Here is a 92,847-nt window from a genome sequence, read left to right on the forward strand (position 1 = left end):
CTGGATCAACAAGCCGGCCCAGCAGACCGACGAGACAGAAATCGCAGCAAGCTAAAAACATCAACAAACCGACTCAAACAGGTTGACGGGTTCCGCTGGCGTGTGGCACGTTTCGCTCGTATTCCGGTCCCACCCCTATTGGGGCCGCTCGTGTGCGCTATGGCGATACGGCGCAGGGAGCGGTCGCCGAGGCGTCGGTGCAGCGCACGCAGCTCAGCGTGGAAGGTGAGCAGCGCTCCGGGCGGCAGAGTGAGCGGCGGAAGTCCTCCGGGGCGTCCCATCCGTGGTTGTCCTTCGTTGTGGCCGGGGGATCCGGCGCGGTGTGTTTTCTGACGTTATGTCCGCCTGCGTCGGCGGTACCAGCTGCGGGTATGGCGGGCGCTCTCGGCGAGGAGCACGACGAGGGCGCCGGCGACCACCTGGTTGATGATGTCCACTCCGGCAGGTTCGCAGCGGCCTGGGGTCAGGTGGCCACCTGCGGCCAAACAAGACCGTTCGCGGTTGAAGATGGCCAGCTGCTACAGCACGCCGAGCAGGGCGTTGTCCTCCCACTGGTCGACGACTTCGAGGTAGCCGGCGAGGACCTTGGAGTGGGGGGCCCATCCGCCCTGCTTGGCGATGACGATCTGGTCGTGGCCCTTCATGCGGGATGAGGTGGCGAGTCCGCGGTGGGGGCTGTGTCCGGTGAAGCGGATCTCGATCCCGGCCCGTTCGCCGGCGCGGGTGACGACGTCGCCGATGGACTCGGGCTGCAGACCGCCTTCCATGACGGTGTGCCAGCGGTTGTTGTCGCGTCTCATCGAGTCTGCTCCGACGTTAGGTCCCTGACCAGGTCGGAGCAGTTTCGTTGAGACTGGCGGGACCGGGCATGAGTCATCCGATCTGCTTCATTCCGCAGCTTTACTCGCCACGTCTCACCGAATCTGCTCCAACGGATCCGGATGCATCCATGAGCACCTCCCCTGCCGCCGTCCGGACGTACAGCACCGACCGCCCCGCCCGTCGCCGCTCCACCATCCCCGCGTCGAGCAGCACCCGCAGATGCCCGCCCACCGAACCCAGCGGCCGCCCGGTCACGGCGACCAGCTGAGTCGTGCTCATGGGTGTTCCGAGCAGCGTCAGCAACCCGGCTCGCGCGGTCCCGATGAGCGCCCCGAGCCCGGCCGGGACGGGCCGTCGGTCGTGGTCCTCTGAGAGCACCCCGAGACACGGGTAGACGACTGCGTACCGTTCCCGTCCCTCCCACGACACCCAACTGGTCCTCGGCGTGACCGGCATGAACAGCAGCTGGGCCCCGCTGGCGAGTTCCCGCGGCGGATAGGCGTTGTGGTTGACCTGGAAGCGGCTCTCCCCGAGCCACCGGGTCCCCGGCTTCAGCGAGTCGAGGACGGCCGCCCAGCCGCCCTGATTGACTCGTGCGGTCCGCGCGGCCATGTCGGCCTCCATGACGCGCCGTCGGCGCTCCCAGTCCGGCCGGACGGTCTCCTCCCATACGTACGTCAGGAGCGCGGTCGCCCGCTCGGGCAGGTCGTCCCGCTCCAAGACGGAGGGGAGCGGTCCCTGCAGGGACACTCGGAGGTTGGCCCGTGCCTCCCCGGCATCGGTCGTCCGCACCCGGGCCACGGTCTCCTCAAAGCTCTCCCCGACGCAGGAGGTAGGGCAGAAGAAGTCGGCGATCCAGGAGGTGCCGATGGCCGCCTGCACGAGCGGCGCGGCAGCCGGGTCGGCCGCGAGGTGCGCACGGTAGCCAGGCAGATGCGCGCGCAACCAGGCATCCTCGCCCGGATGGGCGCCGGTCCCCGCGTACAGCAGTCTCAGGCTCGCGAAGGCCTCGGCGAACGGCGAGAGCACGAACCGGCTGCGGGCCAGGGTGTCGGTGTCGATCTGCCACAAGCCCATCCGTACGACCTTTCGCGTGTCGCCGAAACAGTACACACGGGCCCGGGAGGCTCGGAGGCTTCGGCGCATGCGCAGCTACAGATCTCTGTTCCGCACCGCGGAGTTCACCCCGTTCCTGCTCTCGTTCGCCGCTTTCGCCGCAGCCCAGACGATCGGCGGACTGGCCCTCGCCACGCTGGTCTTCCGGGCCACCGGCTCCCCGTTCCTGTCGGCGGTGAGCATGTTCGGCCCGCAGCTGGCGCAATTGCTGGGAGGCGCATTCCTGCTCTCGGGCGCCGACCGCCTGCCCCCACGCGCGGTCCTGTCTGTCCTCGCCCTTTCCTTCGCAGTCTGCACGGCGGTCCTTGCGCTGCCCGGCCTGCCGGTCTGGGCGGTCTTCGTCGTCGTACTCCTGCAGGGCCTGGTTGCGTCGCTGGGCGGCGGAGTGCGCGGGGGAATGCTCAACGAGATCCTGACCAAGGACGGCTATGTTCTGGGCCGTTCGGTCTTCAACATGCTCTGGGGTCTGACACAAATGGCCGGTTTCGCGACGGGCAGCGCGCTCCTTGCGCTCCTCTCGCCGCGGACCTGCCTGCTCCTCGCGGCGATGCTGTACGTACTGTCCGCCCTCGTCACCCACCTCGGCCTCACGGCCCGCCCACCGCGCTTCGCCGGCCGGCCGTCCGTCTCGGCGACCTGGCGCACCAACGCCCTCCTATGGTCCTCACGCCACCGCCGCCTGACGTACCTGGGCCTGTGGGTCCCCAACGGCCTCATCGTCGGCAGCGATTCGCTGTACGTCTCCTACGCCCCCGAAGCCGCCGGCCTGCTCTACGCATTCGGCGCGCTCGGGATGTTCGCGGGCGACTTGGCCGTAGGCCGTCTCGTAGCGCCCGTCCTGCGCCCTCGCCTCGCGACACCGCTGCGCCTGCTGCTGGCGGTTCCCTACCTGTTCTTCGTCCTGCAACCGGGAGTGGCGCTGTCAGCCGTGGCAGTCACCATCGCCTCCGTCGGCTTCGCCGCGAGCCTGGTCCTCCAGGAACGTCTGATGTCGCTCACCCCCGACGACCTCGCGGGCCAGGCTCTCGGGCTGCACGCCACCGGCATGGCCGCCTTCCAAGGCTTCGGTGCCCTCCTCGCGGGCACGCTGGCCCAACTGACCTCCCCGGCCACAGCGATGACGCTGATGGCGGCCGCATCGGTCACAGTGACCCTGACCCTCGCGGCGCTGGGCAGGCACGAGGAACCGCAGCCGGCCGTCCCCGGTACGCGCCCCGGCTTCTTGTCGGAACCAGCTGACCAGCGGGGCAGCGGATGGCGGTAAGACTGGTTTCGCTTCTGCTCCCTCCGTCGTTCGGAAGAGCTAGCCCCGTATTTCGCGGGTCGCTGATTCGGCTGGAGAGCGGGGCCGGGCAGTGTCCGGCACGGGCCTGTCAACGTTGGTCCGGGTGTGTCGATGACTTCCCGGTCCCCGCGGCCACGGACGGAACGCCCCCGTATGGAGTGCGTGATCGAGTCCGTGGTGACCAAGCGTTTGGGCGCTCTGCCCGTCGCTGCCGAGTTTCTGCGCCGGCTGGATGTTGCGGGGATCGTCGATGCCCTTTGCCCGCCCGATCCCCGGGCGGAGCTGACGCACGGCCAGGTGATCGAGGTGCTGGTGGCCAACCGGCTGACCGCTCCGGCGCCGCTGTTCAGGGTCGGGGACTGGGCCAGCAGCTGGGCGGTGGAGGAGGTCTTCGGCGTCGAGGCCGACCTGCTGGGTGACGACCGCCTGGCGCGTGCTCTGGACGCCATCGCTCCGCACCTGGACCGGCTTGCCGGCAGCGTCGGGGCGGCCGCGATCGCCCACTTCGGCATCGATGTGGCCCGCATCCACTGGGATATGACGAGCATGTCCGTGCACGGCACCTACCCCGAGGCCGGGCAGGACGAGGACTACCCGATGGTCAAGTTCGGGCATCCCAAGGACCGGCGGGTGGACTTGAAGCAGGTCCAGGCCGGCATCGGGGTGGCCGCCGACGGCGGCGTTCCGATCTTTTCCCGCGTCCTTTCCGGCGGCGCCGGGGAGGTCTCCCAGGTCGTCGGCGCGATACAGGCCCTCAAGGCACTCGCCGGCGAGCGACGCCTGCTGATGGTCGCGGACTCCAAGCTGTACTCCTGGGGCAACATCGGTGCGCTGCTGGCCGCCGAGGTGGACTTCATCGCGCCGGTACCGGCGTCCAGGATCGGCGATGAGTTCTGGGCCGGCCTGGACCTCCAGCAGGCCGCGCCGGTGGACTACACCGCCGAGCGGGAGGAGCACCTGCCGCCCGAGCAGCGCGGGCACTACCGCGTCCTTCAGGACATTCAGCGCATCCCCGGGCCACGCAAGCGCGATTCGGTGCTACAGGTGCGCCGGATCCTGGTGCACTCCACCGGTAACGCCGCCGGCCAGCGCCAAGCGCGCACCAAGCGGCTGGCCAAGGCCACAGCCGAACTGGAGAAGGTGCAGCGCGGGGCCGGTGGCCGCTACTACAACACGGCTGAGAAGCTCGCCGCCCGGGTCGGGGCAATCGCCAAGACCCGCAGGGTCGCCTCCTGCCTGCGCACCGAGATCGGCACCGACGAGGAGGGCCGGCCGACCCTGGCCTGGCACTTCGACGAGCAGGTGCTGGCCGCGCAGGCGGCGGCCGACGGCTGGTACGCGCTGATCACCTCCCGCCCGGTCGAGCAGGCCACACCCGCCCAAGTCCTGCTGGACTACAAGGGACAGGGCGACGCCGAGCGCCGCTACGGCGACTTCAAGGGGCCGCTGGCGGTCACCCCGGTGTTCGTCCAGCACAACCGGCGCGTCGCCGCCCTCGTCCAGGTGATCTGCCTGGCCCTGCTGGTGTTCTGCCTGATCGAGCGGCAGGTACGGCAGGCGCTGGAACGCGATGGAGACGGCACGATGCCCGGGATCTACCCGGGCCGCCGCCGAGTGCGGCCCACGGGCCGGATGATCCTGCATCACCTCGGTGAGCTCCAGCTACGCATCCGCGGGGCCACCGACCCGCCCACCATCATCCTCAGCCGGGTCGTCCAGGTCGACCTCCTCGATCTGCTGGGGCTCGACGTGCGGCGTCCACGCTGGCTGCAGACCTGAACAGCACCCGCAGCGACCCGCGAAATGCGGGCTAGGACGCCGCTGGGCGGCGGCCATGCCGCGGGCGCCGGTGACGGAACCCGCGCCGGCCGGCTGGTCCGGCCTCACTTCCGCCAGAACAGGTGGTGCGTCACGCCGCTCGGGCTGGGCACGACGTCCTGGTGGAACCGGTCGAGCAGCTCATCGGGGGACTCCCACAGCCGGGCCCCGGAGCCGAGCTTCGTCGGCAAGACCGCCACATGCAGGGTGTCGACGAGCTCGGCCTCGAGGAACTGCCGGATGATCGTGGCCCCACCGCCAAGCCGGACGTCCTGGCCCTGCGCCGCCTCCTTCGCCTGGGCGAGCACCGCGGCCGGGTCGCCGTCGACGAAGTGGAACGTGGTGTCGGAGAGCGTGAACGACGGGCGCTTGTGGTGCGTCATGACGAACACCGGCGTGTGGAACGGGGGCTCGTCACCCCACCACCCCTGCCACTCGTGGTCCTGCCAGGGCCCGCGCTGCGGCCCGAACTTGTTGCGGCCCATGATCTCGGCGCCGATGTTGCGGGCGTAGTCCCGCGTGATGTAGTCGTCCAGCCCTCGGCTGCCACCGGGTTCGGAGCGGTTGATGGGTGGGTGGTCGGTGGCAATGGCCCAGGCGAACATGTTCCCCGGATCGGCATGGCCGAACGGCTTCTCGAGGCTCTGGCCCTCGCCGGCGCCGAACCCGTCGCTCGAGACGGTGAAGTTCTGGACCCGCAGCAACTGGCTCATGTCGCTCCTCCTGCTTCACGCTTTCTGATCACTTGACGAACGGTAGACCGGCCGGGCCGGGAAAACTCATCCCCGCATCGTGCAGTTCTCATCGAGCTCCCGCGGCCGCGCCGGGCGAGCTTCCAGCGGGAGCGGCGGGTCTTCCGGCCCTTGCTTTCGCCGCGGGCGGCCGCGGCCTGGCGGGGCCAGCTCCCGGTTGGCCACCAGCACCTCGATCACCTGGCCGTGCGTCAGCTCCGCCCGGGGATCGGGCGGGCAAAGGGCATCGACGATCCCCGCAACATCCAGCCGGCGCAGAAACTCGGCAGCGACGGGCAGAGCGCCCAAACGCTTGGTCACCACGGACTCGATCACGCACTCCATACGGGGGCGTTCCGTCCGTGGCCGCGGGGACCGGGAAGTCATCGACACACCCGGACCAACGTTGACAGGCCCGTGCCGGACACGGGTGGCGAGGAACATTGGAACGAAAACCGGCGTCTGTACGCTCCGTGACGGTCTGCCACGGATATCGGCCCAATATCTGTGGGATCGGTGACGCTGAGCTGTGACGACACCGCGCCAGGACTGCGCGAAGCGGTCCCGTTATCTGCGGCAAGGCCCTTGGCGCCGGTTCTCGGTCCGTTGTTCCCCGACCCCCGAATCAAGGGCGGGAGGTGCTCGCACAGCTCCTGGCCCCGCGACCGGCATTCCGTCACCTCACGAGCCGCACTTCGTCAGTAGCCCACGCCCGGACAGCGTGAGATCAACGCCCCGTCTTCGCCCACCTGGAGGATTCCATGCCGCTGCCCGTCCCGCCCGTCCGGCTGACCAGCCATGATCTCGTACTGCGGGAGTGGGAGGAAACGGACCTATCAGCCATGGTCGAGCTGTTCGACGAGCCCGAAATAGCTGACCGCACCCCGCTCTGCTCACCCTTCGACCTGGACGCGGCACGCGAGTATCTGGAGATGATCCACCGCACCCGAGCCGAAGGACAACGACTCCACCTCGCCATCACGACCGACGGCCATAAGCCCCTCGGTGAAGTGCTGCTCAACCTCTCCCGAGGCACCATGGGCTACGCCGTCGGCACCACCCACCGCGGACAACGCCTGGCCCTGCGAGCCGCGCAGCTCTTGACCGGCTACGCCCACCAGGTCTTGGAACTGCCCCGCGTCCTGCTGGCCGCGCTGCGGGAGGCCAGTCTGTGGGCGGGCATCGCGGGGAACCAGATCGTACGGGCCGGTAGCCGCCCGGCCCATGCTGAACGAGCGTGAATGCAACTCTGACTGCGACCCTCGGGCCATCCCCACGGTCGCCCGCTTATCGCCCTGCGTGGTGCTTGGAGCGTGTTCGGGTGGAGGAGGGTCACTGAGGTTTTCTCAGCGAAATGATCTCCGCCAGCCACGTCGGCGACATCGCCCGCGTCGCCTTCGTCCTCAACGGAATCTGGAAGCGACCTTCACTGAGCAAACGTCACTGGCCGCCCGGCGGCCTGACGTACTCTTCGGCAGTGAACGCCGACGACGTCAGGCCGTTGCACGCCCTCGCGGGGAGGAGATCGCATGCAGGACCCTTCTGACTCGATGGAGGCCGCCGAGCCTGATGGGAACGGCCGGAGCGATGCCACCGATTCACGTGATGCGGACTATCCGGCCCCCCACTCGGGTAGCGATTCGACGACGGCATCGACGGTCCTGGTGGAGGTGCAGCCAGGGCTTGCCGTCGCCTTCGGGGAGGTCCCTGCGGAGCTCATTTCGGAGCTCAAGCTCTATCCGATCGACTTGGGGCTCGTGTCCGTCGAGGACCGCACGCGGATCTCGGCAGCCCTCGCCTCGATTGGCAACACGGCGACCGTGGGCGGCAACCTCGCAAACGCATTCGCCGGCGTGGAGGGGGTCTACAGGCTCGGCGACGCGGCGAGGGCGTATCTGAGCGCCGGCGGAGCGCTCGCCGTCAAGGATGGCGCGAATCTCGGGGCAGTTTTCGTCAACGGCAAGATAGTCCATCAGGTCCGCTGGATCCCTGTGACTGCGGTGAGCGCGGCGGGGGTCGCGGCCGCGATCGGGCCGGCACTGGCCATGGTCGCGCTGCAGATGATGCTGAGCCAGGTCGCGGGCCTCGTCAGAACCAACATCGCGCTGACAAGCCAGGTCCTCACGACCATGCGCCACGGGCAGTGGGCCGACCTGACGGCGCTCGTCGACACCGTCGATCGCGCAGTTGGCCGCGCGCGAGAGCTCGGATCGGTCACGACGACCGAGTGGGAGAAAGTCGCGGCTAAAGACGATGACCTGCGTAAGCAGCGCGAAACGTACCGACTGAACGTCGGCGAACACGTCCGGCAGCTCGCTCAGCTCGACACACATGACCGACGTCAGTATCTTGAGACGAACGCCAATGCAATCGTCTTCGACGCCCACGCCCTCCTGTCTTCGCTCAAGGCATGGACCGGATACCAGACGCTCCACGCTGCGCGTGCGAGAGCCGCTGGACGCGAAGAAGCCGACGAGGCACGCCTCGTCGAGATCATTGAGCGCGAGACCGGCGAGGAGTTCAACTCCGCCCTGGCCGAGACGACGAGCCTCGTCGACTCGCTGACGCGGGAGCTACGAATCATCGCCGAGCTCCCCGGACGCGCAGCAGTGCCGCTGATAGGGAAGCGGAAGGACTCGAAGAAGGCTCGCCTCACCAGTGCCCACCTTCTGGAGGCGATCCAGCCTCTTGCCGACGCTCTCCATCCACCAGTCCCTCCACTCCAAACTCCCGCCGTCGTCTGCGCGCCCAAGTCACTGGATCTCGAGCGGTACCTTCGCATCCTGCGATGGTTCCTCGAGGACGGTGAGACCCTCCGCGTCCTCGGCCTCGATGCCCCCGCTCGAATTGGTGCGATCCTCGACGGAGCAAAGGGGAAGGTAGCGCCGGCGATGGACAAGGCGGCGGCAAGAAATCTGGTCGCCGTCACGGATCGCCGCATCATCACGGCCAAGGCGAACGCATTCCTCGGGCAAGGCGAGATCGGTCATGACATCCCGATAGACCGAGTGCGATACGTCCGAGCACCGGCCACACAGGACGGAAACGGGCGCTCGGCGATCGACCTCATAACGCCCGAGGACAACATCCGGTGGCTCTTCGACTCCGACATCGATAACACCGATGTGGCCGCGCTCGCCGCCGTGCTGGCCGAGTCGATGAACATCCCGGACGACGAACGGGTTCAGCTCCAACGGCGGTGCCACGCCTCTCTGGAGGCGGGCACGAAGGGTGAAGGTGCTGGTACGAGGTCCGTGGAACCGTCTGGATCCGAGGCCCTGACCGGCGATGCCGAGTAAGACCCGAGCCGAGAGAAGCTGGGCCGCAACCGACCGCACGCGCGGGCGCCCCGAGCACGGCGGCATCGTAGTCGTGCTCGGGAGCGCCGGTTCCTCGATGGTCAGAGAAGCGCCCGGGCGACCCGTTGCTTCAGCTGCTCGTCGGCGAGGCTATCCACCGTGCGCCACGCGGCGTCGGTGACCTCTTCGGTCTGTAGTTCGCCGATGTCGGCGGTGGTACGGAAGAGGAAGCGGAAGTTCTTGGATTCGATCATTGTTGCCCTCATGACTCGGTCTCCAGGAGGCGGGTGGTTCCCGGGCTGTGGCGGCGGGCCGCCGTGGTGGAGGCGGCCGGCGGGCATGCGGGGCGGGACCGGCGGACCAGAAGCAGCCGGGAGCCGACAGCCTCGATCCGCCGACCGCGTTCAGCGGCTATCGCCCTCGGGCCGAGGTGTGACGCGGCCGGGGCGAGCACGCCGTAGACATCCGGCAGGGCCAACACGTCCAGCAGACCGGTGAAGGCCGCCGAGCCGGGGCCGGCGCCCGCCTCGCGTTCGGTGAAGACGCCGGACAGCTCCAGCTCGTGGTTGCGGCAGTACTCGGCGAGCGAGGCGACCAGCGCCTCCTGCCGGGCTTCGGAGACCCGCACCAGCCGCAGAAAGCCGTAGACGACAGGTCCGCTGACCAGGCGATGTTCCGTGAGGGGTTCCATGCGGGGGACCGTCCAAAGGGTCGACACGTGGTGACGATCCTGAGCATGGAGGTCCCCGAACTCCTGGCCAATCACCTGCCGTTCTACTTCCGTTCCACTTCCGTACCGCCGCCCCCAGGCATCTGCTTCGATGACGGTGGAAGGGAGTGAGGCGTGGCAACCGTGCACCACTGGACCGGCCTGGAGGCCAGGGCTCTGCGTCTCGCCCTGCGTCTGAGCGTGCGGGCCTTTGCCGAGCACCTCGGCGTGGCCGTCGCGACGGTCTCGAAGTGGGAGAGCAAGCGGGCCGAAACCGAGCCCAGACCCGACACCCAGGCCATCCTCGACACCGCCCTCGGACGCGCCGACGCCCCCGCCCACCTGCGCTTCGAGACGCTGCTGTCCGAGACGGCCAGCACCGTGCAGAACGCCGGTCGGCGCGTCACCGCCGCCGGCCCCCGAGCCTGGGAGTACGAATCGTGGGCCGAGGACCTGGACCGCGTCGTGGTCGCGCTCTCCCGTCAGAACTTCGCCTTCGCCGACAGCCTGCTCAGCCGCTGGTTGGTGCGGTTCAACGCCCGGGAACTGGACGAAAAGGGCCTGTACCTTTTCGCCCGCTCGACCGCGCTGCTCGGTGACCTCAAACGCGACCAAGGCTCTGTGCTCGGCCCGCTCTCCGCCCAGCACTCCTACGCCGGGGCTCGCGCGGTATTCACCCAGCTCGACATCCCGCGTCGTGTCGCCCAGCTCGACCTCTCCCTCGTGGTGGTCACGGAAATGTCCGGCAAGCTAGAGGTTGCCGCCCGCCACTACGAAACCCTCGCCGTCGACGACCGGCTTTCCCGCCGGGACCGCGCCAGGGCCCGTCTGTGGGTGGGCACAGCGCTGAGCAAGAACGGTCGGCACGACTACGCGACCCGCGTCATGCAGGCCGCGACCCGCGACTTCGAGGACCTCACCGAACCCGACGACTGGTCGGTGACCCACCAGAAACTCGCCCTCGCCCGCCGTGGCGCCGGCGACCTCACCCAGGCCCTGCACTTCATCGACATCGCTCGCAGCAGCGGGGCCGCCGACTCCCCGATGCAACGCGTACGGCTGGACACCGCTCATGGCCACATCCTGCTCTCCGACGCGGCGACCCGGGATGATGGACTCCGCGTCCTCGATCAGGCCACCCGCACGGCCGCGCAGTACGGACTCGTGCACCAACTGCGCAGTATCGAGGGCATCAAGGCCATGAACGAGGGGCCGACCGGCCCCCGGCGACGGTGACCAGGGAGAGACGCGTGAGCGACAACCAGCAGGCCATCACCGAGGACCAGTGGCGCCGGGCCGCGCTCATCTGGGACTACCACCAGATGCACCACCAGCTGCGGCCCGTCGACGTGGCGATCGGGCTGGGCAGCCACGACCTCGGCGTCGCCACCCACTCCGTCGAGCTGTACCGCGCCGGGCTGTTCCCGACCCTGGTCTTCACCGGCGGCAACAGCCCCACCACCGCCAAGGTCTTCCCGCGCGGCGAAGCCGTCCACTTTCGCGAGCACGCCATTGACCTCGGCGTCCCCGCCGAGGCGATCCTGCTGGAACCGGAGGCCGGTAACACCGGGCAGAACGTCACCCTCTCCCGAGAGGTCCTCGCCGCCGCCGGCATCACCCCGACGACGGTGATGCTGGTCTCCAAGCCCTACATGGAACGGCGGTCGTTCGCGACCGCCCGCAAGCTGTGGCCCGACGTCGAGATCCTCTGCGCGTCGGAGCCGCTGGAGTTCGACGACTACGTGAAGTCCATCGGCGACGAGAAGCTCGTCCTGGACATGCTCGTCGGCGATCTCCAGCGGGTCATCGAGTATCCGAAGCTCGGATTCGCCATCGAGCAGGAGGTCCCGGAGGACGTGCATGGAGCGTACGAATCCCTCATCCGTGACGGCTTCACCAGCCGTCTCATCGCTTCCTGACCTGCCGGAGCCGGGCGGGCTGTGCGCAATTCACCAGCCCAATTGGTTCCCGAGACTGACCACACTGGCCAAGCTGTTCGCGGCGGACTACTGGATCGTCCTGGACGATGCGCAGTTCACCCGCCGCGACTACCAGCACCGAGCCCGCCTCGGTGCCCTCGACGAACCGGATCGTCGGCAGTGGCTCACCGTCCCCACACGCCTCCCCCACGGACGGCCGACTCTCATCCGGGACACGTTGATCGACGATCCCGACCGAGCCCGTCGGAAGACCGCGGGTGTACTGCGGCAGCACTACAGAGCGAGCCCACACTGGCCGGCCCTCGCACGGACCCTGGACCCAGTACTGGACGCCTTCGGCACCGGCAGGACCGCCACTGTTGCCACAACCTCCACCCGCGTTCTGCTCGACCTGCTTGGCTGGCAGGGACAGATCCTCGCCAGCAGCGATCTGCCCTCCCGCCCGGGACGTTCCCAGAGGCTCGCCGATCTCTGCGCCGTAACCGGCGCCCGCGCGTACGTGTGCGGGACCGGCGGCATGACCTACCTCGACCCGGCACCGTTCGCCGCCGAGGGCATCGCCGTCATGCCGTTCCAGCCGCCGACGACCACCATCTGGTCCTCCAGCCGAAGGCTCAGTGCGCTGTGGGCGTTGGCGGCACTCGGCTCGCAGGATGTGGCCGCCTGCATGCAGAGGCTCGCCTTGGACCACGGCCTTCTGGTGGCCGCCGCTTGACTGCTGCCCCTTCGCGCTTTGTCCGGATCAGCGGTGTGGGCGGCTCGGCCGGCTCGTGGGAGCTGCGGTTGTCGTCGGCGGCCGGGCGGCGGGGGAAGGGGTGCCCAAGGCTGATGCGGTGGTGCTTCGCAGCCGGGCCGCCTCGGCGCGGCGGTTGGGTGCGGGGTTGCGGCTGGTGTGCTGGATGCGGGTGATCAGGACGCGGGCGGGCCTGTGGGCGGTTCCGAGCTCTCGGCGGCGGCCGCTTCCCTGAGGAGCCGGTGGGGTTTGTGGCCGCCGGCTTCGGCGTCGGCGAGGACGGCGGCGAGCGCGGGCCAGCCGGGGTCGGTGAGGATCCGCTCGGCGTGTTCGGGAACGGCGGCGCGTACGTCGTTGGCAAGGTCGCGACGAGTCTCCTCCTTGGGACGGCGGGCTTCGAGTTCGGTGAGCGTCGGAGTGAGCGCGTCGTCGGCTGCGGACTGGAGATGCTTGACGGCTTGGCGGGCGGCGTCGGCCTGGTGGGCGTGGCCCTTGGCTTCATGCCAGCGTCCGGCGAGGATGGCGGCCCTGACGAGTGCGGCGGTCAGGGCTGCGAGGGCACTGCCGTCGGGGCCGGTGGCGGTGTTGGCGATGTCGCGGGCCGCGGTCCGCAGGGCGTGGGCGGCACGGTCTTCGGCCCGGATTTGAGAGCGCTGGGCGCGGGCGAATGCCCGGCTGGCCGAGTGCAGTTGGGCGCAGAGGTTGACGGGGGCTTTCTGGGCGGTGGCTTCGATCAGTTCGCCCAGGGCGGTGATGTGCGCCTGTGTCCGTGCGTCCTCGTCGGCGCTCGTGCCGGTGGCCTCTGTGCGGAGGGTGTCGAGGGCTTCGGTGGCCTGATGCCAGGGAGTGGTGGGTCGGTTGCGGCGGGCGGTGGGGTGTTCCTCGGGCGCGCTGGTTTCCAGGCGGGTTTTAATCTTGGGCAGGGTCAGGTCGGGGGCGATCTTCCCGCCGGGGTGGTAGATCTGCTCGCCGTCCTTGTTCAGGTCGCCGGGCCGGCCGACGGCGTAGCCGAGGAGGTCTCCGGACGGGCCGCGCCGGGGCTTGACCAGGATCTCGTCGGCTTCGAGGTAGGCAAGGAGTTCCTCGGCGCTGGTGGCGTGTGGGATGGCGGCGCGGATACGGTCTTGGAGCCACTGGCGGCTGGTCTGCTCCCAGCCGAGGCGCTCGGCTTTGTGCATCTCGGCCTGGGTGGGGCGCCGGTCGGCGGTGCGGTCTTGCAACCAACGACCAGCCCGTAACTTCACGGCCTTGGGGTAAAGCCCCTGTTCCCGGGCTTGCGTTGGGTGATTTCCATGTCGATTCCGAGGCGGGCGGCGTGTTCGACGAGGTGCTTACGGTAGCCGCCGTCGACCCAGACCGTTCGGATCATGGGGTGCTCGGCATCCGCCTCCGGGGCCCGGCCTGGCAACCGCTTTCGAATTAGCCCTGATCGCAGGATGGGGCGCAATAAGCCTCTTTGTCCCCATATGAGAAAAGTACCTCTTGACGTGTGCCAATCAACGCCAATACCGTTTCGGCCGTTGGTGCTCTACCACGATCCGAGTGTATTCATCGGGAGGTATATCTCTATGCGCAAGCTCGTGCTCACCGGAGCCCTGTTCATGCGACTCACCCGCAAGGACCGACTGACCGCCCCGTACTCGTATTACTGATCGGCGCGGAAAGTAGCTGCCGGGGTGTACGAGCGCTGCTCGCACACCCCGGTAGTCCCGGAAAGGTGAAAGGCAGGGCGGGGTGGCAGGGAAAACGCTGGTAGACATACCGGGGCCGGCAGGCGACCGCGTACTCGGAAATCTTCAAGAATTCAGCACCGATCCACTCCGGTTTCTCACCGCATGCGCGAGGGAGTACGGGGACATCGTCCGCATCAGTCCGCGGAACGTCCTGCTCGCGGGCCCTGAGCACGTCGAGCGCATGCTCGTCGACCGCAACGCCGACTTCGTCAAGCAAGGCCCCGAGACCCGGCGTGCGGGACGCAGGCAGAGCCTGCCGCTGTCCACCATGAGCGCTGACGGGGAGGACTGGAAGGCCAAGCGTCGGCGCATCCAGCCAGCCTTCGGCCGGGAACTGTCCGCGACGGCCGCCGCCGCCATGCGCGGGCAGGGCGAACGGATGCTGGAGCAGTGGCGTCCGGGCCAGGTGCGGGACCTGCAGCAGGACGTGTCAGTGGTGACCCTGCGCCTGGTCACGGCTCTGATGTTCGGCGAGGAGTACACCGACTCGGAGGTCGCCGAAGTCGCCGGGATGGTAGTTCCGATCATGGAACTCTCCGCCTCGCCGGTGGTGCTCCCCGAGTGGCTTCCCACCCGTCGCAAGCTGCAGATCCGCCGCAATCTCCGTCGGGTCGAACGGACTCTCGCCCGAGTCGCCGCCTCGGGCCGCGCAGCGGACCCGAAAGCCGCGCCCGTGCTGCACGCGCTGCTCCACGGCACGCCGACGCCCACGTCGGCCGAGGTGAACGACGAACTGGCAACCCTGCTCATGGCCGGATACGAGACCACGAATGACGCCGTGGTGTGGGCCAGTGTCCTGCTCGCCCGAAATCCGGATGCGGCGGAGCGCGTGTACCGCGAAACGGAGAAAGCGCTCGCTGGGAATGCCACCGGGATGGCGCTGCTGGGCGAACTGCCGTACACCGACGCTGTTCTGCGGGAAAGCCTCCGGTTGTACTCACCAGTCTGGATGACCAGCCGGGACGCCCGTATCGATGTGAAGTTCTCGGACTACGTTATTCCGGCTGGCACCACGGTCACGGTGAGTCAGTGGGTGAACCACCGCGACCCGCGGTACTGGAAGCAGGCCGGAGAATTCCGCCCAGAACGCTGGCTGGGGAAGGAGCCGACGGAAGTTCCACGCGGCTCCTACTTCCCCTTCGGACTCGGCCCGCGTACGTGCTTCGGCGCCTCCCTCGCAGGGGTCGAGGCCGTCAGCCTGCTGGCCACTGTCTGGTCCCGCTTCCGCCTCCGCCTCGCGACCCCGGAGTCCGTCCGCCCTCGTCCAGCCCTCGCCCTGCAACCGCTGGACGCACGCTTCACGGTAGAGGCATGGTGATTAACGGGGATCTACAAGGCGAAGCGGGCCGCTCCGCTGAGTCCGGACGGGCCGAGCGAGGTCGGTCATGGCGAGGTGGATCATGGCTTCGGAGCGGGTGGGCAGGGTTTCGTAGTCGCGGGCCAGGCGGCGCGAATGCATCAGCCATGCGAACGTGCGCTCCACCACCCAACGGCGGGGCAGCACCACGAACCCTTCCATGTCGTCGGTGCGTTTGACGACCTGCAGGGCCAGGGTGAGTTTCTCTCTCGCCCAGTCGATGAGGCCGCCGGTGTAACCGCCGCCGGCCCAGACAAGGATGATCTCCCGGTGCAGTGACCGCAGTCGCCGCAGCAGAGGCACGGCCGCCTCCCGGTCGCCCACGTTCGCGGCGGTCACCGCGACGACCAGCAGCAGGCCGAGCGTGTCGGTCACGATGTGCCGTTTGCGGCCCGGCACCTTCTTCCCGCCGTCGTACCCGCTTGAGGCAGTCGGCACGGACGCGGAGGCCCGCACCGACTGCGCGTCGATGATCCCCGCCGAAGGTTCCGCCTCCCGGCCCTCGCACTCACGGACCTTCCCGCGCAGCCGGTCGTGGAACTCCGCTTTGTAAGTTCGATCCAGGCCCCGCGCGGCCTGCTGGGCTGCGCTGAACGGGCGCTGACCGGTCCAGGGCGAGCCGCCCCGCTACGCCGACGTCCGCGCTCGTTGATGTCAGGCGCGGATGTCAGCGCCTCTCTCTCACCACCTCGATGCGCACTACGGGAGGGGGAGGTCGGCGGGGTCTCCTCGGTCGGTCAGCCGAGTGCCTGGGGTTGGTGGCGGTCGGCTGCGGACGGCTCCGGCACCCCGCGCCGTGTGCCGACAGCGGCGCTGGCCCCTGCGTATCTCAGGTGAGTCCGCTGAACGAGCGGCAGTGTTACTCACGTTGAGTGCTGGACATATCACCCTTATAGCGGCATCAGCGGGCACAGTCCGTAAATCGAACATACGGTTTCTTTGCTCGGCGTCTTTGCCGAGCAGGAATGGCCGGTCGCCCGCTTGCGGGACCGCCGTCTCGGGCGAGCGGACCACCGCGCCGACACGGAAACGGAAGAGGCGAGTTCGATGTTGCTGACCCAGGTCGCTCTTGTATCTGAAACCAACCAGATCACCCCCGCGCAGCTCAACCGCGTGGCGGCCTCGCTGCAGAAGCAGGCCACCCGGGACTTCAGCCCGCTCTGGAACGTCTCCGCGACAGTGGACCCGTTCGACCAGCTGGAGGACGTCCCCGTCGGGTACTGGCCCGTCATCGTGCGCGACGACATCAATGAGCCTGGTGCCGCCGGAGTCCACCTCGATGAGCACGGACAGCCGTTCGCCCTCGTCCAGTACAGCGACAGCTGGTCGCTCACGGCGAGTCACGAGACACTCGAAATGCTGGCCGACCCGACGGGCAACAGGCTGATGGCGGGCCAGTCCCCCAAGCCGGACCAGGGAGTCGTCGAGTTCCTGGTCGAGGTGGCCGACCCCCCGGAGGACCCGCAGTTCGGGTACACCGTGAACGGATTCCTCGTCTCGGACTTCATCACGCCGCACTTCTACGATCCGGTGCCGGCCGACGGCGTCCGGTACAGCTTCGGCGGCAACATCAAGGAGCCCCGTTCGATCCGCGAGGGCGGTTACATCAGCTGGCTCGACCGCACGACCAATGAGTGGTGGCAGCAGGTCTGGTTCGGCACGTCGAAGGCCGAGTTCCGCCTCCTGGGGCGCATGACGCACCGAACCAGCAGTCTCCGCTCCGCCATCGACGCCAAGACGGAGACGGCTCTCCGCATCGCCCAGGCTGGACCGCAGTCCCTCAAGTTCGCCGACGCCCGGACACTGACCACGCAGATCAAGAAGACCACTGCCTCACGGGCGCAGGGCTGGCGGGACCAGATCGAGGCCCTGATGGCAGGCAAGATCGTCGAGGGTGCCTGGGAGGGGGGCGAGGAGCAAAATGGGTAATGCGCCATCCCGGGAGCGGGAGGACTGTCATGAGCGAAGCAGACGAAAAGGCGAGAAGGGCTCGCGCGGCCCAGCTGCATCAGCAGATCGAGAGGATAAAGGCGGGGATGTCGCGGCCGCAGCCGCCCCGCGCGGATGAACCATCCAGCGGCGAAAGCATGCGCGAGTACACCCAGCGACACATGCGCGAGAGCGAGACAGCCGAACCGGATGAACAGGACCAGTAGGACGCCTTGGGGCCGACGGTCGGACACCGTCGACCCCGAGTGCCGTACAACCGAGAAACCCTCGCTGACCTGCTCCTAAAGCACCGGCCGATTCCTCCGCAACTCGAACGCCTTCACCTCGGAGCGGCACTCCTGCCCTCCGGACGCGGCATGGCACCTTCTGATCCGTAGCTCTAGCCGGATCGGTCAGCGACGGCCATACCGGCCGCTGCACGGCCCCGGAGAGGCGGTAGCGGACAGGAGCGGTTGCATAGGTTGCGGTACGGCGCTGCTGTACCGCAAAGTCGGTGCTGCTAGAACCGGGACGCACGATGGTTCACCGTTCGAAATGCATGAGGTTGGAGAGCCGTGGATCTGGCAGAGTCCCTCGACAAGGCCGTGGCCGCCCTAAAAGCTCCGCTGGAGCGAGTTGACCGTGAGCAGGGCTGGACTGATGACCTGCGGCGGGAGATCCAGGAAGAGATCTCGATCAACCGCTCGGCGCTGCGGCGACATGGGCATGGGACAGTCAGGTACCTGCGACCCCGCCTCGATGAGTGGATGGCGCGCGAGGTCGTTCAGCCGGGACGCCTCCGCGATGTGGTCATGGAAGTGCAGATGCTCATCACTGAGGCGCACGATGCAGCCCGTTCACGATGACGATCTTGAAAACCGTCGTGGCAGCGATGTCACCGTGGGTTCAAATCCCACACCCACCGCAGGTGAGCGGTCCCTGACCAGGTGAAACAGTCAGGGGCCGCTGTGCTGTGTGGTGCCCGGTCACGACCATGGTTCCCCGAGGTTCCCCGCACGATCGGGCACGGATGGGGCACATCACCTTCTGACATGGCTCCGTTCGTGACACGGCGGCCGGTGTTTCAGGCGGGATGCCACCGAGCCAGGTAGTCCGGGCCTTCTGGGAGGTAGCGACTACCGGGCCTTTCGTAAGACTGCCACTCAGGAACGAGGCGTCGGGCATCCGCCGGCGCACTGCGCCGAGGGTCGAGCAGCACCTGCAGCTCGTCGTAGCGCGCGTCGATGCCCCCGCCGCCTGGGTGCGTGTCGGTGTCGACCTCGCCGGCCTCGTACCGGGCGTTCCAAGTGCAGTAGATGTTCCACTGCTCTCGTTCCATGTCTAGGGTCGGGCGGTCGACGGGCCAGACGAGGAACTCCTCGGCGTCGACTTCGGGGTTCGCATAGCCGTCGACTGACTTGAAGTAGTGGGGCAGACCTCCGATGGAGGCCAAGCCCGAACGAGGGCCGTCATACCAGTCGTTCTCCACGTAGACCTGCTCGAATCCCGCCTCCAGTAGGCGTGCCCTTTCATCCCGTTCACTCATCCACCCATGATCCATCGGATGCGCCTGGGCGAACAGTTCGCGATGTCCCTAGTTTGGAAGATCCCGTACGCGGATCTCTCCTGAGCTGTGGGGATGCTGGCCTGGGCACGCGTCACGTTCTGCCTGTGCTTCCCCGTGATTCCCCGCTCGTATCCGACCCATCGGGCACGCAAGGGGCACGTTCTGCATCTATGCCTTCTGTAGATGCGGCTTGGCCGTGACGTGATCAGTGTGGGGGCACCGTGCCAGCGTTGGGCTTCTTCTTCGTCATCCTGCCGTGCCTGGCCATCGTAAGTTTCACCTGCTTCGCTGCCTGCCGCGCCCAACGACATAAGGTATTCAAGGCCCTGGCGTACCTGTGCCTGTCCGTTGGCCTCATCTGCGGGCTGACTCCAGTAGGAGTCGTGATTTGGGCTTCCACCCTCTAAGCAGGTCGTGTGGGATTCGTCACCTCGCACCCCAACCCACCACTCACCCCAGCTTCCATCCCGTCCGCCTTCGACCCACACACCGTGGAGCGGGCGTGGTTCAGGGCGTCAAGGTGGAGCGCGCCACTGTACGAACGACCTTGACGCCCTGAACCGCGACTGCTCGGCTCTGCCTGGGTCGAAGGTGGTCGGGATGGGAGCCCACGACGCTCGCCACGCTCCGGCCGGCACTCGCGAACGGTGCCCCGTCCATCCCGGAGTCTGAGCGCCCCCGACACCGCCGGAGGCATGTCTTTGAGCCGCGGGCTTGGTTCTCGTCTCATGCCTTCCGGGCCTATCTCTCGTGGGCGCGCGCCGGTGGCGGCAGCGCCGAGCGGGCCGAAGGCAGGAGCGTGGGCGCAGCCAGAGCCGGGAAGCGCGCCCGGCGGAGCGGAGCGCAGCCGGGTGCCTTGATGAGGTAGAGAAACCTGTAACAGCCCCCTGGCGAGATTCGACGTCTTGGCAACCGGGGGCGCCCGTGATGCCCTGGGCTCCTGGATGCGGGAGGACGGATGGCTCTGTCGCAAGGAGGCTTGCGGTCATGCGGAACGTGGCGACCCTCGTTGAACCGCCCTCGGCCGGTACGCGAGACCTGTCGCCCTGGTCGCTGGACGAGACCCTGACCTTCCTTACCGCCGCACGAAAGGATCCGCTCTACGCGGCTTCGTCCTGGCCATCGCGCTCGGCTTCCGTCGCGGGGAAATTGTGGGGCTGCGGTGGGAGAACGTGGACCTCGACAAGCGGGAGATCCGGGTTCGTACTCAGAGGCAGCGTGTCCGCGGTGAGGCGTACGAGGACGATCCCAAGGGGCGTCGCAGGAAGCAGACGCTTCCCCTGCCCGCTCTCTGCGTCGCTCCGCTCCGCTGGGAACGGCTGCGGCAGGCTGCCATACGTGAAGCTGCCGGTGATCAGTGGGAGGGGGCCGGCTACGTCTTCACCACCAGGACCGGTCGGCCGATCGAGCCGCGCAACCTGTACCGCTCGTTCACCCGGGTCGCCAGGACCGCCGGGCTCCGCGTGATCCGGCTGCATGATGCCCGCCACGGCTGCGCGACCCTGTTGACCGCTGCCGGCGTCGCTCCCCGCGTCGTGATGGAGATCCTTGGACACAGCCAGATCGCGGTCACGGTGAACATCTACGCCCACGTCGTCCAGGACACCCAGCGCGAGGCGGTGAGTCACCTGGACCGCATGCTCAAGCGGCGTCCCGACTGTGGGAGACCGCACCCGTGAGTGACCGCACGCGTTGATGTCAAAAGTAGATGTCACAGGCCCCCAACCATGATCGGTTGGGGGCCTTTGTACTGGTGGGCGCGGACGGTTTCGAACCGCCGACATCTGCTTTGTAAGAGCAGCGCTCTACCCCTGAGCTACGCACCCGTGGATGAAGCAACAGCGTACATGGCACAGGGCCCATGCTCACAAACGGTTGTCCGGACCGACGGGGAGACGGGGGATATCCCCACCCCGCTTACGGTAGCCGCCCGGATTCTCCCCGGGCCGGCTCGCTCTCTACGGTGGATCCACACCGGCGGGACAGCCCGCCGGACCGGATGGGGGATCGATCACCGTGGCACTCCGCACCCGCACACGCACCCACACCCGCGCTCGCACCCGGCCCCGCGCGCTTGTCGCGTCCGGCGGGGCTGTCCTCGTCGCCCTGGCCCTCACCGGTTGCGGCAGCGCGGATGTGGACGGCGCGCCGGCCGAGCACAGGTCGTTCGCGCTGAGCGGGAAGACGCTGACCATCGAATCCGGTGGTACGACCGTGGAACTCGTGCCGGCCGATGTGCGCAAGGTCGAGGTGACCCGGCGCGTCGACGGGTGGGTGGTGCTCGGGAACGGGCCCGATGCCCGGTGGTCGATGCGGGACGGCACGCTCACGCTGCGGGTGAAGTGCAGCGCGGTGATCAGTAACTGCGGGTCGCGCCACCAGGTGAAGGTGCCGCGTGGTGTCGCGGTGACGGTCAACGGGGACAACGGGCGGATCCTCGCGTCCGGGTTCGACACTCCTCTCACGCTCCACTCCGACAACGGAAAGGTGACCGTGCGTGACTCCAGCGGTCCGTTGAAGCTGGAGAGCGACAACGGGGGCCTCGTCACGGAGCGGATCTCCAGCAGGTCCGTCTCCGCGCGCTCGGACAACGGGGGGATCCGGCTCGGGTTCAGCGCTGTGCCGGATCTGGTGGACACCGTCAGCGACAATGGCCGGGTGACCATCGATCTGCCGCGCGGTTCGGAGGCGTACGCGGTGACTGCCACCGCGAGCAACGGGCGCATCTCGGTGAAGGTGCCGCGCAGCGACGGCAGTCCTCATGTGGTGAAGGCGCACAGCGACAACGGTCAGATCACGGTGCGAACGGCGAACTAACCGGCCCGTGTGTTCGTCCTTACCTGGTGGGAGAATGAACCGGGCAGGGCGAAACGGCACGGGAGAGGGATGTGACGGCGACAGACGCGCGGCCGCAGGCAGGAGCGGGTGCCATTTCCGCCGTCAGGGACGTCCTCGGGTTGATGCTGCTGCCGGTGCCGTTGCTCGCCGCCACGCTGCCGGCCGCTTTCGCCGGTGGAGGTACGCGGCGCTGGTTCGGCGGCCGCGGGGAGAGTCAGCGGGTCGAGGCACAGGCGGCGAAGGATGCGGCCGCGGAGGCGTTCTACGAGCTGGACACCGCTCAGCGCGATCTGCAGATCTCGATCGAGACGATCACCGCGGTGGACAGTTCGCCCGCCGCGCGCAAGGTCGCGGACGATTTCGCTGCTCTGGGGCGGCGGATCGACGAGGCGAGCCATGCGTACATCACGGCGGTGGACGCGCACGATCTGGACCGGGACGATCTCGAACCGGCGATCGCGGCGCGTGCCAGGACGGAACTGACGGGCGCCAAGGACGAGCTCGTACGGGTCAAGGGCGAGCTCGACCGGTTCGCCCAGGGACTCGGTCCGCTCCTGGGAAACGCGGAGACACAACTCGCCCGGCTCGCGCCCGCCGTGGAGCGGGCCCGGCAGGCGCTGCTCGGTGCGAGCAATGCTCTCGACGCCGTGCGCGCGTCCGGGCTGCGGGCGGACGATCTCGCCGCGCGCCTGGCGGCCCTCGCCCCCGAACTGACCAAGCTCAACCAGGGCGCCGGCCGGCACGGCGTGCCGGAGACGCTGCTCCGCGCCGATCAGGTGCTGCGCGGCGCGGAAGCCCTACGGGCGGAGGCGGCGCAGCTTCCCGAGCGTGCCGCCGAGATCGACCACCGGCTGGTGTCGCTGCGGACCCGTGCCCAGGCGCTGACCACCCGCGCGGGCTCGGTGGAGCCGGTGCTGAGTGAGCTGAGACGGCGTTTCTCGGCCGCGTGCTGGCAGGACCTCCAGCCGGTTCCGGAGCAGGCGGCGGTCAATGTGCGGCAGGCCGAGGAGAAGCTCAAGGAAGCGGCCAAGGCGCGGGACGAGCAGCGCTGGGCGGATGCGACCTCGCGGCTCTCCACCGTACGGGCCCTGCTGAACGCGACGGACGAGGCGGTGTCCGCGGCCGGCGACCGGCTGCACCGGCTCGACGCCGTGGCCAAGGATCCGCAGCAGGAGATCCAGCGGACCCGGTTCGCGATCCGGGACGCGCAGCGTCTGGCCATGGCGGGCCGCAACACGCCCGACCCGCGCCATGCCCGGCCACTGGACGACGGGGTGGCCCGGCTGGAGCGCGCCGTCGCCGGACTGGAGGGCCGCCACCCCGACTACTGGCACTTTCTGACCGAGACGGAAGGGGTGCGGCAGACGGCTGCGAGGGTGGTCTCCGAGATCCGGGAGGAGCGTGGCGCCGGGGGCTGAGCCGAGTTGTCGGGGCCCGGGGCGGGGCGGATCATGGTGGTATTCCGAAGGAGGCCACCACTATGGCCCACGCTCATGCTCCGCGTCTCCCGCACCTCCCTCATCACCCGCAGCGAGCGGCGCGAGGTCCGGCAAGACCCGGCAGAATGGCCCGGCTCGACGAGCATCTCCCGGTCGATCACCGGCTCAGCAGCGTCTACCGCGTCGGGGCAGGGCTGATGGGACTGGTGCTGCTCGCCTTCGGCATCCTGGGGCTCATCGACAAGATCGGCTTCTTCGACACGGGTGGTGCCACCGTCTCTGGCCTGAACACCAACGGCGCGCTCAGCGTCCTGTCCATCTGCGTCGGCCTGCTCCTGTTCATCGGAATGGTGATCGGCGGCAACTTCGCCTCGACGCTCAACATGATCATCGGTATCGCGTTCATCCTCAGTGGCTTCGTCAATCTCGCGCTGCTCGACACGGACTACAACTTCCTGGCCTTCCACCTGCAGAACGTGCTGTTCAGCTTTGTCGTCGGGCTGATGCTGATGATGTTCGGGATGTACGGGAGGGTCAGTGGCGGGCTCCCGCACGACAACCCGTACTGGCAGGCCCGCCATCCCGACCAGGCAGCCCAGGAGCTGCGCCGCAGCCGGCGGCAGTCCATGCCGATTGCCCCGTCGTAGGAGCGGCGCCGTCGCGGCGCTGCGCCGTCCCCGTACCGTCCCCGGGTCCTGTTGCCGGATACCGCTGCCGGGCAGCGCCGCCGGTTACGCACTCCCCATCGTGGGGGAGGCCGTTAGCCTGGGGTCATGCCTCGTTACGAGTACCGCTGCCGCTCCTGCGGAGACACTTTCGAACTCAGCCGTCCGATGGCCGAGTCCTCGGCCCCTGCCTCCTGCCCCGCCGGGCACGAGGACACCGTGAAGCTCCTCTCCACCGTGGCTGTGGGCGGGGGTTCGGCCAAGTCCGCGCCCGCCGCCCCGTCGGGTGGCGGTGGCGGCGGGGGCTGCTGCGGTGGGGGTTGCTGCGGCTGACCCGGCCGCGGCGTCGAACGGCTCGACCCGGCGGGCGGGCGCTACCTCCTGCGGGAGAGTGTCAGCCCGTCCGCCACGGTGAGCATCACGCTGTCCATCCGCGGGTCGGCGGCCACATGCTCGTTGAACTCCTTGATCGCCGCCGCCCCGCCGGTCGCCTGCGGGTCGGTCACGCCGCCGTGGAACAGCACGTTGTCGGTGACGACGAGGCCGCCTTGCCGCATGCGGGGCACCAGCTCCTCCCAGTACGGGATGTAGTTGCCCTTGTCCGCGTCCAGATAGGCGAGATCGATGTGCGGTTCGGACGGCATCGCCCTCAGCGTGTCGAGCGCGGGGGCGATGCGCAGTTCGATCCGGTCGGCGACGCCTGCCTTCTCCCACGCCTCCCGGCCGTAGGCGGTCCACTCCTCCGAGATGTCGCAGGCAATCAGCCGCCCGTCGGCGGGCAGCGCCTGCGCCATGGCCAGGGCGGAGAACCCGGTGAATGTCCCGACCTCGACGATGTGCCGGGCCCCGGTGAGCCGTACGAGGAAGGCGAGCAGTGGCCCCTGTTCCTCGGCGGACTGCATGCCGGCCTGATCGGGAAGGCGCGCGTATGTGGTCTCGACGAGCTCACGCTGCACCGCGTCGAGCGGCGGGTTGTGCGCCAGCATGTACGCGTACAACTCGTCCGTGATCTTGGTTTCGTTTCCCTTGCTCATCGCAGACTCTCTTCGTGCCTGCCGGGCAGGCTGGTCAGGTCCCCGAGTACCGGAGTACGGCGGGAACGCGGCGGCTGCCAGCCACTGTTCCCTGTCGGTCCGAGCTTGTCGAAGATCGCGTCGACGTGTTGCTCCGCGCCATGTCCAGCCGTTCGGCAACGGCCGCGCAGGTGTCAGAGACCGTGCCGGGCGACGGAGGCCCGAATGAATCGGCGGAGGATCTCCTCGCCCGCCGCCACACCACGTTCCGTCAGGACGTCGACGTGCGGGGCACTCCAGTCGGTGTCGGCGAGTTCGCCGTGGCCCGGACGCCAGGCGAGGTCGGCGGCGAGGAGCAGATCGGCGTCGAGGAGCGAGTCGCCGGCGGCGAGGGTGAGCGTGGCGCCGGCGCGGCGGGCGACCTCGTGCATCGCGGCGCTCTTGGTGAGCGGCTTGGGCACGGCGTAGATCTTGCGGCCCTGGAGGGACACGGTCCAGCCGCGGGGCCCCGCCCACTCGGCCAGTTCCTGCAGCCAGTCCGTGGGCAGCAGCGAGCGTTCGACGACGAGATAGGCGAAGAGGTCCTCGGCGACTCGTTCCTTCAGCAGCCAGGCGGGGTCGGCGGCGGCCACGAGGTGGGCGCGGACCTCGGCGAGCGAGGCGCACTCGTCGGCCAGCCGGCGGGCCACCCGGTCCTGCCAGTCGGGATCGGAGACGCCGTCGACCAGGAGGTGTCCCCCGTTGGCGCAGATGGCGAACTTCGGTGCGGGGCCGGGGAACTGGATGCGGTGGTACTGCTCGCGGGTACGGGTGGTCGTGGGTACGAAGACCGTGGTGCGGGCCAGTTCGTCGACGAGTGCTGCGGCGGTCTCCGTCATGTAGGAGAGCGGCTTGTTCCCGTACACCTCGACGCAGAGCAGCCGGGGGGCGTCCGCGTCCGGCATGGCGAGCTGGAGTGCCGCCGTCGAATAGATGAGGGTGCGGTCGAGGTCGCTGGCGACCAGCGTCACAGGGGCGGTCGGGGTGGTCGTAGTGGCAGCGGTGGTCGCGGTCGTCGCGGTCGTCGCGGTCGTCGTAGTGGCCGGGTGGGTCACTGTGACGCCACCGCCTTGCCGTCCGCGCCCGTCGCTCCGCGGGTGTACTTCGGGTGGATCAGTCCGACGCAGGTGTACGGGAGACCGTCGACCTCCTCGACCGGCACGCCGCGCTGCTCGGCCAGCAGCCGGATGTGTTCGAGGTCGGCACCGGCGCCGCGCTTGGCGAGGATCTTCCAGGGGACGCGTCGCAGCAGTACGCGGGTGGTCTCGCCGACCCCCGGCTTGACCAGGTTCACATCGTGGATGCCGTACTCCTCGCTGATGCGCTCGACGGCCGCCCAGCCCTCCCAGGTGGGGGCGCGGTCGGCCGTGAGCAGCTCCTTGACCTCGGCGTCCACGGCGTCGACGACCTCGTCGAAGTGGGCGGCGACGGTGTCGAGGAAGTGACCGGACACATCGGCTTCCGCGAGCTCCCGGTAGAACTTCGCGCCGTGGAAGTCATGGGGTCCGACCAGGTCGGACCGGAGGACGGTACGGGAAATCAGCCCGGAGACAGTGGAGTTGAGGCAGGCGGACGGGATGAGGAAGTCCTCGCGGGTGCCGTAGGTGCGGACGCAGCCGCCCGGGTCGGCGAGGACCGCGATCTCGGGGTCGAAGCCGTCGAACTCTTCGAGTGCGGCGGCCAGTTCGCGGGTGATGGCGCCCTTGCCGGTCCAGCCGTCGACGAAGACGACGTCGGCGGGGTCGTGGCGGGCGGCCAGCCAGCGCAGGGCGTTCGCGTCGATGCCCCGGCCGCGCACGATGGAGACGGCGTAGTGCGGCAGATCGAGCCCGTGACGGTGCTGGGCCCAGCGGCGCATCAGCACGCCGACCGGGGTCCCGGCCCGCGCGAGGGAGACCAGGACGGGGCGGGGGGTGCGCTCGGCAAGGACCGTCTCGGTGACGGTTCCGACGGCCCGCGCGATGCGGGCCGCCGACAGGTCCAGGGCCGCCTTGAACAGGTCCTGGTACTCGGCCGACGGCTGGTACTCGACGGGCAGCGACTCGGCGTAGTGCGCGCCGCCGCTCTGTATCGCCTCCTCGCGCTCCTCGGTGGGCGCCTCCAGCTCGGTGTCCGAGAGGTCCTGGAGCAGCCAGCCGACTTCTTCCGGCGCGTAGGAGGAGAAGGCTGGGCCGTGGAGGGGCTCGGACAGCATGGGAGGTTCCTGCCGTTCGGGGGCGGTGGAGGTGGCGGCCGACGGGACGTACGAGGGGACGACGGCCAGCAGGACGTGGGAGGTGTGCGCGGCGAGTTCCGCCAGCAGGCCGTCCGGGGCGTGCAGTTCCGGGGTGTCGGCGGCGGAGTCGACGACGACGACCACGGCGTCGAAACCGGCGTCCGCGACGTTGTACGCGTAGCGGACGCCGGGGCCGTCGGCCGGGTTGTCGTGGGCCGGGAAGACCAGCCGGCTCCGTATCGCGTAGCCGGGGTCGTTCACGGCGAGGACGGGGGACCGTGTGGTGGTCGAGTAGCGCACCTCGGCGTCGGTGTGCTCCTCCAGGGCGGTGCCCAGCCGGAGCGGTGCGTACATCAGCTCCTCGAAGCCGAGGACGAGTATGCGGCGGGCTTCACCGCCCAGGGCGCCGGCGATGCGGGCAGCCATGGCGGGAAGGGCCGATTCGAGCGTCTCGCGGTGGGCGGGGGTGAAGCCGTGCCGTCCGCCGTCGGGCACGCCGACGGGCCACTCCAGCTCCACCCGGGTGCACGGGATGCCGGGCCCTGCCGCGCCGGCCCGGGCGGGTTCCCGTTCCGACTCGTGGGCGGCGACCAGGGCCTGGCCCTTCTCCAGAACGCCGTCCGGGAGCCGGACCGTACCCGTACCCCTGGCCACCAGGTCGACGCGGGCGCCGATCTCGGCGGCGAACCCGGTCAGCCGTTCGCGGTCGGCCGCCGACCGCATGTCCACCAGAGCCACGATGACGTAGCGGTCGCGCGGGTACAGCTCGTGCAGCGCGCGGATCGTGTTGAGCACGGTGTTGCCCGTGGAGAATTCGTCGTCCACCAGCACGAGCGGCGCCCCGCTCCCGCGCGCCAGCAGGGCGGGGTCCTCCGGCAGCAGCAGATGCGACGTCGCGTGCGAGTGCGACTCCTCGAAGCCGCCCGCCCGGGCCACGCCCTCGACCGGACGCCGCGTCGAGTGGAGGTACGGGACCACGCCCAGCCCGTCGGCGACCGCGTGGCCGAGGCCGGTGGCCGTCTCCGCGTACCCGAGCACCACCGCCCGGCGGGCCTCCGCCTCCCCGAGGAGCGCGCGCACGCTCACGCCGAGCTCGAACCCCACGCCGTACACCACGGAGGGCCGCTGCGGCACATGCTTGCCCAGCACATTGGAGACGAGCAGATGGGCCCGCTTGGGGTTGCGGCGCAGGGCTAGGCCCAGCAGTTCCCGGAGCTCGCCGTCGTCTTCGGGCTTCCCGTTGCCGACGAGCTCGACGCCCAGCCGCTCCGCCACCCAGCTACCCGACCACACCACGTTCGCCGTCTCTTTCCTTGCTGCGCGCTCGCTCATCGAGACGCGCTCATTCCGCGAGCCCCGCGGCCAGAAGATCCACGAAGCCGACGTCTTCCTTCGCCACACCGAAGACCTCGGCCCGTTGCAGGGTGCGCTCGGCCCAGGCGCGGTGCGGCTTCACTTCATTCATTTTGTTCGTGTATGCGGAGCGCATCACTCCGCCACCGCCCCGCTCCGGCCGCAGGATGTCCTGTGCGTCGCTGAACTCCTCGTGGCTGACCACGGACAGTGCGTGCACCGGCGCGACGTGCGACGGGTGGATGCAGGTCTTGCCGAGCAGCCCGTTGGCCCGGTCGAGCTCGATCTCCCGCAGCAGGCCGTCCAGGTCGTGCTCGATCAGTGCCGTGCGCAGCTCCTCGGCCCGGCCCTCCAGGAAGGGGCTGCGGCGCAGCTGCGGCTTGAACATGCGCTCCTGGAGCCGGAAGTACTCCCACACCGGTCCGGTGATCGTGAAGCCCGTCCCGTCCGCCCGGCCCAGCACATTGACCACATCGGCTATGACCGCAGCGACGAGCTGGACGTCGTACGCCGTCATGTCGGGCGCCCTGCGCAGTCCGTACGCCGAGCAGAAGTCGGTGACCCCGAGCCGCAGGGCGAGCACCCGGTCCCGGTACGTGTGGACGGTGCGGACGATTCCCTGGAGCGCCGCCGCGCGGGTCTCCAGGTGCAACAGCTCGGGCGATTCGAGAACGGGCATCGCGAACAGGCGCTGTCCCCCGGCCGTCTCGGCCTTGGTGAGCGCCTCCATGAACGGAAGACCACGCTCTTCCGTGAACTTCGGAAGTACAAAACCGGACAACAATCGGACGGAGCTGCCGAGCCGCTGCACCAGGTCCGTTATCTGCTCCGGTTCGCGGACCCGGATGAAGAGCAGCGGCACCTCGGCGCCGCGCGCAGCGAGCTCGCGGAACTGCCTGACCAGGTTCTCCTCGGCGTCCGACACCTCGGAGTCGTCGATGGAGTCCTCCAGGCAGAGCACCATCGAGACGACACCGCGCCCGGCCTGCTTGAGGACGTCATCGGCCAGCCGCGGCCGGGTGGCCGGGGAGTACAGGGTGGCGCCGAGGGCGGCCGAAAGCATCCGGGCGGGGGAGTCCGCACCGAATTCGCACGGCTGCTGAAAGAACAGGCCTTCCCGCGCAGCGGGCGAGATGTGCCCGAAATGACGCATGTGATTCCCCCGTACTGCCGGATCGGCCGGACAATGTGTGGCCGGTAATAGTACGTATGGACGGGTGTCGAGGGTTCCCCACGTGCATGAATTCCGGGTAACTCGTCCATTTCACGACGGTTCCGCAGGGCCCGGAGGACGTGGTTCCGACGCACTGCCGAGACATGGGTCACCCCCACGTTGTCTGCGCAGGCAGCCAGCAGGCAGGATGACCGCCATGACGCACGCGATGCTGAAGGGCTCGAACGTCCCCCTCGATGCCATGGCCGTACGGGCCGTGCTGCGCTGGACTCCGGGCGCCGGGGTGCCCGATGTGGACGCCTCGGCCCTGCTTCTCGGCGCCGGTGGCCGTGTGCGCTCGGACGAGGACTTCGTGTTCTACAACCAGCCCCGGCACCCCTCCGGCCTGGTACGCCGGCTGCCGAAGCGCAGTGCCGCCGAGGGGCTCACCGACACCATCGAGGCCGACCTGGGCGCGCTCGACCCGTCGGTCGAACAGGTGGTCATCGCCGCTTCCTCCGACGGGGCCGCCTTCCAGCAGGTCCGCGATCTCCGCATACTTCTCTACGACGCGGCATCGGCGGGCGGTGACCCGCTCGCCGTGTTCGATGTACGGCCGGAGACCGGCGAGGAGACCGCGATCATCTGCGGTGAGCTCTACCGGCGCGGCGATGGCTGGAAATTCCGGGCGGTCGGTCAAGGCTACCCGACCGGACTGGTGGGGCTCGCGACCGCATTCGGCATCTCGGTCGACGAGGCGGAGGCCGCGGCCGAGCCCGGTTCGGCCGTGCCGACGGTCGCCCCGGTGTCTCCCCCGGCACCAGCACCCGGACCCGACTCGCAGGCCACGGTCCAGCACCAGCAGCCCACGTACGGCTACCCGCAGCCCACAGCTGCCCCGCCGGCGTACGGCTACCCGCAGCCCACAGCGGCCGCCCCCGCTCCTCAGCCCGCCTACGGCTACCCGCAGTCGGCCGCTCCTCAGCCCGCCTACGGCTATTCGCAGCCCGCGGCGGCCGCCGTGCCCGCCCCGGACCCGAATTTCGTGCTGCCGCCGCAGGGCCCCCAGTTCGTCCGCTCCTGAGCGCCGCGACGGCAGGCGCCCGCTCAGAGCCTGTCGGGTGACCTCTGATCGGGCGGCCACGCACGCTTCCCGCGTTGCCGAAATGCCCTAGTAGCTCCTTCCCCAAGCTCTCAGCTTCGTTCGAGCAGGGGAGATCCCATCCGAAGACCTTCCGGCGCCTTGGAATCGCACGCACCAGACCGCGTCCGCTTTCCGGTCGAAGGTCACCCGACAGGCTCTCAGGCCCGGGACTTGTAGCCGCGCCCCCACTGCATTCCCCAGCCGTACAGCCGGTCCAGCTCCGACTGGAAGCCGTAGACGAACTTCACCTCGCGCCGCACGATCAGCTCGTCCTTGACGTTCTCCACGGTGAACACGGCGCACGAGCGCGCCTGCGGGGCCCGCTCGTCGAGCTCGATCTCGATCCGCGGGCCGTTGCCCGGGTAGAGCGTCACCTTGGCGTGCGTACGGTCGAAGGCCGGCGTCTGGTCGTAGATGTAGACGAAGAACAGCAGCCGCTTGATCTGGTCCCGCTGGTCGAGGTTGACGTACACGGTCTCCCCCGACGGCGCCCCGAAGCGGTCGTCCCCGCTGAGCCTGATGTACGGCGGCGCGTTCAGGTCACCGATCAGGTTGCCGAGCGGCTGCACCACACCCTTGGTGCCGTCCTTCAGCTCGTACATGCAGCCCAGGTCCAGGTCGACGTTGACCACACCCTGGGTGTGTGCCTGGACCACATCGGGCTGGAAGAGCTTGAACGGCCGCAGCAGCCGGCCGCTCTGCCGCGACCTGCCCTCGATGTCGGACGTGCGCATCCGCCAGGAGAGGTTGACCCGGAGGTTGCCGGTCAGCGCGCCCTGTTTGGTGAGGGAGACCGTGGCGTGCCGCTTGGACAGCACGATGGAGTTGGTCGCCGCGTTGCCCGACTCGAACTGTGCTTCCCGCCCCGGCCACAGGCTGTCCCAGAACGCCATCCCCAACCCCCACATGTCTCGGTAGTGCCCAGGCCCCGCACGCATCACTGCGGGGCGGCCCCCGGGCCGGGTCCGGGTGTTCCCGGAGAACCGTCGCCGTACGGACCGCCCCGCTGAGAGCGTTCCTCAATCCCTACCGGGTCACACCCCGGACGGGACTGACTTGTCGTCGCCGCCTCCGGCCTCCATCGCCTTGTTGCGCCGGACCGAGGACCAGAAGGACCAGCCGATCAGCACGACGCCGACGAGACCGGTGATGAGCTCGTTGATCTGGTACTGGATGGTGACGAGCAGGATGACGGACAGCGCGCCGATGGCGTAGTGCGCGCCGTGCTCCAGGTAGACGTAGTCGTCCAGGGTGCCCTGCTGGACCAGGTAGACGGTGAGCGACCGGACGTACATGGCGCCGATGCCGAGGCCGAGGGCCATCAGCACGATCTCGTTGGTGATGGCGAAGGCGCCGATGACACCGTCGAACGAGAAGGACGCGTCGAGGACTTCGAGGTAGAGGAACATGAAGAACGCGGCCTTGCCGGAGAGCGCCACTGCGGACAGCTTCTTGCCGGTCTTCCTGGCCTCCTCCTCGGCCTCGTGGTCGCGCTCCTCCTCTTCTTCGAGCTTGTTCTCGAAGTAGCCGGAGAGACCGCCGACGATGAGGTACGTGATCAGACCCGCGACACCCGCGAGCAGGACGGTCTCCGCCTTGTCCGCGTGCGCGCCGCCGTGCTGGTGCGCCTGGGACGCGAAGGTCATGGCCGAGACCAGCAGCACGATGAGCGCGATGCAGACCGACAGCATGTCGACCTTGCCGAGCTTGGCGAGCGGGCGCTCGATCCAGCGCAGCCACTGGATGTCACGGTCCTCGAAAATGAAGTCGAGGAAGATCATCAGAAGGAACATGCCACCGAAGGCGGCGATCGCCGGGTGGGCGTCCGTGACCAGTTCCTGGTAGCGCTCGGGCTGGCTGAACGAGAGATCGACCGCCTCGATGGGCCCGATCTTGGCAGTGATGGCCACGATCACGACGGGAAAGACCAGCCGCATACCGAAGACCGCGATGAGCACACCGACCGTGAGGAAGATCTTCTGCCAGAAGGCATTCATCTTCTTCAGGATTCCGGCGTTGACCACCGCATTGTCGAAGGACAGCGAGATCTCGAGGACGGAAAGAATCGCGACCACACCGAACGCTTCCCACCCCCCGTAGAGCACCGCTGCGACCAGGCCGAGCGCGGTAATCGCGAACGACCAGCCGAAGGTTTTCAGAAGCACTGGCTACCCCATCATGTATGTAACGGGTCTCCCCTGGATGTGTACGGGGCTCCCCCGCGCCGTGCGCGGCTTTACGAAACGTTGACCCCGAAGTCTAGAGCGATGCCCCGCAGCCCCGACGCGTACCCCTGTCCCACTGCACGGAACTTCCACTCGCCGTTGTACCGGTAAAGCTCTCCGAAGATCATCGCGGTCTCGGTGGAGGCGTCCTCGCTCAGGTCGTAGCGCGCGAGCTCCTGGCCGTCCGCCTGGTTCACCACGCGAATGAACGCATTGCTGACCTGGCCGAATGTCTGGCCGCGGTTCTCGGCCTCATGGATCGAGACCGGAAAAACGATCTTGTCGCAGTGGGCGGGGACCTGGTTGAGGTTCACGATGATCGACTCGTCGTCGCCCTCGCCCTCACCCGTGAGGTTGTCGCCCGTGTGTTCCACCGAGCCGTCCGGACTCGTGAGGTTGTTGTAGAAGACGAACCATTCGTCGCCGAGCACCCGGCCCGACTGGCACAGCAGCGCGCTGGCGTCGAGGTCGAAGTCGGCGCCCGTGGTGGATCGTGCGTCCCAGCCGAGGCCGACGAGCACCTGGGTGAGGTTGGGTGCGGCCTTGGAGAGGGAGACATTGCCTCCCTTGGCGAGCGTGACGCCCATGATGTGAGTCCTCCCCGAGTCGATGAACCGTCTGTCGAGCGCGTCCGGCGCCGCACTGGGTGCGGCGCCGGACGGGGACGTGCTGGGGATGTACGGCGGATCATGGCCGGACACCTCCTGGGCGCGACCGGGCTGTGCCTTCTCAGGAACGGCCTGGTCGCGCTCTCTGGGCCGTACCTCAGACGTTGACGCCGAAGTCCTGCGCGATGCCGCGCAGACCCGAGGCGTAGCCCTGGCCGATGGCACGGAACTTCCACTCGGCGCCGTTGCGGTACAGCTCGCCGAAGACCATGGCGGTCTCCGTCGAGGCGTCCTCGCTCAGGTCGTACCGCGCGAGCTCGGTGTTGTCCGCCTGGTTGACCACGCGGATGTACGCGTTGCGCACCTGGCCGAAGCTCTGCTGGCGGGTCTCGGCCTCGTAGATCGAGACCGGGAAGACGATCTTGTCGACGTCGGCCGGGACTCCGGCCAGGTTCACCTTGATGACCTCGTCGTCGCCCTCGCCCTCACCGGTGAGGTTGTCACCGGTGTGCTCGACGGAGCCGTCGGGGCTCTTGAGGTTGTTGAAGAAGACAAAATTACCGTCGCTGCCGACCTTGCCCTCGACGTTGGTCAGCAGCGCGCTGGCGTCGAGGTCGAAGTCTCCACCGGTGGTGGTACGGGCGTCCCAGCCCAGACCGACGACGACGGCGGTCAGGTTGGGCGCGGCCTTGGTCAGCGAGACGTTGCCGCCCTTGCTGAGGCTGACTCCCACGAGTCCTCCCATTGGTTTCTTGGGGGCCGACGACTGCCGGCGCCTCCACGTTGCGTTGGCATCGGATCAACGAGTGGATCCTAGTAACCGGTTCCCGGCCAAAACAGGCTTTTGACCGGGGGTCGCCGGGAGATCGTCCGGAACCGGATCAGATCGCGTCGAGGGCCTTGATGTAGTCGTTCAGGTCGCGCGCATCCGGCAGGCCGTTGACGACGGTCCAGCGCACCACGCCCTCCTTGTCGATGATGAAGGTGCCGCGCACCGCGCAGCCCTTCTCCTCGTCGAAGACGCCGTAGGCCCGGGAGGTCGCGCCGTGCGGCCAGAAGTCCGAGACCAGCGGGTACTCGAGGCCCTCCTGCTCGGCGAAGACGCGCAGGGTGTGGATGGAGTCGTTGGAGACGGCCAGCAGCTGCGTGTCGTCGTTCTCGAACTGCGGCAGCTCGTCACGGAGGGCGCAGAGCTCACCCGTGCAGACGCCGGTGAAGGCGAACGGGTAGAACAGCAGCACCACGTTCTTCTCGCCGCGGAAGTCGGAGAGCTTCACGGTCCGGCCGTGGTTGTCCTTCAGCTCGAAATCCGGGGCCTGGGTACCGACCTCGATCGCCATGGAAACGCGTCCCTTCGCTACTTCACCGGGCTGGGCTGTCCGGGTGGACTCCCACCCTACGCAGAGACCTCGGCGGGCCTGCGGACAGGGATGCGCCCGGGCCGGGGACATGTGTACGGGCATACGAAGGCCCCCGCCGGTGCACGACCGGCGGGGGCCTCGTGGTGAGTGCGGTTCAGCGCCTGGCTTTGGCCGACTTCGGGGTGACCAGACGGCTGCCCGTCCAGTCCTTGCCCGCATTGATGCTCTTGGTCTGGGAAAGACCGGCTGTCTGGCCGGCCTCGTTGATATCGCTCGGTTCGACGTAGCCTTCGCGGCCGGTCTTCGGCGTCATCAGCCAGATCACACCGCCTTCGTCGATCAGACCAATGGCATCCACCAGCGCGTCCGTAAGGTCGCCGTCCTCGTCGCGGAACCACAGCAGGACGACGTCAGCGACGTCGTCGTAGTCCTCATCGACGAGTTCCTGGCCGGTAGTGGCCTCAATGCCCTCACGGAGCTCCTGCTCGACGTCGTCGTCGTAGCCGATCTCCTGGACCACCTGTCCGGGCTCGAACCCCAGCCGTGCAGCCGAGTTGGTCCGTTCCTCCGCGTGGTCCGCGGTCGCGCTCACGGGTTGCCTCCTGATCATGTTTCGGAAAATGCTTCAGCCACGCGCGTGCGCGGGGCGTTGGCCGTAGTCCACACGGGCGCGGCGGATCGCGCAAGTACCCAGCGTGCGAGACCGCCTAAACGGTGACGTTCCCTGCCACGTCGCCGCACGATCGGCAGGTCCCTGACTGGGCTCCACACGGCCGTCCACACCCTTTACGTCCTTGCACAGCTTATGCCGTTTCGGTCCGCCAATCGGAGTCGAACAGCCTTTGGGAACGCTTGGACGGGTTGGGCGTATGGTTGCGGTTTGATCCAACCCGTCTGCCGGGCCGCCCCTGGCGCACCGGACATGATGTCTCCCCACCTGGCGGTTACCCCTCGGTAGAGATGACGTATGCGCCGTCGCGGTACACGATGGTGCTGGCGTACATGCATACATCCCGGGGGCATGCCTCCCGTAACCAGGCCCCGTAGAGCAGCACCGAACAGCGAAGGAACAGCGTGGCTTCCGGATCCGATCGCAACCCGATCATCATTGGCGGCCTTCCGAGCCAGGTCCCGGACTTCGATCCCGAAGAGACCCAGGAATGGCTCGACTCCCTCGACGCCGCCGTCGACGAGCGCGGCCGTGAGCGGGCCCGCTACCTGATGCTCCGGCTCATCGAGCGCGCGCGAGAGAAGCGCGTCGCCGTGCCGGAGATGCGCAGTACGGACTACGTGAACACGATCGCCACGAAGGACGAGCCGTTCTTCCCCGGCGACGAGGAGATCGAGCGCAAGGTCCTCAACGCGACCCGCTGGAACGCGGCCGTGATGGTGTCGCGCGCCCAGCGCCCGGGTATCGGCGTCGGCGGTCACATCGCCACGTTCGCCTCCTCCGCCTCGCTGTACGACGTGGGCTTCAACCACTTCTTCCGGGGCAAGGACGACGGCCTGGGCGGCGACCAGATCTTCTTCCAGGGGCACGCGTCCCCCGGTATCTACGCCCGCGCATTCCTGCTCGACCGGCTGAACGAGGCGCAGCTCGACGCATTCCGCCAGGAGAAGTCGAAGGCGCCCAACGGCCTGTCCAGCTACCCGCACCCGCGGCTGATGCCGGACTTCTGGGAGTTCCCGACCGTCTCGATGGGCCTCGGTCCGCTCGGCGCGATCTACCAGGCCCGGATGAACCGCTACATGGAGGCGCGCGGCATCGCCGACACCTCCCGGTCACACGTCTGGGCCTACCTGGGCGACGGCGAGATGGACGAGCCCGAGTCGCTGGGCCAGCTCTCCATCGCCGCCCGTGAGGGCCTGGACAACCTGACCTTCGTGGTCAACTGCAACCTGCAGCGCCTCGACGGTCCTGTGCGCGGAAACGGCAAGATCATCCAGGAGCTGGAGTCGCAGTTCCGCGGCGCCGGCTGGAACGTCATCAAACTGGTCTGGGACCGCTCCTGGGACCCGCTGCTGGCGCAGGACCGCACGGGCATTCTGGTCAACAAGCTGAACACCACGCCGGATGGCCAGTTCCAGACGTACGCCACCGAGTCGGGCGCGTACATCCGTCAGCACTTCTTCGGGGACGACCCGCGGCTGCGCGACATGGTCAAGGACATGACCGACGACCAGATCCTGCACCTGGGCCGCGGCGGTCACGACCACAAGAAGGTCTACGCGGCGTACGCGGCGGCCAAGGCCCACAAGGGCCAGCCGACGGTGATCCTCGCGCAGACGGTCAAGGGCTGGACCCTGGGTCCGAACTTCGAGGGCCGCAACGCGACCCACCAGATGAAGAAGCTCACGGTCGAGGACCTCAAGCGGTTCCGCGACCGGCTGCACATCCCGATCACGGACAAGCAGCTGGACGAGGGCTACCCGCCGTACTACCACCCGGGCCGCAACTCGGAAGAAATCCAGTACATGCACGACCGCCGCAAGAGTCTGGGCGGCTATGTCCCGACCCGTGTGGTGCGCGCGAAGCCGCTGGTCCTCCCCGAGGACAAGACGTACGCGACCGCGAAGAAGGGTTCGGGTCAGCAGTCGATCGCCACGACCATGGCGTTCGTCCGCATCCTGAAAGACCTCATGCGGGACAAGGAGATCGGCAAGCGTTTCGTGCTGATCGCGCCCGACGAGTACCGCACCTTCGGCATGGACGCGTTCTTCCCGAGCGCGAAGATCTACAACCCGCTGGGTCAGCAGTACGAGTCAGTGGACCGTGACCTGCTGCTCGCGTACAAGGAGTCGCCGACCGGTCAGATGCTGCACGACGGCATCTCCGAGGCGGGCTGCACGGCGTCGCTGATCGCCGCGGGTTCGGCGTACGCCACGCACGGCGAGCCACTGATCCCGGTGTACGTCTTCTACTCGATGTTCGGTTTCCAGCGCACCGGTGACCAGTTCTGGCAGATGGCCGACCAGCTCGCGCGCGGCTTCGTGCTGGGTGCGACCGCCGGTCGTACGACGCTGACCGGTGAGGGTCTGCAGCACGCGGACGGCCACTCGCAGCTGCTCGCCTCGACGAACCCCGGCTGTGTGGCGTACGACCCGGCGTTCGGGTACGAGATCGCGCACATCGTCAAGGACGGTCTGCGCAGGATGTACGGCGAGAACAGCGAGGACGTCTTCTACTACCTCACCGTCTACAACGAGCCGATCCAGCACCCGGCCGAGCCGGAGAACGTGGACGTCGAGGGCATCCTCAAGGGCGTCTACCGCTTCAGGAGCGGCGAGAAGGGCATGATCCCGGCCCAGATCATGGCGTCCGGTGTGGCGGTCCCGTGGGCGGTCGAGGCGCAGCGGATCCTCGCCGACGAGTGGAACGTGAAGGCGGACGTCTGGTCGGCGACCTCCTGGAACGAGCTGCGCCGCGAGGCCGTCGAGGTGGAGCGGTACAACCTGCTGCACCCGGAGGAGGAGCAGCGCGTCCCGTACGTGACCCGGAAGCTCTCCGGCTCCGAGGGCCCGTTCGTGGCGGTCTCGGACTGGATGCGTTCGGTGCCGGACCAGATCGCGCGCTGGGTTCCCGGTGCGTACCAGTCGCTGGGTGCGGACGGCTTCGGCTTCGCCGACACGCGTGGCGCGGCCCGCCGGTACTTCCACATCGACGCGCAGTCGATCGTCCTCGCGGTGCTCACCGAGCTCGCGAAGGAGGGACGGGTCGACCGTTCGCTGCTGAAGCAGGCGATCGACCGGTACGAGCTCCTGGACGTGACCGCGGCCGGCCCGGGCGGGGCCGGCGGCGACGCGTAGGCACGACCGGACAGATCCGAAGGGCGGCGGACCTCTTGGTCCGCCGCCCTTCGGCGTCAGTTCTCCCAGACCTTGAAGGCCCTGACCTGGTACGGGGACTGCGGCACCCAGGTGCCACCGCCCGGATAGGTCTCGAACTCGCCGGTCTCGGCGCACTCCGCCGACTGATAGGTGGTGACGGGGCGGCCGGTGCGGTTGGCGAGCGCCTGGGCCCGGCCGGCCGGTGGCAGCGGGACACAGCTCTCGATGTCGATGGTGGACAGTTCGTGGACCTGCCGGGCGCCGGTGAAGTCCGGCTTCTCCCAGAGGCAGAGCTGACCTGTCCCGCACGCCCCGAGCCGGACCGGCGCGGCCCGCGGAGCCGATGCGACCTGCGTGGTGCGGGTGGTCTGTGTGGCCGGTGCGGTCTCTGCGGCCTGTACGGCCTGCGGGATGAGCGCGGTGACGGCCAGTGCGGCGGCAAGCGCAGTCGTACGCATATCAATCAACCCCCGTGGTGGTGTGGATCACTTGCACGCACCCTGACCTGCGGGGCAGCGCCACGGGAAGGGGCGCGGGGCCGGACCACCCGGATAGGCGACAGCCCCGCCGGACGGATCCGGCGGGGCTGTCGTGGGCGCTGTGTTGACGCTCGGGCGTCCTCGGCGCGAGGAGTCGGCGAGGGCCGGCGGCGGGCTCAGATGTGGCCCGTGCCCGCGCCCGCCTCCGCATTCGCACCGCGCTTGGTGAGCGTGGCGACCAGCGCCGCGATCACCGCGACCACGCCGGCGACCATGAATGCCGTGCCCATGCCCGACACGAACGTGTCATGTGCGACGCCCGTGATCTTCTCCGCGACCGGACCCGGCATGCCGGACGCCACCGGCGGGATCCCGACCTCGACGGCCGAGGACGCCTGGTCCAGCTGCTGCGGCGAGAGCGGCGGAAGCTCCGCGGCAGCCCAGTTGTCAGCGAGCTTCGCGTCGACCTGCGAGGCCATGACCGCACCCAGCACCGCCGTACCGAGGCTGCCGCCAACCTGCATCGCGGCCTGCTGAAGACCGCCCGCGACGCCGGAGAGCTCCATCGGGGCGTTGCCCACGATGACCTCGGTGGCGCCGACCATCACCGGGGCGAGGCCGAGGCCGAGCAGACCGAACCAGATGGACATCGTCAGGGTGCCGGTGCCGGTGTCCAGCTGGGACATCCCGAACATCGCGACCGCGGTGCACACCATGCCGCCGACGAGCGGGGCGCGCGGGCCGAGCTTGGTGATCAGCAGGCCCGCGAGCGGGGAGCCGACGATCATCATCCCGGTCAGCGGCAGCAGGTGCAGACCGCTGTCGACGGGGCTCAGACCGTGCACGGTCTGGAGGTAGAAGGTGACGAAGAACAGCCCGCCCATGAAGGCGAACGCCATCAGCACCATCAGGACCACACCCGCGGACAGCGGCAACGAGCGGAACATCGCCAGCGGGATCAGCGGCTCCCTGACGTTCTTCTGGGAGAGGGCGAACACCACGAACAGGGCCACCGCCGCCCCCAGGAAGCCGAGCGTCCTGAAGTCGCCCCAGCCCCACTCCGCACCCTTGATGAGCGCCCAGATCAGGCAGAACATCGCCTGCGACAGCAGCACGATGCCGCCGATGTCGAAGGAGCGCGGCGCGTTCTCGGCGCGGTGGTCCTTGAGGATCACCACGCCGAGCAGGAGCGCGATCACTCCGACCGGCACATTGATGAAGAAGACGGACTGCCAGCTGACGTGCTCGACGAGGACGCCGCCGAGGATCGGACCGCCCGCCGTCGAGGCGCCGATGACCATGCCCCAGATACCGATCGCCATGTTCAGCTTCTCGGCCGGGAAGGTGGCGCGCAGCAGGCCGAGCGCGGCCGGCATCAGCAGGGCGCCGAAGAGACCCTGCAGCACCCGGAACGCGATGACCATGGCCACGCTGCTGGAGAAACCGATGGCTCCCGATGCCGCGGCGAAGCCCACGACACCGATCAGGAAGGTCTGGCGGTGGCCGAACCGGTCACCGAGCTTGCCCGCGGTGATCAGGGAGACCGCGAGTGCGAGCATGTAGCCGTTGGTGATCCACTGAACGTCGGCGAGCGAGGCGTTCAGGTCCTGCTGGATGGCGGGGTTGGCGATCGCGACGATCGTGCCGTCGAGCGCGACCATCATCACGCCGATGGCCACGGAAAAGAGCGTCAGCCAGGGGTGGCCGCGCAGCCCCTTGGCCGGGGCGGGAGCAGGGGCGCCCTGCGGCTCCCGCAACGGCCTTTCTGCGGTGGTCTGACTAGTCATGCCGAGGACATTAGTGTCAGTCACTGACAGTTGACAAACCATTCCACAAGCCGGTAACTGTCACGTAGCCCACAGGTACCCCTGAGCTGGACAAAGAGACAGAAAGAGGACCACTCAGTGACCGATGTCCGGCGCGCCGCAGAGCAACCGACCGGGCTGCGCGAACGCAAGAAGCGACACACCCGGGACGCCCTGCTGCACGCCGCCCTCGACCTCTTCACCACCCAGGGGTACGACGAGACCACCGTCGACGAGATCGTCGACGCCGTCGAGGTCTCCCAGCGCACCTTCTTCCGCCATTTCGCCAGCAAGGAGGAGGCCGTCTTCGCCGTCCAGGAGATGGTGGAGTCGCACTTCCTCTCCGAGCTGCGTCAACGGCCCGCCGCGGAAGCCCCTTTCGAGGCAATGCGCAGCGCGGTCCTGTGCGCCTGGAACAGTATCGGCGAGGCGATCGAGGAGACCGTCACGGTCGAACTCCACATGCGCACATACCGGATGATCGAGTCGACCCCTTGCCTGCTCGCGGCCCACCTGCGGCGCAGCAGCGACCTGGAGACCGAGATGGCCGAGGTGATCGCCGGGCGCGAGGGCCTCGACATCCGGACGGATCCGCGGCCGCGGGTCGCCGTCGCCGCGTTCTCCGGGGTGATGCGGGTGACCGGGCAGCTGTGGGGGCAGGGGCGGGACACGAGCGTGGAGTCGCTGCGCGCGCTGACCGAGAACTATCTGGACCACCTGGGCCCGGCGCTCGCGGGGAACTGGCATACGCCGGGCGAACCCGCGATCGCCGCGCCTACGCCTCCCGCCGGACAGCTCCGCCCCCGTCATGTGCCGAACGCCTCGTAGCGGAACATGACGGACTTCACAACTGCCGTACCACAACCGGCCCGTGCAGGACGGGAGCGGCGCGAAATCCGTCGGAGCGTACCGGACGCGCGCACGGAGCGTGAGAGAAACCCGCCCCAATTCCCTGCAGGCGAGTGATGTGCGTCACCCGCTTCACAGTGGTCGTCGCGCGTCTCCTAATGTGGGCCGGAGTGACTTCCTTCGACTCCTCCCCCACGCTCACCGCATGGCGCGCGCTGCTCGCCGTCGCGGTCGTGTTCGTGATGCTGGCGACCACCGGCTGGACAGCCGTACGTCACCAACCCTCCCACGAGCCACGCGACATCGCACTCGCCTCCTGGGCGCGGGGGCGGATAGCGGGTCACCCGCTGCCGGACGCCGATGCACCGCCGTTCCGGCTGGCGCAGTTCTTCGCCACGCTCACCGCCACGCAGCGGACCGTGCTCGCCAACAGGTACCCGTTGGTCGTCGGCAATTTGAACGGCGCCCCGGTCACCCTGCGCTACCACGCCAACCGGCGGGCCCTGGTTCAGGCGCGGGCGGTCGAGCGGCTGCGCATGCACGACGTCAGGCTCTCCCCGGACGGCCGCGCCGACGCGCTGCGCCGGATGGAGCGCTTCCGGTCGATGCTGGCCCAGGGCCGGCATTTCCTGGCCTTCGACCCGTCCGGGAAGGGCCACGCCGCCGAGGTGTTCGGTGACCTGGACAAGGCCGAGCGGATCTCGATGGTCGTGCCCGGTGTCGACACCAACCTGCTGACGCTGGAGCGGACCGGGCCGAAGGTCAACGCCGCCCCCGTCGGCATGGCGAAGTCGCTGTACGCGGCGGAGCACGCTGCCCGCCCCGGCACCCGGACCGCCGTCATCGCCTGGGCCGACTACACCGCGCCCGCCGGCATCGGTATGGACGCGGCCCTGGGAAACCTCGCCGCGCGCGGCGCCGTCCGGCTCAATGCGCTCGTCGGCGCGCTGCCCGGCACGTCAAAGGTCTCGCTGTTCTGTCACAGCTACGGGTCCGTGCTGTGCGGTGTCGCCGCGGAAGAACTGCCGTCCCGGGTCGCCGACATCGCGGTCGCGGGCAGCCCCGGCATGCGGGTGGAACGCGCGGATCAGCTGCACACCTCGGCCGCCGTCTGGGCGATGCGGGACCGCAACGACTGGATCGAGGATGTACCGAACATGGAGGTCGGCGGGCTCGGCCACGGGGCCGATCCGGTGGACCGGGGCTTCGGTGCGCGTGTCGTCTCGGCGGGCGACGCCAACGGGCACAGCGGCTATTTCGTGCCGGGCACCGAGAGCCTCAGCAACTTCGCCGCCATCGGCGTGGGCGCCTACGGCTCGGTGACCTGTGCGAGCGCCGACAGCGCCTGTCACAAGGGAATTTCCGGCGCCGAAGGCATGTGACGCGCGTAAAGAGCCGCGACGGAGCATGAATTGCGGCATACACCGAGGGGGGACGTGCGGGCAAGTGCCGCATACGATGAGGCACATGGGTGATGTGCTGGCCGGAATTCATGCCACCTGGGAGTTCGACACCGACTCCGTGCTCATCCGCTTCGAACGGGGTATTCGCACGCCGAAGCTCTTCCAGAGCCTGCGTGAACGCCGCATTCCGCACGCGGCGTTGTCGTCGGTGACGCTGACTCCGGGCAAGCGGGGCACGGTGGTGCTGCATGCGGTGCCGAGACCCGGTGCCGATCCCCTGCTGGAGGCTGCGGCAGGGCAGCTGAAGGACGGCTGCGATCCGTACCGGCTGGTGCTGCCCGCCGAACGCGAGACGCTCGCCGAGTACTACGCGGACGAGCTGCGCGCACTGCTCGGAGCGGACGCGGGTGAGCCCGCCGAACGTTTCATGGTCGCGGCCCCCGAGGCGCCGATGCAGTTCAAGGCGTACGACGGCCGGGCCAGCTTCGACGGGGACCGGATCTCCTTCCGCTGGTTCTGGACGGGTGCCTCCACGGCGAAGTGGAAGGCGGGCGACCAGACGTTTCCGGTCACCGAGCTGTGCGGGGTCGAGTGGCGGTCGCCCGAGGCGTTCGACGGCTACCTGCGGCTGGTCCCACGAGGCGCCGAAGGCGCGGGTTCACTGGCGGGCGCGGGTACGAACGCGGAGAGAGGAACACCCGGTACGGATGCCGCGCCCGGTCCGCAGGCGATGGCCGCGCGGCCCACCCAGGCCGATCAGGACCCGGCCGCGGTGATCTTCGGGCTCGGCTACGGCCCGGTGCACGAGTCGCTGCCGTTCGCGGCCGCCGTCCTGGAGTCCGTACGCAGGAAGCAGTCCGCACCCGATCCGGCGGCCGCCGTCCCGGGTGCGGGGCGCCCCGATCCGGCGGACATCGCCGAGCGGATCCGGCACCTCGGGGAGCTGCACCGGGCGGGACTCGTGACGGACGACGAGTTCAGCGCGAAGAAGGCCCAGCTGCTCGCGGAGCTGTAGCGGTGGGCTGACGGCCTCCCCCACGACAGGGAGTGGATCGGCGAGCGGCGTCGTGCGGCTTCGATGGCAAGGCGGAGGACGGAGTCGACGCGGAGCGTCGGTGACTGACGACAACGCCGCAAGCGGAGTCGCAGGGCGCCGGGAGCTCACTCCCTACCGCGGGGGAGGCCGTGAGGGGCGGGGCACGCACTACCCCCGTACGGGGCACCGGGTCCTGATCAGACCCCGGTATGACGCCGCGCGGCAGGTCCGCTGCCTACGCTGATCGGGCCATGCCGACTTCCTCTCCCCCGCCCCCACCGCCCGCCGACGGTCTGCTCAGCGCCGCCCGCCGCAATCTGCGCGAGCTCGCCCACGGACTGACCCACCCGTCCCATCCCCCGACCCCGCTGTTCTCCGGCGCTCCGAGACCGTGGCAGCGGCTGCTTCCGTACGGTGTCGTCCTCGCCCTCGCCGCCACCCTCATCCCGGTCACGATCACCTACCTGATGTCGGAGTACGGCGTGCCCGGGGGCGTGGCGGGCGCACTCGGTGTCGCCCAGGCGGCGCCCCTGCTGATGCTGGCGCACCGGCCGTTGCAGGCGTGGTGGATCGTCTTCCCCGCCGACATCATCGGTGCCCTGGTGCTCCTGGGGTATCCGGTGGCGACGTACACCCTCTGGCCGTGGACACCACCCGCCATCGTCGGGTATCTCTTCCTGCTCCTCGCCCTGGGGCTCCGCGAGACCCGCCGGACCTCGATCGCCGTCTGGCTGGCCACGGGAGCCGCCGGTCTGGTGCTGCATGTGATCTCGCCCGGGCGCAGCAACGGCAGCGCCCTGCTGCTGCCCACCCTCGGCGCGGTGGTGCTGGTGATCGCCGCGGCGCTGCGGGAACGGGGCGACGCGCAACGGCGGCTGGCCGAGCAGGAGACCATCAGCGAGGCGGAGCGGGCGCAGCGGACCCTGCTGGAGGAGCGCACCAGAATCGCCCGTGAGCTGCACGATGTGGTCGCGCACCACATGTCGGTGATCACGGTCCAGGCCGACTCCGCCCCGTACCGGATCAGCGGGCTGTCCGAGGAGGCGGTCGAGGAGTTCGGCTCGATCGCGGCGAGCGCCCGGGAGTCGCTCGCCGAGATGCGGCGGCTGCTCGTGGTGTTGCGCAGCGACGGTACGGAGGGCGAACGGGCGCCGCAGCCGGGGCTCGACCGGGTGCAGCAGCTGGTCGAGGCAACGGTACGGGCGGGGCTGCCCGCGGAGTTGTCGCTCGCCGCGGACCTGGGCGACGTACCGCAGGCGGTGGACCTGTCCGCGTACCGGATCGTGCAGGAGGCGCTGGCCAATGTGGTCCGGCATGCGCCGGGAGCGCGGACCCGGGTGTCGGTCGCGTCGGACGGGGAGCATCTGACCGTGGTGGTCGCCAACGACCGGGCGGAACGGCCCGGTTCGCCGTTGGAGCCGACGGGGACCGGACACGGGCTGGTCGGGATGCGTGAACGCGTACGGTTGACCGGCGGCACCCTGGACACCGGGCCGCTGCCCGACGGCGGGTTCCGGGTGGCCGCACGGCTGCCGCTGTCGCCCGCCTCCCCCTCGTCCCTGGAGGACCTGTGACCATCCGTGTGATCATCGTCGACGACCAGGCCATGGTGCGGGCGGGGTTCGCGGCGCTGCTGTCGGCGCAGAGCGACATCGATGTGGTGGGCGAGGCGCCGGACGGGCGGCAGGGGATCGAGGTCAGCCGGAACGTCCATCCGGACGTGGTGCTGATGGACGTGCGGATGCCGGAGATGGACGGCCTCGCGGCCGCGCGTGAGCTGCTGAATCCGCCGGTGGGGGTGGTCCACCGGCCGAAGGTGCTGATGCTCACCACCTTCGACGTGGACGACTACGTGTACGAGGCGCTGCGCGCCGGGGCGTCCGGGTTCCTGCTGAAGGACGCGCCGCCCGCCGATCTCATCTCGGCGGTACGGGTGGTGGCGGCGGGCGAGGCGCTGCTGGCGCCGTCCGTGACGCGACGGCTGATCGCGGACTTCGCGCGGCAGCGGCCGGGCGGAAGCGGTGCGGGCGGGCGGAGCGATGCCGTCGCTCTGCGGCTGAACGGGCTGACGCCGCGGGAGACGGAGGTGTTGGAGCTGATTGCCCGGGGGCTGTCCAACCAGGAGATCGCGGGGCGGCTGGTGCTGGCCGAGCAGACGGTGAAGACGCATATCGGACGGGTGCTGGCCAAGCTCGATCTGCGGGATCGGGCGCAGGCGGTGATCTTTGCGTATGAGTCGGGGCTGGTGACGCCGGGCGAGTAAGGGTGGGCGCGGGGGTGGGCGCCTGCGGCGGGCGTTTCCCCTACCCGCCACTTCCCGGAACCGGAGCGCTGCCCCGGACCCCGGTCCGGGGCGCCGGACGGGCTTGAGTGGGCCGAGCACGGCCTGATTTGGGCAGGACGGGCCTGAGAGCCTGTCGGGTGACCTCTGATCGGGGGGCCACGCCCTGGCACGCACGCTTCCCGCGTTGCCGAAATGCCCTAGTAGCTCCTTCCCCACGCTCTCAGCTTCGTTCGAGCAGGGGAGACCCCATCCGAGGGCCTTCTGGCGCCTTGGAATCGCACGCACCAGACCGCGTCCGCTTTCCGATCGAAGGTCACCCGACAGGCTCTGAGCCGGCAAGGCGGGCTTGAGTGGGCAAAACAGCCCCGAGCCGGCTCGAACGGCCGCGTGAGGTGGGGAATTCCCCCGGTACACCCCCTACCCCGGTACCACCCTGAACGTGGCTCCCCGGTGTGACGCCCTCTCACCCACCTTCTTCCTACCTTCCCTCCCGTCGCGCCGAACGGCGTGCACGAGCCGAAGAGGGAGGGCGAGATGCGCCGTTACGCGAGGACTCTGGTCGCGGTCGCGCTGGCGACCACCGTGGTGGCCGGGACCGCCGGCTGGGTGTCCGGGAATGCACAGCAGGCCGTGACCGGGCCGCCGCCCGGGAGTGCCGCATGGCGGTCGGATCGTGTGCTGGGGCGGAAGCTGCCGGATCCGGAGCGGTCCACACCCGCCCAAGCAGCGAGATTCTTCCGGGGGCTGAGCAAGGACGAGCGGCAGCAACTGGTCGTGCGGCATCCATCGGTCGTCGGCAATCTCGACGGGGTGCCCGTCGAGTTGCGCTACCGTGCCAACGCCCTTTCCCTGCAGGCCGGTCACGATCCCCGGTACGCGCATCTGGGCGTGGATCGCGGACGGCAGATCCTGGCCTTCGATCCGCGCGGGCGCGGACAGGTCGCCGAGGTGTTCGGGGACCTGAGGACCGCGAGCCGGGTCTCCGTCGTGGTGCCGGGTTCGGACATCGACGCCGGGACCTTCGACCGTACGCATGACGTGTACGGCACTCCGGCCGGCATGGCGAAGTCGCTGTACGCGGAGACCGGGACGGGCAGTGCGGTGATCGCCTGGGCCGGTTACACCACTCCCGTCGGCGTCGGGGTCGATGCTGCGACCGGTTCGCTCGCAAAGGCGGGCGCCGACCGGCTGACCCGGTTCGCGGACGGGCTGGCGGCCGACAGGATCACCGAACCCGCCGTGTTCTGCCACAGTTACGGGTCCGTCGTGTGCGGTCTCGCCGCGCCCCGGCTGCACGTCAGCGACCTGGTCGTCCTCGGCTCGCCCGGCATGCGCGCCGACAACGTCGCCGATCTGCACACCACCGCCCGGGTCTGGGCGGCCAAGGACGCCACCGACTGGATCGACGACGTACCGAACGTCGAGGTGGCCGGGCTCGGTCACGGGCCCGATCCCGCCGATCCGGAGTTCGGGGCCCGCCGGGTGCCCGCCGAGGACGCGCACGGCCACACCGGCTACTTCGCCCCCGGCACGGACTCGCTGCGCGCCTTCGCGGCCATCGCGGAAGGGGCGGGCCGATGAGCCTGAAGCAGCTTGCGGCCCGGATCGACGCCCGTACCCCCGCTCACCGCGACCGTGCCGTCGACGGACTGCGCGCCCTCGCCCTCCTCGCCGTGCCGACCGGGCACTGGCTGCTCGGCGGCTTCCGGCTGGACAGCGCCGGCGCACTTCACAACGCCAGCCCGCTCTCCGCCTTCGGATTCCTCGCCCCGGTCAGCTGGATCCTCCAGATGCTGGGCATCTTCTTTCCTGGTCGGCGGGTACGCCTCCGTGCTCTCGTACCGGCGCAGGAAGTCCACCACCGCAGCCTGGCTGCGCGGGCGGATGGCCAGGCTGGGCAGGCCGGTGCTCGGGGTGACCGCCGTCTGGGCGGCGATGATCCCTGTGCTGTACGCGCTCGGGGTGCCCGGTGACACGCTGCGGACCGGGTCGACGCTGGTGATCCAGCCACTCTGGTTCGTCGGGGTGTACACGGTGGTCACCGCCCTCACCCCGTACTGCCTGCGGATCGCGCGGCGGCTGGGCGGTTGGGCGGCCGCGCCACTGCTCGGGGCGGTCGCCGCCGTCGACTTCCTGCGCTACGGACCGTACGCCGAGGCGATGCCGTCCTGGCTGAGCGTGCTGAACATCCTTCCGGGCTGGCTCTTCGCGTACCAGCTCGGTGTCTCGTGGGGCGAGGGCCGGATCGGGAATCGGGGCGCCCGGTTCCTGCTCGTCGGCGGGGCCGTGCTGTTCGCCGCGCTCCTGCTCGCCTTCCACTACCCGGCGTCGATGGTCGGCGTGCCGGGCGAGGCGCGCACCAATTCGCATCCGCCGTCGCTGCTGGTCCTCGCGCTGGCCGCGGCGCAGAGCGGTGCGGCGATCCTGCTGCGCGACCGGATCGGCCGGCTGCTGCGCCGTCCACCGGTGTGGGCGCCGGTCGTCGTCATCAATCTGTCCGCGATGACGATCCTGTGCTGGCACCAGACGGCGATGCTGGCCGCGGCCGTCCCGGCGTCGTTCGCCGGTGCGGTGCCCGGGCTGACGACCGGGCCGGACACGATCGGCTGGATCCTGGCACGGCTGGCGTGGATGCCGGTGTTCGCCGGGCTGCTGGTGCTCATCGCCCGGTACGCGCGCCGCTTCGAGGCACCGTGGCAGGCCGGAACGCGGGCGGCGAACGCCCGCCGGGCAGCGGCGGGGCTGCTCGCGGCGGGGTTTGCCGTGTTCGCGCTGGGGATCGCGTAGCGGGGCCGGCCCTCGCCGCCGCCGGTTACTCGCGCGCCGCCGACGTCGAGCTCATGTCCGGGTAGCGGTCCCCTGCGACCAGGCCGGCGATCGGCTCCAGCACGGCCAGCTCCTGCGGCGTGAGGGTGAGCCGGGTCGCCCCGACGTTCTCCAGCAGCCGGCTGCGCTTGCGGGTGCCGGGGATCGGCACCACGGTCAGCCCGTGCACCTCGGCACGCTGCTGCACCCAGGCGAGTGCCACCTGCGCGGCCGTCGCCCCGTGCGCCGCCGCGATCTTGTGGACGGGCTCCAGCAGAGCGGCGTTCGCCTTCGCGTTGTCGCCGGTGAAACGGGGCTGGTACCGGCGGAAGTCGTCCTTGGACAGATCCTTGGCGGCGTCGGCGAACGCCCCGGTCAGGAAGCCGCGGCCGAGCGGCGAGTACGGCACGAAGGTCACCCCGAGCTCGACCGCCGCGGGCACGGCACTGCGCTCGACGTCCCGGCTGAACAGCGACCACTCGGACTGCAGGGCGGCAATCGGGTGCACGGCGTACGCCTCGCGCAGCTCCGCGCCGGTCACCTCGCTCAGCCCGAGCTGCTTGACCTTGCCCTGCTGGACCAGCTCGGCCATCGCGCCGACCGACTCGGCCAGCGGGACGGCCGGGTCCCGGCGGTGCATGTAGTAGAGGTCGATGACGTCGGTGCCGAGGCGGCGCAGGCTGTCCTCGACGGCCTGGCGGATGTACGCGGGGTCATTGCGCACGCCCCGGTACTGCGGGTCATCGGTCCGCTCTATGGCGAACTTCGTGGCGAGGGTGATCTCGCCCCGGTGCGCCCCGACGAACGGCGCCAGGAACTTCTCGTTGGCGCCGCGACCGTACACATCTGCGGTATCGAAGAGCGTGACGCCGGCCTCCAGCGCCGCGTCCAGGGTGTCCCGGGCGGCGGCCTCGTCGGTGCCCCCGTAGAACTCGCTCATGCCCATGCAGCCGAGTCCCTGCACGCCCACCCGCGGGCCGCCGTTCCCGAGTTCCACGGTGGCGATCTTGTTGTCAGTCATCAGCTGCAAGGCCTTTCCGGCGCCCGGCGGGCGCTCGCATAAAAGTCGATCTTGTGGTCGAGGACGGCGAGGGTGTCCTGGAGCTCCGCGATCCGCGTCCTCACATCGCGGCGGGTCGCCTCCAGCAGCTCCTGCCGTTCCTCGAACGTGTGCTCGCCCTCGCGCAGCAGCTCCGCGTATCTGACCATGTGGGCGACCGGCATCCCGGTCAGCCGCAGCTTGGAGACGAAGGCCAGCCAGTCGAGGTCGCGATTGGTGAAGCGGCGCTGACCGGTGTGCGAGCGGTCGACGTGCGACATCAGCCCGATCCGCTCGTACCAGCGCAGCGTGTGGGCGGTGAGTCCGGTGAAGGCCGCGACCTCGCTGATGGTGTAGCGGTCCTGACCCTCGGGGCGGGGATGCGCCCGTGGGGCCGATGCGCAGGCGTCCGTCCGTACGGAAGTGCTCTCCATCACCGTCATGACCCCCACGCTAGAACCTTGGAGTGCACTCGAAGCAAGCCCAAACGGGTCAGGTTCCGGGACGGTCCGGTCGGCGTCCGGCAACGTGGGCCCACATCCATTACAGGCCACGGATACAAGAAGGTGGCACGAAGGAGTACGAACCCACCGGCCGCCGAGAACTCAGCCCGGGACGCCAGGCACCTGGCCACCTGCCCGGCCAACCGCCTTGTGCGCTCGCGGACTTCGGCCCGAGCACACCGGATCGCCGCGAGCGCACGCGGCCCGGCGTCGGCCAAGGCCACGATCAGGCGGGAGATGTTCGGGTCGGACGCCACCGGACCGAACACCCCCGGCTCGGCCCGCAGCATGCCGACATCGGCCAGGCAGTCGCCGCCCAGCGCGACCGCGAGCGCCACATCCAGCAGGATCTTGCACGGCCCGGCACGTGCGCCACGGCGACAGCGCCACTGATGTCAACTGATCCAGTCCGCCCGGCGGGCGGTCTCCACCAGCAGCACACCACCGGCCTGGGACACCACGGACCGGCCTGGGACACCGGGCACCGGCCGGCCGGAGCGCGATGGTTGAGGTGCCATGGCGCGCACTGCGGCGGGGGGCGTCGCGGCGGCCTCCGCCGTTGCTTGGGACACGCGGGCGATGCTGCGGGCGCTGCCACAAGCCTCCCTTGATGAGCCCCCTGGATTCCGTCATCACGCGGAACAGCATGATCGGCGGCTTCAGTGGTGTTCAGGTGTCCGGCGCCTGCCGCAACATCCAGATCACACAGAACACGATCACGGACAAGACCCACGGCGCAGTCCTGCTCTTCACCGGGTTTGCGCAGGTGACGAACACCGGCATCACCGTGGCGGACAACACCATCGAGCGGACCGCGACGACCCCCGGCCGCTTCGGCGTGGAAATCTCCAGAAGCAGCGGCGTCACCCTACGGAACAACGTCATCACCGAAACCGGCCAGGACGCCATCGGCTTCACCCTGCGCGGCCAGACCGTACCCAGCTCCGACGCCACGATCACACAGAACACCATCACCGAGTCGGGCGGCTCCGGCATCGTCGTCACGGCCGGCTCCTACACCGGTCCGATGACGGTCAACTTCAACCGGATCGTCGACAGCGCCTCCGGGCAGGGTCTGGTCAACAACGCGGCTGACGCAATCATCGACGCCCGGCTGAACTGGTGGGGCTGCAACGACATGCCGGACGGTGAAGGATGCGATCACCTGGCCGGCACCGCGGCCGAGGAGATCAGCTTCCGACCCTGGCTGGTGCTGTCGATCCAGTCCGTGCCCGCGGACATCGCGGCCGGACAGCAGGCCCAGATCACCGCCAGCCTGCAAGGCGATTCCGACGGCGGCACCGCGACCGGTCCGTTCTTCCAACAGGTGCTGACCACTTTCACCACCAACCCCGACACGGTGACGCCCAACCCGGTGTTCACCGACGCGTTGCTGCACGCCAACACGACCTGGCCCGCCGGCCAGCCCCGCCCCGAGCTGATCTGCGCCACGGTGGACAACCAGACAGTCTGCCTGAACTTCGAGGCCGCGACCGGCTCGATCACCGTAAAGGTCATCAAGGCCAAGACCAAAGTGGGCGTCAAGGGCGTCCAAGTGAAGGCCCTCGACGCCACAGGCCAAGTCGCGGGCACCTGCACCACCGACGGCGCCGGCACCTGCGACATCAAGGATCTGCAGCCGGGCGAGTTCCGCGTCTGTGTCGTCAAGGTCCCCCGCGACTTCAAGCAGCCCAAGAAGCCCTGCACCAGCCCGGTGACCGTCATCGCGAACGAGGAGACCCTGGTCGTCATCACCCTCCAAAAGCACGAGCCCAAGCCCAAGCCGAAGCCCCACCACAAGCCCCACCACAAGCCCAAGCCGCACTGCGACAATCGGCGGTGCGTGTGATCTAGCCTCGGTCTTTCGTAACGGTCTGTGTCCGACGGCGGGCAGGCCGGCTGTCCGTCTCTCGACCTTGCCGGCCGTGGGCTCGCCGACGGTGACCGTTACGCTCGTACGCATGCAGAGCCTGGCGATGATCGACAACTGGCCCGTCCCCACTGCGGCGGCGGCCGTCGTGCGAGCGGACGGCACCGTCGTCGGTACGCACGGCCCGACCGCGCACCGTTTCACGCTCGCCTCCGTCACCAAGCCGATCGCGGCCTATGCGGCGCTCGTGGCGTACGAGGAGGGCGCGGTCGAGCTCGACGAGCCGGCCGGGCCCGAGGGTTCCACCGTCCGGCATCTGCTCGCGCACACCAGCGGGCTCGCGTTCGACGAGCACCGGGTGACGGCCGCCCCCGGCACCCGGCGGCTCTACTCCAACGCGGGCTTCGAGGTGCTCGGCGACCACATCGCCAAGGCCACCGACATCCCGTTCCCGGAGTATGTGCGCCAGGCGGTCCTGGAGCCGCTCGGGATGACGTCGACGACGGTGGACGGCTCGCCCGCCAAGGACGGTGTCTCGACCGTCGACGATCTCGTCCGGTTCGCGGCGGAGGTGCAGGCGCCACGGCTGCTCGACCCGCGTACGGTGCTGGCCGCGCAGACCGTCGTCCACCCCGGCCTGAAGGGTGTGCTGCCGGGCTACGGCCACCAGAACTCCAACGACTGGGGGCTCGGCTTCGAGATCCGGGACTCCAAGTCGCCGCACTGGACGGGTGTTTCGTCGTCTCCAGCGACCTTCGGGCACTTCGGGCAGTCCGGTACGTTCCTGTGGATCGACCCGGTCGCGGGTGCGGCGTGCGTCGCGCTGACCGACCGGGCCTTCGGGCCGTGGGCGGTCGAGGTGTGGCCGGCGTTCACGGACGCGGTGCTCGCGGAGCTCGGCTCCGGCCGCTGAGCGACGTCACCCGTCGGTCGCTTTCGTGGCCAGGCACTCGAACCAGACCGTCTTGCCGCAGCCGTCGCGTCGCGGCTCCGCGCCCCAGCGGTCGGTGACGGCGTCGACCAGGATCAGCCCTCGCCCGCCCTCGTCGAGAGCATCACCCGCGACCGCGCGGGGCAGTTCCGGACAGTCGTCCGCGACCTCGACGCGCACGCCCCTGGCCGGGAGCAGGAAGATGAGCGTCTGACAACGGCGACCGGGGACGTGCCGTACGACATTGGCGATCAACTCGGTGAGTGCCAGCTCCGCCGCGTCGGCCACGTCGAGGAGCCCCCAGCCGGTGAGGTAGAGGCGCAGGATGCGGCGCAGATGCCGGGCCGAGTGCTCGCGGATCGCGAAGTCGGCGCGGTAGGTCGCCTCCAGCAGATCGCTGGCCTGCGGATCAATTACGTGATTCATGTCACCAGAGTGCAGCGACGTGCTTACGCTCAGCTACGTACGGAAACGAACGCCGCGAGGCGTTGAATGCCGGAGGTGCCCCCGCCGTGGCCAACATCCACACGCTCGACCCTCACGCCTCCCCGCTGGACTACTACGGCTGGGAACTCCGACGCCAGAGAGAGGCCAACAACCTCAAGCAGGGGCAGCTCGGCGACATCATCTTCTGCACGGGCTCGCTGATCGGCCAGATCGAGACCACGAAAAAGATCCCCACCCGTGACTTCTCCGAGCGGGTGGACGCGGCACTCGGTACGGACGGGATGTTCTCGCGGCTGATCGGTCTGGTCCTGCGCAGCCAGCTGCCGACCTGGTTCCAGCCGTACGCGGAGATGGAGTCGTGCGCCGCGTACATCTCCACGTATCAGGCGCAGTTGGTGTACGGGCTGCTGCAGACGGAGGAGTACGCGCGGGCGCTACTCGGTGTCGACCACCCGAGCAAGGTCGATGAGATGGTGGCGGCCCGGCTGGACCGCCAGCGAATTCTGGAACGCGACCAGCCGCCGGCCCTGTGGGTCGTACTGAGCGAAGCTGCACTGCTTCAGGAAGTCGGAGACCGTGACGTCATGCGCAGGCAACTGGCACGCCTGTTGGACTTCCGGGACAACCCCTGGGTGCAGATCCAGGTACTTCCGTTCTCCGTCGGCCAGCACACGGGAATGATGGGGTCGTTCACCCTGCTCAGGTTCGAGGACGACCCCGATCTGTTCTACGTGGATAGCTACGACCAGGGTCACATGACCGCCAATCCCCAGGTGATCAAGGAACGTTCGGTCGGTTACGCTCGCTTGCAAGCCACAGCCCTCTCCCCCGAGGACTCGGCGACACTGATCGCTCGTGTGATGGAGGAACGCTATGGAGACCAGCCGTGAACTGGCCGAAGCACAGTGGCGGAAGTCGTCGTACAGCGGCACCAACGGTGGCGAATGCGTCGAGGTGGCCGACGGCCACCCCGGCGCCGTGCCCGTCCGCGACAGCAAGAATCCGACCGGCCCCGCGCTCGTCATCGGCACGGATGCCTGGCAGGCGTTCGTGGACGGACTTCGCTGAACCACAGTCTCCGGATTGCCGGTTGCAGAGCTGACGGCCCGAGGAACCGCTACTCTCCTCGGCCATGGCTGACATAGTCCGCGCCGCCGCCTCCGACGTCCCGGCGCTCGCTTCCGTACTCGCCAGCGCCTACGCCGAGGACCCCGTCTGGTCCTGGCTGATGCCGCACGACCGGGACCGGCGGCTGCGGCTGCTGTTCACCGCGCATCTGGCGCAACAGGTCCCGGCGGGCCGGGTGTGGACCGATCCCGACCGCACGGTGGCGGCGGTGTGGGCGGAGCCCGGGAAGTGGAAGCTGCCGGTGAGCTACCTGCTGCGCAACGCGGGCACGCTCCTGCGGGCGGGACGGGCCCAGCTGCCCCGGACCGGAATGCGGCTGCTCGCGCTGGAGCACCGCCACCCGGCCGACCCCGCGCACTGGTACGTCGAGTACATCGGCACGCACGCGGACGCGCGCGGCACGGGGCGCGGGTCGCAGGTGCTCGGCGGGCTGCTGGAGCAGGCGGACGCGGACGGGCGGCCGGTGTTCCTGGAGTCGAGCAACCACCGCAATCTCGCTTTCTACCGGCGGCACGGATTCGCGGTGCAGCAGGAGATGACCTTCCGGGCGGGCCCGCCCATGTGGTCGATGTGGCGTCGGCAGGGCGGCTGAGAGCGGTCACGAGCGGGCCGGGGATTCAGCCCGACAGCTCCCACACCAGCACCTTCGCCGGCAGCTCCGCCAGCAGCTCCAGGCCCACCGCCCCGGTGATCCGCGCCGCGTCCCCCGGGCCGAGCGTCTCGCCGCCGAGGCGCACCTCTCCGGCCACCACATGCACATACGCCCGCGCCGCGTCCGGCACCGCCGTGCGCTCCCCCTCGCCCAGCCTGCGCACGTGCAGCATCGCACCGGCTTCCGGGAGGGCGTATGGGGTGGAGTCGGCGATGCCGGAGACGATCGTGTACGAGGGTTCGCCGCCCGGGGAGAGCGGGGACAGCCACATCTGAAGGAACGTCAGCGGAACGTCTCCGTCATTGCGTTCGACGTGGCGTACCCCGGCCGCGGCGCTGAGGTGCTGGAGGTCCCCGGCCCGCACGACGGTCGCATGGCCGGCCGAATCGCGGTGGGTCAGCTCTCCCTCGACGACCCAGGTGACGATCTCCGTGTGGCTGTGCGGGTGTTCGTCGAAGCCCGCGCCGGGCGCCAGTCGCTCCTCGTTGCAGGCCAGGATCGCGCCGAAGCGCAGGTTGTCCGGGTCGTAGAAGGAGCCGAAGGAGAAAGCGTGCCGGGACAGGATGCCGGCGGCCTCGTCCCCGCCCGCATACCGGTCGTCCGCGCGCTGTACGGAAATCACGGGTCCACGGTAGCCCGGCCCGGCGCCCCTGCGTCCCGGCCGGCGACCGGCCGTCCGCTACTCGGCAGTACGACCCGCGGTGGCCCCGGCCCACCGTGCCCGCGGCCCGATAAGGCAGTCTTGTGTCCGTGCCCCGATCCGATCCTGAGCAGCCTGCTGCGAATGACGCCCACCTGCATGCCGCAACCCTGAAGCGGCTGGAGCAGTCCTCCGGCCGGCTGGCCGCGAACGCGATCGCCCGCATGGACGAGTCGCTGCCCTGGTACCGGGCGATGCCACCGGAGAACCGGTCATGGATCGGCCTGGTGGCCCAGGCCGGAATCGCCGCCTTCACCGAGTGGTTCCGGCACCCGGAGGCGCCGCAGGCCATCTCCACCGATGTGTTCGGTACGGCTCCGCGCGAGTTGACCCGGGCGATCACACTGCGCCAGACCGTCGAGATGGTGCGCACGACGATCGAGGTCATGGAGGCCGCGATCGAGGAGGTCGCCGCGCCCGGCGACGAGTCGCTGCTGCGCGAGGCGCTGCTCGTCTACGCACGGGAGATCGCCTTCGCGACCGCCCAGGTGTACGCGCAGGCGGCCGAGGCGCGCGGCGCCTGGGACGCCCGGCTGGAATCGCTCGTGGTGAACGCGGTGCTGTCCGGGGAGGCCGACGAGGGCGCCGTCTCCCGGGCCGCCGCGCTCGGCTGGAACTCTCCCGAGCATGTGTGTGTGATCCTCGGTACGGCCCCCGACGGCGACAGCGAACTGACCGTCGAGGCGATCCGGCGCGCCGCCCGCCACGCCAAACTCCAGGTCCTCACCGGAGTGCTCGGCAGCCGTCTGGTCGTCATCGCGGGCGGCAGCGACAATCCGCTGCACGTCGCGAAGGCACTGATCGGCCCGTACGCGGCCGGCCCGGTCGTCGCCGGGCCCGTGGTGCCCGACCTGCTGGCGGCCACCCGGTCCGCCCAGGCCGCCGCCGCCGGGCTCAAGGCGTGCGGTGCCTGGCAGGACGCACCGCGGCCGGTTCTGGCGGACGACCTGCTGCCGGAGCGCGCCATTGCGGGCGACCCCGCCGCGCGCGACCAGTTGGTGGAGGAGATCTACAGACCGCTGGAGGAAGCAGGCTCGGCGCTGCTGGAGACTCTGAGCGTGTACCTGGAGCAGGCGAGCAGTCTGGAGGGCGCGGCCCGGATGCTGTTCGTGCACCCCAACACCGTGCGCTACCGGCTTCGACGTGTGACAGACGTCACCGGGTGGTCACCCTCCGATGTCCGCTCGGCGTTCACGTTGCGAATCGCCCTGATTCTGGGGCGCCTGGCCGACAGGGATACCCAGTCCTAGACTTTTGTCGGACATCAACAATTCCCCCTACGGTTCTTCGTCCCTGTCCCCACGGGCATTCAGGACCGTTCGCAAGAGAGAGTGTGAGGGTGCTCGTACTCGTCGCTCCCGGCCAAGGCGCTCAGACGCCCGGCTTCCTGACTCCCTGGCTCGACCTCCCCGGTGCCACCGACCGCGTCGCGGCCTGGTCCGACGCCATCGGGCTCGACCTCGTCCACTACGGCACGAAAGCCGACGCGGACGAGATCCGCGACACCGCGGTGGCTCAGCCGCTGCTGGTCGCCGCGGGCCTGCTGTCCGCCGCCGCACTGGCCGCGTCGCCCGATGTCGTCGCAGGTCACAGCGTTGGGGAGATCACCGCGGCGGCGCTCGCCGGCGTCCTCGACGAGGAGGCCGCGCTCCGTCTCGTACGCACCCGCGGGCTCGCCATGGCGGACGCCGCAGCGGTCACCGAGACCGGCATGGCGGCGCTGCTCGGCGGCGACCCCGACGTGACGGTCCCGCACCTGGAGATGCTCGGGCTGACCCCGGCGAACGTCAACGGGGGCGGCCAGATCGTCGCCGCCGGCACCGCCGCGCAGATCGCCGCGCTGACCAAGGACATGCCCGAGGGCGTGCGCCGCGTGGTGCCCCTCAAGGTCGCCGGTGCCTTCCACACGCACCACATGGCTCCCGCGGTCGACCGGCTCCGCGAGGCCGCCGCGGCGCTGACGGTCTCCGAGCCGACCATGACGTATGTCTCGAACGCCGACGGAAAGCCGGTCGCCACCGGCGCTGAGATCATCTCGCGGCTGGTCGGCCAGGTCGCCAACCCGGTCCGCTGGGACCTGTGCATGGAGACGTTCAAGGAGCTGGGCGTCACGACGCTCATCGAGGCCTGCCCGGGTGGGACCCTGACCGGTCTCGCCAAGCGGGCACTGCCCGGGGTGCAGACCCTCGCGCTCAAGACCCCCGACGACCTCGACGCGGCCCGCGCGCTCCTCGCTGAGCACGCAGACGCCTAAGGAGCCCGAGAGCATGTCGAAGATCAAGCCCAGCAAGGGCGCCGCGTACGCACGGATCATGGGCGTCGGCGGCTACCGCCCGACCCGTGTCGTGCCCAACGAGGTGATCCTCGAAACGATCGACTCGTCGGACGAGTGGATCCGCTCCCGCTCCGGCATCGCCACCCGCCACTGGGCCTCCGAGGAGGAGACCGTGGCCGCGATGTCCGTGGAGGCGTCCGGCAAGGCCATCGCCGATGCCGGGATCACGCCGGAGCAGATCGGCGCCGTCATCGTCTCCACCGTCTCGCACTTCAAGCAGACCCCGGCCATCGCGACCGAGATCGCCCACAAGATCGGTGCGGGCAAGCCCGCCGCGTTCGACATCTCCGCCGGCTGCGCCGGGTTCGGCTACGGCCTGACCCTCGCCAAGGGCATGATCGTCGAGGGTTCGGCAGAGTACGTACTTGTCATCGGCGTGGAGCGGCTCAGCGACCTCACCGACCTGCACGACCGTGCGACGGCGTTCCTGTTCGGCGACGGTGCCGGCGCGGTCGTCGTCGGCCCCTCCAAGGTGCCCGCCATAGGCCCGACGGTCTGGGGCTCCGAGGGCGACAAGTCCGAGACGATCAAGCAGACCGTGGCGTGGGACGAGTTCCACGCCGAGCGCCCGGAGAAGTTCCCGGCCATCACGCAGGAGGGTCAGGCGGTCTTCCGCTGGGCCGTCTTCGAGATGGCGAAGGTCGCCCAGCAGGCGCTGGACGCGGCCGGGATCGCCCCGGAAGACCTGGACGTCTTCATCCCGCACCAGGCCAACATGCGGATCATCGACTCGATGGTGAAGACCCTGAAGCTGCCGGAGCACGTCACGGTCGCCCGTGATGTGGAGACCACCGGCAACACCTCCGCCGCCTCGATTCCGCTCGCTATGGAGCGGCTTCTGGCGACCGGTCAGGCGAAGAGCGGCGACACCGCGCTCGTCATCGGCTTCGGGGCGGGTCTCGTCTACGCCGCGACGGTCGTTACTCTCCCCTAGACACACCGGACCTTCCGGTCCGGACGTCCGTACCCTGCAGAAATACATCGAAGGAGCGCCAACATGGCCGCCACCCAGGAAGAGATCGTCAGCGGTCTCGCCGAGATCGTCAACGAGATCGCCGGTATCCCGGTCGAGGACGTCCAGCTGGACAAGTCCTTCACCGACGACCTGGACGTCGACTCGCTGTCCATGGTCGAGGTCGTCGTCGCCGCCGAAGAGCGCTTCGACGTCAAGATCCCGGACGAGGACGTCAAGAACCTCAAGACGGTCGGCGACGCTGCCGACTACATCCTGAAGCACCAGGCCTGATCCAGCCGGCTCGTGTGTCGCCACCCGGCGGTGGCGCCGCTGATTCACGACCCTCTACACGTGGAGAAGATTTTCCAGTGAACTCGACCAATCGCACCGTGGTCGTCACCGGTATCGGCGCAACCACTCCGCTGGGTGGCGACTCGGCGTCGACCTGGGAAGGTCTGATGGCCGGTCGTTCCGGCGTCAAGCCTCTCGAGGGCGAGCGTTTCGCCGAACTGCCCGTCCGGATCGCCGCCCTCGCGGCCGTCGACCCGGGCGACGTACTGCCCCGCCCGCTCGCCCGCAAGCTGGACCGCTCGGCGCAGTTCGCGCTGATCGCGGCCCGCGAGGCGTGGGCGGACGCCGGCTTCACCGGCAAGGCCGGTGAGGACGAGAAGATCCAGCCCGACCGGCTCGGCACGGTCATCGCCTCCGGTATCGGTGGCGTGATCACGCTCCTCGACCAGTACGACGTGCTGAAGGAGAAGGGCGTACGCCGCGTCTCCCCGCACACCGTGCCCATGCTCATGCCGAACGGCCCGGCGGCCAACGTCGGCCTCGAGGTCAACGCACAGGCCGGTGTCCACACCCCGGTCTCCGCCTGTGCGTCGGGCGCCGAGGCCATCGGGTACGCCGTCGAGATGATCCGAACCGGCCGCGCCGATGTCGTGCTCGCCGGTGGCACCGAGGCGGCCATCCACCCGCTGCCGATCGCGGCGTTCGCCAACATGATGGCGATGTCCAAGAACAACGACGAGCCCGAGAAGGCGTCTCGTCCGTACGACACGGGCCGTGACGGCTTCGTGCTCGGCGAGGGCGCGGGCGTCGTGGTCCTGGAGTCCGCGGAGCACGCTGCCGCGCGGGGCGCCAAGGTCTACTGCGAGGTGCTGGGACAGGGGCTGTCCGCGGACGCCCACCACATCGCCCAGCCCGAGCCGACCGGGCGCGGGATCGCTGCCGCGATGCAGAACCTGCTGGACCAGACGGATCTCAAGCCGTCGGAGGTCGTGCACCTCAACGCGCACGCCACGTCGACGCCGCAGGGCGACGTCGCGGAGCTGAAGGCTCTGCGCAAGGTCCTGGGCGACGACCTCGACCATGTCGCGATCTCCGCGACGAAGTCGATGACCGGTCACCTGCTCGGTGGCGCGGGCGGCATCGAGACCGTTGCGACGGTCCTGGCGCTGCACCACCGGATGGCTCCGCCGACGATCAACGTGGAGAACCTCGACGAGGCGGTGGAGGCGGACATCGTGCGCGATGAGCCCCGTCCGTTGCCCGAGGGGTCGATTGCCGCGATCAATAACTCGTTCGGGTTCGGGGGGCACAACGTGGTGCTGGCGTTCCGCAGCGTCTGACCCACGGCCCGCGGCCCGGTACACCGAGGCCCGCCTCCCCCGAGTGGGGAGGCGGGCCTCGTCCGCTGCGCGGGACGTTTCGGGGGCTCTGCCCCCGGGCCCCGCTCCTCAATCGCCGGAGGGGCTGATTTTTGTCGCGCCGGATTCCGGCCTCGCCGGCGTTTGAGGCGCGGGGCCCGGGGCGGAGCCCCGGTTTCGGGAAGGGGCGGGTAGGGGAACAGGACCGCCGCAGGCGCCCTCACACCACCCGGTGGAGCCACCGCACCGGGGCCCCCTCCCCCGCATGCCGGAACGACTCCAACTCGTCGTCCCACGGCTTGCCGAGAAGTCTGGCGATCTCCGCCTCCAGCTCCGTCTCCCCCCGTACCGACCGCGCCAGCGCGGCCCGCAGCCGGTCCTCCGGCACCAGGATGTCGCCGTGCATGCCGGTGACCGCGTGGAAGATGCCCAGCTCCGGCGTGGAGCTGTACCGCTCGCCCTCCGCCGTCGCGCACGGCTCCGCCGTCACCTCGAAGCGCAGCAGATCCCACCCCCGCAGTGCGGAGGCAAGCTTCGACGCGGTACCCGCGGCGCCCTTCCAGGAGAACTCGGACCGCCAGGTGCCGGGCGAGGCCGGCTGTCTGATCCAGTCGAGCTGAACCCGCACACCGAGGACACCCGCCACCGCCCATTCGACATGTGGGCAGAGCGCGCGCGGTGCGGAGTGAACGTACAGGACTCCACGTGTCGTCACCGGGACCTCCAGTGTGGGACGAGGTTCGCCTTCCCCAGCGGCCTCGCGCCCGTACCGCCTTTTCTCGGCCGGTCCCCGAGGTTGTCGTCAGTAAACAGCATCGGGAGTGAATCTCCGGAAAAAAGACAGTATGTGACGTGGTGTGATGATACGAAGCCACCCAAGTGGAGTCGGGTGGCGGAACGCGGCACTGGTTCGACGGGGAAAAGCTACCGTGCAGCGGCGCCCGAGGTGTGACGTACCGTCGGTCCTGGGCCCATGATTCGCACAGCTTTCACCCGGCAGGGCGCGCGGGCGTGTCGCCTGGGGCCATGGGGGGTTGCCAGGGGCATAAACGGGAGGGCATGAGGGATGCAGAATCGTTCCGCGAGCCATCGCTCGCGCACCACTGCCGCCGTTCTGACGGCGCTTCCGGTGATCGCCGTGGCCGCGCTGGCCGGCTGTGACACCGGGTCGGACGGGACGACCAAGGGGTCCGCCGCCGGGCGGCACCACCCGTCTGCCGCGCCCTCCCCAGCCTGGAACCCCAGTCCAGGGTCGGTCGCCGCGGTCGGGGACTCCATCACCCGTGGTTTCGACGCCTGTTCCGTGCTGGCCGACTGCCCCGAGGTCTCCTGGGCGACCGGCACGGACAGCGAGGTCCGGAGCCTCGCCGTGCGGCTGTTCGGCTCCTCGGGCGCGGCCTCGCACAGCTGGAACCACGCCGAGACCGGGGCTCGGATCGCCCAATTGCCGGAGCAGATGGCTCTCGCGGCGGAGCGGAAGCCGGACCTGGTGACCGTGATGATCGGCGCCAACGACGCCTGCCGGGACTCGGCGGGACTGATGACGCCGGTGGCGGACTTCCGGGCCTCGTTCGAGGCGTCGATGCGTCAGCTCCGCAGCAAGGCGCCGAAGGCGCAGGTGTACGTGTCGAGCGTGCCGGATCTCAAACGCCTCTGGTCGACGGGGCGCGACAACCCCCTGGGCAAGCAGATCTGGAAGCTGGGCATCTGCAAGTCGATGCTGGGCCATGCGGATGACATGAGCGCCGGGGCCGAGGCGCGCCGCGCCTCGGTGCAGGAGCGGGTCGTGGCGTACAACGAGGTGCTGCGGAGCGTGTGCGCGAAGGATCTGCGCTGCCGGTACGACGGCGGTGCGGTCTTCGACTACCGGTTCACCGGCCGGCAGCTCAGCCAGTGGGACTGGTTCCATCCGGGGCTGAGCGGCCAGGCCCGGCTCGCCGAGATCGCGTACCGCAATATCACGGCTCGGAAGCCCCCGGCGTAGCCACCGGCACGTGGTCGAGCACGGTGCTGCGGCCGGGCGAGGAGTACGTGTCGACGACCGTGTACGGGTTCTCGGTGCGCTGACCGGATGAGGAGAGCCCCGGGGCGGGGTCAGGTGCCGCTCCGGGGCTCTCCGGTCCGAGGGGCTGCCGCTACTCCTTGATCTCCGTGGCCGCCATCAGGCGTACGTCGCCGAGCGAGCGCGCCGCCTGCACCTCGTACGTGCCGGGCACGAGGGTCCAGTCGTACGCCGTCTCGTCCCAGATCTCGTACGCGCGCCGGCCCAGTTCGACATGCCGGCCGCTTCCGGGACTTCCTGCGGCTGTTGCAGCCGGGCCCCCGGACGCCCCCGACAAGCGCGACGACTCCACCCACGAGTGAGATGACCTGCGACAACACCGATACGACAAGATCGATAAGCGGCACCTGCGAGTGATTCCGAGCGGTCTACGCGTGTCCGGGCAACGCGCTCCGTTCCGCGCCCCCCAGGGTGTCCGCATGACTACCGAGCCAGCCGAAGCGACCTCTGCCCTGCCCTCGCGGCGCACCATGATCGCGGGCGCCGGCGCCGCCGCCCTCGCCACGACCGCCGTGACCTCGGCGAACGCGGCCACGCCCGACTCCCTCGCGGCGCCTGCCGCCCCTGCGGCCCCCGAGGCGGCCCCCGGCTCCGACTGGAACGCCTGCCTGGCCATCGCCCGCGCCATCCTCGTACGCGACGAGCAGGACGAGCCGCTGGTGCCGCACTACCGCGACGTCCTGCTCTCCAAAGGCTTGCCTCGCAGTCGCAAGCCCCCCAAGAAGGTGCTGGTCATCGGTGCGGGTCCGGCCGGACTGACCGCCGCCCATCTGCTCAGCAGCGCCGGGCACACCGTCACCGTGATCGAGGCCAACGGCAACCGGGTCGGCGGCCGGATCAAGACCTTCCGCAAGGGCGGCCACGAGCACGCGAAGGCGCCGTTCGCCGACTCGAAGCAGTACGCCGAGGCCGGGGCGATGCGGATTCCCGACAGCCACCCGCTCGTCACCGGGCTCATGGACAGCTTCGGTCTGAAGCGCCGCCGCTTCTACCTCGTCGATGTCGACGGCGCGGGAGAGCCCGTCAACCACACCTGGATCCACGTCAACGGCATCCGGGTCCGCAAGGCGGACTACGCGAAGAAGCCGCAGGCGCTCAACCGCTCCTTCGGGGTCCCCGCGGAGTTCGAGGACAAGACCGCCGCGACCATCGTGCGGGAGGCCTTCGCGCCCGTACGCAAGGAGTTCGAGGGCAAGGAGGGCCGGGAACTCGTCGAGGGCTGGGCGCGGGTCGTCCAGCGGTACGGACACTGGTCGATGTTCCGCTTCCTGACCGAGGCGGCCAAGCTCGACGAGCGCACCATCGACCTCATCGGCACGGTCGAGAACCTCACCTCGCGACTCCATCTCGCCTTTGTGCACAGCTTCATCGGAGCCTCCCTGATCAGCCCGGACACCGCGTTCTACGAGCTGCCCGACGGCACGGCGACCCTGGCCGACGCCATGTACGCACGGGTCAAGGACCTGGTGCGGCTGGACCGCCGGGCCGCCAGGATCAGCTACGAAGCCGACAGCGTCCGGGTCGAGACGGTGTCCGAGGGCCGTAAGGGCAAGGTCGTGCGGGAGACGTTCACCGGCGACCGGGCGATCGTCACCGTGCCGTTCTCCGGGCTGCGCCACATCCCGGTCACGCCCGCGCTCTCGTACGGCAAGCGGCGCGCGATCACCGAGATCCACTACGACGCGGCCACCAAGGTGCTGCTCGAATTCAGCCTCCGCTGGTGGGAGTTCGAGGAGAAGGACTGGAAGGCCGAGCTGGAGAGGATCCGGCCCGGTCTGTACGACGCGTACCGGCTCGGCAAGGCGCCGGCCGACGGTTCACTGCTCGGCGCGCACCCCTCCGTACCGCCCGGACATCTTCCGCCCAACCAGCGCGTGCACTATGCGGCGTACCGCGCGACCGCCCGCGACCAGCCCGAAGCGGCGCATGTCATCGGCGGCGGATCCGTCACCGACAACGCCAACCGCTTCATGTTCCAGCCCTCCCACCCGGTCGACGGAAGCAAGGGAGGTGTCCTCCTCGCCTCGTACAGCTGGGCCGACGACGCCCTGAAGTGGGACTCCCTGGACGACGACGAGCGCTACCCGCACGCCCTGGGCGGCGTGCAGGACGTGTACGGGCAGCGCATCGAGGTCTTCTACACAGGGGTCGGCGCCACCCAGTCGTGGATGCGCGACCCGTACGCGTACGGCGAGGCGTCGGTGCTGCTGCCCGGCCAGCACACCGAACTGTTCGCCGATGTGCGCTCGGCCGAGGGGCCGCTGCACTTCGCGGGCTGCCACACCTCGGTCAAGCCCGCCTGGATCGAAGGGGCGTTGGAGTCGGCGGTCCGCACGGCGCTGGAGGTGCACACGAGCTGACGTCAGTCACGGACTCAGCGGGCGAGGCCCAGCGTGACGCCCAGTCCGACGAGCACCGATCCGATGCCCCGGTTGAGGACCTTCTGCCACCGCAGCATCGCGGTGCGCAGGTGGGCGTGCGAGAAGAACAGCGCGACCAGTCCGAACCAGCCGAGATGGGCGAGGGACATGAAGAGCCCGTAGCCGGCCTGCCGCCACAGGCCGGTGTCGGGTCCGACGACCTGGGTGAACGTCGACACGACGAAGAGCGTGGTCTTGGGGTTCAGCGCATTGGTGAGGAAACCGGTGCGCAGGGCCCCGAGACGGCTCAGTCCCGGCTTCGACTCCAGGTCGACGGCGAGGTCGTTGCGGGCGAAGAAGGTCCGTACCCCGATGTAGACGAGATACGCCGCACCCGCCAGCTTGATCGCGGTGAACAGGACGGTCGAGGACGCGATCAGCAGCCCGACGCCGAGCATGGTGTACGTGACGTGGACCAGGACACCCGCGGCGACACCGGCGGCGGCCAGGAGCCCGGTCCTCCGGCCGTAGAGACAGCTGTTGCGCACGACCATCGCGAAGTCGGCGCCCGGGCTGATGACGGCGAGGACGGTGATGACGGCGACGGCGATGATCTCGGTCATGGGCTCAGGTCCCCTCAGTCCATGTTGACGCTGTACGGGGACGGGGACGCGTCCTCGTCCCCGTCCTCGTCGTCGGCGGGCGGCGCCACCAGGTCCCGGGCGAGCAGGGTGGCCCCGGCGACGGCGCCCGGCATCAGGAACACGGCGACGAACGGGACCAGGAAGGCGAGCCCCAGCGGTACGCCGAAGCCGAGGATCAGCGTGCGGCGGCCGCGCAGCAGGACGAGCCGGTCGGCCAGGACCATGCCGCGGCGCTGGAGCGCGACGGCGGTGAGTTCCTCGGCGAGGAAGTAGCCGGTGACGCAGAAGCCGATGACGGGGACCACGGTCTGGCCGACGACCGGGATGAACCCGAGGGCGAAGAGCAGGACGGCATAGAGCGTGACGCGTACCAGGATGCGGATGCTGTCACGGGCGGAGATCCACAGCTCGCGCCAGAGCGGCAGCCCTGACTCGGGGACCTCGCCGCCCTCCGTGCGGTCGACCTCCTCGGAGAGCGACTCGTAGAACGGCTGGCCGACCAGCAGGGTCACGGCGGTAAAGGTGATCACGGCGAGGAAGAGGCCGAGGGCGAAGACCAGCACGGTGAGCGTGGTGCGGAGAAGACCGAGCCAGGGGCTGGACCAGTCGTCGGCGAACGGGGTCGCCCAGGCGACGAGGTCGTCGGCGCCGTAGCCGAGACCGATGAGCGCTCCCGCGTACACGACGAGTGTGATGAGGCCGGGGATCAGGCCGAAGCCGAACCATCGTCCGTGCCGGGCCACCCAGCGCTGCCCCTTGGTCAAATAGCTGAAACCCGCCCCTAGATCACGCATGGCGTCAGCGTACTGGTGGCGGCGAAAGGGCCGCACCCTGCGGGGGTGCGGCCCTCGGTCACGTACGAGCCGTACGGGCGATCAGACGACCGACAGCTCGACCTTGATGTTGCCGCGCGTGGCGTTCGAGTACGGGCACACCTGGTGGGCCTTCTCGATGAGCGACTGCGCGGTGGCGGTGTCGACGTTCGGGATGGTCGCGGAGATCGCGACCTCCAGGCCGAAGCCGCCCTCGGCGGTCTTGCCGATGGAGACGGCGGCGGTCACGGTGGAGCCGGAGATGTCGGCCTTCTCCTGGCGGGCCACGACGCCGAGAGCGCCCTGGAAGCAGGCGCTGTAGCCGGCCGCGAAGAGCTGCTCCGGGTTGGTGCCCGCGCCGCTGCCGCCCAGCGCCTTCGGCGGGTTGACGATGACGTCGAGCCGGCCGTCGTCGGAGGAGACGCGGCCGTCACGGCCGTTCTCCGCGGTGGCGACAGCGGTGTACGCGACGGTTATGTCCTGAATGGTCATGCTGAGGGTTCCTCTGCTGTAGCGCCGCGACTCGCGCCCACGATCGCGACGGCCTGTGATGAGACTAACGGGTGCCTGTGAGTGGCTTTCAGGCGAGGGAGACGATCATCTTTCCGGTGTTCTCGCCGCGCATCAGACCGAGGAACGCGTCGAAGCCGTTCTCGATGCCCTCGACGAAGGTCTCGCTGTACTTCAGCTCGCCCGAGGCCAGCCAGCCGGCGACCTCCTGGACGAACTGCGGCTGGAGCGCGGTGTGATCGCCGACGAGCACGCCCTGCAGGCGCAGTCGCTTGCCGATGACCAGGGCGAGGTTGCGCGGGCCGGGGACCGGCTCGGTGTCGTTGTACTGGGCGATCATTCCGCAGATGGTGGCGCGGCCGTGCACGTTGAGCGAGGAGAGTGCCGCTTCGAGGTGCTCGCCGCCGACGTTGTCGAAGTAGACGTCGATGCCGTCGGGGGCGGCCTGGCGCAGCTGCTCGGCGACCGGGCCGTTCTTGTAGTTGAACGCCGCGTCGAAGCCGTACTCCTCGACGAGGAGCTTGACCTTGTCGTCGGATCCGGCCGAGCCGATGACCCGCGAGGCGCCCTTGAGCTTGGCCATCTGGCCGACCTGACTGCCGACCGCACCGGCGGCGCCGGAGACGAAGACGGCGTCGCCCTCCTTGAAGGAGGCGACCTCGAAGAGGCCGGCGTAGGCGGTGAGCCCGGTCATGCCGAGCACGCCGAGGTAGGCGGAGAGCGGGGCCAGGTCCGGGTCGACCTTCACGGCGCGCTTGGCGGGGACGTCGGCGTACTCGCGCCAGCCCAGACCGTGCAGGACGTGGTCGCCGACCGTGATCCCCTCGGCGTTGGAGGCGATGACCTCGCCGACCGCGCCACCCTCCATGGGGTGGTCCAGCTTGAAGGGCGGGATGTACGACTTCGCGTCGTTCATCCTGCCCCTCATGTACGGATCGACGGAGAAGTAAAGGTTGCGGACGAGGATGCGACCCTCGCCGGGAGCGGTGACCGGGGCCTCACGCAGCGCGAAATCCTCGGCCTTCGGCCAGCCGTGGGGGCGGGCGACAAGGTGCCATTCACGGCTGGACGTGGGAAGTGCTGCAGACATGGGCTCGGGGTCTCCTCAATGTCTTACGGGTGGGGGGAAGCGTTCCCGCGGTGGAGAAAAGCTTCATGACGTGAAACAACCATGCTCCTGAATATTTCACGTTGTCAAGTAACCGGGTATCCTGAGTGTCATGGCCACCACGCGAACAGACCCTCTGACCCTCGAAGTCGTCGAGCTCATCGGCACTGTCGTGGCGCGCTACTACGAGGAGTACGACCAGGCAGCGGCCGCGCACTCACTGACCGGCGCGCAGGCCAGGGTCCTGGGACTGCTCTCCCTGGAGCCGATGCCGATGCGCAGGATCGCCCAGAAGCTGAAGTGCGAGCCGTCGAACGTGACGGGGATCGTCGACCGGCTGGAGACCCGCGGCCTGGTCGAGCGCCGGCCCGACCCGGCCGACCGGCGGGTGAAACTGGCCGCCCCGACGGAGAAGGGCATCGACACCGCGCGGCAGCTGCGCGAGTCGCTCAGCTTCGCCCGGGAGCCCCTGGCGAAGCTGTCGGACACGGACCGCGCGGTGCTGCGGGATCTGCTGCGGCGGATGCTGGGCGTGGACGCGGAGTCCTAGGACCAGAAGAACAGGAACCAGCACGCCCCCGTCCTGGTCGGGCTGGGCGCGGGTGCGGGTGGCGCCGGATTCTGGGGCGGTGACGGGTTGCTGGTGGGCTGCCCCGGCTCCGCCGGGTCGCGAGGTGTCCTGGAAGGACTCGGTCCGGACGGCGGCTCCGTCGGAGGGCGTGGTGGTGGCCGCGGGCGGGGCGGAGCCCTCGCCTCCTGGGGCCCCGGTGCCGGTCGAGGCGGCCGGTGCCAGAGGTGCGCGCATCGGTGGCCGGGGCCACGGAGAGACCGTCCACCGGTCCGGGACTGTCGATGTCGCGGCTCGACGAGGGGTCCGGTGCCGGTCCGTCGCTGCCGCCGCTCTCCGCCCGGCCACTGCGCCGCTAGCCGCCCGGGGTGCGCGCCCCGGGATCCGCGCGTGCCCGCCCCGCGCAGGCTCGGCGCAGAGAAAGCCGCTCAGGTGAGGATCCTGTGTGGAAGCGTTGATTCCATGACCACCGCCCCCTTCGGTCCGCTCGAATTCCAGCTCGTCCTGCTCCGCCGGATGGCCGACCACCAACCGGGCCTCGTCGAGGACGCCCGGCACGAACTGAGCGCCTCGCTCTCCGAGATGCGGGAGGCGAACCGCCGCTGGCAGGCGATGGTGCGCGCGCCCCGCGGCCGCGGTTCGCTGCGCCGCTACCGCTCGGTGCTGGGCGAACCCGAGTCCTCCGTACGCCGCCGTATCGGCGACCTGGAGTGCGATGCCCTGCTCTGGCCGGTACCGCTCTGGCCGGATCTTCGGTTCGAGGTGATGGTCGCGCCCGGCGCGGCCGTGTGGAACGAATGGCTGGTCAGAGCCCCGGGGGCGGCCGGCCCTGAGCTGCACACCGTCGAGGATCTGCGCCCCTGGTCGTGCACCGTCGACGAGGTGGCGCGTGCCTTCGCCCCGGCCCGCCCGATGGAGGGCAGCGCGCCGACCCGCTGGGCGCTGGCGATCACCGACCCCGTGACGGGTGCGCTGTACGTAGCCGAATTCACCTGGGGGCTGTTCCAGCGACTGCTGCCCGGCTGACTCCGGCGCGCCGCCCGCATCTGTCGACCCGTCAGCTCCATACTCCCTCCGGCTCATCCCAACGCGCGCGATTCGTCCGGACGGCGCACGATGCAGAGAGGGCCGGCTGCCGCCGGCACCCCCATCAGCGCTCTCGGGAGAACCTGCCGTGACCGTCAGTCTTGAGCAGTTGCGCCGTTGCCATGTCGCCGTCGACCTCGGGGCCGCCCGTACCCGGGTGTACGTCAAGGGGCTCGGGCTCGTCGTCGACGAGCCGAGCGTCGCCGCAGTGAACACCCGTAGCGGCTCGCTCATCGCCGTCGGTGCGCTCGCCGAGCAGATGACGGGCCGCACCCCCGACTACATCCGGGTGGCGCGCCCGGTCTCCGGCGGAACCGTCGTCGACATCGAGATGGCCCAGCGCATGCTCCGCCATCTGCTCGGCGAGAAGCTCCGCCGTCAGCTGCGCCGCAAGCCGCGGCTGCGGGCGGCCGCCTGCACCCCGCACGACAGCGATCCCCTCGCCCAGCGGGCCGCCGTCGAGACCCTGGTCGGGCTCGGCGCCCGGCGGGTCGAGCTGGTCGACACGCTGATCGCGGCGGCCGTCGGCTGCGGGCTCCCGGTCGAGCAGCCGGTCGGGAGCATGATCATGGTGTGCGGGGCGGCGACCACGCAGATCGCGGTGCTCTCGCTCGGTTCGATCGTCACGGCCGCCCGGATCCCGATCGGCGGCGACGCCATCGACCACGCGGTGATCCAGCATCTGCGCCAGCACCACGAGTTGATGCTGCCGAGTCAGTCGGTACGTCCGTTGCAGCTGGCGCTCAGCGGCAACGGTCTGACCCCGTACGGTCCCGCGACGACCGAGATCCACGGCCGTGACGTGGCGACCGGTCTGGCCCGCTCGGTGCACGTCGACACCGCCGCCGTGCGGCAGGCCATCCAGACCCCGCTGACCGCGGTCCACGACGGCCTCGGCAAGGTGCTGCGCGACTGCCCGCCCGATCTGGTGGCCGATCTCGCGGACCGCGGGATCATGATGGTCGGCGGCAGCGCGCTGCTGCCGGGTCTCGACCAGATGCTGCGTGATGCGACGGGCATGCCGGTACAGATCGCCGAGCGCCCCGACGTCTGCTCCGTCCTGGGGCTCGGCGCCATGCTGGACGGCAACATCCAGCCGTTGGTCCTCAACCCGCTGGCCGCCTGACGACCGCGGGGCGGCGTATGACGCACGAGGACCAGGGCGCGGCGGACGAACCGGCGGCGGACCGCTCCATCGGCGAGCTCCCCCGGCTGCCGATGCTGCTGGAGGCGGTGCTCAGCGTCGGCACCGATCTCGGACTGCGGGCCACACTCCGCCAGATCGTGGACACCGCCACCGCGCTCACCGGGGCGCGGTACGGAGCGCTCGGCGTCCTCGATCCCGAGGAGGGCGCCATCACCGAGCTGTTCACCTCCGGTCTGACCGACGCCGAGCGGGAGCGCATCGGCAGCTTCCCGGACGGGCACTCGGGGCTGCTCGGCGTGCTCATCGACGATCCGCAGCCGTTGCGCTCCGACGACCTGACCGCCGATGCGCGCTCCTCCGGTGTGCCGCCCGGCCATCCGCCGATGCGTTCCTTCCTCGGGGCTCCGATCCGGGTGCACCACGAGGTGTTCGGCAATCTCTATCTCACGGAGAAGATCACCGGGCATTTCACCGATACGGACATGGCGCTGCTCCAGATCCTCGCCTCACAGGCCGGGATCGCGATCGGCAACGCCCGGCTGTACGAGACGGCCCGGCAGCGGGAGCGCTGGATCGAGGGCGCGGCAGCCGTCACCACGGCCCTGCTGAGCGGCACGAACGCGGCCGACGCGCTGATGACCGTCGCCGAGCGGGCCAGGATCCTCGCCGACGCCTCGGCCGGGGTGATCCTCCAGCCGACCGCGGACGGCGGCATGGAGATCGTCACCGCGTCCACGCTCGACGACCCGGCCGGCATCGTCGGCGCCACCATCGAGCCCGGCTCTCCCGTACTGGTGCAGCTGCTGGGCGGTGAGCCGGTCTTCGTCGACGACTCGGCGACCGATCCGCGGATGACGACGCATGTACGGACCCGGTTCGGTCCCAGCATGATGCTGCCGCTGCAGAGCGGCGGGCGGCTCATCGGCACCCTCGCTCTGCCCCGGCGGCGCGGCGGCGCGCCGTACACGACGGTGGACCGGCTGCTGGCCTCCCAGTTCGCCTCGCAGGCGGCGCTCGCCCTGGTGCTGGCGGACGCCCAGCACAACAGGGAACAGCTCGCGGTGTACGAGGACCGTGACCGGATCGCCCGTGATCTGCACGATCTCGTCGTCCAGCGGCTCTTCGCGACGGAAATGATGCTCGAATCGACCCGCCGCCGGGCCGCCGCGCCGGAGACGGACGAGCTGCTCAGCCGGGCCGTCGACGAGCTGGACTCCACCATTCAGGAAGTGCGGACCGCAATCTTCGCCCTCCAGCAGCCGCCCACCGAGGCGCCCTCCACGTTCCGCGGCCGGGTGCTGCGGGAGACCGGGGGCGCGGCCTCCGTGCTCGGATTCCAGCCGTCGGTGCAATTCTCCGGGGCGGTGGACGTCCTGGTGCGGCAGCCGGTGGACCAGCAGCTCCTCGCGGCGCTGCGCGGCGCCCTGGCGGCGGCGCACCGGCGGGCCGGGGTGTCGGCCATAGAGGTGGAGGTGGATGCGACGGCGCGGCTTCCGGACGGACGGTCCGCGGTCCGGCTGTTGGTTTCCGACGACGGGCGCACCGAGGACGGCTCGCGCTCGACGACCGTCACCTGGCAGGCGCCGCTCTGAGCGCGACCCGGGTGCTGGAGTGGGCGACGCCCGCCTCACGCTTGAGCCTGCGCAGAAGTCCGTCCAGGGCGGCGGTGTCGGCGACCGTGGCGCGTACGAGATAGTCGTGCCCGCCCGTCACATGCACCACTTCGGTGATGCCGGGCAGCGCGAGCACCGCGCGTTCGAACACCTCGTTGCTCGTGTCGATACGCAGCGTCACATCGATGAAGACCACCAGGCCCGTCCGGGTGTCGGCGGCCGGGTCGATGATCACGGTGAAGCCGCGGATGACGCCGTCCCGGCGCAGCCGGCGCACCCGGTCGGCCGCGGCGTTGGCGCTGAGGCCGACCCGTACCCCCAGATCGCGATACGAGATCCGCGCGTCCTCCTGGAGGACGCTGAGGATTTCCCTGTCCAGACGGTCCATACCGCGATTGTCTCAGCTTGTGCCGGATTGCGACTGCGGAGACCTGGGTCCGGGCTCCCGTGCCCCACATGGAGTACGTCGGCAGGCCCACCGCTGGCGTCCGGCCTTGACTGACAGGGTGGAATCAGCCGTCACGCAGTCCCCCGCTCCGGCCGCCAAGCAGTCCGCTGCGGCCTACCGCAATCTGGCGATGGCCACGATCGGTTTCGGGCTCACCTTCTGGGCCTGGAACCTGATCTCGCCGTTGTCAGGGGCCTTCAAGGAACGGCTCGGGCTGAGTTCGTTCGAGCAGTCGCTGCTCGTCGCCGTGCCGGTGCTGGTCGGTTCGCTGGGGCGGATCCCGGCAGGAGCGCTCACCGACAAATACGGCGCCCGGCTGATGTTCCCGCTGGTCTCGGCGCTGACCATCATCCCCGTACTGCTGCTGATCCCGGCAAAGGACTCGTACGGCGCGATGCTCGCCGTGGGCTTTCTGCTGGGGCTGGGCGGCACGACGTTCGCGATCGGCATCCCGCTGGTCAACTCGTGGTTCCCGCCGGCACAGCGCGGGGCCGCGCTCGGTGTGTTCGGCATGGGCATGGGCGGAGTGGCCCTGTCCGGGTACCGGGTTCGCCCTGGTCACCGTCATCTTCCGGCCGATCGGCGGCTGGCTGTCGGACCGCATCCACCCGGCGCTGATCACCTCGGCGGCGCTGGGGCTGGCCGCACTGATGGCGATCGTCCAGGCCTTCGACCCGAAGCTGGCACCGGGCGGCACGATCGCGCTGCTCTGCATGGCGGCCGGTCTCGGTACGTCGAGCGGCAGCATCTTCGCCCTCGTCTCGCAGGTGACACCGCAGCCGAAGGTGGGCAGCGTCACCGGGATCGTCGGCGCGATGGGCGGACTCGGCGGCTTCGTCCCTCCGCTGGTGATGGGTGCGATCTACAGCGCGAAGGGCTCGTACTCGATCGGCTTCATGCTGCTGTCCGACCTGGCACTGGCCGGGTGTGTGTACGCGTACGGGCGGATGCGGAACATCAAGCGGGACGAGCGGCCGTCCGGTGGATCAGGGCCGGGGCGGAGCGGGACCGGCTGACCGCAAGCGGAGCCGCAGGGCGTCGGGAGCCCACTCCCCATCGTGGGGGAGGCCGTTACGGCCTCCCCCACGATGGGGAGTGGATCAGCGAGCGGCGTCGTGCGGCTTCGATGGCAAGGCGGAGGACGGAATCGACGCGGAGCGTCGGTGACCGACGACAACGCCGCAAGCGGAGCCGCAGGGCGTCGGGAGCCCACTCCCTGTCGTGGGGGAGGCCGTTAGGGTCGGAAGGGTGACTACTCTTCTGCCTGCGCTGCAGGACGGTTCCGGCCCGGCCGCCTCCCGGGAAGCCGTCCGGTTCGGCGAACACACCCTGACGTACGCACAGTTGGCCGCCGCCTCGGACGCCCTCGCCGCGCGGCTCGCGGGCGCCGGGCGGGTCGCCGTCTGGGCCACACCGACCCCGGAGACCGTGGTCGCGGTGGTGGCGGCGCTGCGGGCCGGGGTGCCCGCCGTGCCGCTCAACCCGAGGACGGGCGAGCGGGAACTGGCCCATATCGTCGCCGACAGCGCCCCGTCGGCGGTGCTGGCCGGAGCGGGCGACGTGCTCCCGCCCGCACTGGGCGCGCTGGACCGTACGGATGTCGACACGTCGGCAATGGTGGCGAACGGCGCCGGCTTCCCCGAGCCCTCCCCCGAGTCCCCCGCCCTGATCGTCTACACCTCCGGCACCACGGGCCCGCCCAAGGGCGCGATCCTGCCGCGCCGGGCGATCGCCGCCTCCCTGGACGCGCTTGAGGACGCCTGGCAGTGGACCGGCGACGACGTCCTCGTCCACGCCCTGCCGCTGTTCCATGTGCACGGTCTGATCCTCGGCGTCCTGGGTCCGCTGCGCCGGGGCGGTTCGGTACGTCATCTGGGGCGGTTCTCCGCCGAGGGTGTGGCCCGGGAGCTGGGGTCCGGCGGCACGATGCTGTTCGGCGTACCCACGATGTACCACCGGCTGGCCGAGACCCTCGGCGACGGTTCGGCGACGGACGCCGCCGGGCTGGCGAAGGCGCTCGCAGGGGCGCGGCTGCTGGTCTCGGGGTCGGCTGCGCTGCCCGTCCATGACCACGAGCGGATCGCGGCGGCGACCGGGCGCCGGGTCGTCGAGCGGTACGGCATGACGGAGACCCTGATGAACACCGGTGTCCGCGCGGACGGCGAACCGCGGCCCGGGACGGTCGGCGCACCCCTGCTCGGCGTCGAACTCCGGCTGGTCGAGGAGGACGGCACCCCGCTCGCCGACCCGACAACCGAGGGCGCTGTGGGCGAGATCCAGGTACGCGGCCCGAACGTCTTCACCGGCTATCTGAACCGCCCCGACGCGACGGCGGCCGCGTTCACCGAGGACGGCTGGTTCCGTACGGGCGACATGGCGACCCTCGACACGGACGGCTGTGTACGGATCGTCGGCCGCAAGGCGACCGACCTGATCAAGAGCGGGGGCTACAAGATCGGCGCGGGCGAGATCGAGAACGCGCTGCTGGACCACCCGGGCGTCCGCGAGGCCGCCGTCACCGGGGAGCCGGACCCGGATCTGGGCGAGCGGATCGTCGCCTGGGTGGTGCCGTCCGATCCGGGCGCGCCGCCCACGGAGGCCGAGCTGGCGGACCACGTGGCGGCTCAGCTCGCCCCGCACAAGAGGCCGCGCACGGTCCGTTATCTGGAGGCGCTGCCCCGCAACGACATGGGCAAGATCATGAAGCGGTCCCTCGGTGCGTAGGCGGCTGACGGCGCGGCAGGCGATCGCGGCGGTCGGCGACGACTTCGTCGAGGCCGTCGACCCGCCCGGCGCGGAGATACCGGCGGACGGTCCGCTCTCCTGGTCCGGTTACGCGGACTCCCGGGCCCGTGCGGCGGACCGCACCGGTGAGGAGGAGTCCGTCGTCCACGGTCTCGCCACCGTCGGCGGCCACCCATGTGTCCTGATCTCGTTCGAGTTCGGCTTCCTCGGCGGCTCGCTGGGGCAGCGCACCGGGGACCGGCTGGAAGCCGCGTACGAGACCGCCCGCAGCCGTCGGCTGCCGCTCGTCTCGCTGATCGCGACGGGCGGCAGCCGGATGCAGGAGGGCATGGTGGCGCTCACCCAGCTCCACCGGGTGGCGCGCGCCTCGGCCCGGCTGCGGGCGGCCGGTCTGCCCCAGCTCGCGGTCCTGCGCGATCCGACGACGGGTGGCGGCTGGGCCACGCTGGGGGCCGCCGCCGATGTGATCCTGGCGCTGCCGGGGGCGCAGATCGGGTTCGCCGGATCGCGGGTGCGGCCGGCGGACGCGGACGCGTCGGCCTACACGGCGGAGGGCCAGCTGGTCACGGGCCACGTCGATGCGGTCGTCGGCGCGGCCGAGCTGCCGGGGACGCTGGGGCGGTGGCTGGGCGCGCTGGGAGCGGCAGGCGTCGGCGAGCCCCTCCTGCCCGCACCGGTCCCGGGCGCCCTCTCGGACGCCGGGTTGCCCGCGACCGGCTGGGACGCCGTGCGGCAGGCCCGTTCCTCGGCCCGGCCGCGTGCCGAGGCGTATCTCGACGCGTACTTCGACCACCTGCTGCCGCTCAGCGGCGACCGGTGCGGCGGTACGGATCCGGGTCTGCTCTGCGGGTTCGGGCTGCGCGGCGACCGGCCGATCGCGTACATCGCCCAGCGCGGCACCGCCACCCGCCCGGCGGGCTATCGCACCGCCGCCCGGGTGATCCGGCTGGCGGACCGGCTCGGCGTACCCGTCCTGACCCTCATCGACACCCCGGGCGCGGCGAACGACGCCGAGGCGGAACGGGCGGGCGCGGGAGCCGCCATCGCCGACGCGTTCGCGGCGATCGCCGAGGCCCGGGTCCCGGTGACGACCCTGGTGATCGGCGAGGGCGGCTCGGGCGGCGCGCTGGCCCTGGCGGCGCCGGACAACACGCATGTCACCCGGGACAGCTACTTTTCCGTCATCGCCCCGGAGCTCGCGGCAGCCATCCTGAAGCGCTCCCCCGACGCCGTACGCGCCACGGCCGACCAGCTGCGCCTTCGCCCCCAGGACCTGGTGGAGCTGGGCATCGCCCGCGGGATCGCGGCCCCCGGCGCGCAGGCGCCCTGACGGCGAGTCCACCGCGCGGGGTGACGGATCGCTGGTTAGCGTGAAAAACCGGACCAACCATCGAGTCAGGAGCGCAGAGTAATGGCCGCAGAACCTGAGGGCACGCCGTGCTGGGCGGACGCCATGTTCACCGATCTCGAGGGGGCGAAGAGCTTCTACGGTGACGTGCTGGGCTGGACCTTCAGCGAGGCGTCGTCGGAGTTCGGCAACTACACGCAGGCGTACGCGAACGGCAAGGCGGTGGCCGCCGTCGTACCGCCCATGCCCGGCCAGGAGGGCCAGTCGGCATGGTGTCTGTACTTCGCGTCGCCCGACACCGCCGCCACCGCCGCGAAGATCCGGGACAACGGCGGCGAGGTGCTGATGGACCCGATGCAGGTCGGCGACTTCGGCTCGATGCTGCTGGCCCGCGATCCGAGCGGAGTGACGTTCGGCGTGTGGCAGGCGGGGCAGCACGAGGGATTCGAGGCCAAGGGCACGCCCGGTGCGTACTGCTGGTCGGAGGTGTTCACCCGGGAGCCCGCGAAGGCGGACTCCTTCTTCCCCGCCGTCTTCCCGTACAACGTGAAGCAGATGAAGGACGACGCGATCGACTTCTCCATCTACGACCTGGGCGCCGACCCGGTCATGGGGCGGATGAAGATGACGGACGACTTCCCGCCCGAGGTCCCGCCGTACATCAACGTGTACTTCACCGTCGAGGACTGCGACGCGGCGGTGGCAAAGGCGACGGAGCGCGGGGCGATCCTCCGGTTCGGGCCGATGACCAGCCCCTTCGGCCGGTTCGCCGCGCTGAGCGACCCGCAGGGTGCGGCGTTCTCGGTGATCGACGTCAAGACGACCGGCGGCGACATGCCGGAGTTCTCCGACGCGACCACCTGAGCGGCGGCACAGTCCGGCCGTCAGCGGCGGCACAGTCCGGCCGTCCGGCTCACCGGCAGCCAGTCACAGTCAGCCGGTCGCCGTCTGTCGGCGACCGGCTGCTGTCTTCCCCCCTCCACTCGGCTCCGTACACAACTCCACAGGAGCGAGAGCACTGCCCTTGACTGCAAGCACCGCACTTGGAGGGCACCCCCAGCACGTCACGGCGAAGATCACCGCGAGCCCGTGCCGCCTGATCCGGCCCAGCCGGCCGTCACTGCCAGGGAACTTCTGATGGGCTGGCAGGAGGGCGGGCGACGCCGTTCCTCGGCAGGGGATGAGCGGAGAACAACGTGGCGTACAGACCACTCCGACCGAGGAGTTGCGCATGCGTGCCCGACTCCACCAGCCGACCCTCGTCCAGCACCAGAATGCGGTCGGCGTCCGAGGCCAGGGCCAGGTCGTGCGTGATCACGATGGTGGTTCGCCCTTCGGCGAGGCGCCGCAGCGGTCCGAGGATGCGCTGAGCGGCCACGGTGTCCAGCCCCGTGGTGGGCTCGTCGAGCATCAGAACGGGCGCGTCACGCAACATGGCGCGGGCAATGGCGACGCGCTGCAACTGGCCTCCGGAGAGTCGGGCGGTTCCGGGGGAAATGACGGTGCCGTAGCCATCCGGAAGGGCCTGGATGAAGCCGTCGGCGTCGGCTGCCCGCGCGGCATCCACGACATCACTGTGGGTGGTGCCGGGACGTCCGCAGCCGATGTTCTCCTCGATGGTGTCGTGCAGGACGAGTGTGTCCTGGGGAAGGAGCGTGATGTTCCGGCGGAGGTGGGTGAGCGGCAGCTGGTCCACGGACACGCCGTCCAGTCGGATGCTGCCGGAGTCGGGGTCGTAGAACCTCAGCAGCAGAGCCGCCAGGGTCGACTTGCCCGCGCCGCTGGGGCCGGTGATGACCAGCAGTTCCCCGGGGCTCGCGGTGAAGGAGAGGTCGCGGAGAACCGGCTCGCTGTTGCCGGGGTAGCGGAAGGAGACCTGGCGTGCTTCCACCGTGCCGAGTGCGCGGCTGCGGACGGGCACGGGCACCGAATCGGCCGGGTCGGTGACGGCGGGCCGGGCGTCGAGGATCTCCAGCAGCCGCTCGGCAGCGGCAGTCGCAGCGGTGGCCGTCAGGCCGAGCTGGCCCAGCGAGCGCACCGGCGGGTAGAGGTAGCCGATGAAGGCGGCGAAGGCCAGGAGCTGCCCGAGGGTCATCCGTCCCGCGGCGATCTCCCATGCCCCCAGACCGATGATCGTCAGGATGCAGAGCGTTTCGAGGACCTCCACGGTCTCGGCATAGAGCGCGGTGAGGCGGACGCCGGACACCGCCGCCTTCAGCCGCTTGCGCGCCTTGTCCTGGAGCCTTTCCTCCTCGTCCCGCTGCCTGTTGTACGCCTGGGTCAGAACGACGTTGACCAGCGTCTCCTCGACCACTGCGGTGATGGCACCGTCCGCCGCGCGTCCGCGACGGGACACGTCACGCAGACGCCCCGTGAACATGCGGGTCATGACGAAGAAGAACGGGACCAGGACAAAGGTGGCGAGGGCCAGATCCCACCGCAGCCACAGGGCGGCGGCGGAGAAGAAGACAGTGCTGAAGAGGGCCGAGGCCACCCCGACGATGCCGGAGACCACGAGCTGCTCGATGGCTTCCACGTCGCCGGTCAGTCGCTCCACCAGGTCACCGCGGCGGTTGCGCTGGAAGAAGTGCGGCGGCAGCGTCTGGAGATGCGAGAAGACCCGGGCCCGTAGCCGCAGCACAAAGCGTTCAGCGGTCCAGGCCGCGAGCGAACTGCCCAGATACCCCACCACCGCACCGACGGCGGCCACGGCGAACCATTGACCGGCAGGCTTCCAGAACGCGCTCACGGAGCCTGTCTGCAGGGCCTTGTCGGTGAGTTCGGCAAAGAGCAGGATCGTCACGGTCTCGGCGATCGCGGCCATGACGGCGAACAGACAGATCAGGACGATCCAGCGCCGGTCGCCTCGCGTCAGTGGCCAGAAGCGCCGGAACGAGACGGCGATACTGATGGGATCGGTGCGGATCGGCACATCCGTCACCGAATCCTGGGTCGGCCCGTCAGTGCGGGCTGCATGCCGGGGTGAGCTGCGGAGGCTCATGGGCGTCACGTCACAGAGGTGCTCGGGCTATGGGTCCGTCGCCATAGACGCAGGCCCCCCACACTTCGAGGCGGACCCGCGCGGGAGCGCGAGCCAGCCTCGAAGCAGTGGGGATGGAGGATGTGCGGTCAGTACCCGCCGCGCCCGAATCCGCCGCGGCCGAAACCGCCACGGTCGAAACCGCCACGCCCGAAACCGCCACGGCCGTATCCGCCACGGCCGAAACCGCCGCGCCCGTATCCGCCACGGCCGTATCCGCCGTATCCGCCGTCTCCCCAGCCACCGCATCCGCCACGGAAGATGCTACGTGCGTTCATCTCCGGCTCCTTACGAGGTTGATGTGCCGCCCCTTGCTCCAACTGCGGCACTTCCGACATTACGACGACCCCCAACTACCAACAAGTCGGGCAAGTGCTAATTCGAGCGAAACTTACGAGATGCCCCGAATCCTCAGGCCGCTGCCGGGCGCGCCCCTCCGGCACACCCCTCCTGTACGGCCCACCGGCGGGCCGTACAGGGCCCTCGCCCTATCGACCTGACGGCGCCTCGCCGCCGCGACCCTCGCCTGACTGGGCATCCACGCTCCCAAGCGAAGACTGAATATGCCAACGGCATATTCAGTTGGCATACACAGTTCCGCAAGCCCATGGCGCACACCGCGCTGCACATCAACCGGGCCTGCCCACAAGCTTTCTGACGGTTCAAAAGACACGAGAAGGTCCGATCCCATCCCGACCGGCGCACACCCCGACACCCCGGACCGTAGCGCCGCATCGACACCCACCGGTCCGGTTCGGGCGAGCAACGCATAACCGCACGACGGGACTTCCTCGTGACAGCTCATACCGTCTGCTGTCACCCCGTTATGGGGCGTTCGGCCAAGCAGTGGCCGAGCAAGGACGCCGCGCGACCTGCGGTGATGCACCCCCGGACGAACACGCACGACGCCACTCCGTCACCGGCTGCGCGTCGCCCCTTCGGGCCCGCGGCACCACCACCGCGGCCCGCTCCGCAATCACGAGGTCGACCTCCTTCAGCGGCGAGGCGTAGGTATCTGAGGCGAGCTGGATCGTGGAGAGCCGCAGCGCCTCCTTAATAGCGTGCAGATCGCCAATAGCGTGCAGATCGCCGTCGCCCCGGTGCATGAGGGTCGCCGCACAGTGCCGGAGGTCCCGGAGGCCGATCGGCGGCAGGTCAGCCTCACGGCAGATCCGCCGGAACTCCTCGGACACCTTCTCGGGGCGCAGCCACCTGCCGTCAGGCTCGACGAACACCTTCCCCGCGTCCGTCCGGCCCGCGACGCCCTTCCCGGCCGCCCTCTGCTCGGCGGCATGCGCGTTCCAGGCGTCCCGCTCCGCGAGCTGCCGCTCCCGGTGCGTCGCTCAGGAGATGACCGACCGCACGGAGGGGAAGTCCTGACGTGGACGTGGAGGCATCGCGGACCTGCACCGTGATGCTCCAGGGCTGCTCACGCGTTCTTGGACGGTGTGACGGTCCGGAGATCCATCTCCCGCCGCTCGTGGACATCCGCCTCGCAGTGCGACCCGCTGTTTGAGGGAAGCCACCGGCGCGCCTCCCTGACTCCGTCGACATTTCGGCCGAGCATGGGGCGAGCGAGCGATCACGAGGGACACGAAGAGGCCCCCGCCGACGCGGGGGCCTACGCGTTGTTCCAGGTCAAACGTTTCCGCCAGGAACAGCGAACGTGGGGCGGGTGGGACTCGAACCCACGGCCGACGGATTATGAGTCCGCTGCTCTAACCGGCTGAGCTACCGCCCCTTTTCGGCGTGGCGCGTACATGTGTGCGCGCCGTCTGCCGCAGCATAGCCGGTCATACGATCTCTCGCTCCGGATGGTCGGCTTCGCATGACCATGAAGACAGAGTCGGCCGCTGCCCGGTTCCGAACAGCGAAATCAGACGCGAAAGAGTCCGGACCGAGCCGGCGCCGGCTCCGGCCCGGCACGCGAAAAAGGACCCCGAAGGGTCCTCTTCCGTCCCGCTCCCCCGACTGGACTCGAACCAGTAACCCTCCGGTTAACAGCCGAATGCTCTGCCAATTGAGCTACAGGGGATCGCGCTCCCCCGACTGGACTCGAACCAGTAACCTGCCGGTTAACAGCCGGCTGCTCTGCCAATTGAGCTACAGGGGATTGCTGCGTTTGCACCGAACCTTACCTGCCTGGCTGCTGCCGGGCGGCGCGCGTTCGCTGCGACACATACATTAGCGCAAGCAGGGGGGTGCTTCGCCAATCGGTATCGCCCGGGGTGATCTCGGGCGCCGACGGGTAGGCGGGCAGCACACGTCGCACGGAGCAGGAGAAGGGTGGCAACCATGCGGTACCGGCTCACGTTCATCGCCGGACTGGCCCTCGGTTACGTACTCGGCACACGGGCCGGACGCGAGCGCTACGAGCAGCTGAAGAAGTCCGCACGCCAGTTCGCCCAGAATCCGGCCGTGCGCAACAGCGCCGAGTCCGCGGCGCAGAGCGGCCGCGAGTTCGCCGGCAAGGCGTACCACGCGGTGAGCGACAAAGTAGGAGAGAAGGTGCCCGCCTCGATGGTCGAGCGGGTGCGGTCGCTGCGGGAGCGGGGCCAGGGGCAGGGCATCGAGGACGACTGGGGCACCAGCAACACGTAACCGGGCCGGCCGGCCCTCCTCCCGTACGGGAATGGTCCGGCGGTGCGGCAGAATCTCCCCATGGGCATAGTCGCCGGCTTGGACAGTTCTTCGGCCTTCACGCACATCGTCGTCTGCGATGCGGACACGGGTGCCGTACTCCGGCAGGGGTACGCCGCACATCCCGTCGAGGCGAAGGCCACCGAGGTGGACCCGCAGGCGTGGCTGCTCTCACTCGGTGAGGCGGCCACCGGCGGGCTGCTCGAAGGTGTGCAGGCCATCGGGGTCTCCGCGCAGCAGCACGGTCTGGTGCCGCTGGACCATCAGGGCAATCTCGTCCGTCCGGCGCTGCTCGGCAATGACAAGCGGGCGCAGGTCGCCGCGGCCGATCTGATCGACGGGCTCGGCGGGCGGCAGGCCTGGGCCGAAGCGGTCGGGGCTGTCCCGCAGGCCGCGCAGCCGGTGTCGAAGCTGCGGTGGCTGGCGCGGAGCGAGCCGGATTCGGCGCACCGGGTCGCCGCGGTGCTGCAGCCGCACGACTGGCTGGTGTGGCAGCTGCTGGGCCGGCCGAGCCGGCGGACCACCGACCGCGGTGCCGCGTCCGGGACGGGGTACTGGTCGGCCGGGACCGGTTCGTACCGGCCCGATCTGGTGGAGCTCGCGCTCGGACAGCAGGCGGCGCTGCCGGAGGTGCTCGGTCCCTCCGATGCGGCCGGGACGACGCCCGAGGGGCTGCTGATCTCGGCCGGGACCGGTGAGACGATGGCGGCGGCGTTCGGGCTCGGGGTCGGGGTCGGCGATGCGGTCGTGTCGCTCGGAGCCTCCGGCTCGGTGATGGCGGTGCACCACGAGGCGCTGTCCGATCCGGCCGGGATCATCACGTCGTTCGCGGATGCCTCCGGGATGCATCTGCCGGTCGTGCACACGCTCAATGCGGTGCGTGCTCTGCGGGGCTCCGCCGAGATGCTGGGGCTGGAGAGCCTGGAGGAGCTGTCCGCGCTGGCGCTGAAGTCGACGCCGGGCGCCTCCGGACTCGTACTCCTGCCCTATCTGGAGGGCGAGCGCACCCCGCATCTGCCGCACACGGCGGGCACGCTGAGCGGGCTGCGGCGCGAGTCGATGAAGCCGGAGCATCTGGCGCGGGCGGCGTTCGAAGGGATGCTGTGCTCGCTGGCCGACGCGCTCGATGTGCTGCGCGGCCGTGGGGTCGAGGTGCGTCGGGTGTTCCTGCTGGGGGCGGCGGCCGAACTGCCGGCCGTGCAGGGTCTTGCCCCCGCGCTGTTCGGCACACAGGTCGTCGTGCCGCAGCCGGCCGAGTACGCGGCGCTGGGCGCCGCCCGGCAGGCGGCCTGGGCGCTCGGGGTCTCTCGGGGGACGCTCGATCCGCGGACTCCCCCGGCCTGGCAGGGTGCGACGGCGCAGGTGCTGGAGCCGGGCGAGGAACTGCCGGTCGGCCAGGCGGTGCGGCAGCAGTACATGGCCACGCGGGACCAGCTTCACCCCGGGGCGTTCGACTCCGCGCACTGAGCCGGGCGCTCTCCGTGACAAGGCCGGTCCCCCGGTCGGAGGTTCGGTCTCCGGCGGGTGGACCGGGTCTCGTTTTGACCTGGGCTTGAGGAAAAACGTTCGCGGTCGCACCGGGCCTTGCCGGAAAATGGGTCGACTCCCGACCTCCTGCCGACTCCGAGAGACACGCGTGCTCATAAAACTCCTGCGGGGCTACCTCCGCCCGTACAAGAAACCGATCGTGCTGCTGGTGGCGCTCCAGCTGCTGCAGACCTGCGCCACCCTCTATCTCCCCTCCCTCAACGCCGACATCATCGACAACGGTGTCGTCGAGGGGGACACGGGCTACATCCTGGAGTACGGCGGCATCATGCTCGCCGTCTCCATCGCCCAGGTCGTCTGCAACATGGGGGCGGTCTTCTACGGTGCGCGCACCGCGGCCGCACTCGGCCGGGACGTCCGGGCGTCGGTCTTCGACCGCGTTCAGTCGTTCTCGGCACGTGAGGTCGGGCGCTTCGGGGCGCCCTCGCTGATCACCCGTACGACCAATGACGTCCAGCAGGTCCAGATGCTGGTCCTGATGACGTTCACCATGATGGTCTCGGCGCCGATCATGTGTGTAGGCGGCATCATCCTGGCGCTCGGCCAGGACGTTCCGCTGTCGGCGGTGCTGCTCGCGGTGGTGCCGGTACTCGGCATCGCGGTGGCTCTCATCGTGCGGCGGATGCGGCCGCTGTTCCGCACGATGCAGGAGCGGCTCGACACGGTGAACCGGGTGCTGCGCGAGCAGATCACCGGCAACCGGGTCATCCGCGCCTTCGTGCGGGACCCGTACGAGGCGAAGCGGTTCCGCGGCGCCAACACCGAACTGACCGATGTGGCGCTCTCCACCGGGCGTCTGATGGCGCTGATGTTCCCGACCGTGATGACGGTCGTGAACGTGTCGTCGATCGCCGTGGTCTGGTTCGGTGCGCACCGGATCGACAGCGGCGGGATGCAGATCGGCGCGCTGACCGCGTTCCTCGCCTACCTGATGCAGATCGTCATGTCGGTGATGATGGCCACCTTCATGTTCATGATGGTGCCGCGCGCCGAGGTGTGTGCCGAGCGCATCCAGGAGGTCCTGGCGACCGATTCGAGCGTCGTGCCGCCGGTCAAGCCGGTGCGGGAGCTGCGCGCCCACGGTCATCTGGAGGTGCGGGGTGTGGACTTCCGCTACCCGGGCGCCGAGGAGCCGGTGCTGCGGTCGGTGGATCTGGTGGCACGGCCCGGCGAGACGACCGCGATCATCGGGTCGACGGGCAGCGGGAAGTCGACGCTGCTCGGTCTCGTACCGCGGCTGCTCGATGTGACGGACGGCCAGGTGCTGGTCGACGGCACGGACGTACGGACGCTGGAGCCGACGCTGCTGGCGAAGACGGTGAGTCTGGTTCCGCAGAAGCCGTATCTGTTCTCCGGGACGGTCGCGACGAATCTGCGGTACGGAAACCCGGACGCGACCGACGAGGAGCTGTGGCACGCGCTGGAGGTCGCGCAGGCCAAGGAGTTCGTCGAGGAGCTGGAGCATGGGCTGCACGCGCCGATCGCGCAGGGCGGCACCAATGTCTCCGGCGGGCAGCGGCAGCGGCTCGCGATCGCGAGAACGCTGGTGCAGCGGCCGGAGATCTATCTCTTCGACGACTCGTTCTCCGCGCTCGACTACGCGACGGATGCCGCGCTGCGCGGGGCGCTGTCGCGGGAGACGGCCGAGGCGACCGTGGTGATAGTGGCGCAGCGGGTGTCCACCATCCGTGACGCGGACCGGATCCTGGTGCTCGACGAGGGCCGGGTCGTCGGGTCCGGTACCCATCACGAGCTGATGGACGGCAATGAGACCTACCGGGAGATCGTGCTCTCCCAGCTGACGGAAGCGGAGGCCGCGTAATGGCCGGTCCTGGCGGACGCATGATGGCGGGCGGGGCGCCGACCGACCGGTCCATGGACTTCAAGGGGTCCTCGAAGCGGCTGCTGAAGCGCTTCGCGACGGAGAAGGCCACGCTGTACGTGATGCTGGCGGCCGGTGTGCTGAGCGTCGGGCTCTCGGTCGTCGGGCCGAAGATCCTCGGCAAGGCGACCGACCTGGTGTTCGCCGGCGTCATCGGCCGGCAGATGGCCGAGGGAACGACCAAGGAGCAGGCCGTCGAGGGCCTGCACAAGAGCAACAGCGGCCTCGCCGACATGCTCTCCGGGGTCGACTTCACCCCCGGGCAGGGCATCGACTTCAGCGCGGTGGGGAACGTACTGCTGACGGCGCTGGCGATCTACGTCGGTGCCGGTCTGCTGATGCTGGTGTCGACGCGGCTGTCGATCCGGGTGATCAACCGGGTCGTGTTCCAGATCCGCGAGGACATCCAGACGAAGCTGTCCCGGCTGCCGCTGTCCTACTTCGACCGGGCCAAGCGCGGCGAGGTGCTCAGCCGGGCGACCAACGACATCGACAACATCTCGCAGACGATGCAGCAGACGATGGGCCAGCTCATCAACTCCCTGCTGACCATCATCGGCGTGCTGGTCATGATGTTCTGGATCTCGCCGCTGCTGGCGCTGGTCGCGCTGGTGACGGTCCCGCTGTCGGTGGTCGTGGCGACGAAGGTCGGCAAGCGGTCGCAGCCGCAGTTCGTGCAGCAGTGGAAGGTGACGGGCAAGCTCAACGCCCATATCGAGGAGATGTACACCGGGCACACCCTGGTGAAGGTCTTCGGACGGCAGGAGGAGTCCGCGAGGGACTTCGCCGAGCAGAACGACGCGCTGTACGAGGCGAGCTTCAAGGCGCAGTTCAACAGCGGGATCATGCAGCCGCTGATGATGTTCGTGTCGAACCTGAACTATGTGCTGATCGCCGTCGTCGGTGGTCTGCGGGTGGCATCGGGTTCGCTGTCGATCGGTGACGTCCAGGCGTTCATCCAGTACTCGCGGCAGTTCTCGATGCCGCTGACGCAGGTCGCGTCGATGGCGAACCTGGTGCAGTCGGGCGTCGCGTCCGCCGAGCGGATCTTCGAGTTGCTGGACGCCGAGGAGCAGGACGCCGACCCCGAGGCGGGTGAGCGTCCGGCGGAACTGCTCGGCAGCGTCTCGCTGGAGAAGGTGTCGTTCCGCTACCACCCCGACAAGCCGCTCATCGAGGACCTGTCGCTGAATGTCGAGCCGGGCCACACGGTGGCGATCGTCGGCCCGACCGGCGCCGGCAAGACGACGCTGGTCAACCTGCTCATGCGCTTCTACGAGGTGACGGGCGGGCGGATCGCTCTCGACGGCGTCGACGTGGCGAAGATGTCGCGCGACGAGCTGCGGTCGGGGATCGGCATGGTCCTGCAGGACACCTGGCTGTTCGGCGGTTCGATCGCGGACAACATCGCGTACGGCGCTTCGCGCGAGGTCACCCGGGAGGAGATCGAGGAGGCGGCGAGGGCGGCCCACGCCGACCGCTTCATCCGTACCCTGCCGGACGGTTACGACACGGTGATCGACGACGAGGGCTCCGGCGTCAGCGCGGGTGAGAAGCAGCTGATCACCATCGCGCGGGCGTTCCTGTCCGACCCGGTGATCCTGGTGCTCGACGAGGCGACGAGCTCCGTCGACACGCGTACCGAGGTGCTGATCCAGAAGGCGATGGCCCGGCTGGCGCACGGCCGTACGAGCTTTGTGATCGCGCACCGGCTCTCCACCATCCGGGACGCGGACGTCATCCTGGTGATGGAAAACGGGTCGATCGTCGAACAGGGCACGCACGAGGAGCTGTTGGGGGCGCAGGGGGCCTACGCCCGGCTGTACGCGGCACAGTTCGCGCAGGCGGTCGCCGAGGTCGACTGATCCCTCGCGGAAGTCCTGTCGTCACACTGCCGTCGCCGCCCGGAGGGCGGCCGCTCGGCGCCCGGTGCGTGCGTGCCGGGCGCCGAGCGGCGTCCGGCGTCCGGCGTCCGGCGTCCGGCGTCCGGCGTCCGGCAGTGTGACGACAGAACCTGGGGTCTTCCGTGTGGATCAGGCTGGTGCCGTGACCGGCAATGTTGCCGGGAGGGGCACTAGTCGAGGTAGCCGCGGAGCTGGTCGGCGAAGGCGTGGTCCCGCAGCTTGTTGAGGGTCTTGGATTCGATCTGCCGGATGCGCTCGCGCGTCACACCGAAGATCCGGCCTATCTCCTCAAGCGTGCGGGGCCGGCCGTCGTCCAGCCCGTAGCGCAGCTGGACGACCTTGCGCTCCCGCTCGTTCAGGGTGGAGAGCACCGCTTCGAGGTGCTCGCGCAGCAGCAGGAACGCGGCGGACTCCACGGGGGACGCCGCGTCGCCGTCCTCGATCAGGTCGCCGAGCGCGACGTCGTCCTCCTCGCCGACCGGTGCGTGCAGCGAGACGGGTTCCTGGGCGAGCCGCAGCACTTCGCCGACCCGTTCCGGCGTCAGGTCGAGCTGGGCGGCGACCTCTTCGGGCGTCGGCTCGTAGCCGCGCTCCTGGAGCATCCGGCGCTGGACCCGTACGACGCGGTTGATCAGCTCGACGACATGGACCGGAACCCTTATGGTCCGCGCCTGGTCGGCGAGGGCGCGGGACATGGCCTGCCGGATCCACCAGGTCGCGTACGTCGAGAACTTGTAGCCCCGGGCGTAGTCGAACTTCTCGACCGCCCTGATCAGTCCGAGGTTCCCCTCCTGGACCAGATCGAGCATCGTCAGCCCGCGGCCGACGTAGCGTTTGGCGACGGAGACGACGAGGCGCAGGTTCGCCTCGATCAGACGGCGCTTCGCCATCCGCCCCATGACCACCAACCGGTCCAGATCGACGGCGAGTCGGGAGTCCGGGTCCGGGGTGCTCGCCAGCCGCTCCTCGGCGAACAGACCGGCTTCGACGCGGCGGGCGAGTTCCACCTCGTCGGCGGCGGTGAGCAGCGGGATGCGTCCGATCTCCCGCAGATACTGGCGGAAGAGGTCGGAGGACGGACCGCCGGTGTCGGGGCGCCCGCGCGGCTCCGGCGGTTCGGGCAGCTCCGCCTGCTCCTCCATGACGTCGGCTGCTTCGGGTATTTCCGACGGCTCGGGCGGTTCGGGTGTCGGCGGGTCCACCGCGGCCTCCGGATGATGCATGGCCCGGTTCTGCGCGGGGACGGCCGAGACACGCTCGGTTGTGGTCACGGTCCGGGTCTGCACGGGGGCGACCTCCAGGTGATCGCTGCCGGATCGCGGGGGATGGGGGACCCACCGTGCAGTGGGCAGACCGCGCTCCGATGACTCAGGCACCGCCATCCAGTGTGGGGGAAGACACATCGCCGCCACGAGGGGCGTGCGCAGACTTTCTGAGTCCGGTCCGTGACCGGCCGGTTACCGGAGGGAGCCCTCGGGGGATCGGTCAGAGTGCGTCGGCGCCGTGATTGCCCAGGGACTGGGCGTACTGCTGCAGCACCCAGACCTCGTTCTGCGCGGCCGCCAGGTGATCCGGGGCGACATTGCTGCCCAGGCGGGTGAGGCTGCCCTGGACGTCGTTGATCCGGCGGTCCACGGCGCGCAGCCGGACCTTGACCAGATGCTCGCCCGCGTACGCCTCGTCGATGGACTTGCCGTGGAAGACCTCGACGGCGAGCTCGGTGACCAGCTTGCGCACGGTGTCGTTGGGGGCGGCGTCGAGGACGCCGACCAGATACTCGCGGTTGTCGGCGAGGCCCTGTTCGGCGCCGCCCGCCTCCGCGATGCACTGGCGCACCGCGGCGTACGGCGGGGCGGTGAACTCGTCGATCCCGTAGGCGTCGAAAGCCGGGGAGACCAGGGCGGGCTTCTGCAGGGCGAGCTTGAGGAGCTCCCGCTCGGTGCGGTGGGCCGGGCTGCGGAGGTTGAGCGCGGGGCCCGAGGGGCCGGCGGAGGCCTGGACCTGGTGCGGGGGGCCGCCGCGGGAGGGTGCGGGTGCGGGGCCCCGGTCGCCGCGGTCGCGGGCCCAGCGGGCGAGCTGGGCGACGCGCTTGACGACGAACTGGGTGTCGAGAATGCCGAGCATCCCGGCCAGCTGGACGGCGACCTCGTGCTGGGAGGAGCTGTTCTTGATCCGGGCGACGACGGGCGCGGCCTCGTCGAGCGCGGCGCCGCGGCCCGCCGGGGTCTCCAGGTCGTACCGCCCGACGATCTGGCGGAGCGCGAACTCGAAGAGCGGGGTGCGGGGTTCGACCAGGTCGCGGACGGCCTCGTCGCCCTTGACGAGGCGCAGATCGCACGGGTCCATGTTGTCCGGCGCGATGGCGATGTACGTCTCCGCGGCGAACTTCTGGTCGTCCTCGAAGGCGCGCAGGGCGGCCTTCTGACCCGCCGCGTCACCGTCGAACGTGAAGATCACGCGGGCGCTGCCGTTGTCCATCAGGAGCCGGCGGAGGATCTTGATGTGGTCGCCGCCGAACGCCGTGCCGCAGGTGGCGATGGCGGTGGTGATCCCTGCGAGGTGGCAGGCCATGACGTCGGTGTAGCCCTCGACGACGACGGCCCGGCTGGCCTTCGCGATGTCCTTCTTCGCGAGGTCGATCCCGTACAGCACCTGCGACTTCTTGTAGATCGCGGTCTCGGGGGTGTTGAGGTACTTGGGGCCGTTGTCGTCGTCGCGGAGCTTGCGGGCACCGAAGCCGACGACCTCGCCCGACGTGTCGCTGATCGGCCACATCAGCCGGCCACGGAAGCGGTCGATGGGGCCGCGGCGGCCGTCCTGGGAGAGGCCGGAGGTGATCAGCTCCCGGTCGCTGAACCCCTTGCCGCGGAGGTAGCGGGTGAGATGGTCCCAGCCGGCCGGGCTGTAGCCGACGCCAAAGTGGGCGGCGGCCGCCTGGTCGAAGCCGCGCTCGGCGAGGAACTTCCGGCCGATCTCCGCCTCGGGACCGTCCAGCTGCTCGACGTAGAACTGGGCGGCGATCTTGTGCGCCTCGACCAGCCGGATGCGCTCGCCACGCTGGTGGGAGGGGTTGTAGCCGCCCTCCTCGTACCGCAGGGTGATGCCCGCCTTGGCGGCGAGGCGCTCGACCGTCTCGGAGAAGGAGAGATGGTCGATCTTCATCACGAAGGCGATCGTGTCGCCGCCCTCCTGGCAGCCGAAGCAGTGGAAGAGACCCTTGCTCGGGCTGACCTGGAAGGAGGGGGACTTCTCGTCGTGGAACGGGCAGAGCCCCTTGAGGTTGCCTCCGCCCGCGTTCCTCAGCTGCAGGTACTCGGAAACGACGGCGTCGATCGGGACCGCGTCCCGGACCGCCTTCACATCGTCGTCATTGATCCTGCCTGCCACGGGTGAAGTCTACGGGTGGGCTCGGACAGGACGGGGCCGTGATCGGTGTCGCGGGCGCCGGGCGGGATCGTGATCACACCCGCCCGGCGCGGAACAGCAGCTTCCGCAAAGGGCTCAGAGCCTGTCGGGTGACCTCTGATCGGGCGGCCACGCCCTGGCACGCACGCTTCCCGCGTTGCCGAAATGCCCTAGTAGCTCCTTCCCC

Annotated in this window: 83 protein-coding genes, 4 tRNA genes and 7 pseudogenes; 51 read left to right on the top strand and 43 right to left on the bottom strand. The window is 69.6% G+C overall.

Annotated elements, in window-relative coordinates:
- Positions 1–518: 518 nt before the first annotated feature.
- Together ACWD6R_RS15040 and ACWD6R_RS15045 are read right to left on the bottom strand one after the other, a co-directional pair.
- On the bottom strand, positions 519–800 hold the full coding sequence (locus tag ACWD6R_RS15040; RefSeq protein WP_451819076.1) for a hypothetical protein: 282 nt from the start codon (positions 798–800) through the stop codon (positions 519–521).
- 100 nt (positions 801–900) lie between these two features.
- Positions 901–1,899, bottom strand: a complete 999-nt coding sequence (locus ACWD6R_RS15045; RefSeq protein ID WP_451819077.1) for a helix-turn-helix domain-containing protein — start codon at positions 1,897–1,899, stop codon at positions 901–903.
- A 67-nt stretch (positions 1,900–1,966) separates the two neighbouring features.
- Between ACWD6R_RS15045 and ACWD6R_RS15050 the strand changes: the two genes are divergently transcribed.
- Together ACWD6R_RS15050 and ACWD6R_RS15055 are read left to right on the top strand one after the other, a co-directional pair.
- The gene (locus ACWD6R_RS15050) at positions 1,967–3,202 is read left to right on the top strand and encodes an MFS transporter (RefSeq protein ID WP_451819078.1); all 1,236 of its coding nucleotides are present in this window, start codon (positions 1,967–1,969) and stop codon (positions 3,200–3,202) included.
- A gap of 183 nt (positions 3,203–3,385) precedes the next feature.
- Positions 3,386–5,002 (top strand): IS1634 family transposase, encoded by a 1,617-nt coding sequence (locus ACWD6R_RS15055; RefSeq protein WP_451819079.1) that lies wholly within the window; start codon positions 3,386–3,388, stop codon positions 5,000–5,002.
- Between the two features lie 104 nt (positions 5,003–5,106).
- On the opposite strand, the gene ACWD6R_RS15060 is transcribed toward ACWD6R_RS15055, so the two are convergent.
- Together ACWD6R_RS15060 and ACWD6R_RS15065 are read right to left on the bottom strand one after the other, a co-directional pair.
- Positions 5,107–5,754, bottom strand: a complete 648-nt coding sequence (locus ACWD6R_RS15060) for a dihydrofolate reductase family protein (protein ID WP_451819080.1) — start codon at positions 5,752–5,754, stop codon at positions 5,107–5,109.
- Between the two features lie 66 nt (positions 5,755–5,820).
- Positions 5,821–6,108, bottom strand: coding sequence for a DUF4277 domain-containing protein (locus tag ACWD6R_RS15065; protein ID WP_451819081.1), 288 nt, complete (start codon positions 6,106–6,108; stop codon positions 5,821–5,823).
- Between the two features lie 425 nt (positions 6,109–6,533).
- On the opposite strand from ACWD6R_RS15065, the gene ACWD6R_RS15070 reads away from it, so the two are divergent.
- On the top strand, positions 6,534–7,013 hold the full coding sequence (locus tag ACWD6R_RS15070; protein WP_451819082.1) for a GNAT family N-acetyltransferase: 480 nt from the start codon (positions 6,534–6,536) through the stop codon (positions 7,011–7,013).
- Between the two features lie 288 nt (positions 7,014–7,301).
- Positions 7,302–9,071, top strand: a complete 1,770-nt coding sequence (locus ACWD6R_RS15075; RefSeq protein ID WP_451819083.1) for a hypothetical protein — start codon at positions 7,302–7,304, stop codon at positions 9,069–9,071.
- A gap of 101 nt (positions 9,072–9,172) precedes the next feature.
- Here the strand turns inward: ACWD6R_RS15075 and ACWD6R_RS15080 are convergent, their stop codons facing one another.
- Complete coding sequence (locus ACWD6R_RS15080) at positions 9,173–9,325, bottom strand: hypothetical protein (protein ID WP_451819084.1); 153 nt, start codon at positions 9,323–9,325, stop codon at positions 9,173–9,175.
- Between the two features lie 8 nt (positions 9,326–9,333).
- Positions 9,334–9,762, bottom strand: coding sequence for a hypothetical protein (locus tag ACWD6R_RS15085; RefSeq protein WP_451819085.1), 429 nt, complete (start codon positions 9,760–9,762; stop codon positions 9,334–9,336).
- A 27-nt stretch (positions 9,763–9,789) separates the two neighbouring features.
- On the opposite strand from ACWD6R_RS15085, the gene ACWD6R_RS15090 reads away from it, so the two are divergent.
- The 4 genes from ACWD6R_RS15090 to ACWD6R_RS15105 are packed head-to-tail and all read left to right on the top strand — an operon-like array spanning position 9,790 to position 12,435.
- A complete protein-coding gene (locus ACWD6R_RS15090; protein WP_451819086.1) occupies positions 9,790–9,912 on the top strand; it encodes a hypothetical protein in 123 nt (40 codons plus the stop codon).
- A 3-nt stretch (positions 9,913–9,915) separates the two neighbouring features.
- On the top strand, positions 9,916–11,016 hold the full coding sequence (locus tag ACWD6R_RS15095; protein WP_451819087.1) for a helix-turn-helix domain-containing protein: 1,101 nt from the start codon (positions 9,916–9,918) through the stop codon (positions 11,014–11,016).
- A 14-nt stretch (positions 11,017–11,030) separates the two neighbouring features.
- Positions 11,031–11,699, top strand: a complete 669-nt coding sequence (locus ACWD6R_RS15100) for a YdcF family protein (RefSeq protein ID WP_451819088.1) — start codon at positions 11,031–11,033, stop codon at positions 11,697–11,699.
- On the top strand, positions 11,665–12,435 hold the full coding sequence (locus ACWD6R_RS15105; protein ID WP_451819089.1) for a WbqC family protein: 771 nt from the start codon (positions 11,665–11,667) through the stop codon (positions 12,433–12,435). Before ACWD6R_RS15100 ends, ACWD6R_RS15105 begins: the two co-directional genes overlap by 35 nt.
- A gap of 27 nt (positions 12,436–12,462) precedes the next feature.
- Here ACWD6R_RS15105 and ACWD6R_RS15110 read toward each other — a convergent pair.
- Positions 12,463–13,667: pseudogene (locus ACWD6R_RS15110) on the bottom strand (mobilization protein); the annotation flags it as partial.
- Positions 13,668–13,696: 29 nt separating this feature from the next.
- Positions 13,697–13,834, bottom strand: a pseudogene (locus ACWD6R_RS15115) (IS5 family transposase); the annotation flags it as partial.
- Positions 13,835–14,021: 187 nt separating this feature from the next.
- Between ACWD6R_RS15115 and ACWD6R_RS15120 the strand changes: the two are divergent.
- Both ACWD6R_RS15120 and ACWD6R_RS15125 read left to right on the top strand, forming a co-directional pair.
- Positions 14,022–14,105, top strand: a complete 84-nt coding sequence (locus tag ACWD6R_RS15120) for a cittilin family RiPP precursor (protein ID WP_358943971.1) — start codon at positions 14,022–14,024, stop codon at positions 14,103–14,105.
- Positions 14,106–14,187: 82 nt separating this feature from the next.
- Positions 14,188–15,504, top strand: a complete 1,317-nt coding sequence (locus ACWD6R_RS15125) for a cytochrome P450 (RefSeq protein WP_451819090.1) — start codon at positions 14,188–14,190, stop codon at positions 15,502–15,504.
- On the opposite strand, the pseudogene ACWD6R_RS15130 reads toward ACWD6R_RS15125, so the two are convergent.
- Positions 15,505–16,074, bottom strand: a pseudogene (locus ACWD6R_RS15130) (IS5 family transposase); the annotation flags it as partial.
- A gap of 516 nt (positions 16,075–16,590) precedes the next feature.
- On the opposite strand from ACWD6R_RS15130, the gene ACWD6R_RS15135 reads away from it, so the two are divergent.
- From ACWD6R_RS15135 to ACWD6R_RS15145, 3 genes are all read left to right on the top strand, one after another.
- Positions 16,591–17,472 (top strand): hypothetical protein, encoded by an 882-nt coding sequence (locus ACWD6R_RS15135; protein WP_451819091.1) that lies wholly within the window; start codon positions 16,591–16,593, stop codon positions 17,470–17,472.
- 29 nt (positions 17,473–17,501) lie between these two features.
- Positions 17,502–17,699, top strand: a complete 198-nt coding sequence (locus ACWD6R_RS15140; RefSeq protein ID WP_451819092.1) for a hypothetical protein — start codon at positions 17,502–17,504, stop codon at positions 17,697–17,699.
- A 348-nt stretch (positions 17,700–18,047) separates the two neighbouring features.
- Positions 18,048–18,338: a hypothetical protein gene (locus tag ACWD6R_RS15145; RefSeq protein ID WP_451819093.1), complete on the top strand. Its 291-nt coding sequence runs from the start codon at positions 18,048–18,050 to the stop codon at positions 18,336–18,338.
- A 218-nt stretch (positions 18,339–18,556) separates the two neighbouring features.
- Here the strand turns inward: ACWD6R_RS15145 and ACWD6R_RS15150 are convergent, their stop codons facing one another.
- Entirely contained in the window at positions 18,557–19,018 is a 462-nt protein-coding gene (locus tag ACWD6R_RS15150; protein WP_451819094.1) for a hypothetical protein, read from the bottom strand.
- A gap of 1,008 nt (positions 19,019–20,026) precedes the next feature.
- Between ACWD6R_RS15150 and ACWD6R_RS15155 the strand changes: the two are divergent.
- Positions 20,027–20,718: pseudogene (locus tag ACWD6R_RS15155) on the top strand (tyrosine-type recombinase/integrase); the annotation flags it as partial.
- 72 nt (positions 20,719–20,790) lie between these two features.
- On the opposite strand, the gene ACWD6R_RS15160 reads toward ACWD6R_RS15155, so the two are convergent.
- Positions 20,791–20,865, bottom strand: a tRNA-Val gene (locus tag ACWD6R_RS15160).
- Positions 20,866–21,055: 190 nt separating this feature from the next.
- Between ACWD6R_RS15160 and ACWD6R_RS15165 the strand changes: the two genes are divergently transcribed.
- The 4 genes from ACWD6R_RS15165 (at position 21,056) to ACWD6R_RS15180 (ending at position 24,314) form a co-directional block, all read left to right on the top strand.
- Positions 21,056–21,856 carry a DUF4097 family beta strand repeat-containing protein gene (locus ACWD6R_RS15165; protein ID WP_451819095.1) on the top strand — a complete coding sequence of 267 codons (801 nt, stop codon included), beginning with the start codon at positions 21,056–21,058 and terminating at the stop codon, positions 21,854–21,856.
- A 71-nt stretch (positions 21,857–21,927) separates the two neighbouring features.
- Positions 21,928–23,295 carry a hypothetical protein gene (locus ACWD6R_RS15170; RefSeq protein ID WP_451819096.1) on the top strand — a complete coding sequence of 456 codons (1,368 nt, stop codon included), beginning with the start codon at positions 21,928–21,930 and terminating at the stop codon, positions 23,293–23,295.
- Between the two features lie 146 nt (positions 23,296–23,441).
- Positions 23,442–23,963 (top strand): DUF4383 domain-containing protein, encoded by a 522-nt coding sequence (locus tag ACWD6R_RS15175; RefSeq protein ID WP_451819097.1) that lies wholly within the window; start codon positions 23,442–23,444, stop codon positions 23,961–23,963.
- A gap of 126 nt (positions 23,964–24,089) precedes the next feature.
- Entirely contained in the window at positions 24,090–24,314 is a 225-nt protein-coding gene (locus tag ACWD6R_RS15180) for an FmdB family zinc ribbon protein (RefSeq protein ID WP_327246529.1), read from the top strand.
- Positions 24,315–24,355: 41 nt separating this feature from the next.
- Here ACWD6R_RS15180 and ACWD6R_RS15185 read toward each other — a convergent pair whose 3' ends face one another.
- The 4 genes from ACWD6R_RS15185 to ACWD6R_RS15200 all read right to left on the bottom strand — a co-directional run bounded on the left by ACWD6R_RS15185 (position 24,356) and on the right by ACWD6R_RS15200 (position 29,754).
- Positions 24,356–25,015: an O-methyltransferase gene (locus ACWD6R_RS15185; protein ID WP_376667614.1), complete on the bottom strand. Its 660-nt coding sequence runs from the start codon at positions 25,013–25,015 to the stop codon at positions 24,356–24,358.
- Positions 25,016–25,188: 173 nt separating this feature from the next.
- A complete protein-coding gene (locus tag ACWD6R_RS15190) occupies positions 25,189–26,088 on the bottom strand; it encodes an HAD family hydrolase (RefSeq protein WP_451819098.1) in 900 nt (299 codons plus the stop codon).
- The gene (locus ACWD6R_RS15195) at positions 26,085–28,580 is read right to left on the bottom strand and encodes a phosphoribosyltransferase (RefSeq protein ID WP_451819099.1); all 2,496 of its coding nucleotides are present in this window, start codon (positions 28,578–28,580) and stop codon (positions 26,085–26,087) included. Before ACWD6R_RS15195 ends, ACWD6R_RS15190 begins: the two co-directional genes overlap by 4 nt.
- Before the next feature lie 10 nt (positions 28,581–28,590).
- Positions 28,591–29,754: an HpcH/HpaI aldolase/citrate lyase family protein gene (locus ACWD6R_RS15200; protein ID WP_451819100.1), complete on the bottom strand. Its 1,164-nt coding sequence runs from the start codon at positions 29,752–29,754 to the stop codon at positions 28,591–28,593.
- A gap of 217 nt (positions 29,755–29,971) precedes the next feature.
- Here ACWD6R_RS15200 and ACWD6R_RS15205 point away from each other — a divergent pair, with 217 nt between their 5' ends.
- Positions 29,972–30,838, top strand: a complete 867-nt coding sequence (locus ACWD6R_RS15205; RefSeq protein WP_451819101.1) for a TerD family protein — start codon at positions 29,972–29,974, stop codon at positions 30,836–30,838.
- A 218-nt stretch (positions 30,839–31,056) separates the two neighbouring features.
- Here ACWD6R_RS15205 and ACWD6R_RS15210 read toward each other — a convergent pair whose 3' ends face one another.
- From ACWD6R_RS15210 to ACWD6R_RS15235, 6 genes are all read right to left on the bottom strand, one after another.
- The gene (locus ACWD6R_RS15210; RefSeq protein WP_266986050.1) at positions 31,057–31,791 is read right to left on the bottom strand and encodes a TerD family protein; all 735 of its coding nucleotides are present in this window, start codon (positions 31,789–31,791) and stop codon (positions 31,057–31,059) included.
- 141 nt (positions 31,792–31,932) lie between these two features.
- The gene (locus ACWD6R_RS15215) at positions 31,933–33,063 is read right to left on the bottom strand and encodes a DUF475 domain-containing protein (RefSeq protein WP_451819102.1); all 1,131 of its coding nucleotides are present in this window, start codon (positions 33,061–33,063) and stop codon (positions 31,933–31,935) included.
- Between the two features lie 71 nt (positions 33,064–33,134).
- Positions 33,135–33,710, bottom strand: a complete 576-nt coding sequence (locus ACWD6R_RS15220) for a TerD family protein (protein WP_451819148.1) — start codon at positions 33,708–33,710, stop codon at positions 33,135–33,137.
- 178 nt (positions 33,711–33,888) lie between these two features.
- Complete coding sequence (locus tag ACWD6R_RS15225) at positions 33,889–34,464, bottom strand: TerD family protein (protein WP_451819103.1); 576 nt, start codon at positions 34,462–34,464, stop codon at positions 33,889–33,891.
- A 148-nt stretch (positions 34,465–34,612) separates the two neighbouring features.
- Entirely contained in the window at positions 34,613–35,071 is a 459-nt protein-coding gene (locus tag ACWD6R_RS15230; protein WP_366693641.1) for a peroxiredoxin, read from the bottom strand.
- Between the two features lie 175 nt (positions 35,072–35,246).
- Positions 35,247–35,684, bottom strand: a complete 438-nt coding sequence (locus tag ACWD6R_RS15235; RefSeq protein ID WP_037696857.1) for a DUF3052 domain-containing protein — start codon at positions 35,682–35,684, stop codon at positions 35,247–35,249.
- 482 nt (positions 35,685–36,166) lie between these two features.
- Between ACWD6R_RS15235 and aceE the strand changes: the two genes are divergently transcribed.
- The gene (gene aceE / locus ACWD6R_RS15240) at positions 36,167–38,899 is read left to right on the top strand and encodes a pyruvate dehydrogenase (acetyl-transferring), homodimeric type (RefSeq protein ID WP_451819104.1); all 2,733 of its coding nucleotides are present in this window, start codon (positions 36,167–36,169) and stop codon (positions 38,897–38,899) included.
- A gap of 56 nt (positions 38,900–38,955) precedes the next feature.
- On the opposite strand, the gene ACWD6R_RS15245 is transcribed toward aceE, so the two are convergent.
- Positions 38,956–39,378, bottom strand: coding sequence for a peptidase inhibitor family I36 protein (locus ACWD6R_RS15245; protein WP_451819105.1), 423 nt, complete (start codon positions 39,376–39,378; stop codon positions 38,956–38,958).
- Positions 39,379–39,575: 197 nt separating this feature from the next.
- Positions 39,576–41,186, bottom strand: coding sequence for an MFS transporter (locus ACWD6R_RS15250; RefSeq protein WP_451819106.1), 1,611 nt, complete (start codon positions 41,184–41,186; stop codon positions 39,576–39,578).
- A gap of 117 nt (positions 41,187–41,303) precedes the next feature.
- Between ACWD6R_RS15250 and ACWD6R_RS15255 the strand changes: the two genes are divergently transcribed.
- The 7 genes and pseudogenes from ACWD6R_RS15255 to ACWD6R_RS15285 all read left to right on the top strand — a co-directional run bounded on the left by ACWD6R_RS15255 (position 41,304) and on the right by ACWD6R_RS15285 (position 49,563).
- A complete protein-coding gene (locus tag ACWD6R_RS15255) occupies positions 41,304–42,032 on the top strand; it encodes a TetR/AcrR family transcriptional regulator (protein ID WP_451819107.1) in 729 nt (242 codons plus the stop codon).
- Positions 42,033–42,223: 191 nt separating this feature from the next.
- Positions 42,224–43,435 (top strand): alpha/beta hydrolase, encoded by a 1,212-nt coding sequence (locus tag ACWD6R_RS15260; RefSeq protein ID WP_451819108.1) that lies wholly within the window; start codon positions 42,224–42,226, stop codon positions 43,433–43,435.
- A gap of 85 nt (positions 43,436–43,520) precedes the next feature.
- Complete coding sequence (locus ACWD6R_RS15265) at positions 43,521–44,471, top strand: DUF4429 domain-containing protein (RefSeq protein WP_451819109.1); 951 nt, start codon at positions 43,521–43,523, stop codon at positions 44,469–44,471.
- Positions 44,472–44,743: 272 nt separating this feature from the next.
- Positions 44,744–46,066, top strand: a complete 1,323-nt coding sequence (locus ACWD6R_RS15270) for a sensor histidine kinase (protein WP_451819110.1) — start codon at positions 44,744–44,746, stop codon at positions 46,064–46,066.
- A complete protein-coding gene (locus tag ACWD6R_RS15275; RefSeq protein ID WP_451819111.1) occupies positions 46,063–46,755 on the top strand; it encodes a response regulator in 693 nt (230 codons plus the stop codon). Before ACWD6R_RS15270 ends, ACWD6R_RS15275 begins: the two co-directional genes overlap by 4 nt.
- Positions 46,756–47,310: 555 nt before the next feature.
- Positions 47,311–48,357, top strand: a complete 1,047-nt coding sequence (locus ACWD6R_RS15280) for an alpha/beta hydrolase (RefSeq protein WP_451819112.1) — start codon at positions 47,311–47,313, stop codon at positions 48,355–48,357.
- Positions 48,354–49,563, top strand: a pseudogene (locus tag ACWD6R_RS15285) (acyltransferase family protein). The gene ACWD6R_RS15280 and the pseudogene ACWD6R_RS15285 overlap by 4 nt, the downstream one beginning before the upstream one ends.
- Positions 49,564–49,588: 25 nt before the next feature.
- On the opposite strand, the gene ACWD6R_RS15290 reads toward ACWD6R_RS15285, so the two are convergent.
- The 3 genes and pseudogenes from ACWD6R_RS15290 to ACWD6R_RS15300 form a co-directional block, all read right to left on the bottom strand.
- Positions 49,589–50,602, bottom strand: coding sequence for an aldo/keto reductase (locus tag ACWD6R_RS15290; protein ID WP_451819113.1), 1,014 nt, complete (start codon positions 50,600–50,602; stop codon positions 49,589–49,591).
- Entirely contained in the window at positions 50,602–51,063 is a 462-nt protein-coding gene (locus ACWD6R_RS15295; RefSeq protein ID WP_451819114.1) for a MerR family transcriptional regulator, read from the bottom strand. The genes ACWD6R_RS15290 and ACWD6R_RS15295 overlap by 1 nt, the downstream gene beginning before the upstream one ends.
- Positions 51,064–51,248: 185 nt before the next feature.
- A pseudogene (locus tag ACWD6R_RS15300) lies at positions 51,249–51,641 on the bottom strand (transposase); the annotation flags it as partial.
- Positions 51,642–51,733: 92 nt separating this feature from the next.
- On the opposite strand from ACWD6R_RS15300, the gene ACWD6R_RS15305 reads away from it, so the two are divergent.
- Together ACWD6R_RS15305 and ACWD6R_RS15310 are read left to right on the top strand one after the other, a co-directional pair.
- Positions 51,734–52,972 carry a right-handed parallel beta-helix repeat-containing protein gene (locus ACWD6R_RS15305; RefSeq protein WP_451819115.1) on the top strand — a complete coding sequence of 413 codons (1,239 nt, stop codon included), beginning with the start codon at positions 51,734–51,736 and terminating at the stop codon, positions 52,970–52,972.
- A 112-nt stretch (positions 52,973–53,084) separates the two neighbouring features.
- Positions 53,085–53,906: a serine hydrolase domain-containing protein gene (locus ACWD6R_RS15310; protein ID WP_451819116.1), complete on the top strand. Its 822-nt coding sequence runs from the start codon at positions 53,085–53,087 to the stop codon at positions 53,904–53,906.
- Positions 53,907–53,912: 6 nt separating this feature from the next.
- Here ACWD6R_RS15310 and ACWD6R_RS15315 read toward each other — a convergent pair whose 3' ends face one another.
- Positions 53,913–54,350 carry an ATP-binding protein gene (locus tag ACWD6R_RS15315; protein ID WP_451819117.1) on the bottom strand — a complete coding sequence of 146 codons (438 nt, stop codon included), beginning with the start codon at positions 54,348–54,350 and terminating at the stop codon, positions 53,913–53,915.
- Between the two features lie 86 nt (positions 54,351–54,436).
- Here ACWD6R_RS15315 and ACWD6R_RS15320 point away from each other — a divergent pair, with 86 nt between their 5' ends.
- From ACWD6R_RS15320 to ACWD6R_RS15330, 3 genes are all read left to right on the top strand, one after another.
- Entirely contained in the window at positions 54,437–55,261 is an 825-nt protein-coding gene (locus tag ACWD6R_RS15320) for a helix-turn-helix domain-containing protein (protein WP_451819118.1), read from the top strand.
- Positions 55,245–55,439: a DUF397 domain-containing protein gene (locus ACWD6R_RS15325; RefSeq protein WP_451819119.1), complete on the top strand. Its 195-nt coding sequence runs from the start codon at positions 55,245–55,247 to the stop codon at positions 55,437–55,439. Before ACWD6R_RS15320 ends, ACWD6R_RS15325 begins: the two co-directional genes overlap by 17 nt.
- A gap of 64 nt (positions 55,440–55,503) precedes the next feature.
- Positions 55,504–56,091 carry a GNAT family N-acetyltransferase gene (locus tag ACWD6R_RS15330; RefSeq protein ID WP_451819120.1) on the top strand — a complete coding sequence of 196 codons (588 nt, stop codon included), beginning with the start codon at positions 55,504–55,506 and terminating at the stop codon, positions 56,089–56,091.
- Between the two features lie 25 nt (positions 56,092–56,116).
- Here the strand turns inward: ACWD6R_RS15330 and ACWD6R_RS15335 are convergent, their stop codons facing one another.
- Entirely contained in the window at positions 56,117–56,773 is a 657-nt protein-coding gene (locus ACWD6R_RS15335; protein WP_451819121.1) for a pirin family protein, read from the bottom strand.
- 128 nt (positions 56,774–56,901) lie between these two features.
- Between ACWD6R_RS15335 and ACWD6R_RS15340 the strand changes: the two genes are divergently transcribed.
- From ACWD6R_RS15340 to fabF, 5 genes are all read left to right on the top strand, one after another.
- Positions 56,902–58,101: a PucR family transcriptional regulator gene (locus ACWD6R_RS15340; RefSeq protein WP_451819122.1), complete on the top strand. Its 1,200-nt coding sequence runs from the start codon at positions 56,902–56,904 to the stop codon at positions 58,099–58,101.
- A gap of 89 nt (positions 58,102–58,190) precedes the next feature.
- Positions 58,191–59,105 carry an ACP S-malonyltransferase gene (locus ACWD6R_RS15345; protein ID WP_451819123.1) on the top strand — a complete coding sequence of 305 codons (915 nt, stop codon included), beginning with the start codon at positions 58,191–58,193 and terminating at the stop codon, positions 59,103–59,105.
- Between the two features lie 13 nt (positions 59,106–59,118).
- Complete coding sequence (locus ACWD6R_RS15350; protein ID WP_451819124.1) at positions 59,119–60,120, top strand: beta-ketoacyl-ACP synthase 3; 1,002 nt, start codon at positions 59,119–59,121, stop codon at positions 60,118–60,120.
- A gap of 63 nt (positions 60,121–60,183) precedes the next feature.
- Positions 60,184–60,432, top strand: a complete 249-nt coding sequence (locus tag ACWD6R_RS15355; RefSeq protein ID WP_266986003.1) for an acyl carrier protein — start codon at positions 60,184–60,186, stop codon at positions 60,430–60,432.
- A gap of 77 nt (positions 60,433–60,509) precedes the next feature.
- Positions 60,510–61,772, top strand: coding sequence for a beta-ketoacyl-ACP synthase II (gene fabF, locus ACWD6R_RS15360; RefSeq protein WP_451819125.1), 1,263 nt, complete (start codon positions 60,510–60,512; stop codon positions 61,770–61,772).
- 238 nt (positions 61,773–62,010) lie between these two features.
- On the opposite strand, the gene ACWD6R_RS15365 is transcribed toward fabF, so the two are convergent.
- The gene (locus tag ACWD6R_RS15365) at positions 62,011–62,505 is read right to left on the bottom strand and encodes a DUF3145 domain-containing protein (RefSeq protein ID WP_451819126.1); all 495 of its coding nucleotides are present in this window, start codon (positions 62,503–62,505) and stop codon (positions 62,011–62,013) included.
- 351 nt (positions 62,506–62,856) lie between these two features.
- Between ACWD6R_RS15365 and ACWD6R_RS15370 the strand changes: the two genes are divergently transcribed.
- The gene (locus ACWD6R_RS15370; protein ID WP_451819127.1) at positions 62,857–63,774 is read left to right on the top strand and encodes an SGNH/GDSL hydrolase family protein; all 918 of its coding nucleotides are present in this window, start codon (positions 62,857–62,859) and stop codon (positions 63,772–63,774) included.
- Between the two features lie 151 nt (positions 63,775–63,925).
- Here the strand turns inward: ACWD6R_RS15370 and ACWD6R_RS15375 are convergent, their stop codons facing one another.
- Positions 63,926–64,129: a hypothetical protein gene (locus ACWD6R_RS15375; RefSeq protein WP_451819128.1), complete on the bottom strand. Its 204-nt coding sequence runs from the start codon at positions 64,127–64,129 to the stop codon at positions 63,926–63,928.
- 142 nt (positions 64,130–64,271) lie between these two features.
- Between ACWD6R_RS15375 and ACWD6R_RS15380 the strand changes: the two genes are divergently transcribed.
- Complete coding sequence (locus tag ACWD6R_RS15380) at positions 64,272–66,212, top strand: flavin monoamine oxidase family protein (protein WP_451819129.1); 1,941 nt, start codon at positions 64,272–64,274, stop codon at positions 66,210–66,212.
- A 14-nt stretch (positions 66,213–66,226) separates the two neighbouring features.
- On the opposite strand, the gene ACWD6R_RS15385 is transcribed toward ACWD6R_RS15380, so the two are convergent.
- From ACWD6R_RS15385 to ACWD6R_RS15400, 4 genes are all read right to left on the bottom strand, one after another.
- Positions 66,227–66,835, bottom strand: coding sequence for a LysE family translocator (locus ACWD6R_RS15385; RefSeq protein WP_451819130.1), 609 nt, complete (start codon positions 66,833–66,835; stop codon positions 66,227–66,229).
- Between the two features lie 14 nt (positions 66,836–66,849).
- The gene (locus tag ACWD6R_RS15390; RefSeq protein WP_451819131.1) at positions 66,850–67,650 is read right to left on the bottom strand and encodes an EI24 domain-containing protein; all 801 of its coding nucleotides are present in this window, start codon (positions 67,648–67,650) and stop codon (positions 66,850–66,852) included.
- A gap of 81 nt (positions 67,651–67,731) precedes the next feature.
- Positions 67,732–68,160, bottom strand: a complete 429-nt coding sequence (locus ACWD6R_RS15395) for an organic hydroperoxide resistance protein (RefSeq protein WP_451819132.1) — start codon at positions 68,158–68,160, stop codon at positions 67,732–67,734.
- Positions 68,161–68,248: 88 nt separating this feature from the next.
- Positions 68,249–69,268, bottom strand: coding sequence for an NADP-dependent oxidoreductase (locus ACWD6R_RS15400; RefSeq protein WP_451819133.1), 1,020 nt, complete (start codon positions 69,266–69,268; stop codon positions 68,249–68,251).
- Positions 69,269–69,398: 130 nt separating this feature from the next.
- Here ACWD6R_RS15400 and ACWD6R_RS15405 point away from each other — a divergent pair, with 130 nt between their 5' ends.
- From ACWD6R_RS15405 to ACWD6R_RS15420, 4 genes are all read left to right on the top strand, one after another.
- Positions 69,399–69,836, top strand: coding sequence for a MarR family winged helix-turn-helix transcriptional regulator (locus tag ACWD6R_RS15405; protein WP_266985973.1), 438 nt, complete (start codon positions 69,399–69,401; stop codon positions 69,834–69,836).
- Between the two features lie 480 nt (positions 69,837–70,316).
- On the top strand, positions 70,317–70,880 hold the full coding sequence (locus tag ACWD6R_RS15410; RefSeq protein WP_451819134.1) for a hypothetical protein: 564 nt from the start codon (positions 70,317–70,319) through the stop codon (positions 70,878–70,880).
- A 148-nt stretch (positions 70,881–71,028) separates the two neighbouring features.
- Positions 71,029–72,066, top strand: coding sequence for a rod shape-determining protein MreB (mreB, locus tag ACWD6R_RS15415; protein ID WP_451819135.1), 1,038 nt, complete (start codon positions 71,029–71,031; stop codon positions 72,064–72,066).
- A 17-nt stretch (positions 72,067–72,083) separates the two neighbouring features.
- Positions 72,084–73,679 (top strand): GAF domain-containing protein, encoded by a 1,596-nt coding sequence (locus ACWD6R_RS15420; protein ID WP_451819136.1) that lies wholly within the window; start codon positions 72,084–72,086, stop codon positions 73,677–73,679.
- Here ACWD6R_RS15420 and ACWD6R_RS15425 read toward each other — a convergent pair.
- The gene (locus ACWD6R_RS15425) at positions 73,657–74,088 is read right to left on the bottom strand and encodes an Lrp/AsnC family transcriptional regulator (protein WP_366134748.1); all 432 of its coding nucleotides are present in this window, start codon (positions 74,086–74,088) and stop codon (positions 73,657–73,659) included. The genes ACWD6R_RS15420 and ACWD6R_RS15425 overlap by 23 nt on opposite strands.
- A 118-nt stretch (positions 74,089–74,206) precedes the next feature.
- Here ACWD6R_RS15425 and ACWD6R_RS15430 point away from each other — a divergent pair.
- From ACWD6R_RS15430 to ACWD6R_RS15445, 4 genes and pseudogenes are all read left to right on the top strand, one after another.
- Positions 74,207–75,164 (top strand): annotated as a pseudogene (locus ACWD6R_RS15430) (MFS transporter).
- Between the two features lie 232 nt (positions 75,165–75,396).
- Entirely contained in the window at positions 75,397–76,872 is a 1,476-nt protein-coding gene (locus tag ACWD6R_RS15435; RefSeq protein WP_451819137.1) for an acyl-CoA synthetase, read from the top strand.
- A complete protein-coding gene (locus ACWD6R_RS15440; RefSeq protein WP_451819138.1) occupies positions 76,865–78,223 on the top strand; it encodes a carboxyl transferase domain-containing protein in 1,359 nt (452 codons plus the stop codon). Before ACWD6R_RS15435 ends, ACWD6R_RS15440 begins: the two co-directional genes overlap by 8 nt.
- An 81-nt stretch (positions 78,224–78,304) precedes the next feature.
- The gene (locus ACWD6R_RS15445) at positions 78,305–79,105 is read left to right on the top strand and encodes a VOC family protein (protein WP_451819139.1); all 801 of its coding nucleotides are present in this window, start codon (positions 78,305–78,307) and stop codon (positions 79,103–79,105) included.
- 253 nt (positions 79,106–79,358) lie between these two features.
- On the opposite strand, the gene ACWD6R_RS15450 is transcribed toward ACWD6R_RS15445, so the two are convergent.
- The 6 genes from ACWD6R_RS15450 to ACWD6R_RS15475 form a co-directional block, all read right to left on the bottom strand.
- Complete coding sequence (locus ACWD6R_RS15450) at positions 79,359–81,242, bottom strand: ABC transporter ATP-binding protein (protein WP_451819140.1); 1,884 nt, start codon at positions 81,240–81,242, stop codon at positions 79,359–79,361.
- Between the two features lie 128 nt (positions 81,243–81,370).
- Positions 81,371–81,559 (bottom strand): hypothetical protein, encoded by a 189-nt coding sequence (locus ACWD6R_RS15455; protein WP_451819141.1) that lies wholly within the window; start codon positions 81,557–81,559, stop codon positions 81,371–81,373.
- Between the two features lie 546 nt (positions 81,560–82,105).
- Positions 82,106–82,516, bottom strand: a complete 411-nt coding sequence (locus ACWD6R_RS15460; RefSeq protein ID WP_451819142.1) for a hypothetical protein — start codon at positions 82,514–82,516, stop codon at positions 82,106–82,108.
- A gap of 432 nt (positions 82,517–82,948) precedes the next feature.
- Positions 82,949–83,022: transfer RNA gene (locus ACWD6R_RS15465), tRNA-Ile, on the bottom strand.
- A gap of 221 nt (positions 83,023–83,243) precedes the next feature.
- Positions 83,244–83,316 (bottom strand) — tRNA-Asn (locus ACWD6R_RS15470).
- Positions 83,317–83,321: 5 nt separating this feature from the next.
- Positions 83,322–83,394: transfer RNA gene (locus tag ACWD6R_RS15475), tRNA-Asn, on the bottom strand.
- 182 nt (positions 83,395–83,576) lie between these two features.
- On the opposite strand from ACWD6R_RS15475, the gene ACWD6R_RS15480 reads away from it, so the two are divergent.
- The 4 genes from ACWD6R_RS15480 (at position 83,577) to ACWD6R_RS15495 (ending at position 89,216) form a co-directional block, all read left to right on the top strand.
- Complete coding sequence (locus tag ACWD6R_RS15480; protein WP_451819149.1) at positions 83,577–83,882, top strand: YtxH domain-containing protein; 306 nt, start codon at positions 83,577–83,579, stop codon at positions 83,880–83,882.
- A 60-nt stretch (positions 83,883–83,942) separates the two neighbouring features.
- Entirely contained in the window at positions 83,943–85,388 is a 1,446-nt protein-coding gene (locus ACWD6R_RS15485; protein ID WP_451819143.1) for an FGGY family carbohydrate kinase, read from the top strand.
- Between the two features lie 169 nt (positions 85,389–85,557).
- Positions 85,558–87,291 carry an ABC transporter ATP-binding protein gene (locus ACWD6R_RS15490; protein WP_451819144.1) on the top strand — a complete coding sequence of 578 codons (1,734 nt, stop codon included), beginning with the start codon at positions 85,558–85,560 and terminating at the stop codon, positions 87,289–87,291.
- Positions 87,291–89,216, top strand: coding sequence for an ABC transporter ATP-binding protein (locus ACWD6R_RS15495; RefSeq protein ID WP_451819145.1), 1,926 nt, complete (start codon positions 87,291–87,293; stop codon positions 89,214–89,216). Before ACWD6R_RS15490 ends, ACWD6R_RS15495 begins: the two co-directional genes overlap by 1 nt.
- Before the next feature lie 209 nt (positions 89,217–89,425).
- Here the strand turns inward: ACWD6R_RS15495 and ACWD6R_RS15500 are convergent, their stop codons facing one another.
- Positions 89,426–90,658, bottom strand: a complete 1,233-nt coding sequence (locus tag ACWD6R_RS15500) for an RNA polymerase sigma factor (protein ID WP_451819146.1) — start codon at positions 90,656–90,658, stop codon at positions 89,426–89,428.
- 82 nt (positions 90,659–90,740) lie between these two features.
- Positions 90,741–92,642 (bottom strand): DNA primase, encoded by a 1,902-nt coding sequence (gene dnaG / locus ACWD6R_RS15505; RefSeq protein WP_451819147.1) that lies wholly within the window; start codon positions 92,640–92,642, stop codon positions 90,741–90,743.
- Positions 92,643–92,847: the final 205 nt, after the last annotated feature.

The sequence above is a fragment of the Streptomyces sp. NPDC005151 genome, assembly GCF_053599875.1.

Excerpts from the sequence above, each read along its gene's own strand:
- ACWD6R_RS15265 (WP_451819109.1), top strand. The coding sequence starts at position 43,521 with ATGGGTGATGTGCTGGCCGGAATTCATGCCACCTGGGAGTTCGACACC.
- ACWD6R_RS15325 (WP_451819119.1), top strand. The coding sequence starts at position 55,245 with ATGGAGACCAGCCGTGAACTGGCCGAAGCACAGTGGCGGAAGTCGTCG.
- ACWD6R_RS15480 (WP_451819149.1), top strand. The coding sequence starts at position 83,577 with ATGCGGTACCGGCTCACGTTCATCGCCGGACTGGCCCTCGGTTACGTA.
- ACWD6R_RS15425 (WP_366134748.1), bottom strand. The coding sequence starts at position 74,088 with ATGGACCGTCTGGACAGGGAAATCCTCAGCGTCCTCCAGGAGGACGCG.
- ACWD6R_RS15445 (WP_451819139.1), top strand. The coding sequence starts at position 78,305 with ATGGCCGCAGAACCTGAGGGCACGCCGTGCTGGGCGGACGCCATGTTC.
- ACWD6R_RS15135 (WP_451819091.1), top strand. The coding sequence starts at position 16,591 with ATGTTGCTGACCCAGGTCGCTCTTGTATCTGAAACCAACCAGATCACC.
- ACWD6R_RS15410 (WP_451819134.1), top strand. The coding sequence starts at position 70,317 with ATGACCACCGCCCCCTTCGGTCCGCTCGAATTCCAGCTCGTCCTGCTC.
- ACWD6R_RS15370 (WP_451819127.1), top strand. The coding sequence starts at position 62,857 with ATGCAGAATCGTTCCGCGAGCCATCGCTCGCGCACCACTGCCGCCGTT.
- ACWD6R_RS15390 (WP_451819131.1), bottom strand. The coding sequence starts at position 67,650 with ATGCGTGATCTAGGGGCGGGTTTCAGCTATTTGACCAAGGGGCAGCGC.
- ACWD6R_RS15220 (WP_451819148.1), bottom strand. The coding sequence starts at position 33,710 with ATGGGCGTCACGCTCGCCAAGGGAGGCAATGTCTCCCTCTCCAAGGCC.
- ACWD6R_RS15450 (WP_451819140.1), bottom strand. The coding sequence starts at position 81,242 with ATGAGCCTCCGCAGCTCACCCCGGCATGCAGCCCGCACTGACGGGCCG.
- ACWD6R_RS15395 (WP_451819132.1), bottom strand. The coding sequence starts at position 68,160 with ATGACCATTCAGGACATAACCGTCGCGTACACCGCTGTCGCCACCGCG.
- ACWD6R_RS15185 (WP_376667614.1), bottom strand. The coding sequence starts at position 25,015 with ATGAGCAAGGGAAACGAAACCAAGATCACGGACGAGTTGTACGCGTAC.
- ACWD6R_RS15230 (WP_366693641.1), bottom strand. The coding sequence starts at position 35,071 with ATGGCGATCGAGGTCGGTACCCAGGCCCCGGATTTCGAGCTGAAGGAC.
- ACWD6R_RS15050 (WP_451819078.1), top strand. The coding sequence starts at position 1,967 with ATGCGCAGCTACAGATCTCTGTTCCGCACCGCGGAGTTCACCCCGTTC.
- ACWD6R_RS15180 (WP_327246529.1), top strand. The coding sequence starts at position 24,090 with ATGCCTCGTTACGAGTACCGCTGCCGCTCCTGCGGAGACACTTTCGAA.
- ACWD6R_RS15175 (WP_451819097.1), top strand. The coding sequence starts at position 23,442 with ATGGCCCGGCTCGACGAGCATCTCCCGGTCGATCACCGGCTCAGCAGC.
- ACWD6R_RS15195 (WP_451819099.1), bottom strand. The coding sequence starts at position 28,580 with ATGAGCGAGCGCGCAGCAAGGAAAGAGACGGCGAACGTGGTGTGGTCG.
- ACWD6R_RS15075 (WP_451819083.1), top strand. The coding sequence starts at position 7,302 with ATGCAGGACCCTTCTGACTCGATGGAGGCCGCCGAGCCTGATGGGAAC.
- ACWD6R_RS15270 (WP_451819110.1), top strand. The coding sequence starts at position 44,744 with ATGCCGACTTCCTCTCCCCCGCCCCCACCGCCCGCCGACGGTCTGCTC.
- ACWD6R_RS15140 (WP_451819092.1), top strand. The coding sequence starts at position 17,502 with ATGAGCGAAGCAGACGAAAAGGCGAGAAGGGCTCGCGCGGCCCAGCTG.
- ACWD6R_RS15310 (WP_451819116.1), top strand. The coding sequence starts at position 53,085 with ATGCAGAGCCTGGCGATGATCGACAACTGGCCCGTCCCCACTGCGGCG.
- ACWD6R_RS15330 (WP_451819120.1), top strand. The coding sequence starts at position 55,504 with ATGGCTGACATAGTCCGCGCCGCCGCCTCCGACGTCCCGGCGCTCGCT.
- ACWD6R_RS15205 (WP_451819101.1), top strand. The coding sequence starts at position 29,972 with ATGACGCACGCGATGCTGAAGGGCTCGAACGTCCCCCTCGATGCCATG.
- ACWD6R_RS15120 (WP_358943971.1), top strand. The coding sequence starts at position 14,022 with ATGCGCAAGCTCGTGCTCACCGGAGCCCTGTTCATGCGACTCACCCGC.
- ACWD6R_RS15080 (WP_451819084.1), bottom strand. The coding sequence starts at position 9,325 with ATGATCGAATCCAAGAACTTCCGCTTCCTCTTCCGTACCACCGCCGAC.
- ACWD6R_RS15290 (WP_451819113.1), bottom strand. The coding sequence starts at position 50,602 with ATGACTGACAACAAGATCGCCACCGTGGAACTCGGGAACGGCGGCCCG.
- ACWD6R_RS15245 (WP_451819105.1), bottom strand. The coding sequence starts at position 39,378 with ATGCGTACGACTGCGCTTGCCGCCGCACTGGCCGTCACCGCGCTCATC.
- ACWD6R_RS15040 (WP_451819076.1), bottom strand. The coding sequence starts at position 800 with ATGAGACGCGACAACAACCGCTGGCACACCGTCATGGAAGGCGGTCTG.
- ACWD6R_RS15405 (WP_266985973.1), top strand. The coding sequence starts at position 69,399 with ATGGCCACCACGCGAACAGACCCTCTGACCCTCGAAGTCGTCGAGCTC.
- ACWD6R_RS15280 (WP_451819112.1), top strand. The coding sequence starts at position 47,311 with ATGCGCCGTTACGCGAGGACTCTGGTCGCGGTCGCGCTGGCGACCACC.
- ACWD6R_RS15485 (WP_451819143.1), top strand. The coding sequence starts at position 83,943 with ATGGGCATAGTCGCCGGCTTGGACAGTTCTTCGGCCTTCACGCACATC.
- ACWD6R_RS15500 (WP_451819146.1), bottom strand. The coding sequence starts at position 90,658 with ATGTGTCTTCCCCCACACTGGATGGCGGTGCCTGAGTCATCGGAGCGC.
- ACWD6R_RS15400 (WP_451819133.1), bottom strand. The coding sequence starts at position 69,268 with ATGTCTGCAGCACTTCCCACGTCCAGCCGTGAATGGCACCTTGTCGCC.
- ACWD6R_RS15315 (WP_451819117.1), bottom strand. The coding sequence starts at position 54,350 with ATGAATCACGTAATTGATCCGCAGGCCAGCGATCTGCTGGAGGCGACC.
- ACWD6R_RS15060 (WP_451819080.1), bottom strand. The coding sequence starts at position 5,754 with ATGAGCCAGTTGCTGCGGGTCCAGAACTTCACCGTCTCGAGCGACGGG.
- ACWD6R_RS15385 (WP_451819130.1), bottom strand. The coding sequence starts at position 66,835 with ATGACCGAGATCATCGCCGTCGCCGTCATCACCGTCCTCGCCGTCATC.
- ACWD6R_RS15070 (WP_451819082.1), top strand. The coding sequence starts at position 6,534 with ATGCCGCTGCCCGTCCCGCCCGTCCGGCTGACCAGCCATGATCTCGTA.
- ACWD6R_RS15085 (WP_451819085.1), bottom strand. The coding sequence starts at position 9,762 with ATGGAACCCCTCACGGAACATCGCCTGGTCAGCGGACCTGTCGTCTAC.
- ACWD6R_RS15355 (WP_266986003.1), top strand. The coding sequence starts at position 60,184 with ATGGCCGCCACCCAGGAAGAGATCGTCAGCGGTCTCGCCGAGATCGTC.
- ACWD6R_RS15150 (WP_451819094.1), bottom strand. The coding sequence starts at position 19,018 with ATGAGTGAACGGGATGAAAGGGCACGCCTACTGGAGGCGGGATTCGAG.
- ACWD6R_RS15305 (WP_451819115.1), top strand. The coding sequence starts at position 51,734 with ATGAGCCCCCTGGATTCCGTCATCACGCGGAACAGCATGATCGGCGGC.
- ACWD6R_RS15495 (WP_451819145.1), top strand. The coding sequence starts at position 87,291 with ATGGCCGGTCCTGGCGGACGCATGATGGCGGGCGGGGCGCCGACCGAC.
- ACWD6R_RS15350 (WP_451819124.1), top strand. The coding sequence starts at position 59,119 with ATGTCGAAGATCAAGCCCAGCAAGGGCGCCGCGTACGCACGGATCATG.
- ACWD6R_RS15200 (WP_451819100.1), bottom strand. The coding sequence starts at position 29,754 with ATGCGTCATTTCGGGCACATCTCGCCCGCTGCGCGGGAAGGCCTGTTC.
- ACWD6R_RS15045 (WP_451819077.1), bottom strand. The coding sequence starts at position 1,899 with ATGGGCTTGTGGCAGATCGACACCGACACCCTGGCCCGCAGCCGGTTC.
- ACWD6R_RS15455 (WP_451819141.1), bottom strand. The coding sequence starts at position 81,559 with ATGAACGCACGTAGCATCTTCCGTGGCGGATGCGGTGGCTGGGGAGAC.
- ACWD6R_RS15420 (WP_451819136.1), top strand. The coding sequence starts at position 72,084 with ATGACGCACGAGGACCAGGGCGCGGCGGACGAACCGGCGGCGGACCGC.
- ACWD6R_RS15295 (WP_451819114.1), bottom strand. The coding sequence starts at position 51,063 with ATGACGGTGATGGAGAGCACTTCCGTACGGACGGACGCCTGCGCATCG.
- ACWD6R_RS15210 (WP_266986050.1), bottom strand. The coding sequence starts at position 31,791 with ATGGCGTTCTGGGACAGCCTGTGGCCGGGGCGGGAAGCACAGTTCGAG.
- ACWD6R_RS15250 (WP_451819106.1), bottom strand. The coding sequence starts at position 41,186 with ATGACTAGTCAGACCACCGCAGAAAGGCCGTTGCGGGAGCCGCAGGGC.
- ACWD6R_RS15380 (WP_451819129.1), top strand. The coding sequence starts at position 64,272 with ATGACTACCGAGCCAGCCGAAGCGACCTCTGCCCTGCCCTCGCGGCGC.